The sequence below is a fragment of the Wolbachia endosymbiont (group B) of Longitarsus flavicornis genome (assembly GCF_964028135.1).
GTDB lineage: Bacteria > Pseudomonadota > Alphaproteobacteria > Rickettsiales > Anaplasmataceae > Wolbachia.
The window spans coordinates 1,556,903-1,672,245 of record NZ_OZ034758.1 but is presented as its reverse complement, the minus strand read 5'-3'; the positions used below and the strand labels follow the sequence as shown (position 1 = coordinate 1,672,245).

The following is a 115,343-nucleotide window of genomic DNA, read 5'->3' as shown; positions in this document are numbered from 1 at the left end:
CTCTTGAAATGAATTTTCATCGAGCAATATACTCAGCCTTTCTCTAGCGGTTAGCTTTCCTTTTTCATGTTGTTTGTTAACTCTATCAGGACCTCCTCCTTTTTCGGCTTCTAATATTTTGATCTTTAGAGTTTCTAGTATTTCAGAGTCTTGCATGTAGTAAAATAACTTTCAAATTGGTTGTAAACTTTATTGAGCTTACAAATCCTATTGATTATACACATACACCGTTACTGCATGCAACGGTGTATGTGTACGATAATTAATGCGCTAGCAATTTCTATTTAATATTTTGAGAATGCTGAGACTCACTAACATTCTGTGCACTTGCACTTGTTACACCTGTTGATGGATTAATTGTTATAACTTCTCTTTCAATTCCTTGTAAGTTTGAAGCCAATGAGACCAATTTTGCTAGAGTCATGTCATTATATTTATCCATCTTCTTATTCTCATAATAGCCAATTTTTATTTTTACAGCTTTGTTTTCCTCGAAGTCCTCAGGACTTATATTATCACTTAAATCAGTACAAAATACGTTACCATTTTCACTAATATTTAAAGCAATACTGCAATCTCTATCACCCACTTTCCAGTTAAATTTAATTATACAAGACTCATTTAGTATTTGATAAAGCCTTACACCATCATCACTTTATGAAACACGCACCAACCTTTTATCTTCTGGAGATACCAATGTAAAAGCTCCAATTTTTGGATTACTATCCTTTAAGGCTTTACCAGGAAATGAGTTATCAAATTTTAACTCACCTCTGCCTTCTTTTAACGATACCCACGCAGTAAATGATTTATCTTCTTTTCCTCTCAACCTCACATCTACAGAATCATTACCTGTATATTCAGCAATTCCTTTTCGAATTACACTCAGAAATTTCTTAGTTTCTTCATCATTGTCACTCAAAAAAAGCTCCTTATTTTCATGTGACCGGGATGGATCATTGAGATTCTCCAATGCTTTAGCTAAAGTTATATAGTTACATATACGTGTCCTGTTGTTATAAGGTGTCCCTAATTTATAAATTTTAGGAGTTAATTGAGCAACTTGATCGAAATTCATTATTAAAGTTTCATTTGCATTATGCATAGCGCCTCCAATTTTACATAATAAACTTAAGATAAAATATCCTAATTTTAGGATAGGTATATAATCTATCAAGTCAATAGTTAAACTAAAAAATTTTGATTATAATTTACTATGTATAAAATACGCTCTTAAACTATGCTGAAAATAGTAATAATAGGCCTTCCAAATGCAGGCAAGTCAACTCTATTTAATAGGCTAGTAAGAAGAAAAGCAGCGGTAGTTAGTGACATTCCAGGAGTAACGAGAGATAGGCGTGAAGGAATTGGAAGAATTAGTGATTTAGAGTTTAAAGTTATAGATACAGGAGGATGGAATGACCAAACCAGTTTTTCACTACAAGTTATTGAACAAATAGAGTTTTCTTTATTAAGCGCAGATGTAATTTTTTTTCTTGTTGATGCAAAAGTGCAAAACGAGCAGAACAAAGAGTTTGCAAAGTGGCTGAAGAGAAAAACGAACAAACCTGTAATACTAATAGCAAACAAATGCGAAAGTCATAAATCGGAAAATGTTGATTATTTGCAGTTCTTCAACTTCATAGGTCCGGTGTATATCTCAGCCGAACATAATCTTGGTATGATTGATCTTTATGATGTATTAGCTGGTGTTATTGAAGATTTTAACAAAAAAACTGAGCTGCCTGAAAGTGAGTCCATTAGACTGAGGATTGCAATCATCGGTCGCCCAAACGTTGGAAAATCAACTTTTTTAAACAATTTACTTGCAGAAAATAGACTAATAGTAAGCTCAAAACCTGGTACCACGCGTGACTCTGTGGATATTTCATACGACCATAATGGGAAATTAATCACTCTCATCGATACTGCGGGAATCCGCAGAAAGGCAAATGTTGTTGATAACTTAGAATCAAGATTTGTTGAAAAAAGTATAGAGTCAATAAAGCGCTCTCATGTAGTGATTTTAATGCTAGATTCCTTGCTTGGCGTTGAGCAGCAGGATTTATCAATTGCTGAAGCTGCAATTAAAGGGGGGAAGGGAATTATCATTGTTTTAAATAAGTGGGATTTAATAGGTAAGGATGACAGAAGTAAGTTAATAAAATTTGTCAAACAACAGGAAGTGACTCGGTTATTTTTGGAAGTGCCAACTGTAACAATTTCTGCATTGAAAGGTATGCGCTGTGGTGATGTGATAGATAAGTGTCTTGAAGTGAGTGAATCCTTAAACAAGAAGATCAGCACTGCAAAACTGAATAATTGGCTAATAGATGCTGTGGAAAAACATTCTCACCCACTTATAAAAGGTAGAGCAATTAAAATGAAGTATATTGCTCAAATTGGCACCAAACCTCCAGCTTTTTCTTTGGTATGCAACGTCCCGGAAAGTGTTGATGAGAGTTATAAACGTTATTTGACTAATGGTCTTAGAAAAAACTTCTTTGTTGAAGGCGTACCAGTCAGATTACTTTTGAAAAAGAACAAAAATCCCTATGTAAAGTAGGTAATCTTGTTTTATTAATAATATAGTTTTTTATCTTATTAATATTGTTAACAAATAAACAATATTACTTAGATAAGTAGTTGATAAGTTAATATTATATAGTAAAATATTAACTTATTTAGTGCTTTTGCTATGAATTATAAAGGACAAGATTTAAGGCCTGGATCTCCACATACTTTCACGGTTGATACACCTTTAGTATTTCAGTGGCTTCCAAGGCGATATGGATATCCGATCCCAGAAAAATATTTGGAGAGATTGAGCGAATGGGCAAAAAGAGAAGATACGCGTGTAGTGAAGTTAGTAATAAATGGATCTGGTTTTACTCCTACGCAACGTAAAGAGTTGGAGAATAAAATATCAAACAGAGAGTTTAACCCAAACAAAAACATAGAGCTTATAGACTTTAATGAGCTGGATTTAGGAGAGTATGAATTTAGCTTTCACTTACAAACAGATAAGAAAACAGAACTATCTAAATGTCCTTTATACACTGTATCTCAATATTTCAAAGATCTATACTCTATTACAGAAAGTAAAAGATTATCTTTTGGTGTTGAGATAGACAGTATGCGTATATTTATGTTGTTGGTATTGAAATCTCCTATGATCTATTTTGATTTTGATATCTCACCTAAAGAAGACAAGAAAGTTGGTAAGATTCATGCTAGGCAGGGCTTTTTGGTTGCTGAAAATGACAAGACAGGTCACGACTATGACGGTATAACAAATATTGAGAATGCTATAGTTGCTGTAAGTGATGCTGGTAAAGTAAAGGTTACGGAATTTTATAATGAGATAAAGCATAGATTTCAAAAGTATTATCCTACTCTCCGATCATCACCGCATCACATTTATACACTAATGGAAAATATTGTATATAACAGTCCTATTAATGAGGTTCTTCCTACTTCTGATTATACAAGTCTTAGCGAACATCTTAATAGATTACAAGAAGAGAAAAGATTGCTTATAAAAGAAACATTTGGGTTTAAAACCAATGGAGGAGAAGTTGATATTCAATATGACAATAGCTGGACGAAAAACAAGGATGAATTGTATACTAAAGAAGAGATTGCAAGAATAGATAGTGATACTAGGGTTGTAACTAGTATGCAAACTAAATCAGTATCTAGCTGTGAATACATGCATAGAGGCTAGATAAAAAAGTTATAGAGTGATATGTGTCGCTTTATAATTATATAGAACATTATTAAACAAAAGTTGACTTTTTCGGTTGTTGTGGTAATTCGTTAATTATGTCAGATATAAATAACAGTTCTACAATCTTTTTGCTGTCAAGTGCCGCTGCTCTGATTTTTGCATATGTGCTAGAGTATTTCTTCAATATGCTACCATGCAAGTTATGCATATACGAGCGAGTAGTTTACTATGTTACAGGGCTACTTGCAGTTGCGTACATGTTCAAAGACAACAAAATCCTAATCTATGCAATGTTTTGCAGCTATCTCATTGGTGCAATAATATCTTTTTATCATGTAGGTCTTGAACTCCACTTATTTCATGATGTTTTAGGCTGTACAGAGCAAGCAAGTGGTAACGTTAGCATAGAAGAGCTAAGAAATAATCTATTAAACCCTAACTACTCTCCGTCTTGTGACAGACCTCATTATATTTTTGGTGTTTCGTTAGCAACATGGAATCTTATTTATCTTATAGTAGCTCTATTCTTATCAGGTAAAATGTATTGTGGAGAAAGAAATAAGGTACAACAGTAACTGGTATAGACGCTGTACTTGTTCGTTACTTGGTGCTGTCCGTAATTTAAAAATTTGGCAAGTCACACCCACTGATTCTTGCACAGCTGTACGAACATTATGGTTCAGCATGCCAGTGCCCTCTTTCTTGTCATCCGAGTAGCTGAAACTGGAAGTGCAGCTATCATCCAAATAACCTTTCATTGTTATGAAAGCAGCCTATTTCTTGTCATCCCAGTGCCCAGATACTGGGATTCAGTTTGTCCATAGTCTCACCAAAAACGTTGTATTTTAGCATAATTTTGTGCTCAATATGCTTATTTGTAGTAAAGATTTCAGCATCAAGTGCTGGCCTGAAGCTTTAGCTATAAATATTAATAAATTTACTAAGTAAAAAAAGGCAAAAGAATCCCTATATAGCGAGTTTTAATAATGTAAATTGATAATGTGCTAACAAGCGTGTTTTGGCTGAAGTAGAAAAAATTTAAAAAACATGTAGCCGCTATAATTTTTATGTAATCTGCCAATAAATATCTGAGTTTTGTTGTTAAACCCGCGGAGATTAAAAATAAGGATAAATACTCTTATTGATATAAGAAGAAAAGTGGGAAGGTTTGTCAAGCCGCTTCTATGCACCTGAGCATTGATCATACGGGTTCCATCTGTTATATATAGTCTTTTGCATACGAAGAAAACTGATGAATGAGTATGATATTACAGTTATAGGCAGCGGTCCTGGTGGTTATATAGCAGCAATTAGAGCGGCGCAGCTTGGACTTAAAACTGCAATTGTTGAAAAGGAGGAAAATTTGGGTGGTATATGCTTAAATTGGGGATGTATACCAACAAAATCGCTACTTAGAGCGTCTGAAGTTTATAGATTAATAAGAAGATCAGAAGAATTTGGCATAAAAGTAAAGGATACAAGTTTTGATATACAATCAATAGTGAAATATTCAAGGAACGTTGTTGATAAGCTATCAAGTGGTGTTGAGTATTTGATGAAAAAAAATAACATCAAAGTTCATCAAGGCTTTGGTAAACTTGCAGGTAACTATGTTGTAAAAATTCTTAATGATAAGAAGGAGGAGGAAATTTCTTCTAAGCATATCATTTTAGCAACAGGTGTAAGGGCAAGAAATCTTCCTGGAATCGAAGTAGATGGAGATTTAATATGGAATGCGCAGCACGCTATGACTCCAAAGAAGTTACCAAAATCTCTACTAATCATAGGTTCTGGTGCGATAGGAATAGAGTTTGCAAGTTTTTATAGTACTTTGGGAGTTGATGTAACAATTATAGAAGTAAAAGACACTATTTTGCCGCTAGAAGATAAAGATATTTCAAATTTAGCACAAGAAATATTCACAAAACAAAGGATAAAAATATATACAAACAGTAGCGTAAAAGCTTTGACTAAAAATAAAGACTTTGCTCAAGTGTTACTAAGTAGTGGTGAGAGCAAAGAATTTGATAGGGTGATTGTTGCAGTTGGCGTGCAAGCAAACACTGAAAATATAGGTTTAGAAAATACAAAAATTAAGTTGAGTCCTTCTGGTTTCATTGAAACGAATGAGTGGTATGAAACAAGTGAATCAAGTGTGTATGCAATAGGTGATGTAGCTGGTCCCCCATGTTTAGCGCATAAAGCAAGTCATGAAGCTGTAATCTGTGTTGAGAAAATTGCCGGTAAAAATGCTCATAAGTTAAAAAAAGAGTGCATACCAAATTGCACTTACTCTCATCCGCAAGTAGCAAGCGTTGGCCTTACTGAGGAACAGGCAATAAAAAGTGGATACGATATAAAAGTAGGAAAATTTCACTCCAACTTTAATGGTAAATCTATTGCACTAAGTGAAACTGAAGGTTTAGTGAAAACAATTATAGACAAAAAAACAGGCGAACTTCTTGGAGCTCACATGATAGGAGCGGAAGTAACAGAGTTAATTAGCAATTTCGCTCTTGCAAAGCAACTAGAGGGAACAGACTGCGACATAAAATCTACGATTTTTCCTCATCCAACTATTTCGGAAATTATACACGAATCAGTACTTGCTGCAGATGATGAATCGTTAAATAGTTAAGCTAACGATCCATTGTTTTAGAGCTACAATTATCCTGATTAGGCGATTCAATTCTAATAGATTGATTACCAATATCAGATTTTTCTAACTTTTCTTTTAACCCTTCAGCTGCTTCTTTCACTTCAAGCTTTTTTTCCTGATTAAGATCCTCTGGGCTTTTTCTTTTACTGTCTAAACCTTGTTGTCTATCAATATTTTTATTGAGTTGTTCTTGCTGAGGTAGATCAACAACTGAGTTAAAAAGAGCTTTTATTATGTTTTTTAATAAACCTCCGCTTCTGCTTTGCTCTTGAGGCTTATTTTTTACGTTAGATTCTTTTTTACTGTCACTACTTTTAGGCATTTTTAACTCAACTATCATAAAGCTTGATAAAATTTTACATGCAAAGTATTAAAAAATAATTAACAATCTATTATCAAATTACTACTTACAGATGACTATTATTCTAGCAACAGGCGGTACAGGTGGGCATGTTTTTCCAGCTATAACCTTAGCAAAAGCACTAAAGGTACAAGGGCACAATTGTATATTATTCACTGATCAAAAAACCATCAATATAGAAAGTTATATTTTACCATTGTGCAAGCCAAGTGGCAACAAATTGAAGTTTCTCTTTTTGTTAATGTATAGTTGTGTATTAGCACTGTATCAAACAAGAAAATTAAAACCAAAGCTAATCATTGGTTTTGGTAGCTACGCCTCTTTTCCAACTCTTTTTGCAGCAAAGATTTTTTCTATACCTATAATTTTACATGAACAAAATATAGTTTTAGGGAGAGTAAATAGATTCTTTTTCAAGAGTGCAAAATTAATTGCAACTAGCTTTCCAGAGACTAAGTATGCAGAAGGTAGTAAATGCGTTTTTACAGGAAATTTTGTCGATATAGAAGCACAAGGCTATTCTAGAGCTGAAACAGTTTTAAACGTGTTAATAATAGCAGGCAGTCAGGGTGCAAATTTTTTTGATGATGTAGTGAGCAGCGTAATTTGTGATCTACCTGTTGAAGTAAAAGAGAGGATTAGAGTAACGCAGCAATGTACGAAGAAAAATATAAACAAGGTCAAGAGTCTATACAAAAATGAAGGAATTGATTGTGAGTTAAGTGAGTTTTTCGATGATATAGAAAATAAACTGGCCAATGCTCATTTGGTAATTAGCAGAGCGGGGGCAACTTCAATAGCAGAGATTACTCTTGCTGAGCGTCCTGCTGTATATATTCCTTATCCTCACTCAAAAGATAACCATCAATTTTATAATGCAAAACATATTGAAGATTCGGGAGCAGCTGTAATAGTTGAGCAAAATAGTAACGCGAAAAAGAATCTAGGAGAGTTGCTAGTTGATTTATTGCAAAATTGTCAAAAATTGCGTGATATGGCTAATAATACTAAGAAAACAAGAATAAGGAATGGAGTTACTGAATTTATTAAGGCAATAGCTCAAGAACTTAGTTGACGAATTGCTTTTTCTTCAAATGCATTCCATAGTTCTTTTTCTAGTGATTTACTATACAACTTATTGATATAAACTACTCCCGTAGGTGAGGTAGTATTAATTTCGAGCAGGAAGTCATCTATAATATCAATACCAACAAATATTAGCCCTCTTTTCTTTAGCTCAGGACCAATTTTATTACATATTTCAGTGTCTCTATCATTCATTTCAATAGATTCAAAACTTGCTCCAAGCCGCATATTTGTTCTGATTTCTCCGCTAGACTTTGGAACTCGCTTCATTACTCCTATTGGCTTTCCATCCAGTAGCAGTATTCTTTTATCTGTATTTATCTTTTTACAAAATGCTTGTGCAATTACAGGACATTCATATTTTGCAATCATGAGATCGACTACCACTTGAATGCTATTTTGGTCTTGTATTCTTATTACGTCATTTCCTCCATAGCTATATAGTGGTTTCAAGATGATATCCTGATAGTCGTGACAAAAATTTCTAATCATCGATATATTTTCAGTGATCAAAGTTGGAGGAATTAGCTCTGGAAATAGTGAAGTAATTAATTTTTCAGGACAGTTTCTTATTTCTGTTGGATTATTTATTACTAACGCAGTAGTCTTTTCTAAGATATAGGTTGTTGTAATGTACCGCATATCAAATGGTGGATTCTGTCTGATAAATATGATATCCATTTCATTTAGGTTGATTACTACATCCTCTTTTGAAATGAAGCTACAATCATCAACGCTGACTTTCTGAGCAAGGGCAATTGGCTGATTTAACTTGAGTGCTAAATTATTAGGTACATAAACAAAAATTTCGTACCTTCTTCTTTGCGCTTCTTTTATTAATGAAAATGTAGTATCAGCTTCAAAATTTATACTTTCATCCATCTGAAAAGCTACTTTCATTTATCCTCCCTTCCTATTACAATATAATATAGTACCATAAAAGTGTTAATAATGGAGCAAAGTATGGAATTAACAATAGGAAATAATGCACCTGATTTTAGCTTGCCAACAGATTCTGGTGAGATTTTATCACTGAGTGAATTTTTTGATAAAAAAAATGTAGTTCTTTATTTTTATCCTAAAGACGATACTCCGGGCTGTACAATGGAGGCAAAAGGCTTTAGAGACAAAATAGAAAATTTCTCTTCTCTTGACACAGTGATAATTGGTGTATCAAAAGATAGCGTTAAGTGCCACGCTAACTTCAAAGCAAAATATTCTCTGCCATTTTCTTTGATTTCTGATGAAAATGCTGAAATGTTGGGAAAATATGGTGTTTGGGTAAAGAAGAGCATGTTTTTTAAGAAGTATATGGGAATAGAGCGGACTACTTTTTTAATAGATAAAAAAGGTAAAGTAGTGAAGATCTGGAAAAATGTAAAAGTTATTGGACATGTTGATGAGGTTCTGGAAGAAGTAAGGAGAATATAAATTAAAGAATGACTACCCATTGCTATATAAAAAAACTGAAATTATATAACTTTCGTAGTCATTCAAACTTTGAACTGGATTTAGATGATAGACCAGTTGTAGTAACTGGCAAAAATGGTATTGGAAAAACTAATATACTTGAAGCAATCTCATTGCTTGCTAAAAGCAACGGAATGAAAAAAGCAAAAATCAATGAGATGCAAAATAGGCGCAGTAATGAAAGTTGGGTAGTGTATTATGATTTTTTCAATGGAGCAGAGCTTAACTCAATTGGTATAGGAAAGAATCTTAATAAGAAATTAATACAAATTGATGGGAAAACGCAGTCAAGCTACTCATCTTTGTATAGAATATCTAATGTAATATGGCTAATTCCACAAATGGACTATATTCTTCTTAATTCTCCAAGCGACAGGTTAAAATTTTTAGACCGTATAGTTTCACTATTTGAAGAAAATTACACCTATTGCTACATGAAATATAGAAAAGCTAAGCATGAGCGAAGTAAATTGCTTAGAGAGAATATTTTGGACGAAAGCTGGCTCTCTAGTCTTGAAAACGTCATGGCTACCAATGCAATTGATATTTTACGTATGCGATCATCTGTTTTAAAGATATTACAAGACACAATTGATAACCATTCCTGTAAGCTTTTTCCGAAGGCAAGTTTGAAATTCAGCAGCCAGCTAACTTTGGACGATACTACAGAATATTTTCAGAATCGTCTAAAGGAAAACAGAGAAAAAGACTCATTAACTGGTAGAGTAACCTTTTCTGTACATAATGATAATTTTTGGGTTTTTTGCCAAAAAGGGGACATGCCAATAAATCTTTGTTCTACTGGAGAGCAAAAGCTATTACTGCTTTCTATCATCTTATCTAGTGTAAAAGCAAGGTGTATTCATTACAATAAAGCACCTCTTCTTCTGCTTGACGATATAATGTCGCATCTGGATAAAGATTACAGAAAGGTGTTAATGGAGGAGGTGTTAAGCATTCAATGTCAAACTTGGATAACCGATGTAAATCAAGATAATTTCAATAACTATCTTTGCTCTTTCAAGTTTTTTGAATTATCAAGTAAATAAATTTCAAGCGTGCTGTCATACATCAAGCTCATATTCGGTATGTAAATCTCTAATTAAAGCCTCAGCGTGTTTTTTTTGAACAACTATACTGATCTTGATTTCGGACATTGTAACAGCAAGTATTTCTATCTTTTTTTCGCTTAAAACCTTGAGTGTGCGGTACATCACTTCAGTGTTAGACATAACACCAATACCAATTATTGAAATTTTAGCTATATTATTGTTTACGACATAATTTTCATCTTTGTTCAATAACTTTGTCATTAAATCAACATCAAATTTGGAAATCAAAAAGCTTGACCCATGTATCATGTCAATTTTAACGTTTGCTCCTGCTATATCTCTTAAAGTATCCAGAGTATTTGCAAAGTTAGTAAAAGTTACAAGAGCTTCGTGAGTGCTATAAGTTATTCCAGTAATTAAGTATCTTTCCAGTACATCTTTTTCGTGTAGTACTGTAGTGCCTTCTACTTCCTCAAAAGTGGATAACACTTGCACCTTAATATTATGCTTCATTGCAAGTTGTACTGAACGATTATGCAATATTTTAGCACCAGATGACGACATCTCCAATATTTCATTGTAAGAGATAGATTTAAGCTTGCGTGCCCTTGGAACAATTTTTGGGTCTGCTGTATATATTCCGTCAATATCAGTAAAAATTTCACAAGTCCTAATACCAAAGACTACAGCAAAGGCAATTGCTGAGATGTCAGATCCTCCTCTACCAAAAGTAGTGATTCTATCATCGTGTATACCCTGAAAACCAGCAATGATTGCAGCAGTATAACCCTCAGCAAAAGATCTTTTTACATGGTCAATTTTTATCTTTTTTATTTTAGACTCAGAATAAAAATTATCCGTTAGAATTGGTAACTGCCAGGCGAGCCATGATTTAGCATTAACTCCAACAGACAGAAGAGTGATAGCTAATAACCCGCAAGAGATTTGTTCTCCTGCTGAAAGCAGGACATCATACTCTGATAACTCTTGTCTACAATTTAAATTTGAAATTTGCCTGGCTTGAAAAGCCATTTGGTCAGTGAATCCTGCAGCAGCAGATACAACAGCAATTACATTATAACCTTTTTCAATATCGTTTTTTATTAGATTTGCAACTCGATTTAAGTCAGTTAGCGAAGTACCACCAAATTTTTTTATTATTATTTTGTTCATAGTTACAATAAGGTCAATTTCACCTTTCTAGAGAGTATAGTTGCTTAATTAAATGTGTTTTTCTGGTCACTAATTAAAGTGATAGAGGATTATTCATCTTTATCACTACCAAGGTCTTTTAACATACTGTAGTTGCCTTTTCTAAATTTACCTTTTAAAGATGTAACTCCGCTTTCGCTAATACCACTTAAACTTAATGCTGCTCCACCTAGCTGCAATCCAATTTCAGACGTTTCGGGAATAATTTTACTAGCCCCTAGATCTTTATAAACCTCCACATTATTCAAATCTGGTAAACGTATTATAATATTTACATGCGGGAAGTTTGTTGCAACTAGAGAAACTATTTTCTTTATAGTGACTTCGTTCTTTATTGAAACCACAAGAGCTTGAGCTCTTTCTATTCCTACTGATTTTAAAATTTCATATCTTGTAGCATCTCCAAGATATATAGGGAAACTGTCATTTTTTCCTTCTTTTACTATTTTTGATTGAATATCTACAACAACATAACTTAAATGCTCCGCAGTAAGCATTTTCGTTACCATATATCCCACTCTACCAAACCCGGCAACTATTACGTGGTTATAAAGATCTTGTGTGTCTGTTTCGATTGCTTCATCGTCTAGTATTATTTTTTCAGTGCTAAATGAATTTGCTATCCAGTCTCCAATTCCCGATAAAAGAGGAGTAAAAGCCATAGTTACTGTAGTTACCATCATAAGCACTTGAGCGATTTCACTTGATAGTACATCTAATTCATCTGCTAAACGGAATAAAATAAATGCAAATTCACCGCCTTGTGCAAGCAGTAATCCAGCTTGTATTGCAGGTGCACTTCTAAATCCAAAAAATCTACACAATGTATATATAATGGACGTCTTTAAAACGATAAGGATAATTGATAATAAAGTAACGAGTGGTAACTTATTGAGTAAAAGGTCAATATCAATAGACATGCCAACAGTCATAAAGAATAAACCAAGAAATAAGTCTTTAAATGGCAATACTGCATGTTCTACCGAATTCCTGTGTTCTGTTTCTGCAACTAGTAACCCAGCAACAAATGCGCCTAATGCCATTGATAAATGAAATTGTTCAGTAATAAATGCTGATCCTAATATTATCAGAAGTGTTGTTGATATAAAGATTTCATTACTCTCCATTTTGGCAATAACCGAAAACAATGGCCTCAGTAATAACCTACCAGTTACAAATATCAACACCAATGCAATAGCTGCTTGCACTAATGAGCCTGCCAACGAGCTTATTAAGCTGTGTTCAGAATTGCCAGTAAGCAGGGGCACTAGTACTATTAGAGGTACCACTGCAAAGTCCTGCATTAGTAGCACTGCTATTGACAATCTGCCAACTTGGCTTGCTTGAGAACCCTTTTCTTGCAGAACCTGCAACACTATTGCTGTTGAAGATAGTGCAAGCCCACCACCAATAACTGCTGCCATGTTTATGCTCACTCCAAAGGCGAGAGCAATGCACCATATTGCTATCATAGTAACTATAACTTGAAGAGAACCAAACCCAAATACATGCCTACGCATAGCGATAAGGCGTTCAAATGTCAATTCAAGACCTATAATGAACAATAGGAAAACTACGCCAAACTCTGCAAAGTTATCCATTACTTCAACTGAATGTATCAGATTAAATCCATGAGAACCAATCAATGCACCTGCAACAAAGTAACCAAGTACTGGGCTAATATTCATTTTCCAAAACGCTATGACTATAAACACAGCAGCAGAGAGTAAAATTATAATATCAAACAAATGCTGAGAGCCGCTGTGCATAATATTTAACCTGTAGAATTAGACCATTTTATTGAACAACCAATGCTTGATTTTTGGTCAACTGGAGGATTGCTAGTTTCTGCAATAAATTTCATGGCTTGAAATAAATCACTACTTCCTACTTCGTAATTTTGAACTTTCTCTTTTTTTGTGTTGTTAAAACGCCCGCGATAGCAGAGGGCTAGTTTGGAATTAAAGCCAAAAAAATCAGGGGTACAAACAGCACCATACTCTTTAGCTACTTCTTGGTTATTGTCAATCAAATATGGAAATGTAAACTTATTTTCCTTGGCAAAATTAATCATGTTTTCAAAGGAGTCTTCTGGGTACTCATTTACATCATTTGGCATGATTGCAACGGTGTTTACCTGATAATCTTTTTTCAACAAATTAACATCGCTTACTAGATTGCTAATAATTGATTGAACGTAAGGACAGTGATTGCATATAAACATTACAATGAGACCATTTTCCCCATAGCAGTCACTTAATGTATAATATTTGTTATCCACTCCCAAGAGATTGAAATTCTTTGCAGTAAAGTCTAAATCTATCTTAGGAGTGTCTAGCGTAACCATAGCTCATAGAGAATTATATACCGTATATAATTTATGATCTTATTGCTTAAATGTCAAATGGTTTCTATGTACACTGTTTGCATTTAGCATTGTAATTATAAAATTTATGTTCATAACCTTCGAAGGAATAGATGGTTCTGGTAAAACAACACAGTCTGAGTTACTTGCAAATTATTTCAAGCAAATTCACGGTGAAAATAATGTCGTATTGACTAGAGAACCAGGTGGTACTGATTTTGCAGAAAAAATAAGAGGATCACTACTTAAGGATAATATTGATCCCATCTCTGAACTTTTATTACTTACCTCAATGAGATATGAACATATGAAAGAATTAATACTACCAGCTCTTAAAGAGGGAAAGACAGTTATTTGTGATCGATTTATCGATTCAACTATTGCGTATCAAGGATATGGGCTCGGTGTTGACTTAAGGCTAATAAAAGACTTACACAAATTAGTGGGCATTAAATATCCAGATGTCACATTTATTCTAAATATTGATGTTCAAGTTGGGCTCAGCAGAGCAAAGGATAAAAATAAATATGAAGAGATGGACGTTGATTTTTATAATAAAGTTCGAAAAGGATTTCAAGAAATAGCTGAAAAAGAACCCAACAGGTGCAGTGTTATTACTGAATTTGCAACAAAAAGTGACAATCACATACACAATGAAATTATTGATAAAATTACTATTGCAAGGGCTTAGGTATACTTATTGAACTTTTGCTAATTTAAACATTCACTATATTAACTTGTGGTAAAAAATTATCAATTTTAGGTGACGTTATTTCATATGAAAGATTCTCTTTTTGATTAGCTAAAAAACTTTGTATTTCATCTTTAGGTTTTTCACTTATTGTTCTATATGTTCTTGCGCAATTAATTAGCTCATTTCTACTATTCTTATTGCTTACTTCAGTTATGGTAAAAAATTGATCAAAGTGACTTAAAAGATCCTCATTCTTTATTAAAGATGCAATATCATCAATGTCTTTTACGTATAAAGCAAGTTTGTGCGCTTTGCTACGATCCTCAAAACAAAAGTACTTTACAAAACTTATTTTTTGTAATATCTCTTGTTTCTGCTAGCAAAAATCCGATTCCGTCTTGGCAATGCACTCTCTTAACTGACTCAGCAGATACCTAGAACATTTTCTACTACAGATTTTTTCTCACAACCAAAAAGAAACGTATAGTATCCCATAGACAGAGTCAAGAGAAGGAATATAGCTGGAAGCAAGAATGGAGCAAGTACATTTTGCGATCCAGGAAAGATAAACCAGATAGCAGTTGCTGCTGATACAGCTAAAAATAACCCTGACATAACGAGTTTTATTTTTCTTCTGTATCCGTTATCAATAACCGTATTTACGCCAATAAAAGCCACATCAACCATTGCTCATACCTCACTAAAAGTAATATTAGCTTAATAATAGCATTGTTGTGATAAGAAATCAATATTATGAATATTTTAATTAATTTATAAAATCATCCAACCAAATAGAAAAAAGGCAAAAGAAGTCCCGAATAGCGAGTTTTAATAATTTAAATTGATAATGTGCTAACAAGCGCGATTTGGCTGAATGTAGAAAAAATTTAAAAAGCCGCTATAATTTTTGTGTAATTTGCCAATAAATATCTGAGTTTTTTTACTGAATTTTGTGATTGAGCCTGCAGGTCAAAAACAAGGATAAATACTCTTATTGGTATGATAAGAGGCTGGTGAAATTTGTCAAGTGATTCTTCTATCCGAAATCACAATATTGTATCCGTTCAGAGGTGTGGCTTAAGAGACAATAGATAGAAGGTTTTGAAATGGATTTAACTTTTTTTGCCTCCAAGTGAGATACAACGAAATTATCCGCTCAAGGAATCTATTCCCTCGCTCTGACTGTGCAAAATATGAATTCTTACGATAGACAACATAATGCCGTATTTGTCGCTCAACATGATTATTCGTTAATGGAATATTCTCTGGATCATCCAAAAATGTCCACATCATTGGCTCGGATTTTATAATACCCTTTACCGTTCGTGAAGCTCCTTTTGCTTCAAGTATATAAGATATTTTTATCATGCAGTACTGCATAAATCTTCGTAACTCTTTAGCTTGCTTAGTGAACTTTGAAATACTAATTTCATTTTCTGACAAAGCGTTTTTTAATGTAAATAATCCATTAGCTGCATCTTTTAAACAATGGCCAAGTCTCATTACTTCACTATTCCAGCTATGAGATAACCTCTCGAAATTTCTCAATAAGTGAGCCCAACAAATTTGTCGTTTTTCATCACTGAAGTGGTTGTAAACTCCATATCTGTCGGTAATTACCCGATTTTTGTAATCACAAAATGCACTATTCTTTAAAAACTTCATTCCTCTTGTATCTGCTAACTTCATAAGACTTGCTTTATTGTTGGCAAACATCCAGCACCATTCCAATTTACCTTTGTTATAGTGACTGGTTTCATCAATATGCAAAATTTCGCTTGCTTTCATTTCTTCCTCTATTTGTTCATAGGCTTCTTTACATTTTGACGAGACCCTTGCTTCGCTATTGGACACACTACCAACACTTATACTCATGTTAAAGATGTCTTTCATGATATTCGCTATTTCTCGCTTTGAATTCTTATAAAACCCACTTAGTGATGCAACTACTGACTTAACTCTAGGACCAAAGGTATCAGGTGTAACTCCTTCTGGTAATTTGCTACTCCTTCTTTTTCCGCATTTACGACAGCGCCCATGTTCTAGTTGGTATTCCACTACGTAAGGCTTAATTTTTGGGAGATCAACATTCTGGTGAATATAGGGTTTGTTGCATACTGCAATTTCTCCACCACATTCACAAGTATCATGTAATCTTACTCTAATTACTTCATCTGCTTCCATTTTTATCCGATAATTTCCTTTATGACCAACTTGACCCCCTATCTTCCTGCCACCCTCTGACTTATCTTCTGGTGTGTCTTTTTTTATTTTGTACAGCTCTTTTGAACTTGGTAAAGATGAATTCCTTGAGTTCAAGCCAAGTCTCTCTCTTAGTTCAGCATTCTCTATTTCTAAGATTTTATTTTTTTCTTCAAGCTTTGCTACTTTTTGCTCTAAGTTTTTACATAACTCTACAATACTGATCAACAATTGAAGCATCTAGCCTTACCTTACTATCAACATTTTCTGTTATTATTACTTTGATATGTTATGTCAATTCTTTTTTATCCTTACCATACCTCTGAACGGATACACAATATTTGTACAGTTGAAAGATGGTTGCGGGAGTAGGATTTGAACCTACGACCTTCAGGTTATGAGCCTGACGAGCTACCGAGCTGCTCCATCCCGCGTCGTTGATTATTTATTATTATATGCGTAATAATAATAAATAAAAGAATAAAATCACACTATTACATATATTTATATATCTATTAACCTTTCTTAACATGATAGTAAATTATATACATAACAATCTGTACAATGAAAAATATAACTTGATATTGTGGTTCCCTGTTTTTCAGTGTGCAGGAATTTTAACCTATTTCTCATTAAATTTTGAACCAAGCTGTGCTTTCACTATATCTATTTTTCTCTTGCTTTCACCTATACTAATTCTGATTGCAATATTATACAGGAAATACGCAATATTATGCATTTCTTTAATTGCAGTGCTCATAGGATTTACAGCCAGCAAATTCAGAACAGATTCAGTTAATACTCACATTCTTGATAAGGAAAGGTATGTGAAAGATATTGTTGCTACAGTGAAGGATATTAATAACAAGGGCTCGTATGAGCAATTTTTGCTTTATGAAATAAAAAACACGAAGTTTAAGTTAGATAGCATCAGAATATCAGTTAGAACCAAAGCGGAAGAAGGCATTAAAATAGGGGATCAAGTAAAATTATCAGCAAAACTCTTTCCTCCAAAAATTGCGCCTTCGGAATATGCATATGATTTTGCAAGAATAGCATATTATCAGAAAATAAATGCCACAGGCTTTGCAACAAGCAAAATAGTCCTGTACAAAAAGGCTGAAGCAAGAAAATTTCAAGAGTATATAGAATCTTTCCGTCAATATATCTATGAAAACCTACAGCAAAATACCAAAAAGCCACACGCGGACATAATCTCTGCATTATTAATTGGCAAAAAAGACGGGATAGATCAAAAAACTATGAATGCGATACGAGATTCAGGTATAGCACATTTATTCGCTATATCTGGTTTACATTTATCGTTTGTTGCTGGTCTATTTTTTATAGTATTCCGTAATTTATTTGCAATATCTGAAACTTTGACTCTTAAATATAACACTAAAAAAATATCTGCATTCTTTACTATCTTGCCAACCACGTTTTATCTATTGATCACTGGTATGCAAATTTCCGCTCAGCGCGCGTATATTATGGTAATTTTAGTACTTGTTGCAATAATGATAGAGAGAAAATATCGAGGATTAATAGCAATTGCGTTTGCTGCTTCGGTGATACTCATAGTGGAGCCAGAAGCAATCTTAAAGCCAGGTTTTCAAATGTCATTTTCTGCTGTCTTAGCACTGGTTGCAGCTATCAGATCAATGCCAACAAATTTTTAAAAATAATAAAATATTTTGTGTCGATAATGATCAGCTCAATAATAGCAAGTTTAGCAACGGTTCCGTACACAATATACAACTTTAATTATTTTTCAATCAGCGGCATTATCACAAATTTAGTTGCTATACCAATAGTTACACTCATTATTATTCCACTTGGAATAATCTATGTTTTATTGATTCCTTTAGGTACTCAGTGGATTATAACGCCTCTCATGGAACGCCCAATTGACAGCGTTTTATATATAACAAATGCAATAGCTAATCTTCAGTATCTGGTTATTCCTATTCGCACTTTTCCTGCATCATCGATCATTATAATAACGCTTGGGTTATTGTGGCTGTGCCTGTGGGAAAGGAATTGGCGTTTCTTTGGAATTTTCTTTATTCTGCTAGGTATTTTCTCTAGCGCTATGTATAGAACTCCTGATATTCTAGTCAGTGCTGATAATCTTGCTGTAAAAGAAGGTGACAATTTACTATATTCTCTTACTAGAAAAAACAGAAATTTTGTTGTCAAAACGTGGGCAAAGCAAAACGGGCAGAATCAAATTGTGAATCATACTAAATTCAGTAATTCAAACAAAAGGCTAAAATGTAATGATTATGGCTGTATATATAATAAAGGAAATAATAAGTCAGTGTTGCTAGCTCACAAAAGAGAAGATATTTTAGAAAATTGTAACAATGTCGATCTAGTAATTCAGCTAAGCAAATTCAATCACCCAGCTTGCAATACTAAAATCATCAAGTATTCTGATTTAGAAGTATATGGTACACATTCTATTTGGCTAACAAAGAGTGGCGTAAACGTTAGTAAAGTGCGTTCTAATCGTCCTTGGCATAAGCCAAAAACTTGTTTTTAAAGTATCATTTATATATAATTACTTAATTAGGATGTAAGGAAATTTATGCCTTTAGATACAACAAATCCTTTCAATGTTAAAGTAGATCATAATTTTACCAAAATAGATGATGCTATTGGTTTTTTTCCTAGGTTATGGCATGCAACAAAGAAATATTCTGTAAGTAACACTCTACCCATAGCGATTGTAAATATTTGGCTTCAATTTTCTTTGGCTTATGTAGCTGCAATAATAATAACCCATAATGATCTAAGGTTTATTACAGATATTTTTAACCCAACATTCATGCCAATTTACACTTTGGTTTCTATTATTCTTTTAACAACTTTTGTAGCCTCTTCTGCTATGAGATATATGCATAAGCAGGAGATAAAAGAAGGAGAAAAGTTGATAGAGGAATTAATAAATAATAAAATTAGAGGTGGCAAAGACAACGAGATGAGTGAAATCGCTGAAAATGCTCTGAAAATAGAGATAAAACCAAATTTAAGTCTTATAGATTCCAAAAAAGCAAACTTTTCAATAGTTTTGCCAATTTCTGAAAATCAGAAAAAAATATTAGATAATCAAATACAAGAGAATAAAAATAAGGCCATTTTTCTTACCATACCATATGTAATTAGTGCTGTAATTATAGTTGGTGCGTTAATACAAAATAGATTGAGCTTTGCCAATATTCAGGCTTTGGAATGGGTTCCAGTTGTACTGGCTAGTATCATTGCTATCGTTGGAATATGTATAACATTCAGCAAGCTAAAAACCAATGAGATAAACAATAATCATAATATTGTTAAAAAATTTAATAATTTAGATATTCTCTTTCCATGCAGAAGAGGTGGTTTTGTATCGGTAATGGAAAAAAAGACAAAAGATGAGGAAGAAAATGATCCAATATCTCGATTAATAAAATTACTAGATAAGCACTTGACTAATTTTACAGATAAAATTGTTGACTCATTTGATAAGCGCTTAGATGAAGCTAAAGATCTACTTGATAGCAAACTTCTAAAACCTGCAAATGATGAAATTCAAGAAACACTTGTTCATCTACAAGGAATTAGAGGAGACATCAAAAAAGATTTAGATAAGTTGCGTAAGGAAATGATGGTCATTTTAAGCGAAGCTAAAGGGCTGGCAAAAAGAACAAATTCACTAAAAATTGAAAGCATTTTTTCTAGTTTAGAGAATACTATTAAAATCGCTGAAGATAAGGTTGAGCGATTTGAACCAAGCAGATTAGTTGGCTTTTTTCAATCTGGAGAAAGAACAATTAGCGATGATCGTGAGTTCATAGATACATTGGAAAAACAAAAAGAAGAAGCGGAAAAGATAAAGAACGAATTAGAAGAAGAACTAAAAAAAGTAAAAGATGAGCTAGCAGAATTAAAGAATAAACAGACTCAATCAAATGAACCTAATAGCAGTGAAGGCAGTATTACTGCTACTTCTCTTGAAAAACAGCGAGATGAAGAGAAAAAAGCAATAGAAAAACATAGATTATTAAAATCAAAAAAAAGGATGAAAGAGCTGGAGCAAGAAAATGCAAAATTGGAAAAAGAATTATCTGAACAAGAAAAAATGGATGAATGGAGAAAAAAAGTTAACGGTAAAGCAAGTGACTTTCTATATTATTTATTAGAGTCTATTAAGCTAGAAGAAAAAGATAAAAAAGAAGAAAAGAGGGAGTTAACGCTACGGGATTTTGATAATAAAATAATAATTTACTGGAAAGATGGCTCTCAAACAATTTGCCATATTAAAAAACAAGACGGCCTTCAAATTCAACCTAGTACAAAAGTTGATTTTGTGAATCCAGATGTTCATGCAGCATTCAAAGTAGCTTGCGCAGGGTAGTGACCATAGATATAACCTTAAATGTTAATAGTGACGAAAAAAAATTAAGGCTAGATACTTACATAGCTAAAAAGTGTAACATATCACGCAGTAAAGCACAAAGATTGATACAAGATGAGCGGGTAACATTACTTGGCACGCCGATAATTAATAATGACCACATAGTAAAACCAGGTGAAGAGTATATAGTACATCTCGTTCAACCTGACATATCCACATCAATTGAACCTAACTATAATATAAAGCTTGATATCATCTACGAAGATGGGGACATTATAGTTCTGAGTAAACAAAGTAGATTAACAGTACACCCAGGTGCTGGAACAAACAATGATACACTCCTGAATGCAGTGATCGCTCACCTTGGCAAAATTCCATATATAAATAAAAGACCAGGAATTGTTCACAGGCTTGATAAAGATACTAGTGGACTCATGGTAATTGCAAAAAATGAACAATCCCACAGCTTCTTGTCTGAACTGCTATCAAATCGTAAAATAAAACGGGAATACTTAGCAGTAATTTGGGGAGCATTACCTAATCTGCAAGGAACAGTAAAAACCCATATTGCTCCAAAACGCAGTAATAAAGAAATGATGTGTGTCACAAAAACAGCAGGTAAATTAGCAATCACTCATTATTCAGTGAAGAAAATTATAGGGCAAGCAAGCCTGGTTAAATGTACTTTAGAGACAGGCAGAACACACCAAATTCGAGTACACATGAGCCACATAGGACATTCTGTAGTTGGTGATCAAGTTTACGGAAAAAATAGTAGTAAAAGTGAAAAACATGCTAAAAACTCTGACTTTATCCGTAATTTCAATAGACAGGCACTACATGCTCACACGCTAGGCTTATATCATCCAAAAAGTAAAGAATATATAGAATTTGTTTCTGATTTACCACAAGACATGCAAGTCTTAATCGGTGAATTTGAAAATATATCTTAACAACATTCATATCAATATTATCATCCATGTTATCAAGAAGTTAATTAATGAGAGAAAAACTGCTGCACTACCTAGATCTTTCACTTTTTTTGAAAGTATATGTTGTTCACTGGAAATACGCTCAATTATTGTTTCAAAAGCAGTGTTAATAATTTCTACAATTAACACCAAAAATAGGCTACTTACCATTACTGCACGTTCTAAATTACTTACATCTAAAACAAACAAAGTTGAAACACATATTATAAAAAGCAGTAACTCCTGTCTGAACGCAACTTCTGATACAAAAGCTGATTTTATTCCTTCACAGGAGTATTGAATTGCTTTTATTAGACGAGTAATGCTTTTCTTCATTATCAATTTTGGAAACTCAATGAATTACACTTATTGCACTCAGGTAAAAAATGCATGAAAACACCTTTCAGTCGTGATCACTTATAAAGCAGGAATCATGCTTATAAGTACACAGATTTTTACAGTTAAAATCTAGCATATTGTTTGAATCAAGAGAATTAGTACAAAGCATTTCAACGAGCAACCAAATTCTCAAGGCAATTATATATCGACAACCATAATAAAATCTCTTTAATTGAATTTCTAACTCACTTGAACTTGCTACGTTACAAAATTCTCATTGAAGTAGAGTAATATTAGTTTTAATATTTAAACGTTTTGTACTTGCTGTAATGATTTCACTTCCAAAGTGCTATTCTTTACATACTGAATTGCAAGCACTAACGCTTTACTTCCAGAAGCTGTGGTGCTGTAAGCTATATTTTGCAAAATAGCAGTTCTGCGAATATCTTTGCTATCTGAAACTGACTTTACACCTTTTGAGGTATTGATCACTAGGTTTATTTTTCCATCTTTGAGCATATCAACTATGTGGGGTCTGCCTTCTCTCACTTTATTTACAGCTTTTGCAGCAATGCCGTTATTGTTCAGATACGAAGCTGTACCTTTAGTTGCATATATTTCAAAGCCCAGTTCTTTCAACATTCGTGCAACAGGCAATATATACTCTTTATCATCATCTTTTACTGAAACCAGAGCTGTTCCTTCTGTTGGTAACTTGTATCCTGCAGCCATGTGCACTTTTGCAAGTGCAGCTTCGAAAGATGAGTCAATTCCCATTACTTCTCCTGTTGATTTCATTTCAGGACCAAGTAAAGTATCAACTCCTGCAAAGCGGGTAAATGGAAAAACAGCAGCTTTAACTGCAAAATGATTGAAAGGCTTGTTTTCCTGATTCAATTTTTTACCCAAAATAACCTGAGTGGCAAGCTTTGCAATAGGAATGTTGATCACCTTGGAAATAAAAGGAACGGTTCGACTAGCTCGTAAATTTACTTCAAGTATGTATACATCACTCTCTTGAACAGCAAACTGAATGTTTATCAGACCTTTCACTTTTAATGCTAATGCTATTCTCTCAGTTTGGAGCTCGATCTCTTTTATTACTTCGTCACTCAATGTATTTGTCGGTATTGAACATGTTGAATCGCCAGAGTGGATACCAGCTTCTTCAATATGCTCCATAACCGCTGCAATGAAAACTCTTTCCCCATCACATACAGCATCAACGTCAACCTCAACTGCATTGACTAAAAATTTATCAAGAAGCAGCGAACCATGCTCAAAAATTTTAGTGTGATTCAGGACGTACTCTTTGAAGCTATCAATATCATGCAAAATTGACATAGACTGACCACCAAGGACATAGGATGGCCTCACTAATAATGGAAACCCCACCTTTTTTGCGTTGATTAACGCTTCTTCCACTGAATGACAGATAGAATTTTCAGGTTGTTTTAAATTAAGTTGCAAAGCAAGATTTTTAAATCTCATGCGATCTTCTGCAAGGTCAATAGAATCAAAAGATGTACCCAAGATATTAAAACCTCTTTCGTTCAGCACTTTGGCTAATTTTAAAGGCGTTTGACCACCTATTTGAACTATTACACCAACTAGTGTGCCATTTTCTTGCTCTTTACTTAGTATTTCAAGCACATCCTCTGCAATGAGTGGTGCAAAATATAAACGATCAGCGGTATCATAATCAGTTGAAACGGTTTCGGGATTGCAGTTAATCATTATTGTTTCGTATCCCATTTCTTTGGTGGCAGAAACTGCATGAACGCATGCATAATCAAACTCAATACCTTGACCAATGCGATTTGGACCACTTCCTAAAATGACAACCTTTTCTCGGTCAGAAATGTCCGCTTCGCATTCTGTCCTCTTTGTAATGTCTCCCTCATAACATCCATACATATAAGCAGTACTCGATTCAAATTCAGCTGCACAGGTATCTACACGTTTATAAACTGGATTAACACCAAATTTTTTCCTCATTGCTTCAATTTGCTCTGATGTCATTCCAGTGCGTGACACTGGAATCCACCTATTTTTTTCTTGGATCCCAGCTGGGATGACAGAGGTAGGTCTATTACTTAACTTTGCGAGCCTTGCATCTGAGAAGCCCATTTTTTTCAGCTCTAATATTTCATATGCAGTTTCAGGAAGGCCGTTTTCCTTGATTTTTTGTTCAGCTAATATAATTTGCTGTATATTTTGCAAAAACCATAAATCATAACCTGTAATCGAATTTATTTCTTCTATGCTAATTCCGTGGCGCATTGCGTCAGCAGCAATCAGTAATCTGTTTTGCAGCAATTTTGCTAATTGAGATCTAATGTGATCAATATCAGTATTTTCAGGAAATACTTCATCAAGTCCCGTTAGCCCTGTTTCAAGTGAGCGAAAAGCTTTCTGTAGTGACTCATTAAAAGTGCGGCCGATTGACATCACTTCTCCCACCGATTTCATGGAAGTTGATAATTCACAATTCGTCCCTTTAAATTTTTCAAACTCAAATCGAGGAATTTTAGTGACGATATAATCAATCACTGGTTCGAATGCAGCAGGTATAACTGGAGCGCAATCATTACGTATCTCATCGAGTGAATAGCCGATAGCAAGTTTAGTTACAACTTTTGCAATAGGATAACCTGTTGCTTTTGAAGCAAGTGCAGAAGAGCGAGAAACCCTTGGATTCATTTCAATCACAACGAGGCTTCCATCTTCTTTAGGATTCACTGCAAACTGAACATTTGCACCACCGGCACTAACATCAATTTCTCTTAGCACTGCTATAGATGCATTTCTCATCTGTTGGTATTCTACGTCACGCAGAGTCAGAGCAGGAGCAACTGTGATACTATCTCCGGTATGCACTCCCATTGGATCAATATTTTCTATTGAACACACTATTATACAGTTATCCTTACAGTCACGGATAACTTCCATTTCATATTCTTTCCAGCCGATAATTGATTCATCTATCTGAACTTCGTTTATTGGTGAAATTTTCAGAGCACTTTCTGCGATATTGAAAAATTCCTCTTTATTGTATGCTATGCCACTACCTGCGCCACCAAGAGTGAATGATGAACGGATGATTGCTGGTAATCCAATGTAATCCAAAGCCTTTTTTATTTGTTCTTGATTTTTTATAATGATACTTTTTGGGTATTTTAGCCCTATTTTATCCATGGATTGGCGAAATAATTCTCTATCTTCCGCTTTTTTTATTGCTTCTCTATTTACCCCTATTAATTCTACGTTGTATTTGTCTAACACTCCATCATCTGCAAGTTTTATTGCACAGTTCAGTGCTGTTTGCCCGCCCATTGTTGGTAATATTGCATCTGGCCTCTCCTTAATTATAATTTTTTCTATGATTTCAGGCAGTACCGGCTCAATATAAGTTGCATCAGAGAATTCAGGATCTGTCATTATAGTTGCGGGGTTGGAGTTAACCAAAATGACTTTATAACCTTCACTTTTTAATACTTTACAGCTTTGCGTTCCAGAATAATCAAACTCGCATGCCTGACCTATGACTATTGGGCCTGCTCCTATTACTAATATAGATTCTATATCTGTGCGTTTTGGCATAATTATAATAACAGTCTCGACTCAAATAATGTTACCAATCTTTCCTGCATATGTGAATTTTTATTAAACCTAACTGCTGTTAGGCTTGACGCATAACTGTACGAACATTGCAATTTGCGTGGCAGATTCCAGTGCTTGACACACAGCTGTACAAACATTCATTTTTGAAGGTAAATTGCACAGCAAATGATGTCATTCAAGTAGCTGACACTGGTTCCTTTATGACGGCAGTGCCCAGAGGTGTCATCCCAGTCTGGGATCCAGAAAACTTAACTTTAAATAAGTGGCCGCACAATAAAGACTAGATTCCAGACTGGAATGACACCATAGAGGCACTGGGATGACAGTGCGCCGTAGAAACACGGAAAGTGTTGAAGCTGTGCAGTAGATGAGGGAGGGCCCCTCGGAGCCGGTTTGCAAGAGCAGGCTTCAAACAGCCATAAGCTGCTTTGGTAAAGAGCTAAGGTAGTGAGCGTTATGGAAAAGGCACAATTATGTGTCATGTATGAAATAGAGAGACGAACGCAAGTGAACCACTGATGAAGTGTCGAAAGCGTAGAGACGACGTCAAAACCAGGGGGTAGTCGTTAACCTGGGATGAATCTACTGGGAGCTTGTTTACTGGGTAGGTGGCGTCCGGCATAAAAGTGGCGTGAATCTATTTTAGGCTATTGCATGGAACTACGGGAACCTGTCGTTTCGATGAAAAGGGAGAAGTCCAAAGAGCTGATCTCTGAGGATGAGAGTACCGATGCGAAAAACAGGGGCGGATTAGCTCGTAGTAGCGAAGAAGTTTCTGTAATGGAAATGGAGTGAAGGGGCTAAGTTATTTAGTTTTAATTATTTATCAACCGAAAGGGAGGAGTTAATGAATAAAACAAAGTCTTTTGATATACCGAAGCAACTTATTTGGAGAGCTTATAAACAAGTATCGAAAAATAAAGGTGCAGCAGGTGTAGATGAGGTCTCGATAACAAAGTTTGAAGAAAATCTAAAGGATAATCTATACAAATTATGGAATCGGATGTCATCCGGAAGTTATTTTCCAGAGCCGGTAAAAGCTGTTGCGATACCAAAAGATACAGGAGGGCAAAGAATTTTATGTGTGCCTTCAGTATTCGACAGAATAGCGCAAACAGCAGCTACAATGTATCTTGAGCCGTTAGTAGAACCGAAATTTCACGAAGATTCATATGGTTATAGACCAAATAAGTCTGCGCTGGATGCGGTATACACAGCACGGAAGAGATGTTGGAAAAATGATTGGACGGTAGATCTTGATATATCTGGATTTTTCGACAATCTGGACCACGATTTAGCACTGCAGGCTATCAAGAAACACACAGACTGCAAATGGGTCATACTGTATGTTGAGAGGTGGATGAAAGCCCCCATTCAGCAAGCAGATGGCAGTAGGGTAACAAGGGATAAAGGAGTTCCGCAAGGAGGTTCAATAAGCCCAATCATTTCAAGCATATTTATGCACCATGCGTTTGATATGTGGATGAAACAAAATTATCCAACAGTACCATTTGAAAGATATGTAGATGATGCGATAGTGCACTGCAGAACTAAAAGACAGGCAGGATTTATGAAAGTAATGATTGAAGAAAGATTGGCTAAGTGTAAATTGAAGTTACATCCTGAAAAGACACAGATTGTGTACAGTAAGGATGATGATAGAAAAGAACAATTTCCTAAACAAAGCTTTGATTTTCTAGGTTATACTTTTAGACCTAGAGTAGCAAAGAATAAGATGAGGAATTATTTCATCTCATTTCTACCTGCAATTAGTAACAAAGCCAAGAAGAAGATCAAGAAAACCATAAAGTCATGGAGAATACATCGGATTACATGGACCACACTAGAGGAAATATCGAAGAAAATAGATCCAATAGTCAGAGGCTGGTTTCAGTACTATGGCAGGTTTTATAAATCAGAGATGTATCCATCTCTCAGAAATATAGAGAGATACCTCATAAGATGGGTCAGGACAAAATATAAGAAACTTCGTGATCACGGAAGACTAGCAAAGCAATTTCTAGGAAAAGTGAGAAAGAGGTCTCCAAGTATTTTCTATCATTGGACACTTGGGTTAGGATCAAAAGGCTAAATAATGGGAGCTGTATAAGTCGAGAGGTTTCCGTGCAGTTCTGCGAGAGACTGGTGGGGAAGCTCCGCCGGTCTACTCTCCTCCTTCCTAGTGGACTCAAATCACAATGTTCATACAGTTGTGGGCTTAACGGTATCTTTGCAGATACTATGGTAATTTACTCGGTAGATTTGCTAAGTGGCAAGATTTGTCCTGATATACTGCAGTCATCAGAAGCCAACTCTACGAATTTATTTGTTAACTTCTCAGGCGATACTAATTCAGATATATCTTTTCCCGAAAATGCTTGCTTATACATTTCACTATCGATAGGCCCTTCCGAATACACGGCATTTATGCATAAGTTCGTATGCTTTGTCTCAGATGCATATATCTTCACCATTACTTCTAGTGCAGCCTTACTTGCAGCATATGGTACCCAATATGGATAAGAGGAAGGAGAAAGTGTTATCTCTGAGGTCATGAATATCGCTCTTCCAGCATTAGACTTTTTTAGTATTGGACCCAAATTTTTTAGCAAGTACCAACTGGCAGTAAAATTTGTATTCATTACGTTCTGTAGATCTTCAAGCTCACAATCATGAACAGAGCTCAACTTACCTAAAATTTCAGTGCATGTAATCAGTATATCAAGTGTTCCAGATTCTGATAATTTTGGGCTTTCTATCATATTTGCCAGTTTTTCTACGTTTTCAAAGTCTAAAAGATCAAGCTGAATTAGTTTCACAGAGCCTTCTTTAAGCTCTTCAATTTCGTTATACAATGGCTTGAGATTATCAAGAGATCTGGAAATCAGAATTACACATGCACCTTCTTTTACAAATCTTTTTGCAACAGAAGAACCTATTCCACCTGAAGCTCCGGTAATTAAAGCTATTTTACCTTCTAAGTCACCCATTTCTTTCTCCTTAGCAAGATCTATTGAAATATTTTAGCTGAAAATTAAATTTTGCTCCATATATAAAAATTAAACTTAGCACATAAAAAAATAGTAACGATACTACCACACCACCTAAGCTTCCATATATCAAATTCAGTTGGTCAAAGGAAGCTTTTAAATATTGCTTGAAAGCTGAAGCAGAGATCGTCCAAAGAATAACAGCCACACAAGATCCGGGAAATACGTCTGATAAGTTTTGTTTTATGTTTGGCAATGTGAAATATAGCCAAGATACTATAGTAAAAAGCACAAACTCAATAAGTAAATATCTAGTATAACTTAGCCCTTGGTAAGAAAAATCAATTAACATTGGCACTAATGTAAAAAATACTATAGTCAGAGTTGTAACAAGCGTAATTACTAAAAATTGTAATATACTGAGCACCCTTCTCCATATATAAGGCGATGAAACCGGAACTTTATAGGCCTTATTCAATATCGTTCTAAATCCTTCAATTGTCGATGAGGCAGTCCAAACAGCGCCTACAATTGCCAAGGTTAATAAGCTTTGCGGAGGGCCTGATATTATCTCCCTAATACGTGGCATCAAAGATGATAAAATATCCTGTGGCATGTTATCAATAATAAATGCCCAGCCGACATTGTATTGATCTAAGAAATTTGCGAACGTTGATGCCATGGCTATTAAAACAATAAGAAAAGGAAATATTGATAACAGGATTAAAAATGATAGATACCCTGCATGCTCCACTCCATCATTATAAATTGTGTCAATTAAAGCACGATAAAGGCAATAAACGATACTATAAAATTTCTGTAGCACTTGTAATATAAATAAACTAAGAAAAGTATTCTAAATGAAATAAAGCATACTTTTAAGCAAAAAATCCTCACCGTTTACTTAAATTTAATCAAAATGATAGATAATCCAGCGTTAAATACGGAGGCATAATGAAAAATTTTCTTCTACTTGTAGCTTTAATTCTTTCCTTTGCATTTGATAATGCTTTTGCTGCTGCTGTTACTGATGATGCAACAACCAATACAATATGCAAAATAGTAGGCTATACTCACGGTATAGGCGGGCCTATGATTACAATAGTGATAATAGGTGCAGCTTTGCTTGCGATATTTGGCAGAATGCCGTGGCCGGCGCTCTTTGCACTCGGTGCATTTACTGCTGTGTTTTTTGGTGCACCTGTAGTTGTTTCAAAAATAGTACCAGGTGGTGTGATCTGTAAAGATGGTGCAACTGCTTGCCCTGATGGTAAAAGATGGGATGCAACAAAAAATACATGCGTATAATAAGCATTAAAGCTTCAAAACATTAGCAAATGGTGCTTCTTAAAGAAGCACCATGACTGTACGAACTTGTGACTTAAGCCACCATAAAGGTGTTATTCGAGTAGTCCCTCCCTTGTCATCCCAGTGCGTGACACTGGGATGGCTTTGTTGCATCACTCAAGTAAAAAGAGCTAGCAGTTACTGACAAAATTCACTATAAGACAAGCATTTAACCTACGAAAGAAAAATATGTCACAAAAAATGAGAGTCAGTAACTGCCATGAATATAACAAATTTCTCCAAGAGAGGGGAAATATTTTTCATTTTATTAATGAAGCAATTGAGAATTGGTACGAAAAAGGTCCAAAAATGGCTGGTGGCAACTATATTTATAGCGATAAAGTTGTGATTTTAGTGCATATAGTCGCTAATCTCTTTAGAATTGGCTTAAGACAAACGGTAGGGTTTATAGAAGGGTATTTGCAGCAAATAGGAAAAAATTTGCAGCTATTCACAAGCTTCAAGGAGGTTTAGAAAACTCAATATTAAGATCAGTGACTGTAGAGTTAACAAAAATGATACGGAAGGTATTGAAATTGCCATAGATAGTACAAGTATCAGTATTTATAATAATACCCCTGGTCACAGTAAGGAAAATAGCGAAAGTATCGCAGTTATAAACAGGTAAGAAAGCTGCATGTAATGCTGGAGATAGGTAGCAAAAAAGTCATAGCTGCAAAATATAGTAGAGGAGTTTATTCTGATCATTACGGAGCCTGTGATCTTATTGAAAGAGTTGAAGCTCAATATAATATAAGCACACTGTATGGAGATAGAGCATATAACCGAAAGAAATTATATAAATTGTGCAATGAACTTGGGATAAAGACAAAAATTCCTCTGCAAAATAATGCAGTAGAGCATCCAAAGTTAGACTATATGGCAGAGAGAAATGCTGCAATTAGACTAATAAAGTAATATGATAAAGATAATATAAAGATGTGGAAAAGGCAAATAAACTAGGGAAAAAGATCTTATATAGAAAGTTTTTTCTCGCGACTGAAACAAATATTCGGATTTAATTTTCGTAACAAATCTGAGGTTAATCGTGAAAAGGAACTGCTACTCAAGTGTTATTTGCTTAACAAATTTACTGATTTTGGTATGGCTAAATTTGAAATAGTTACATGAATTTGTCGTAAACCACCACTACATGAAGTGTTATGCAACAAAGCCCACTGGGATCCAGGAAATTTGATTGGATATTAAGTTTATGAGCATAGAAGCAGTTAATTTTATGTTAAAACACAACATTTTTGATGAGGCTGTATTAAGAGATGGATCCCAGCGTCAGCTACTTGAATGACACCATTTGCTACGCAATTTACTTTCAAAAATGAATGCTCGTACAGCCGTGTGTCAGCTACTTACATAACACCTCTCGAAAATTACTTTAGCTACAAATATTAAAAAATTTACCAAGCAAAAAAAAGCAAAAAAGTCCCCGTGTAACGATTTTTAATAATTTAAATTGATAATGTGCTAACAAGCGTGATTTGGCTTAATGTAGAAAAAATTTAAAAAGCCGCTATAATTTTTATGTAATTTGCCAATAAATATTTGAGTTTTTTACTGATTTTTTGATTGAGCCTGCAGGTCAAAAATAAGGATAAATACTCTTATTATCATGGCAAGGGAGTTGGGGGAATTTGTAAAGTAATCTTTTTCGTTTGTATTCCCTTATGCTTGAGATAACTGCATGCAGGTTCATGGATCTCTTTACTCTTTAATTTCGATGAATTCCCTTTGAAGTTGAATATTGAAAATTAACTGGAGAATTGTGAATTACTTTGTATATGTGATAACAAGCCATGGCGCTCTCAGCAAAGCCATTTAGTATCAATTTTAGTTTGCCTGGATAAGTAGCTATATCTCCGATTGCATATATTCTATCTCTACTGGTTCTAAGTGTAACTGGGTTGACAGTTATGCGGCCATGTTCTAACTCTATACCCCAACTGTTTATTGGTCCAAGATTCATTGACAATCCAAAAAATGGCAGCAAAAAATCAGCGGATATTTCTTTTTCTTCCTTAGAGGCAATGTTTTTTACTATCACTGCGCTCAATTGCCCATCACCTCCTGCTAGTTTGTGTAATTGATATGGCACTACCAGTTCTATCTTTCCATTATTTTCAAGTGATTCTAATTTATTTCTAGTTTCAGGAGTGCAGCGAAATTCCTTTCTTCTATGTATCACATAAATTTTCTTTGCAACTTTAGAAAGTTCTACAGTCCAATCAGCTGCAGAATCCCCCCCCCCTGCAATGACTATAGTTTTGTCCTGAAAATCAGAAATTTTATTTACATTATAAAATACAGATTTATTTTCATATTCTAATATACCACTTAAGGGTGGACGGTTAGGTTCAAACATTCCGTTACCTGCAGCAATGATAACGGCTTTGCATTTTACCTCTGTACCTATGTTCGTTATGATAGTAAAGTTTTCACCTTCGTTATTTGAAATCTTTTCCACTTTTTGACTTAAATGGTAAACAGGCTCAAACGGTGAAGCTTGCTCCATTAGTCGCTCAATTAATTTTTGGGCAGTAATTACAGGATAACCAGGTATATCATATATTGGCTTTTCTGAGTAAAGAGCTGTGCATTGTCCTCCTGCTTGATCCAAAACATCTATTACATGACATCTCATATCAAGCATTCCCGCTTGAAAAGGAGTGAATATTCCAACAGGCCCTGCACCTATTATTACGATATCGGTTTCCATATTCAGATGGTGATCTATTTATAGATATTAGCTTTCTTTGCTAACAAGGTCAATTTACAAAGGGATGTATTTTTAAAAGATGTGGCTAGATTAGATAAGATTTACAGCGTTACGAACCATCTAAATAAGCTCTAAAAATTAACTAACATTTTAAATCTGAGAAGTAAGTGCGGACGGAATGGGATTCGAACCCATGGTACGTTTCCGTACGTCAGTTTTCAAGACTGGTGCCTTAAACCGCTCGGCCATCCGTCCACCTCTTTTTTACCACAATATTTAATTTCAAGCAATCTATAAAAATCTTACTTGCCTACACAAAAGCTACTAAACACACTATCCAATATTTCCTCAACATTAATAATTCCAATTACTGCACCAAGTTCAAATGCAGCAAGCCTCAAGTCTTCAGATATCAACTCAATTGGATTATCGATATTAAAACGCTGTAAATGTTCCAGTGCTTTCTGCATGTAATTCCTATGTCTTTGCCGAGTAATCACAGGAGTGTCTCTATCATGCCCAAATTTTTCCTTTGCCTTCTCTTTTATGAGAGAGATCAATTTGTTTGTACCTATTCCCTTTAGAATAGAAATGGGTAAAAGATCTATGCCATTAATTTTTATATTGTGATTATTGATAACATCGTCAGCTTTGCTCAATACATAAATAGTATCGCTATTTACAACGGTGCAATTGATATTATGACGCTGTTCAAAAGGAAATAGTTCTATTCTTAAATCAGCTTCAAAAGACCTTTTTTTCGCTCGACTTATACCTTCTGATTCTATTGGATCTGAACTCTCACGAATTCCAGCAGTATCAGAGAGAATGATTGGGTATCCGCCAATGTCAATATGAGCTTCAAGTATATCTCTTGTTGTGCCTGCATATTCAGAAACAATAGCAATATCACGCTTGGCTAAGAAATTAAACAGAGTTGATTTACCGACATTTGGTTCACCAGTTATTACAATATGTAAACCCTCACGCAACCTTTCGCCCCGTCTATTATCATTTAAATGCTCTTGTATCAACTGCACAAGAGATTGCACTTCATTACTAATTTTTTCCAATTCATTTTTTTTTGCCCAAATATCTTCTGGAAAGTCTATATATGCTTCGATTTTGGATTGTATCGTTATCAATCTTTGCCTCCAATTGCTGTATAGTCTCTCCAATTCTCCTGATATCTGCTTAATCGCTTGTTTAGCTTGCATTTTCGTTTCAGCATCAATTAAGTCTGCAATTCCTTCTATTTGCGTTAAGTCAAATTTACCATTTAGAAAAGCCCTAAGTGAGAATTCTCCAGGCCTGGCCATAACGAAAATTCTTGATAATTCCTCCAAGATGATTTTTATGACGGCCTTGCTTCCATGCACTTGTAACTCTATAACATCCTCGCCAGTGAAACTGTTTGGAGCAGGGAAATAGATGATTATTCCATTATCTATCAATTGATTGGAATCATCATATAGATCAACTAAAGTAGCAAATCTTGGTTTAATTTTTTTCTTAATATGAAAATGATTTAAAGCTTTAAGGGCGTAGTTGCCTGAAATTCTGATTACTGCAACTCCTGACTTACCAAATACGGTCGACAAAGCAAAAATAGTTTCATTTGTGTTTGTCATTATTTATATAAACTACTTAGCAATTTAAAATACTTAATCTAAAAAATTTTTGCTTATATTACTTATTCATATTAATGCAGTATTAGTAAATATATTGTATAGAAAAACTACAAAAGTCATCCAGATGAAAATATTTATTTTGAAAACTGATAATATGATTTATAATGACTGACACAAGTTTTAAATATTATGCTCAAGAAATTAGCTTGGTATTGGTCTTCTGTAGAGTTAATTAAAGGGTTTGTTATTACATTAAAATATATGTTCAAACCAAAGGTTACTTTGAGGTATCCTATGGAGAAGGGCCCTTTAAGTCCAAGGTTTCGTGGTGAGCATGCGCTGCGTAGGTATCCAAATGGTGAAGAACGATGCATAGCTTGTAAGTTATGCGAAGTTATCTGCCCTGCTCAAGCAATAGTTATTGAAGCAGAGGAAAGAGAAGACGGTAGTCGCCGCACCACACGCTATGATATTGATATGACAAAATGCATATATTGCGGACTTTGCCAAGAGGCATGTCCAGTTGATGCAATTGTGGAGGGTCCTAACTTTGAATTTGCTACTGAAACAAGAGAGGAGCTAATGTACAATAAAGAAAAGCTATTGCGTAATGGTGAAGTTTGGGAAGAAGCAATTGCACTCAGGTTAAAAAAGAATAGGCCGTATTATTAACTAGGTATGTCAACAATTAAAATTTCTTACAGCAAGTATGTAATAGATCTCTTGTACAACTGTTATTTAACTAAAAGATCAGCAGCTCACCTTTTGGTGTCATTCCAGCGCGTGACGCTGGAATCTAGAAAAGAAAGAAACATGGATCCCAGTGTCAAGCACTGGGATGATAAAAGGTCTAATGAATGATAAAAGTTACCTTTTTAGCCGAACAAAAAGTAAAAGAATACAGTGGTAGAGTCACTGGCTTTGATATATTACAACCGGATGCTTTGAGAGAAGCAATTGCCTTTAAGGTAAATGGTGAGTTGTATGATCTCTCACGTGAAATTGAATCTGATACAGAGATAGAGGTAATACAACTGAGTGACGAAGCGGGTTTAGATATAATAAGGCATGATGCTGCTCATATAATGGCGCAGGCAGTAAAAGAGCTCTTTCCTAATACTCAGATTACTATCGGGCCAACAATTCAAGATGGTTTCTACTATGATTTTGCTACAGATCGTGCCTTTACCACGGACGATCTTACTGCAATAGAAAAAAAAATGAAGGAAATTATAAAAAGTAACCACAGATTCGTCCGAGAAGTTTGGACTCGTAAGCAGGCAATTGATTTCTTTAGTGATATAGGTGAAAGATACAAGGTTGATATTGTCTCATCAATACCAGAAAACGAAAACCTAACTGTTTATAAACAAGGCAACTTTGTAGACCTATGTCGTGGTCCGCACTCACCATCAACTGGCAGAGTTAAAGCGTTTAAACTTATGAAAGTAGCAGGTGCATACTGGCGTGGCGATTCTAAGGGCCCAATGTTGCAAAGAATATATGGCACCGCGTGGAGAAATAAGGATGAATTAAATACTTATCTTAAACGTCTGGAGGAAGCAGAAAAACGTGACCACCGCAAAATTGCTAAGGATATGGACTTATTTCACATTCAAGAGGAAGCTGTTGGGCAGATTTTTTGGCATGAACAGGGATATACTTTATATAATGTTCTTGAGTCTTACATCAGAAAAAAGTTAATGAACAATAGCTACTTTGAGGTAAAAACACCTATTTTAGTAAGCAAAGAGCTGTGGGAAAAATCGGGACATTGGGATAAGTTTCGTGAAAATATGTTCATTATTGATGGATCTGAAAGTAAAAAGCTAGCAATAAAACCCATGAATTGCCCTTGTCATGTGCAGATTTTTAATTCTCACACCAGAAGCTATCGTGATTTACCGATACGTATGGCAGAGTTTGGCACATGCCATAGAAATGAAAGCTCAGGCTCATTGCATGGAATGATGCGAGTGCGTGGTTTTACGCAAGACGATGCACATATTTTTTGTATGGAAAAACAAGTGAATTCTGAAACTGTAAAGTTTTGTGACCTTTTAAAAGAAGTATATTCAGAACTTGGGTTCAATGAAATTTCTGTGAAATTTTCAGACCGTCCAGATACTAGATCAGGTAATGATGAAGTGTGGGATAGAGCTGAAAGAGCACTGCTTGAAGCAGTTAAAGAAGCAGGGCTTAGTTATGAACTTAATCCTGGTGAAGGTGCATTTTATGGTCCAAAGTTAGAGTTTGTTTTGAAAGATGCAATAGGTAGAAATTGGCAATGTGGAACGTTGCAAGTTGATTTTATTTTACCGGAGCGGCTTGGAGCTTTTTATATAGGAGCAGACGGGCACAAGCATCACCCTGTCATGTTACATAGGGCAATTCTTGGAACTTTTGAGCGTTTTATTGGAATTTTAATAGAAAATTATGCAGGAAAATTTCCAGTTTGGCTTGCTCCAACACAGCTTGCTATTCTGACCATTACAAATGAGGCTGATGGTTATGCTAAAGAAATCAGCAACGTTTTAAAAGAACAAGGTGTGAGAATCAAAACTGATTTGACCAATGAAAAAATTAGCTATAAGATACGTTTGCATAGTTCAAGTAAGGTACCTATATTATGGATCATGGGCAAAAATGAAGTTACAAATAAAACTGTGTCAGTGAGAAATTTAGGATCGGAAAAACAGGAGTCTTTTTCTTTGGAGAATGCTACTGAATTGCTGTTAAAAATTATTAATTTGAATTAATGGAGCTAAAATTTGCAAGTCAAAAAGAACAATAAAAACAGAATTAATGAACTCATCACAGCTAAGGAGGTACGCTTAGTTGATCATAGTGGTGAAATGGTCGGAATTGTTCCAATAGAACAAGCTTTGGAAGTTGCACAAAGTGTTAATTTAGACTTGGTAGAAATCGCACCTGATTCAACTCCTCCAGTATGTAAGATACTGGACTATAGCAAACAAAAGTATGATATAAAAAAGAAGGCAAGTGAAGCAAAAAAGAAACAAAAAACATTAACTATAAAAGAAATTAAACTGGGTCCTAATATTGGTGATCACGACTACGAAACAAAATTGCGTCAAGCAAGGGATTTTCTTGTGCATGGACATAGAATTAAAGTCACAATGAGATTTAGAGGTAGAGAGCTTATAAATACTGAGGTTGGACTGGAAAAATTAGAACGGCTAATTAGAGACGCTGAAGATATTGCAAAAGTAGAATTAGCACCTAAAAGGGAAGGAAATCAATATTTTCTAACTCTGGTTGCTAAGTAGTAAAACGACTTAAAAGTGTAAGTTAAGTTACTGCCCTATCTTCAATTACATGACGAAAATGTCTGATTAGCCCTTGCACTGGCCAAGCTGCAGCATCGCCAAGCGCACAAATTGTATGTCCTTCTATTTGAGTTGTAAGGTCAAGTAGCTTATCTACTTCACCAGGTTTAATATTTCCTGCTACCATTCTTCTCATAATTCTCCACATCCATCCAGTACCTTCACGACATGGTGTACATTGCCCACAGGACTCATGCATATAGAAATGTGATAATCTTTCTATTGCAGCTATTATGTCAGTTGATTTATCCATCACTATTACAGCAGCAGTACCAAGCCCTGATTGTACAGCTCTCAATGAATCAAAATCCATTTCAATAGTATCGCATATAGATTTTGGAATTAATGGTACTGAAGACCCACCAGGTATTACAGCAAGTAAGTTATCCCAACCTCCTCGCACTCCACCTGCATATTTTTCAATTAATTCACGTAGTGAAATTCCTAGCTCTTCTTCAACATTACATGGATTATTTACATGCCCTGAAATACAAAAGACCTTAGTGCCAGTATTATTTGGTTTACCAAGAGATGCAAACCACTCTCCTCCGCGATTTAGGATATCTGGAACCATAGATATAGTTTCAACGTTGTTTATTGTAGTGGGGCAGCCAAAAAGTCCAACACCTGCGGGAAATGGAGGTTTCATGCGAGGAAAGCCCTTTTTTCCTTCAATGGATTCGAGTTGAGCTGTTTCTTCCCCACATATGTAAGCTCCTGCACCCCTATGGATAAACACATCAAGATCATAACCTGACTTGCAGGCATTTTTTCCAATTAAGTTTTCTTTATAGGCTTCCTCAAGTGCTTTTTTTAGAACTAAATGTTCATTATAAAATTCACCCCTGATATAAATATACGCAGCTGATGCGCTGATCGCTCTGCCAGCCAGAAGAATTCCCTCAAGTAGCTTGTGTGGCTCATATCGTAATATGTTTCTGTCTTTACATGTACCAGGTTCTGACTCATCTGCATTGACTACTAAATATGCTTTTGGAGGATTTTTAGGCATAAAGCTCCACTTAAGGCCAGTAGAAAATCCTGCACCCCCTCGACCTCTCAAGCCAGATTTCTTTACTTCATCAATGATTTTTTCTGATCCTAAATCCAGTAATTCCTTTGTTTTTTGCCAACTACCACGTTTTTTTGCACCCTCAAGTAGTGGTGTTTCTTTACCATTTAAGTTTGTGAATATTTTGTCCTGTTCTTTTAGCATGCTTTTAAGATTCTAAGTGATCCCGACGCGATTCGAACGCGTGACCCACTGATTAAAAGTCAGTTGCTCTACCGGCTGAGCTACGGGATCATTTTATTTTTCAGCTATACTAAACAGTAATATAGTTTTTATCCATTTTAATCAAACTAAAATTTTCATGTATGGTTAAATAAATTATATAATGTACTGTATTAGTGATAATTTAATTAAAAATTTTTGAAGGAAAACTTCTTGTTAATTCAAAGATTCATTTGGTAAAGCTGACGTACAACTCTAAAAAGATAGAGAATTATACATAAATGCAGAATTTGTGCACTATTTAGCAATAGCCTCACAAATAAATATTTCTTGCATTTCAGCCTGAGTGATTTATGCTTTAAGCAAAAGTTGGGGGCATAGCTCAGCTGGTAGAGCATCTGTTTTGCACGCAGAAGGTCAGCGGTTCGATCCCGCTTGCCTCCACCAATATAGGTTTCAACATACCATAAAGCCAGCCTATCTATTCTATCGGGGTTTTATACTAATTCTCTAGTGATATTTGTTATTATGACTCCAATACATGCTAATTTAATTATAAATTAATCAGTAAATGCTATAATAGCTATAATTAAATTAATTAGATAATACTTATGAGTGGAAAAAAAACATGTCTTTAAGATGGTACCTGGACAGCAATTTTCATGCGGATCTAGTGGATATGAAACGTATTCTAACATTGAAGATCCTCAATCTATGAAAAAAGTCAAGCTTATATCGCTAAGCAAAGAAGACGATACGCTAGAATTATCTATAAAATTCTGTAGCGATTTTCTTGATAGATTCGGAATGTATTGCGTAGAAGAAAAACAAAACAGATATATTCGAGATGATCAACCTGGTTATTATAAGAACAGTAATTCATTTGCATATGACAATGATAGATTAGTTAAACTATCATTAAATTGGGGCATAAGAGATAAAACTGGTTATCATGATTTTGTAGGTGAAGAATTGAAGTACAAATATTTAACATGGGAGGAATCAGGTCTTGGTGACGATAAATATTATTTTTCAGATAAGGAAGGAAACATAATCGATTCACCTGACAACAAGATATTACAATACAGTATGCCACACCATGATACAGCAAAGGTGATAGAAGATATAACATCGTCTAAGATACCAAAGAGTGTACTAATATCAAGTGAGTTCGCCAAAACTTTTTTTAAGAACTTAACAGGAAATCAGTTAGAGACTCTTGCCGATATTCTTAATAATGAAAAATTACAGATTTTAGCAAAGAGCTTAACAAATAAACAACTACAGGTTTTAGCAGAGAACTTAACAGATGGACAATTTCTAGCTTTAGTGGATCGTTTAACCAATCATCAATTACAAGCCCTTACTCACACATTGGATTCAAAAAAGTTAGGAATAATAGTCCCCTTATTAAATGAGAATCAGGTTAAGAACTTAGTAAAAGACTTTAACCTAGATCAAGTAAAACAAATTTTCCCTCACCTTAAAATGGATCAGTTCGAGATAGCGATCAAGACAATGAGTGATGACCAGTTTGTAGAACTAATAAAAAATGCAAATGAGAAAATGATAAACACTATTTTGGACGACGCGTTGAGAAATAAACTTCCAATCTTAGTAAAAACTTTAGAAGAAGATACATTACATAATTTAATTAATAAGTTAGACCACAAGAAACTTGAAATAGTAGCTCGAGAGTTAACTGATGATTCTGATAAGATTCAGATGGTTGTTAAGTCTTTAGCTAACAACCCAGAAAAACTTAAAGCTTTTGCTCTTAGTATGTCTAATGAGCAGTTTAAAGAACTTTTGGATAATTTAGGTGCAGAAGAGCTGAAAGATATTATTCACAAGTTGCCTCATGAGAAAGTCCTATCCGTGATTGGTGATCTTGGCAGTAAAGATCAGTCCAATGCTATCATTGATGAATTAAAAGGGAAACTTGACGAGCAGAGTAAACATAACGAGGAAATCAAGGAGATGCTCAAGCAAATCAAGGACGATATGCCAGGCATTGCAGAAGCTCCAGATTTTACAATAGTAGAAAACAATAACGATTCAATGCTACTTGTATGGTAGCAATTTATGAAAATCAATTTTTTTATAGTAGGTAACTTATTATGAGTAAAAACAATGTAGAATTATATTTTAATGAAAAGATTTCAGACCAAGAGAAATTAATGGAACTTAAGGTCCCGAGTTTTGAAAAACTAGATTTTGTAAAACCAAGGATAAATTCAATACAAATTGATAATAAAGACAAAAATGCTGATACTAAGAAGTTAGATTTTGATATAACTAAGCCACTGGACAAAATACCTTTAAACCAAATGAAGCCAACAAACGTAGGTATAACATACCTTAAAAAGGTTTATGATGGCTTGATAGAAAGTATTGATAATCATAACAAAAATTTAAACAGTCAAATTACAGATAGCATAGTGAATCCACTGTTAACAACTATAACAAATATAGGGCAAAATACAACTAAAATAAACGCTCAACTTCAAACTCTTAAAAAGGATCTTCAGGGATTTCGTGATGATCAACTATAACAAATATAGGGCAAAATACAACTAAAATAAACGCTCAACTTCAAACTCTTAAAAAGGATCTTCAGGGATTTCGTGATGATCAGCCAGGCATTGCAGAAGCTTCCATATTCCCTCATGCTACTGGCGAAGAGAACGGGTTGCTTTAATAAAAAAGGTAATAGCCTGATATCAGACTGTTACTCTTTTCGCATGCTATTTAGATGTAGCTGAGTTAATTTTATAGGAGTTAACATGAGTAACAACAGTAAACAAGAAAGCGAAAATAACTTTGAAGCAATAAACCAAATGAGCGATTTCAACTTTAAAAAAATAGACGATATAGAAGTTGCAGTTAAGCCCACAAACTTTGAGGACGTTAAAAACAAGATTGCATCGATTTATTACGTCAATCAAGTTATGGATAAGTTAGTCTGCGATTTAAACGAGAAGTTTGTTTCGGGCTTGCGTGTCTCAATTATGGACAACATAGCACAACTTCGAGGAGAGTCTCTTGATATGAGTAAAGCATTGGCTAATGGTTTATCTCATTTGAATAAGTTAATTCACCAGGATGGATTTATTGATAATAATAAAGAATATAGAACATGGGCAGAAGAACTTGATCACCTAAGGGGAGAAGTTGAAGGATTAAAAGCAGCAATAATTGACCATAATAACGTAGAATGGGAAGCACCAACTCACTCTGATATATTGTGGTAGTTAGGAAAGTAACAGCTTGCTAGCAGGCTGTTGCTTTCTTTCACATACCATTTCAATACAACTGAATTAGGAAATCTATTTTAGGACTTTCGGCTTATAGTTCTCATCATGTTTTGCAAACACCGTATCTGCAAGAAAAGTACTATTATCAAACATTTTACCTTGCACAACAACACCACTTTTTTCTGAAAACATTGGTGGAAGTATTCCCTGATATTTCACCACAACGCTTTTATTAAAATCTGTCATCTGAAAAACTACTTCACTTTCGCTCCGTATCACGCTCTTTTCAACAACCATTCCACCAACACGGATTGGCTTTTGATTATTTGGCAAGACTATGGCTTCACTTACTGTATAGAAAAATGAGATATTTTCTTTGAGCGTTGTTAAAATAAAAAAAACTGCACAACTTAAAAAGCAGAAAATTCCTGAAGTTATAAGTAATCGCTTATGTTTCTTCTTCATTATTATCTTTCAGGCTTTCTAGAATTTTTTTACTTTTAGTATAGCAAGAAACGGTAAAAATCAAATTTCCACCAATCAGTATGAAACTAATAAGGTAAGCAAAAATTACATATGTATTCATAATGCACTGCCAATAAATAACTCACCTGCATCAAAATAAATTAAGCTTCCATCCTTTTGCTGCAACAACAATTTACCACTTTTATCTATATCAGCAAAAATTCCTTCATACAATTTGTCAGCTAACTTTACACTGATTTGCTCATTCATTTTGAATGCTTTTTTTAACCACATTTCTCTTATAGCATAAAACCCATCAAATAGCCATTGCTTTCTTAGCTTATTAAAATTTATTATTAATTCCTTTAACAGATCCATGTTAGACACAGATTCACCGTAATTGCTAATGCACGTTGTGCCTGGAAGTGGCGCATGATTGACATTAATTCCAATTCCTATAATGAGCCAATTTGAATTGGATTTTTTTTCAAGCAATATTCCGCTTATTTTCTTGCCATCGATTAGAACATCATTTGGCCATTTATGTTGAAGATTGAGATCGTTTATGAATTGATCTCTTGTCATCCCAGTGCTTTGACACTGGGATCCAGAAGAAAAAGTATGGATTCCAGTGTCACGCATTGGAATGACACCGCAGTGGGTTTGATTATTCAAGAAATTTAACGATAATAAAGTATTTCCAACAGCAAGAGCAGTCACAAAAGTCAATTCTGTCAATTTGCTGACATCCGTTTCTTGGTTAATTATCAAACTCGCATAGAGATTACCCTCTGGAGAAATCCAGCTTTTTCCAGTGCGTCCCCTACCTTCTGTTTGTTTATCAGCAATAATGACAGTTTCATTTGATATCCCTTTCTCAATTAAACCCAATGCTTCTTTATTAGTACTTGGAACTTCTTTGTAATGATAAATACGAAAACCTTCAAGGATCACCTTGTCAGCCCTTTAGTTTAATGAGTGAGTCAAGATCTTCTACATACAAGAAAAGAATGAGATTGATCAGTGAAACCACTGAAGTGATAATGAATAGACCCCTAGAATAAGCAACCTTATTACCACTAGCTTTATCAAAATACATAACTTTCATGATATTTAAATAATAGTAGCATGATATCACACTCGCTATTACAAGGATCAAAGACAGGCTGATAAAGCCAGAATTTATTAAACTTTTGAATATAAAAAATTTAGCGATAAAACCTGCAAGTGGAGGTATTCCCGACATCGAGAGTAATAGTATAGAAAGATGGAATGCTAAAATTGGTTGCTTTTTTCCTATACCAGATAAATTTGCAATATCACAATCATCATCGTCAATTTGTACGAGATATGAGAATAGCCCTATGCTTGTGATGATATATATCACCAAATACATTAAGGCACTATCTGTTCCTGCTTGTGTAAAAATAGAAAGTGAAGCAAATATAAAACCAATGTGACCAATTGAACTGTAAGCAAACAGCCTTTTTAAGTTTTGCTGACGCAAGGCCCCAAAAGCTGAGATAAGCACAGACAATGCTGAAACGTATAAGAAAATAGGCTGAACATAACTTTTTACATTTACTAACTCTTCATTCATCAATCGAATTAAAAATGTTACAAGTGCAGCTTTTGGGGCCGTAGAAAAAAACGCAGTTACTATGGTAGGTGCACCTTGATAGACATCTGGAGCCCACATATGAAAAGGAGCAATAGCAAGCTTGAAACACAAACCAATAAGGATAAAAACTAACCCAAAAACTATTCCATAAGTTATCTGATGGTTTTGCAAGAATGAACCGAGCTCAGAGAAATTGACTTGTCCTGTATATCCATAAAGCAGCGACATTCCATATAGCATAATGCAGGAAGATAGTGCACTAAGTGTAAAATATTTCACTCCTGCTTCACATGAATAAGCTGAATCTTTATTAAAGCTCGCAAGAACATACAAAGATATACTCATCAACTCAAAAGCTAAATAAAAAGAAATCAGACTATTTGCTGAAACCAAAGTTATCATGCCAAATAGCGCAAAAAGAATCAGTATTGAAAATTCATATTTATAGTCATATTTTGATAAATTCAGCATCAAAAGTATTAAAATTCCTGTGCTGAGAATTAACCCTTGGGCTGACCTGATGTATAAATTGAGTTTTAACAACGAATTAAAGAGAAAAATTTCATTGTTTTCTGCCGAGATAATTAAAATAATCAAAGTTACCGCTGTGCAGCCAAGTGCTAATAAGTTGATAGTTCGGCGGTTAAATATAATCCCAAGCAGCAGCAACACTAACGAGGAGATAATAGAGAACGTTTCCGGCAATATCTGTATATAATTCATAGCGCATCATATTTGACTAACAAATTTGCCATACATGGCTTCAAATAATTCAGTGCAAGGGTTGGGTAGAATCCAAGCAAAATAACAAACACTGCAAGCAGAATTAAGATAGAAAATTCTATGCTATCCAAGCGGTTATTTAATAATTTAGAATAGCTAATCCCCCATATTATTTGCTTACATAAATTCAGCATATAAACTGCGCTTAAAATAGTGCCAAGTGCGATAAATCCTGTAAAAAACCCTATGCTCTTAAACATCCCAATCATAGCCAAAAACTCACCTGCGAACCCAGATGTTCCAGGTAGCCCTATTGAAGCCATTGAAAATAAAATGAACATAAAACCAAATTTTGGCATTGTATTTACTATGCCAAAATACTTTGCAATCTCCAAAGTTCCAGTTCGAGTATATAGCATTCCAACACATAAAAATAAAGCAGCAGAAATAAGGCCATGACTAATCATTTGAAATATGCTACCCAGTACTCCTTCCTCACAAAATGAAAAGAGGCCAGCAGTAACGATCCCCATATGTGCTATTGAAGAATAAGCTATTAACTTTTTTATATCATCTTGAGCAAACGCAACTAGCGAAGCATATATCACCGCAATAATGCTCAGCACAACAACGAAATTTGAAAAATACAAACTTGCCTGAGGAAGCATTGGAATAGAAAATCTTAAAAATCCATATCCCCCCATTTTAATAAGCAAGCCAGCTAAAATCACAGATCCAGAAGTTGGTGATTGCACATGCGCATCAGGAAGCCAAGTGTGAAATGGAAACATTGGAACTTTTATTGCAAAGGAAATAAAAAATGCAATCCACAGCAATGACTGCACTTCAAGATCAAGGCTTGGCACTAATGTAGCTAATTTTTGTATATTAAACGTCCCAAAAGTGCTATAGATGTACACCAATCCAAGTAGAAATAATAATGAGCCAGTTAATGTATAAAGAAACAACTTAAACGTTGCATATACCCTGTGTTTTCCTCCCCAAATGCCAATAATAAAGAACATTGGTATTAAAACAGCTTCAAAAAACACATAGAAGCTTATAGCATTCAGTGAAATGAAAAACCCGACTACAAAACTCTCAAGCAGTAGAAATAATGCCATATATGACCTAAAGGTTGTATAACTCATTTTGCAGTTATAGAGTATACAAATTACAAACAAGAAAGTTGTAAGCAGAAGGAAAAGCAACGATATACCATCTATCCCTATTCCTACATTCTTGATTGGATAGCTGACAAACTGAAAGTCCGCATTGTTATAATCAAATCCTATACAAGCTACAATGCTAAGCAAAAATGGAAGTATAGCAAAAAATAGGGCAAGGAATCTTAGGTGTATAGATTGATGGTTAATCCTGATCGAGGATAAAATTAACGCTCCTATCAGTGGAAGCAAGAATATACTAAGTAACAACACCTTCTATTTAATTCCAATAATATACAAAGCACCAATTATTAAAGTAACAAACATAACAAATGCATAATCAAATATATAACCAGTTTGTAACTTTATAGAACTTTTTGAACATTCATTAACCAACCTTACAACACCATTTGGTCCAAATGAATCAATAGCCTTAACATCAAACTTCCATAGAAGCCTAGATATAAACCTTATCGGTGCAATTATAACAAACTCATACACCTCATCAAAGTACCATTTATTCTGCAAAAACTTAAGTAAAAATTTACTCTTAATTTGCCTAATTACTTGATATTGGTAAATTAGGTACGCAAGTGCTATTCCACTTAGGCTTGCTAAGGTTGGCAGTAGTTTTATAAAGAAATTATGAACTCCATGCTCATCAATCATCACTAAACTTGATTTCCAAAACGCATTACTAGTTATGTTCAAAATATTTGCTCCCCATATTCCAGAAAATACTGATCCAAAAGCGAGTATCAGTAATGGTATAAGCATAATCTTTGGTGCCTCATGTATATTAATTTTACTTTGTTTTTGGCTGTGGAACACAAGAAGCAATAACCTCCAAGAGTAAAACGCTGTGAAGAATGCAACAACTAAGCTTATTACAAAAGCAAAGCTATCCGTGCTATAAGCATGTTCAATTATCAAATCCTTTGAGTAAAAACCTGCAAATGGAAATATTCCAGAAAGCGCAAGAGATCCAATCCACATGAGAGCGTAAGTGCAAGGGATTTTCTTCCAGCAATTTCCCATTTTCTGAATGTTTTGCTCATGATGCATTGCATGAATTACATTGCCAGCACCGAGAAATAGTAGAGCTTTAAAAAAAGCGTGTGTCATTAAGTGAAAAATAGCAACATTGTAAGCAGAAAGCCCACATGCCATGAACATATAACCAAGTTGACTGCAGGTTGAATAAGCAATTATTTTTTTTATATCGTTCTGAGTAATCGCAACAGTAGCTGCAAAAAAAGCAGTGAGCGCACCAACAATAACTATTAATTCCCTTGCAATACTTGATAATTCAAAAAGTGGTGAACATTTTGCTATTAAAAATATACCTGCTGTTACCATCGTTGCTGCATGAATGAGTGCAGAAACAGGGGTTGGTCCTTCCATTGCATCTGGCAACCAAACATGTAAACCAAGCTGTGCAGATTTACCCATACAGCCAATAAAAAGTAATATGCATATTATATGAATTATTTTAAATTCACAGCAGAATACTCTAATGTTCTGCGCGCCAAGAAGATCAGCTGTGTCAAAAACTTCAGTAAATTTCAAAGAGTGAAATGTATAATAAATGAGAAAGATCCCAATCAATAGTGCAAAGTCTCCTACCCTATTCACAACAAATGCTTTAATTGCTGCATTATTTGCAGAATATTTTTGGAACCAAAATCCTATGAGTAAATAAGAACACAGGCCAACCCCTTCCCAGCCAAAAAAAAGCTGCACGAAATTATCGCTTACAACCAGCACAATCATGCAAAACGTAAATAGCGATAGGTAAGAAAAAAACCTCGACTTCCCTTTGTCATGCTCCATATAACCGATAGAATAGAGGTGGACTACTAGTGAAACGGTGGTAATAACAATAAGCATTAAGGATGAGAGAGCATCCACACTAATTGCCCAATTTACTTTTAATACACTTAATGAAAATAGAGGAAATAAACTCAAGTGATAATTTTCAGAGAAGGTGAGAAAAACATACCAAGATAAAACTGCAGATATTCCAATTCCTGCCGTTGTAACTAACTGACTTTTTCTAAAAAGTGCTGCAAATAGCGAACCAAAGAGTGGCAAAAATACTATTAATTTCAGTATATCCATCATACTTTCATTCTTTCATTAAGTTCGCTTGTTCAACATCTATATTGCCACGACTTCTATAATATACAACCAATATTGCAAGCCCAACTCCTGACTCTGCTGCCGCAACAGTCAACACAAACATCACAAAAATTTGCCCAACTATATCATTCATAAAGGCAGAAAAAGCAACTAGATTGATGTTAATCGCCAGCAATAATATTTCTATTGATAACAGTATGTTGATTATGCTCTTACGGTTGATGAAAATACCACACACGCCAATAGTGAACAAAACAGCAGCAATTATCAAAAAGTGATTTAATCCTATTTCCATTCTACTCCTTTTCCAAATTTAGCCTTAATCAATTTTACAGATGAAGATTGTGTCAATTGCTTTAACACGTTCTGTTTTCTAACTCCTTTTTTCTTTTCCTGCAAAGTAAGAGCAATTGCACCAACAATTGCAACAAGCAGCAGAATACCAGAAAGATGAAAAGCGTACATGTAGTCAGTGTAGAGCAAATTACCGATAGCTTTCACGTTATTGTTATTATAGTTTATAACATTGCTTATATTCGGTTCTGAACTGCGAATTACAAAGCTGATGATTAGAAAAAACACAACACATAATATAGCACCAAGAGTGAAATGCTTTGCAAAACCCTGATGCAATCTTATGTAGTCGATATCGAGCATCATGACTACAAAGAGGAATAACACTGCAACTGCACCGATGTATACTATCAGCACCATCATAGCAATGAATTCAGCTCCAAGGAGAATAAAAAGCACTGCAGAGTTAACGAAGGTGAAAATTAAAAATAATACTGCATGCACAGGATTCCTTACGCTAATTACACAAACAGCAGATAAAATGCTAAGAATTGCAAAAGAATAAAAGAAAAAAGGCATTAATACTTTAACTGCAACAATAGTTACTAACTTAAAGTAATTATTGCTGTAAAGTCAATATTATATTAAACGTTTGAAAACATTCTACTACAAGCTTCAGCTCCATTTTAAATAGAGCATTTTCTCAGTAATGCAATAAACACTCTTGACATTTTTAATTTATTAACGTATAATATATGTATATTAATAATCAGTAATAGCTAAAATGTATAACATATTTGGTTACTTCAAAACTTATGATAAGCAAAGTGGAAAATTAAATAGAGAGAGTTATCGATACACCACAAGAAATTATGTGACGATTTACACTAGCCAGTTTAAGAAGATCATGGAGAGAATTTAAAGAAGAAGTATATGGGTTTATATATGATATTGGAGCTTGGTTGAAAGAAACATATGAAAGTCTCACTGAACGACCTGCAACACGTAATCACTATACCCCAAAAGAAAAACTCCTTGTTGAAGTTGAAGAAATAGAAATGAAGGAACTAAATCGTACATATAAGCCATTCCAAACTCCACCTATTCACCCAACAACTGGTGCCAACACCTCAAATCAAGTTGTTGTTACTCAGCATACACTTGAAACTACCCCAACAAGATAGATCTACGCTTAAATATGTAGTACTTGAGTGAAGCATTCTTTAAACTGTTCTATTCAATAAAACCTTTACAATATTTGGATCATAGATTTAACTTTACAAAGTTATAGTCTATAGGACTTCAATGAACGATTATCTCTCACTGCTAAATCCAGAACAACAATCAGCTGTAACTAACATAGATGGACCAGTTTTAATACTGGCAGGAGCCGGAACGGGAAAAACAAGAACGATCACTTCAAGAATAGCGCACATAATTCGAAATGGCTACGCTTACTCCGATGAGATCTTAGCAGTTACATTCACGAACAAAGCAGCAAATGAAATGATATCAAGAGTGTTTGAACTTACGGGCACAAATATACCATGGCTTGGCACCTTCCACGCAATTGCAGCAAAAATTTTACGTTATCATGCTGAAATTGTGGGCTTAAATTCCAATTTCACAATCATTGGTGTGGATGATCAATTACAAGTAATAAAAAATATCGTGAGTGAAATAAGCTCTGATAGCTTATCAGAAAAATGTAAGACCATTATGAATATCATCCAGCAGTGGAAAGAGAAGTGTTTATTGCCATCTGAAGTGGAAGATGTTCAATCATTTAGGCCAGTGTACGTAACTGCACTTAAAGTCTATCACCAGTATCAGGAAAGGTTAAAATTCCTTAACTCTGTCGATTTTGGTGACTTATTGCTATATAATATACAACTCTTTAATCAAAAGACCGAAGTTCTGTCCTACTACCAAAACAAGTTTAAGTATGTCATGGTAGATGAGTACCAAGATACAAATGCAATACAATATCTTTGGCTAAAATACCTTGCAAAAGAGCATTCAAATATTTGCTGTGTAGGAGATGATGACCAGTCGATATATAGTTGGCGTGGTGCAGAAGTTGAAAATATTTTGAAATTTTCCGATGATTTTAAAAATGCAAAAACCGTTAAACTAGAGTGTAACTACAGGTCAACATCTCACATACTTGCAACTGCATCATATGTTATCAATCACAATAAGACTCGCTTAGAAAAAAAGTTGTGGACAACAAACGTTGAAGGCGAAAAGGTAAATCTAATAAAATTATGGGACGGGAAAGCTGAAGCAAGGTTCATAAGCGAACAGATATTAAAGCTCAATAAATACAGATTTAGTGACATTGCAGTGCTCGTAAGAGCGACTTTTCAAACTAGAGTGCTCGAAGAGTATTTTATAAAATATTCAATTCCCTATAGGATTATAAGTGGCGTAAAATTCTACGAACGTCAAGAAATAAGGGATATAATTGCATATTTGAGGCTTGTTACAAATAATAATGATGATCTCGCTTTTGAAAGGATCGTAAATCGTCCCAAAAGAAGCATAGGAGCTACAACTCTAAAGAAAATATACACGACTGCTCAGGATAACAAAATTTCTTTTTTTGAGGCAGCAAAAATATTGGTTAATAGTGATCAAGTAACCGAAAGAATTAAACTCTCACTAAATGATTTTTTAAATAAAATTAAAGCTTGGGAAGAAATAGTAAGCGTAAAACCACTGCATGAATTCGTTAAAATCGTAGCAAATCAATCAGGATATATGGAAATGCTTGAGAATGAAGGAGTGACGGGTTTAGCGCGAATAGAAAATGTTAAAGAGCTCATTTCATCTTTGAAGAATTTTGACAACGCTATAACCTTCTTGGAGCACATTAGCCTGGTGATGGAAGTGGATAATATGAATAGCGATGACACTGTATATGTTATGACTCTTCATGCAGCTAAAGGACTTGAATTCCCGTGCGTGTTTCTACCTGGTTGGGAAGAAGGATTATTTCCTCATCAAAGATCTTTTGAAGATAAAAGTGGTAAAGCTTTAGAAGAAGAGAGAAGACTTGCATATGTTGGCATAACTAGAGCAAAAGAAAGGTTGATCATTTCATGTGCAGATAGGAGGGAAATTAATAATCAGTGGCAACCAATGCGCACTTCTCGATTTATTAAAGAATTGCCAAGAGAAAATGTTGAGGTGATCAAGAATAGTGCCTACTGTTGAAGCTATAACTGCAGCTCTTACGACAAACACATCTGAATTACTTCAATTATATATTTCTCCTGGCAAAAATTCTCTGATGGTCTTAAATAAAATTTTCAGTGAATAATTATCAGACATGTTGTGTTTTGCTGATTTTATTAAGTGTACTTCAACATCTGTTGACTTAATTTTTTCAGCTAAATTCAATGAAGTTTGATAAGGAACATCTTTATCATTAATGCTATGCAATAAGCGCACAGGACAGTTTATATCTATTGCTTCTCTGTTTAAAAGAAGGTTCTTTCTGCCATCTTCGATCAAATTTTTAGTTATTTTGTATGTACAATGCTCTGAAGTAAAATCTATTACACCTTTAGAGCTTAGCTCTTCTTTTTGCTTGTCTGACAATTGCTTGAATATTAAATCTTCAGTGAAGTCAGGAGCGGGCGATATGCCGATTAATGCTGCAATTTTTTCCGGAATTTGAAGGGCAGTGAGCAGCATCACTGCCATTAAGTTAAGGGAAAGAGAAGTTAAGATTGGACAAAAAATTTGAAGTGATTGATAATTATGGTAAATACTAGGGTGAATTTTTAAGAAAAGGGAGTCTGAAAAGTGCAAGTTATTTAAAAAAGTAATAATTGCAGGTTATTTTGCAAAGAATGTACTAATGCAATGATACTGAAAAGATATCTTGAATTTAAAACACATGTTTTCTAGCTCTTTTCTGGTAGTTGAGTGAACGAATATCAGATATCTTATGACGATCAACTCTTCTCCCTTTTCTCACCACTAAAGTGTTCATCAAAAATAACTGTGATAGTCGATCCATAATGCAGTCTATGTCTGACTCTGTAGAAAAAATATCAAAGGCTAAGTTTTTAATCGCATTAAATGAGACAGATTTATTGATGCTTTTTTTTAGTTTACTATTCTGTGAGCTCAATGTCTCTTCATCATCTTCTATCATGATACTTTCTAGATTACTGATGAAGATAGTTGACCAAAAATCCTGCTTGATAGTTTCAATACTTTTTCCTGTGAAATTCTCTAAATTTAATCTTCCCTTCAGCCTAGAAAAAAATGTTTCTACTCCCCAGCGCAAGTAATATAATCTCTCAAACTCTTCAACTGTAAAACGTTTCTCATCTAACAGAGATGTTACTAACACTTCAACTTCGCCAGAAGAAAGTATTATTTTGACTAACCTGAATTTCATCTCATCAGGTAATCCTAGCTTTCGTAGCTGTCTTGCTACTTTAATAGGTGCGGTAGACACTACCACCGTACTAGATGGGCTTTCCGGCTTAAACATAGCGTTTATTTCATTGAAAGACGAACTTGAACAGCGAATTATATAATTGATTTTCCTTCCTGTAAGCTCAGCAAGAAATCGATAAGATACGTATCCTCTATCACAGATTAACAAATCGTCTGATTTTATGGATTCAAGCATACCGATTGCTAAATCAACCTCATAGCTGTCACCTCTACTTAGCACAGATTTTATTGCAATATTATTTAGCACATCGTAACAAACTTCAAAGGTTGCACTTGTATAGTCTTCAAATCTCTGGATTCCATTCCATACTGCTCTTGAGCTAAACTCACCTATTATTTTGTCGCTCTTTGGCAGAATCAGTATTGAAGCATCAAATGCAAGTACTCTGAAGCCATGGTGGGTTTTAAATTCCTGATCTTGGTAGTATAGGGAAACTATATCATCATTTAACTCTGAAAACGCAGTATGTTTTAGCTTCTTTCTTGCTTGAGTAAATGCACTTGCCGTAATTGTATAATCTTTTCTTGTATGCAGAACAAACTCATTAAGCATCACTTGTAATGACTTTACACTCTTTCTAAAAATCAGGAGAAATACATTAACGAAGGGCAGCTTTCTTTTTCGTGAGAAGTCTTTTGAGGATGCTCTGTGTGCGTTTATAAAGTTTAAACTCATCAATTTATTTTTTATAAACATGATTATTCTTTTTTTTACTCATGTCATTACTTCTTTTAATTTGTGAATCTTACCTGATTTTATAATACAGTTCATCACTTTTCCTTAACTTAATGGCAGTGATGAAAGCCCCCATTCAGCAAGCAGATGGCAGTAGGGTAACAAGGGATAAAGGAGTTCCGCAAGGAGGTTCAATAAGCCCAATCATTTCAAGCATATTTATGCACCATGCGTTTGATATGTGGATGAAATAAAATTATCCAACAGTACCATTTGAAAGATATGTAGATGATGCGATAGTGCACTGCAGAACTAAAAGACAGGCAGGATTTATGAAAGTAATGATTGAAGAAAGATTGGCTAAGTGTAAATTGAAGTTACATCCTGAAAAGACACAGATTGTGTACAGTAAGGATGATGATAGAAAAGAACAATTTCCTAAACAAAGCTTTGATTTTCTAGGTTATACTTTTAGACCTAGAGTAGCAAAGAATAAGATGAGGAATTATTTCATCTCATTTCTACCTGCAATTAGTAACAAAGCCAAGAAGAAGATCAAGAAAACCATAAAGTCATGGAGAATACATCGGATTACATGGACCACACTAGAGGAAATATCGAAGAAAATAGATCCAATAGTCAGAGGCTGGTTTCAGTACTATGGCAGGTTTTATAAATCAGAGATGTATCCATCTCTCAGAAATATAGAGAGATACCTCATAAGATGGGTCAGGACAAAATATAAGAAACTTCGTGATCACGGAAGACTAGCAAAGCAATTTCTAGGAAAAGTGAGAAAGAGGTCTCCAAGTATTTTCTATCATTGGACACTTGGGTTAGGATCAAAAGGCTAAATAATGGGAGCTGTATAAGTCGAGAGGTTTCCGTGCAGTTCTGCGAGAGACTGGTGGGGAAGCTCCGCCGGTCTACTCTCCACTTTAACTATGCTGATGCTGCTTTAGTTACATTAGTTATTGTGGCTAACATAGTAAGTGAAGCATTGGAGCAAGGAATAATAGGAGACGTAGCTTTTTCAATTTCTAGTCTATTTTACTTTGTAGCGAGTGCTACTTTCTGCTATCGCGAGTACAAGAAAAGTAAAAAATATGAAGTAGAAAAAGAGCAAGACTTTGATGAGAAGTTTGAAAAAAAGACAAGCAATATGTCTTCAGCTAAGTTAATGCTCGCTGGTTCTTCTTTATTACTAATCAGGAAAATAATATTGATTTCTGGAGTAGCATTAGCATCATCTGCTGTTGGGCCTGCTTTAGGTCTGGTAGGTATTGCTCTTTTGATGGTAGGAAGTGGATTGATCACACATTCTTATAGTAGAAAGCTAGAGAACGTAGAAGTGAGTGGAAAGGGTGTTGCAATAGGTGGTGGTGCGAGCAATATAGGTAATGGTGGCCAAGAGACGCTTTTCGTTCGATGATAATGCCAAAAATTTGTTTATTTAGGTAATATTTAGTCTATACTTTATTTTGATCAAAAAAAATCTTATGTATAAGACTTTAATCATATGCTTTTTTCTTCTGACTTGCCCCTTCACGCAGTCGTATGCGAATGATCTTGAACACACTGAAACTGAACTATATGAGGAGGCAGTTAAGCTTTATGATCAGAAAAAATATAAGCAAGCTATTAGAGCATTTCAAAAGATAGAGGATTTGTATCCTTTATCTTATTGGGCAATGAAAGCCAAATTATTGTCTGGGGTTTCTCACTATAATATGGGTAAATACAGCGGTGCTGCAAGTGATATGGATGATTATATATACGTTTATCCAAATGGTGAAGATTTGCCATATGTATATTACTTAAGAGTATTATCTTATTACATGCAAATTAACAAAGTGCAGCTTGGGCAACAAATTGCATATAAAACTTTAGAGCTAGCTACTGAATATATTAATCTTTTTCCGAATAGCGAATATATAGAAGAGATCAAAGAAAAAGAAAAATTAATCACAGAACATATATCAAAAAAAGAGTATTCTATTGGTGAATTTTACCTAAAGCGTGGTGAATATTTAGCAGCAATTAAGCGTTTTCAAAATATGATAAGCGATAAATATTCTTCTAGAGTTATTAGTTATTTAATAACAGCTCACTTAGCTCTTGGCCTTGACTTAGAAGCTGAGCAGTATGAAAATATGTTAGTAGAAGGGGTGAATTAGTTTTCTTATGGCTGGTCATTCACAGTTTTCAAATATAAAACATCGAAAAGGTGCTCAAGATGCAAAGCGCTCGCAAAAATTTACGAAGCTCATTAGGGAAATAACAGTTGCTGCAAAACAAGGGCTGCCTGATCCCGAGCTCAATCCACGTCTTCGCTCTGCTATTTTTGCTGCGCGAAAGGAAAATTTACCAAAAGATAAAATAGAAACAGCAATAAAAAATGCAGCTGGTAACGTTGCTGGAGAAAGTTATGAAGAAATACAATATGAAGGCTGCGGACCTTCTGGTACTGCAATTATTGTTCATGCTCTGACGAATAATCGCAACCGAACCGCTTCTGAGATACGTTATATCTTTTCTCGCAAAGGCGGTAATTTGGGAGAAACAGGATGTGTGAGTTACCTTTTCGATCATGTAGGCTTAATTGTCTATAAAGCAGAGGGTATAAATTTTGAAGATTTATTTAACTATGGAATTGAATTAGAAGTATTGAATGTTGAGGAAAATAACAAGGAAGAATTATATGTTATAACTTGTGGAGTGAAAGATTTTGGTAGAGTGCGTGATGCTTTCTATACAAAATTTGGAGAACCAGAACTTGCTCGTCTTTCATGTCAACCAAAGGACCTGATTGAAGTTAGCGACAAAGAATTAATTGATAAATTATCTACATTAGTTGAAGAGCTAGAAGATAATGATGATGTGCAGTATGTTGAAGGTAATTTTATTTTTGCTGATAAACTATGAGGCTGGTAATATTTCTACTGCTTTGTATTTTACCAGCATATGCAACTGAAACATTTGCGCAGAAAGACTATTGTCATTCCAGTGCCCAGACACTGGAAATTGATTGTAAACAGCACGCTATACAACATTTTCGATTAAAAAACTGGTCAAGCACTGGAATGACACTAACCCACTCTCCAGTGTTATTCCAAGACGGGATCAGGAAAAAAAAAGCTACAGAAAGTGATAGAAAGTTGTTATTCATATCCAGTGACATAAAATCCTCTTTTTTTGATGCAGAAGGTTTGGCGCCAGATACAATAATGAGATTAATCGGCATATATAAAGATTATGGTGTAGATTTTAAAAAAGACATTGTGCCAAAAGGTAAGTTGGAGGTTCTTTTTGAGAAATCGCTCGGTAATCAGAAGGCTGAAGAAAAAATTTTATATACTTCACTCACAACAAGCAATAAAGCTATAAGTTTATATTATTATGAGTCACAAAACAGCAAAGAAGAGTATTTTAATAAAGAGGGGGTAAGCTTGAAGAGTAGCGAAATTTTTGTAAGTCCTTTAAACGGAGATTTTCGTATATCCTCGAATTTTGGTAATAGAAAGCATCCCATTCATGGTAAAATTGCTTTTCATAAAGGAGTAGATTATGCAGCTAAACTTGGCACTCCTATACACGCCACTGCAGGAGGTGTAATAGAATATATAGGAAAGAATGGTGGCTATGGGAATTACATCAAAATAAAGCACAACAATAAATATTCAACTTGTTACGCACATATAAGCAAATTTAGTAGCGATGTAAAGTTAGGCTCTAAAGTAAAGCAGGGTCAGGTTATAGCTTATGTTGGTAGCACTGGTGTTGCAACAGGGCCCCATTTACATTATGAAGTTATGTATAATGGTAAACACATTGATCCGCTTACGATAGCTCATGGCAATGAGATAAAGTTGCCTGATTGTGAATTAAGAGAGTTTAAATTATTTGTAAGTAAGGTAGATGAAATAATCAGCAGAGAGGGTGCAAGTGAAAAAGCAATCTGATGAAGACAGTACAGATAAAAATACAATAAATGATAGAAATCTAAGTAAAATTCGGGCTTTTCCTGTACTAATAGCGCTAGGGTTAATTTTATTGGTACTTTTTGTGTATGACAGCACAATTGCACTTGGAGTTGCTGCTGTTTCAATATTGACTTTTTCTCAAGGATTTTTCGTTAATGATCCTAATGAAGCAAGAGTGATAGAGTTTTTTGGTCATTATATTGGAACTTATTTTAAGTCTGGAATATGCGTAACGCTTCCATTTTCGAGTAAATATAGAGTTTCTTTGAAATTTCAGAATATCAATACAGAAAAAATTAAAGTTAATGATGCTAATGGAAGTCCGATAGAGATTTCAGTAGTAATTGTTTGGAGAGTGAGCAGTCCTGCGAAGGCATATTATAATGTTAATAATTATCATGATTTTGTTTTTGTGCAAAGTGACTCAGTAATTAGAGAACTGGCAAGTAATTATCCGTATGATAGCGAAAACGATGAAGAATCTTTGCGTAAAAACTCTGACAAAATTTCAAATGAATTGCGGTCAATGCTACAACAAAGATTGAATATTGCTGGAATTGAAATTGCAGAAGCAAGAATATCGCATTTGGCCTATTCATCTGAGATTGCACAAGCAATGCTGAGGCGTCAACAAGCGCATGCTATCACTTCGGCAAGAAGGCATATAGTGCAAAATGCAATAGGAATTGTCGAGGAAGTAATAGCTCATTTTGAAAAAAACAAAAGCTTACAATTAGATGGCAAGCAAAAGGTTCAATTGATAAATAATTTGTTGGTTGCCCTAATCTCTGAGCAAGATGCACAACCGACGATTAGTTTGGATAATAATTAGCATAGAAGCCGATTGGGTTTCATGAATGCAAGTCACTATTAATTTCTTGATTAATAGACTAAATGATGTTATAAATTACACGCATTAGGGGTGCTCTAGAAAAGCTGAGAGTACATAAAGTACAACCCTTTGAACCTGATATTGTTAAAGCAAGCGTAGGAAAATGTATGTATATAAATATTGAAGAATGCTTCGGCTTCATTGCGTTAATTGCATCTCTAATTGGATTATCACCTCAAGTATATAAAGCATATATCACTAAAGTTACTCGTGATGTATCGATGCTAATGTTAGTAAACTATCTTATTTGTTCATTGTCTTGGATTGGCTATGGTCTTTACCAGAGCTCAATTTTTGTGGTGCTTAGCAATATTGCTGGATTAGTGATTAGCATAATATCAATTATTCAAAAATGTTACTACGATGCAAAACCTGCACCATGATCATGTGCTGCACTGCAGTACACAACAACAATATCGTTCTATTGTAGTGCTAAATGGAGAAATACCAAGCTCATCGTTTTTTAAACGAGATATACCTATTATTGCTGTAGATGGAGGAGCAAACAAGCTTCTATCAATTGGCGTAAAACCTGATCTTGTAGTAGGAGATTTGGATAGCGTAAATCCGGATTTACGTGCTAATTTGAATACGATATATCTACCTGATCAAGATTATTGCGACTTTTCTAAAGCAATGGCTCACTTAAAAACAGTAAAGTTATTGCCATCAATAGTAACGGGTATTACTGGAGGAGCAATTGATCATATACTACAAAATATCAACATTTTTTCAAGTACAGATAGTATCTTTTATATGCCTTCGCCTTCCATTGTGGGGTACGCCTTACAAAAGGGTATTACCTGTTTTTCCTCTTTGCTAAAAAATACTAAAATATCCTTACTTGGTATACCGAAAGCTCAAATATCAACTAAAGGATTAAAATGGGAACTATGCCATAGTAACCTTGCTTTTCCAGGAAAGAATTCTTGCTTTAATCGAAGTCTAGGCAATGAGTTATCTATAGAAATACACAGCGGCGTGTGTTTAGCAATAATATATTTAGAAGCAGTAAATGATGATGGTGTGTATTGAGTTAAAACATTAAGAAAAAAAAAAGTAGAAAAACCGTGTTAACACTAATTCTAAAAACTACAGGTGCCTGTTATTAGCTAAAGTAAAGGTCAAATATCTGGAATTCTGGACATAAAATCCTCCTGTATAAAAAAGATTCAGAATGTACACACAACAGATGTGGCTGAATTTTTATTGAAAAATTGGTTAAAAGGTCTGCAGACCAAGATAGATTTTGAGCTCTCTAAATATCTTTACCATCATTATAATGGCATCTTGAGTATGCGGAAGCAATTTTTTCATTAAAATAAAAAATTTTATTCTACAGCTTAAAAAGGAGTTTGCTAATTTTCACACTGAATCGGATTTCACTACTCAAACCTAGAAACTTTAATGTATCAAGGTATCTGTTCAGGGGAATGTTCAAGTCAGTGCTCCCTTTCTTGTCATTCCAGTGCTTGACACTGGAATCCATTATACTCCGTAAATTTAACTGGGTGCCAGTGTCAGCTACTTTCATGACATCAATTGATTTTCCTTTGAATGCCAGTTATGCAAGAAATCTATTATATAATATTATTGTCACCCTCTTGATAGTTTGTTAGCTCCTCTCCTCCTGAGTTACTTGGTGCAATTATTTGATCAGATTCAGTTGATGGTTCATCAGATCCAAACAACCATGAAAAAAAGCCACCAAAAAATGATGCAATTAAAGAAAAGGGCTTCATAATTATATTAAGCAAATTATCGAAAAAAGAGCTCGGTTGCTCTTCATTTGTCGATACTCTATTTTGTGTAGGTTCTGCATAAGGAAGATGTCCATTATCAGCAGCTTCAATTTTTACATCACTTTCTTCTTCTGCACTGATCTCCTGTGATTCTTCCTCTTGTTCTTGTAAACTTAGTTGGGCATTACCTTCTTGCTCAGCATCTTCCTCTTGACCTACTTCATTATCTTTTGATGCTATACTGTCATCAATTTTTTTGGGGGGTTTTAGTAATAGAGTTTTTATTTCTTCTGTGCTAGCTAAATCTAAAGGAGTCTTTCCATATTTATCTTGTGCATTAACATTTGCTTCTGCGTTTATTAGAGCTTCTACTATCTCTTTTCTATCATAGTTTGCAGCCCAATGTAAAGGAGTCCTCTCATCCTTATCTACTGCGTTAACATTTACTTCTGCGTTTATTAGAGCTTTTACTATCTCTTTTCTACCATATCCTGCAGCCCAATGTAAAGGAGTCCTCTCATCCTTATCTACTGCATTAACATTTGCCTTCATTCCTATTAGAATATCGACCATCTTTTCACGGCTCCACGATACATTAGGCAATGTATTCCAGTTGTTTTTTTCAATTACCAGGTGTAAAGGAGTCTTTCCATCTATATTTTGTAAATTAACATTGATACTTTCTACTTTCAGTAGATAGTCCAATTCAGGTATCTCCATCGCTTTCTTTTTTAAAAAAAAATGCAAAGGAGTCTCTTTATTTTTATCTGTTAGATTAACATTGATGCCTTTTTTGTTCAGTAGAGTATAGAATTTATCTGTATCTATATCTAGGTCTATTTTTTGAAGAATTAAATGTAAAGGGGTTTCTCCTGCATTATTTTGTGCATTAACGTCTGCTCCTTTATCAAGTAGAAATTTTACTATCTTTTCTGTATCTTTATATCTACTTTTAGCAGCAAAATGTAAAGGGGTACTTAGATCATCACTTTGTGCATCAACCTTTGCTCCTTTGCTGAGTAGAAATTCTACTACGTCTTTATGTCCATATTTAGCAGCAAAATGTAAAGGGGTGCTTAGATCATCACTTTGTGCATCAACCTTTGCTCCTTTACTGAATAGAAATTCTACTACACCTTTATGTCCATTTTGAGCAGCCAAATGTAGAGGAGTCTCTTCAAATTCATTTTTTGCATCAATTTTTGCTCCTTTGCTGAGTAGAAATTCCACTACGTCTTTATGTCCATTTTGAGCAGATAAGTGTAGAGGGGTCTCTTCAAATTCATTTTCTGCGTTAACCTGTACTTTTTCTTCTCTATTTAACAGATTTTCTACATCATCAATATTACCGCTTTTAGCAGCTTCAAGCAATTTGTCATTGGCATCTTTTATGCTTTGTAATAGATTTTTTATTTCTTCTGTCTTAGCTAAATCTAAAGGAGTCTGTCCTTTATCATTTTTTGTATTAACATTTGCTTCTTTCTTTAATAGGTCTTCTACTGCTTTCAAGTCGCCAAGTCTGGCAGCCAGATGTAGAGAAACCTTACAATGCTCAGCTTTTACTTCTTCGTATTTATTTAACACGTGGCGTTCTCGAGAAGAGTCATAAGCAATAAAATCTGCTCCATTATCTAATAGAACTTTTGCTATATAAGAATGATTATTTTTAACAGCCCAATATAGAGAATTACCTTGAGATCCATCATATGCATTAACATCAGCTTCTTCAATTATTAGGCGCTTTGCTTCATTAAGATCACCTCTTTTAGCAGCATCAAGTAAAGCAGCATCTATATTTCTGATTGAATAATTCATTTAACACTTCTCTATAAAATTGCATTACTATAGTAAGGTAATTAATAATTCATGAAATCTGGGTTGTAGAAATAATGATTATCCTTCGTGTTTTTCAGTATATTTAAGTAAACTATATATAAGAATTGCAATTATAGAACATACAACTGTTAATAGTAAATTTGGTAAAATGCCATAAGAAAAGAATTTTCCTACTATGTATATTCCAACAGCCCCAAACATCATATTGCAAAATGAGAGAACTGCACTACCAAGCCCTATACCTTTGATCTTTTCTAAAGCAGAAGTTACGTTATTGCTGATTACAAGTGCAAGCCCGATATTGCTCGGAATCCAAGTAACTTGAAGAATCAGTACACTCAACTTGTTTATGAAATAAAAATATACCAGTAAACCATCGGATATTATTGGTAATATCAAACCTATGATTAGCATCCTGCTAACCCCTATTTTTGGTACATATCTTCTATTGATCAAAGTTCCAATTATGTAAAATATAACTATGATTGATATGAGATAGCCAAAATATTGTACTTCAACGCCCATTGATTCAAATATGAACGGGTAATTAGCAATGTATGCCCAAAGCCACATGAAAGTTAATCCATGAATGGCTGAAAACCCAAGAAAACGATAATTCTTAAATATTAATATATACTGCTTGAAGATATTAATGCTGGCTTTACTTTTATTTACGGTCACCGTTTCTTGTAGTTTCGAGTAAATAAAAATGAGCATAATAATTGCAGCAAGTGATATGATAAAAAACAAAAATTTCCAACTATAACCATGTGAAATTATATAACTGCCTACCACTGGAGCTATTCCAGGTGAAAGCGCTACTACCATATTTAACTTTGAGATTACTCTTGAGTATTCACTACCTGAGTACATATCCCTGATTGCTGCATATCCGACAACGCCTGCAACACCAGCTCCAGCTCCTTGTATAAAACGGATTAATATTAAAAGTATAATATTATCAGCTATGCAACATACAATACTTGCCAAAGTAAAAATTGTCATACCAATAAGCATTATTAGGCGCCTACCATAATAGTCTGACAATGGGCCATAAATTAATCCAGATATTGCAATTCCTAATAAATTTAAACTGATCGTAAGCTGCGCTATATTACCTTTCACCTTAAAATAGTTGGCAATACTTGGCAATGCAACTGAGTATAAGTCTGTTGCCATATCAACAACTGCTACAGATAATATCATAATAAGAGAGATGATATTTTGTGAAAAAGCTGTCGACACTAATGATTTACTGGATTAAATATGTTTAATTGTAGTATATTTTTCTCATTAGTATATTAATTTAACTGCTAAAGTTTAAAATAATTATGTAAGCAATCTCTATATAAAATATGGATAAATCACAACTAGTTAAAGAGGTTTTCGATTCTGTAGCAAATTGCTACGACATCATGAATGATATAATGAGTCTTGGAATGCACAGGCTATGGAAAGAGAAGATGGTAAGTAGTGTGCATTTTAAAAAGAACTCCAAGGTTTTGGATATTGCTGGAGGAACCGGAGATATAGCTATAAGAATAGCAAGAGGTGAACCAAGTACTCAAGTTACAGTATGTGATATAAATCAAAACATGCTGGACAAAGGGCGTGATAAAGCTATAAATTCAAATCAGCTAAATTTCAATTGGGTATGTGCAAATGCAGAGAGTTTACCATTTGAAGATTCCGAATTTGATTATTATACAGTAGCTTTTGGTATTCGAAACTTTTCCGACCGTAAGAAGGCTTTAAGTGAAGCATGTAGGGTATTGAAGCAAAATGGACAATTTGTCTGCTTGGAATTTGCCCCTATGCATTATCAAAATGAGATATTCACCAAATTTTATGACTTATACTCATTTAAAGTAATTCCTAAAATTGGTAGCATAGTTGCTAAAGATAAGGGTTCTTATGAATATTTAGTGAAAAGCATCAGAGAATTTCCAACTCAAACTAATTTTAAAATGGAAATTGAAGAGATAGGCTTTAAGAATGTTGAGTTCTATAATATGAGTTATGGAATAGTAGCATTACATATTGGAACAAAATGAATATTAAACTCTGGTCTATTCAGTAGTTTTTTTGCTAACTTTCTGTAATTTCGCAGCGTTTTTTCTTCAGTAGAAATCAAGCTAAAGTTTCTTGAACGTATTGCTCTAACGAAGTACACTGTAAACTAATATTGTAACTTTTTCCTGAAGCTAAAATCTATATAATTAACTTAAAAATAAAATGCGATCTAACATTAAGCAGTTATTTTATTATATAAAACCTAATCTACATTATTTTACCGTAGCTTTTATTGCAGTTCTATTTTCAGCTTTAACGATTCTTCTTTTTGGTAGGGGCTTAAGCAACATAATTGATTCTGGCGCAGAGCATAACTTTACTACCAAGCTCGTAGTTTCAATACTGATAGTTTTAGGCATTTCTTTCACTGCATTTATTCGGTTATATTTCATTGGCATTGGCAGCGAGAAAGTTATCGCAAGAATCAGATACGACTTATATAGCAGTATCACTGACTTGCAACCAAGTTTCTTTGAGAACACAGGCGTACAAGATGTTATCTCAGCACTCATTACTGATACCTCTGCATTGCAATCGATAATAAACAGCAGCTTACTGACAATATTGAGGAATTTTGTGGTACTGACTGGTAGTGTTGCAATGCTGTTATACACAAATCTACATTTAACCGCATATGCAGCTGCAATAATACCCATACTGCTCATTATCATGACTTCACTTGGAAAAAAAGTTCGCAATTATGCACGCTTTGCTCAGGATAAATTAAGTGAGCTTGCATCATTTAGTGAGGAAAATTTTAGATCTATAGTAACCATTAAATCATTTGTACTAGAAGAAAATGAAAAAATTCGTTTTCAGAAACATCTAAACTCAGTATCAAAATCATACGTAAAATTAGTACTCTTGCGTGCTATTTTAGTAACTCTAGTTATCACGTGTGTGATAGGTTCGCTAGTTATTTTGCTTTTTTTTGGAATAAAAGAAGTCTTAAGTAATAATATGACCATTGGAGAACTCTCCTCATTTGTGTTTTATTCAGCGCTTGCGGCAGGAGCTATAAATAATTTGAGCGATAATATCAGTGATTTACAACGAGGTCTTGGAATTGTAGAGCGTTTGTTTGAGTTTACGAACATGAAAAGCTCTATAGTAAATGGCGAAAATCCTATAAGAATTAATAGTATTCAAAAAGAAATTGCGTTTAACGATGTAACATTTTTTTATGCTGATAAGCCAGCATTAAATAACGTATCATTTTCTATAGAGGCAGGCCAATCAGTATCAATTGTTGGACCATCTGGCAGTGGCAAGAGCACCATTTTAAAGCTTCTGCTCCGTTTTCACGATCCAAGTGAAGGCAGTATTACTATCGATGGACAGAATATTAAGACAATTGCGCTAAATGATCTAAGATCGCTGTTTGGCTTAGTACCACAAGATCACATGATATTTTCTTGCTCAATAATGGAAAATATACTATACGGCAAACCGGGTGCTGAATATGAGGAAGTCAGGCGAGCTGCTATCAGCGCTTATGCGATGGAATTTATTGATAAGCTGCCGGATAAATTTGATACATTTGTAGGAAAAAGAGGACTAAAGCTTTCCGAAGGACAAAAGCAACGTATTATAATAGCAAGAGCAATACTGAAAAATCCTCAGGTTTTAATACTGGATGAAGCAACCTCTGCCCTTGATTATAAAAGTGAGAACCTCGTGCAAAAAGCACTGAGCAAATTAATGCAAAACAGAACAACAATCATAATCACACACAGGCTATCAACCGCACTCAAAACTGACAAGATTATAGTGATTAATTGCGGGAAAGTAGAAGAAGTAGGAGCTCATGATTCTCTAATGAGTAAAGATGGGCTGTATGCAAAATTGGTGAAGATATAGTAAAAACTGAAGGAAAATTTAAATCATATCGTTAGTTGGTATGTTAGATTCATAATCAAAGTTATTAAATTTTTAATCATTTTAATTTATAATAATCTCATAGTATTTTTTTAAGGATCATTATGGTTTATAATTACAGTAATTTACCAAAACTACCATTTACGGGTTATAATCTACCAGCAGCTTTACCAGTATCGAACTATGCACAAGCTTGCACACCTCCAATGGCTTATAATTTACCAGCAGCTTTACCAGTACCAGTATCGAACTGTGCACAAGCTTGTACACCTCCATTTGTACCTTGTGCTACTAATTCCTGCCACAATCATTTTAACTCATATCATAACTATTATGATACATGTTATAATCCTTGTGATACGTTTGATTTTTTCTGCTAAGAGATTAGATTTAAATCACTAACAAACGTACGTTCTTTCACTCTTGCTATACGTACTTCCAATAGCACATGGGAAACCATGTGCTTCACATTTTGCTTTAAAATACAATAAATTTGACTACTGACAGCTTTTTCTTGAAATCTTAGCAGCATTTTGCTGTGGCAAAGCTTTTCAATGCGAATATCTTCTATATTAAAGTCGTATTTTGAAATGTACTGTAAGTTTGTATATTCTAATTTTAGCCTCAAAATTATTAAATCATTAACTTTTTTATCCTATAATAATCTAATAGTTATTTTTTAAAGGATTCTTATGAATTATAATTTTTCCTCATCTCCACGTGTTGGTTCATGTATTCCTACGCGCACAGCTTGCACAACCATACGCGTCAAGTTAAGGAAATAAAGGTATGAAAGAGATAGAATAATAAGGTATAAGTTCTCCCAGATATACTTTTAGTGAGAGAACCAATGAATAAAATAACTAGCTTATCAAAAAAGCTCAAAGAATTTTTTAATGAAAAAGCAGAGAAAATCTCAATTACAACAAGGTTTATAAAAAGAAAGAGAAAGCTAAAAGGTTCATCATTCGTAAAAGCCATGGTCTTGGGTAATATAGGAGTTGATAATTGTAGCGTAGAAACAATGTGTCAATTACTAAACGAGGACTCGATAGATATAACAAAACAAGGTTTGGATTTTAGATTTACTGAAGAAGCAGTGGAATTTATGAAAAGGATGTATAATGAATCTGTGATTCTCTTTAAAAATATCTTGCAAGTTGATTGCAAAATCTTACAGCAATTTAATAGTGTTAAATTATTGGACAGTAGCTATATTACTCTACCTAACAGTATGGAAGAGATGTATAAAGGTTATGGTACTAGCTACAGTGGCTATGAAAGCAATACTAAGTATGGAATAAAGTTACAATTAGTTTTCGACTACATGAATCAGATAATAGACCAACTTAATTTAACGGAGGGGGTAAGATCAGACCCACTGCCATTAAGTTAAGGAAAAGTGATGAACTGTATTATAAAATCAGGTAAGATTCACAAATTAAAAGAAGTAATGACATGAGTAAAAAAAAGAATAATCATGTTTATAAAAAATAAATTGATGAGTTTAAACTTTATAAACGCACACAGAGCATCCTCAAAAGACTTCTCACGAAAAAGAAAGCTGCCCTTCGTTAATGTATTTCTCCTGATTTTTAGAAAGAGTGTAAAGTCATTACAAGTGATGCTTAATGAGTTTGTTCTGCATACAAGAAAAGATTATACAATTACGGCAAGTGCATTTACTCAAGCAAGAAAGAAGCTAAAACATACTGCGTTTTCAGAGTTAAATGATGATATAGTTTCCCTATACTACCAAGATCAGGAATTTAAAACCCACCATGGCTTCAGAGTACTTGCATTTGATGCTTCAATACTGATTCTGCCAAAGAGCGACAAAATAATAGGTGAGTTTAGCTCAAGAGCAGTATGGAATGGAATCCAGAGATTTGAAGACTATACAAGTGCAACCTTTGAAGTTTGTTACGATGTGCTAAATAATATTGCAATAAAATCTGTGCTAAGTAGAGGTGACAGCTATGAGGTTGATTTAGCAATCGGTATGCTTGAATCCATAAAATCAGACGATTTGTTAATCTGTGATAGAGGATACGTATCTTATCGATTTCTTGCTGAGCTTACAGGAAGGAAAATCAATTATATAATTCGCTGTTCAAGTTCGTCTTTCAATGAAATAAACGCTATGTTTAAGCCGGAAAGCCCATCTAGTACGGTGGTAGTGTCTACCGCACCTATTAAAGTAGCAAGACAGCTACGAAAGCTAGGATTACCTGATGAGATGAAATTCAGGTTAGTCAAAATAATACTTTCTTCTGGCGAAGTTGAAGTGTTAGTAACATCTCTGTTAGATGAGAAACGTTTTACAGTTGAAGAGTTTGAGAGATTATATTACTTGCGCTGGGGAGTAGAAACATTTTTTTCTAGGCTGAAGGGAAGATTAAATTTAGAGAATTTCACAGGAAAAAGTATTGAAACTATCAAGCAGGATTTTTGGTCAACTATCTTCATCAGTAATCTAGAAAGTATCATGATAGAAGATGATGAAGAGACATTGAGCTCACAGAATAGTAAACTAAAAAAAAGCATCAATAAATCTGTCTCATTTAATGCGATTAAAAACTTAGCCTTTGATATTTTTTCTACAGAGTCAGACATAGACTGCATTATGGATCGACTATCACAGTTATTTTTGATGAACACTTTAGTGGTGAGAAAAGGGAGAAGAGTTGATCGTCATAAGATATCTGATATTCGTTCACTCAACTACCAGAAAAGAGCTAGAAAACATGTGTTTTAAATTCAAGATATCTTTTCAGTATCATTGCATTAGTACATTCTTTGCAAAATAACCTGCAATTATTACTTTTTTAAATAACTTGCACTTTTCAGACTCCCTTTTCTTAAAAATTCACCCTAGTATTTACCATAATTATCAATCACTTCAAATTTTTTGTCCAATCTTAACTTCTCTTTCCCTTAACTTAATGGCAGTGGGTAGACACTACCACCGTACTAGATGGACTTTCCGGCTTAAACATAGCGTTTATTTCATTGAAAGACGAACTTGAACAGCGAATTATATAATTGATTTTCCTTCCTGTAAGCTCAGCAAGAAATCGATAAGATACGTATCCTCTATCACAGATTAACAAATCGTCTGATTTTATGGATTCAAGCATACCGATTGCTAAATCAACCTCATAGCTGTCACCTCTACTTAGCACAGATTTTATTGCAATATTATTTAGCACATCGTAACAAACTTCAAAGGTTGCACTTGTATAGTCTTCAAATCTCTGGATTCCATTCCATACTGCTCTTGAGCTAAACTCACCTATTATTTTGTCGCTCTTTGGCAGAATCAGTATTGAAGCATCAAATGCAAGTACTCTGAAGCCATGGTGGGTTTTAAATTCCTGATCTTGGTAGTATAGGGAAACTATATCATCATTTAACTCTGAAAACGCAGTATGTTTTAGCTTCTTTCTTGCTTGAGTAAATGCACTTGCCGTAATTGTATAATCTTTTCTTGTATGCAGAACAAACTCATTAAGCATCACTTGTAATGACTTTACACTCTTTCTAAAAATCAGGAGAAATACATTAACGAAGGGCAGCTTTCTTTTTCGTGAGAAGTCTTTTGAGGATGCTCTGTGTGCGTTTATAAAGTTTAAACTCATCAATTTATTTTTTATAAACATGATTATTCTTTTTTTTACTCATGTCATTACTTCTTTTAATTTGTGAATCTTACCTGATTTTATAATACAGTTCATCACTTTTCCTTAACTTAATGGCAGTGCATCAGCCATCCTCCCATGCTTGAACCTATAATTATTTGTTTATCGCTAGTTAATTCACTCATCACTTTAGCACAATTTTTTTGCCAGTCACTTATTGTATAATCAGCAAAATCACCGCTTGAATTACCGTGGCCAAGATAATCAAAGAGCACGAGTGCTATATTATTTTCCTGGCAAAATTTGTAAATGGCAGTTGCTTTAGTTCCATCCATATTAGATGCAAATCCACCGAAAAAAACTACAGAAGCTTTCTTCCCTTGTAGCTTTCGATATGCTATATTTCCATCGAGTAATTTACAATAATTCATACTACTTTGGCAAGGCAACCGGACTATCGCTCATCGAACGCAAATAGCTGACTAGATCTGCAATCTCTTTTGGATTGGAAATGCCTGCAAATGCCATACGTGTACCTTTTATGTAGGCTTTTGGATTTTTTAAAAAAGCAAATAGCTCCTCATATCCCCATTTTCCACCTTTTTCAAGTAGTGCTTTTGAGTAATTGAATGAGCTGCCAAGATGGGCTTTTTTATTTTCAACTATGTTCCATAAGTTTGGTCCCACTTTATTCATTCCACCTTTCTCAAAACTATGGCAAGCTATACATTTTTTTGCTGCTGACTTGCCTTTTTCAAAGCTAGCATTCTGCATGAGCTCTCCAATATCAAGTGCCACTTGTTCAATCTTTTGTTGAGGCTCATTGCTGGCTGCTACTATTGTTTGGTGTTCAATTTTATAATCCTCTGGGTTATAGAGCATATCAACTACATTACTAACTATCATAATTATTAATCCAGAAAGTAAAATCGATGCTGCAATCTTATTAAGCTCCATAGTTAATTCTTATCAAGTAATGTTACTTAAATTATGCAAATATTTTCGCAAACAGCAAACAATTACCTTTATTCTACCAAAGATAGAAATTTCTATTACTTAGTTAATAGACCGCAATTCTGCTGCTGAAGTAACTCCGTGGTCCAGTCACATACTGGTCCAGAATAATATATTCAAATAGATTTCCTGCAAACCTGTCTACAATGATTGAAACTGGAACCACTTCTATAATGTTCGTTTGCTTGACCTAAGATTCAGGAGCATTTAAACTGAATTTTATAAAGTACTAGAAATGATAGGAAATCTAAGAGGAATAGTTGATGAGGTGTGTAGCGATCACATAATCCTGAATGTGAATGATGTTGGCTACATAGTATATCTTTCAGCCAAAACTTTAAGTGCTTGTTCGATTGGAAGTAGAGTAAAATTACTTATCGACACTTATGCAAATAGCAGAGAAAACGTTACTCAGCTATATGGCTTTATAAGTAAAGAAGAACAGCAGTGTCTGCGTTTATTAGTTAAAGTGAGCGGTGTCAGCTATAAAACCGCAATGTCAATTTTGAGCAAATTAACTCCAGAGCAACTGTTTTTGGCAATTATAAATGAGGATAAACTAGTACTTAAGGTGAGTGGACTTGGCCTGAAACTCATAAATCGAATTATTACTGAGCTGAATGGCAAAGTAAGTAAATTAGAGACAAATAACAATCATTTTCACTCAATTAGTGAAGATGCTCTTTCAGCTTTGATCAATCTTGGATATGAAAGAACAAAAGCTTATGATACAATAAAAAAAATAGAAGATGAATCACCAAACTTGGACACTAAAGATATTATTCGTATGGCGCTTAAAACAATATGAAGTCAATATCATGTAGTAAGGAATACTCTGAAGATGTACGTAATTTAAATATCAGGCCTGAGCAACTTGATGATTTTGTCGGGCAAAAAGATTTAATACAAAATTTAAAAGTGTTTATAAATGCTGCACAGACGAGAGCTGAAGCTTTGGATCACGTATTGCTCTATGGTCCTCCAGGGCTTGGTAAAACAACTTTAGCACAAATTGTCTCTAAGGAGTTAAGGGTTAGCTTTCGTGCAACTTCTGGTCCATTGCTTAGTAAAGCTGGGGACTTAGCTGCAGTGCTCACTACTTTAAATGCAAAAGATGTTCTATTTATCGATGAGATCCATAGATTAAATCGTAGCATTGAGGAAGTTTTATATACTGCTATGGAAGATTTTTGCCTAGATATACTAGTAGGTGAGGGCCCATCTACCAGAACTTTAAGAATAGATTTACCACCATTTACACTGATTGGGGCAACAACACGGCTTGGACTGCTTTCTGCACCGCTGAGGGATCGTTTTGGTATTCCCCTGCATCTTGAGTTTTATTCTTTTGAGGAACTGGTTGATATTATAAAAAGAGGTGCAAGAGTTCTTTGTGCTGAAATCGAAAAGGATGCTGTGCAGGAAATTGCCTGCCGCGCCCGTGGTACTCCAAGAATTGCTTTGAGATTACTCAGAAGAATAAGAGATTTTGTTGAAGTAAAAGATGATAAAAAAATTACCTGTGAAATTGCCGGTTCTGCACTATCAAAATTGGGTATAGATAAAATGGGACTAAATAAATTAGATATGGATTATCTGAGATTTTTGTTTAACACCTCAGGACCTGTTGGAATTGACACCATATCTATTGCACTATCTGAAGATGTTGGCAATATTGAAGAAACAGTAGAACCTTATTTAATCAAGGTCAGTTTCGTAAAGCGCACACCAAGAGGACGTGTTTTAACTGATCAAGCAAGGGAATATCTCAGCATTAATTCAGTGGTATGCTAGTATTATACTATATTTTATAACATTGTATAGTATTACACTAAACATTATAATATTCTCTTATTATATGATTTGCAGGTGTTTTAGAGGCAAATAAGAAAGTCTTCTGTTATAGTGAATATGTTCTTGAAAAATTACGTAATATATGCTAGACTATATATAGTATGAATGTAAAAATATCAATAAGTTACTGATATTTTTTAAGATTAATACTTATTAAATACTTCATATTGTAAGATTGAGTTATTGTGTTTTATAGACTTAAGATAAAATGGTAAAAAGTTTTCTAAACAATTATAGAAACAGTAATTCAATTAATGGAGAAAAAGCAATGGGAAATTTTTTAATCAATAACAACGAAGAGGACGGTAGCTCAATCTACATTAATCGAATCAGAGAGCAAGATCTCTCTGCAGAGCAGAAGCTCAATGAATTAAAAGGATTCATGGAGGAGCTTGCTAGGAAAGCTGAGCTCAAGAGAATAGAGCTTGAGCGTCAGGCTGCGAGTTGCATTGATGAAACATTATCTCAAGTAGAGCTACAGATACAAGATAATGAGGATTACTTTACTGATGATAATCAAGGGGTATTCGCAAATTTCTTTGAATCCCTCTTTAATCTTTTTGAAGTAAATGTAGATCCGAAAGTCTACAAAATGCTCAAGGAGAAGAAAGAGAAAAATCTGCTTCTTTCGATAATTAAGTTTTTTCGTGATAAGCTTAAGGAATTAGTTAAAAAGATCTTCAAAAAAGATTTAGATTTAAGTTGGGATAAAAGGCTAGACAAAGAGATAAAAGAATTGCAGGAGAAATTACTCAGCGGTGAGTTATCTCCTGAAGAAGAAATAGCAATACTCGAACGTTTGCAAGCGTTGCAAAATTTAAAATTGAAGCTTCAAACTTTTCTCGTGGGCTCAGTCATTGCAATGTTTGCAGAAATTTTTGCAGTTGATTTAGCAGCAGTAGTAGAGCAAGATGTAACTGAGGAAAAAAGAGACAAAAAAGCAGAAAAAACAGAATCAAAAGAAGTTCGTCAAGAAATGGAAACAAAAGTGAATGAAATCACACCAATTTCCCTATTTAATTTTTCATCTCAAGTTCCAATGCCAATCACTCTGAATAAGCAAGAACGTGCTATTTTACCAAAGCCTGTAGAAAAATTAGTAGACACTCTACCTAAACCTGTTATAAGTCACAAAAATAGTGAAGTACAAAAACTGGAAAAAATGAATAAAGAAAAGAAAGAAGCAAAAGAAGAGAAAACTGAAAAACCAAAATTAGCTGTCTGTCCACCCGCTCCAGAGCGAAAGGAACACAGGAGAGTTAAAAGACAAAAATGTGGTGATGATACAAGGAGAACAAAGAGAAACGAGCTAAATGGATCTTCCTGCGAGAGAAAGCTTGGTGATCAGCAAAAGTCTAATGCTGCTGTGGAATTGCCAGGAGGATTAACTGATGATGTGAGAGTTGAAAACCATGCTTCTTCAGTCAAAGAGAGAGGTGTGTAAAGGTTCTCTCTCTTTTTTTCATTCCAGACTGGTTTTTCATCTGGATTCCAGCATCAAGTGCTGGAATGACATGGCGGAATGTCATCCAAGTAGCTGACACTGGGATCCAGAAAACTTAATTTAAAAAGTTGTTATTCCAGCACTTCTTCTCTTGTCATCCCAGTCTGGAATCCAGGAGTATAAAAATGGTGAATAAAATTTATGTAAAAAAACTGCTTGTGCTGATAATTGATTCTTAATATACTCATTACATAATAATTTAATTCGGAGGCTAATATGGATGGTAATAATGATCCAAATAAAAAAGTACCTGATTCAGGGAGAACAAGGATTTATAAAAAAGATTTAGATCCAAAGAGAATAGATAATTTCAGCGATAGGATTAAGCGTGAACAAGAGCGAATGAAACAAAATCAATCCAGTAGTAGTAAGAGTGGTCAGAGCAGCAGTAGGAGTGGTAAGTAATTATGTTAATTAATTAGAGAGGTGGAGTTATGCCTAATAAAAGTAAAATAAATCAAGAATTAGTAAAAGCGTTTAATAGTATTCTTCGTTTCAGTAATTCTGTTGTTACTAATTTTACTGTAAAGAACGATCATATTGTTATCTCATTTGATAATAATATGACTCTTGATCGGCGCATAAAGTACCTGAGCAGTATGAAAGAAAAAATAATACAAAGATTTTGTCCGGATGAAAGTATTCTTGATGATAATTTTTATACAAAGTTTTTTCCTTTTAACTTTGATCAAGGGAAATCGGCTGAAGATAATAAATTTTTGGTGCCAATTAGAAAAGAGGTAATTTCTAATCTAAAGTTTTTGCTAGCTAATGAAATTGCGCGATTTGTAACAGATCTTATTAAAGAGCAAAAAAAAGAAGACAAAAAATCGGAACTAGGTTATAAGAATCTATCAGGTGATACAGAGCAGGAGATAGAAGAACATGTAGATTATAATATAATTGATGAAGTCTTTGATAAGGGATCTTATCTATATGGTGCGGAGTGTGTTGATAGAAATTTGCAACGTTCTTTTGTAGATTTGCTCTCATCGAGGATAAAAGGTTATGAAAATGGTCCTAAAAAAACTAAGGATTTTTTAGAAGAGAAAGGAAATTATGTATATCTAAAGAAAAGCATTTTTGATAATCCTAAGCTCATTAAAGATATAGCAAAGCATAAAGCATCCTCGAAGTGTCGTGATTTGGAAGTTTCAAGTACCGAGGATGAAATGAATGACACTCTGAAGTCCGCAGTTGTTGATTTAATTTGTAAGGCACTACCGCACCTACCAATTGATTCTATGTGGCATACTTCTCACAAAGAAAGTAAAGATGAGTATTCAATTTTGGCTCCTGTTATTGATTATGATAATTACATAGAGCTTTTAAATGAAGAAGAAGTTGATCATATTAATAATAAGGTGTTTGGTGGTACAAAAGTATTGCGTGATGTAAAAGATGATATTGCAGAAAGAGGTCTTCCAACATATGGTGCCGAACAAATATATGCAATAGACTTTCGTAACCCAGACATTGCTTACTGTGTGATGGATAAGATCATGGAGAGCTCTGTAATCAATAAGGATTATAAACTGTCCATTGATCCTGCACGTGTGCCAGCTATGGAACCACAAACTCTTGCCCCTTCTGAAGAAAAAGTAGGGATAGATGGACCAAGTGCAGATAGTGTTTTTGGTGATTCACCTAAGAATTCAGTTATAGGTAAATCACATGCTAAAAACTCAAGCAAATTCCTTAGGCCCGACTACTATGGTGAAGGTAAAGGTGGGGATGATGCTTCGGCTAAAGATAGTGGCTTTGTCCCTTCTTCAGCACGATCTTCTTTTAATAAGCCCAAAACAACATTTAACCAACCTTCTATATCACAGCCTGACCAATGTTCTGCAAAAAAGCAGACATCAACTAGTAAAAAATCAATTTGTTGTATTTTATAGCTAAAGGAAATTAGGCTATTCAAAGATGAATTGTGAATGAAAGGTTATGTATCTGTTCAGATGCATGGCTAATGTGCAAATATTGAGACCAGTGCTTTCTTTCTTGTCATGCGAGTAGCCCTTTCGGTGTCATGTGAGTAGTCCCTTTGTTGTCACGCACTGGGACGACACCGTTTGCTACGGAAATTGTCACAATGTTCGTATAGTTGTGTGCTTGACACTAATCATCAGAAACGTTGTACTTTAACATTACTTTTATACTCGTAAATTTAACTGGATTCCAGACCGGAATGAAATCGTCTTGGATGGAAATCGTTGCCTGCCTTTGTCATTCAGGTAGCCCCTTTGGTGTCATTTAAGTAGCTCATCTCTTGTCATTCAAGTAGTCCCTTTGTTGTCATCCCATTACCTCCTCTCTTGTCATCCAAGTAGCTGACACTGGGATGGCTTTGTTGCATAACACTTCATGTAGTGGTGGTTTACGACAAATTCATGTAACTATTTCAAATTTAGCCATACCAAAATCAGTAAATTTGTTAAGCAAATAACACTTGAGTAGCAGTTCCTTTTCACGATTAACCTCAGATTTGTTACGAAAATTAAATCCGAATATTTGTTTCAGTCGCGAGAAAAAACTTTCTATATAAGATCTTTTTCCCTAGTTTATTTGCCTTTTCCACATCTTTATATTATCTTTATCATATTACTTTATTAGTCTAATTGCAGCATTTCTCTCTGCCATATAGTCTAACTTTGGATGCTCTACTGCATTATTTTGCAGAGGAATTTTTGTCTTTATCCCAAGTTCATTGCACAATTTATATAATTTCTTTCGGTTATATGCTCTATCTCCATACAGTGTGCTTATATTATATTGAGCTTCAACTCTTTCAATAAGATCACAGGCTCCGTAATGATCAGAATAAACTCCTCTACTATATTTTGCAGCTATGACTTTTTTGCTACCTATCTCCAGCATTACATGCAGCTTTCTTACCTGTTTATAACTGCGATACTTTCGCTATTTTCCTTACTGTGACCAGGGGTATTATTATAAATACTGATACTTGTACTATCTATGGCAATTTCAATACCTTCCGTATCATTTTTGTTAACTCTACAGTCACTGATCTTAATATTGAGTTTTCTAAACCTCCTTGAAGCTTGTGAATAGCTGCAAATTTTTTCCTATTTGCTGCAAATACCCTTCTATAAACCCTACCGTTTGTCTTAAGCCAATTCTAAAGAGATTAGCGACTATATGCACTAAAATCACAACTTTATCGCTATAAATATAGTTGCCACCAGCCATTTTTGGACCTTTTTCGTACCAATTCTCAATTGCTTCATTAATAAAATGAAAAATATTTCCCCTCTCTTGGAGAAATTTGTTATATTCATGGCAGTTACTGACTCTCATTTTTTGTGACATATTTTTCTTTCGTAGGTTAAATGCTTGTCTTATAGTGAATTTTGTCAGTAACTGCTAGCTCTTTTTACTTGAGTGATGCAACAAAGCCCACTGGGATCCAGGAAACTTGGTTTAAAAGAGTTGTCATCCCAGTACTAGTTTTTCTTCTGGATTCCAGCATCAAGTGCTGGAATGACACCATCTTGAATAGGATGACATTGTCTTGAATAAAATTTGAATGAAAACCGGTCTGTCATTCAGGTAGCCCTTCGTTTTCATCCCAGTGCCTCCTCTCTTGTCATCCCAGTGCTTGACACTGGGATAACACTTGATTATGCAAGAAATCTAATGTTAAAAAACTCACAGTTATTATTTAACTTCTGGTATTACTTACGATTTCAGAAGTTTCTGCATGATTGACAAGAGACGACTGAGGGTTAACAGCTTTTTCTATCGATTTAGCCTGTTTATAGTCTTGACTTAGGAAATATATAGACAGTCCAACTGCTATTCCAGCAACAAGAGCAGATACTGCGAGTGCGCATAATATAATAGTCATTGAAGGGACTAAAGCACCACCAACACCGAGTCCAATACCGAGAAAAACTCCAGGTACAATGCCAATCAAACTATTACATCTAGCATCTCCTTTTTTCAATTTAGCTTGGTTTTTCATACATTCAATGAGTACTTTTTTTGTATTTCCTTGAGCTAAATCTAATGGAATTTTACCTTCTTTATTCTGTCTCAAAGGATTTGCACCATATTTCAAAAGGGCTTCTATAGCATCAGTGTTATTACTTATAACAGCTTGGTGCAATAATGTATTGCCTCCTTCACCCTTAAAGTTCATGTGAGTACGAAACTCTTCGTTTGGGTTGCTTATTGGGTTGTTTTTTACATATATCCTATCTCCTATAGCTTTTTCCAAATGTTTCATCACATCTTCTAGTGGTTGCTTATCGAAACTTTGCACAAAATGAAGCAGAATTTCATGTATCACCGCTTCTTTTGTAGTTTTAGAGCATTGTAAAGTGAGTGCAAACGTGCTTCTATCAACAGTTATCTCTTTTGTGTTAGTAGGTATTTCGTTAACTGTTTTTGGTTGAAGGAAAGACTTTAGGTTTTCAATTCTTTGTTGACCATCTTTTATTTCATGAATTATTAAATTTAAACCATCAGTCATACGGTCCTCCTTATTTTGATCATATTATTTATTAATAATATAATAAATTCTAATAAAAGTCAAATTTTTAATTAAAAAATTAATACAATTAATTCTGTGAATGTCAAATAAATTCCGTAATTTTGTTAAAAAAAACTCACAGGATCAACATCTATTGTTACTGTAATGTTTGAACTCGAATTATAGTTTTTAATCCAATGTTTCAGCTTTTTCTTTATGAATAGATTATGGTTATTGTGTATTTTCAGTAACACTCTATAACGATATTTATTGTTTAAAAAATTTATTGCTGCTGGTGATGGGCCAAAAATTTCGAGTTCTTCTTTTCTAGTCACGCACTGGAATGACAACGCAGAAGGAGTAGTAGCTGAACATTGATCATGCAAAAAGCTTATTATCTCACTTGCTGCTTTCTGCGTTGCAAATTGATCCTTACCGCAAACTATAAGCGCTATTAATCTACTAAATGGCGGCATTTTAGCTTTGCGTCTTGACTCAAGTTCAATTTCATAAAACAAATCCCTTTTTTGCTGCTGCAATGCTTTTATTATCAAGCTTTCAGGATTATTAGTTTGCACTATTACCGTTCCTTTTTCATTGAATCTTCCCGACCTTCCTGCAACTTGATGCAATAATTGATATGTCTTTTCTGCTGCCCTAAGGTCAGAATTTTCAAGCCCTAAATCTGCATTTATTACTCCAACTAAAGTTAACTTAGGGAAATTATGCCCTTTAGCAATCACTTGTGTACCAATTATAATATTCACTTCTTCCTTGAGCACTGAGTCAATGACGCTACCAAGCGACTTCTGATCGCTGCTGATAATTGCAGTTTTTGCACTTGGTATTAATTTCACTATTTCCTCAAGTAACCTCTCAATTCCCACACCATAAAGGAACAATGACTTTTCGCTTTGACAATTAGAGCATTTTTCTGGAAGTTTTAATTGATAAGAACAATGATGACACAAAAGGACGTTCTTTTTCTTGTGATATGTAAGCCAAACAGCGCAATTTAAGCAGGAAATTTTGTATCCACACTTTTTACAAACTGCAAGTTGTGCATACCCCCGGCGGTTTAGAAAGAGCATAACTTGCTGTTTTTTCTCTATGGTTTGTTTTATGCCTTCGAAAAGCTCATTGGAAATCCATTGCTTATTGCTTCTCATATTCGCCACTTTTATGAGTGGCAACTCTGCACCACCGAATCTTTTAGTTAGCTTTACATGATTGTAATTCCCTTTTTTAACATGATAAATTGTTTCAAGCAGCGGAGTGGCTGATGATAAAATTATTGGAATGTTCTCAATTTTGGCTAAGGTAATTGCCATATCTCGAGCATTATATATAATTCCTTGTTCCTGTTTAAAGGATGAGTCATGCTCTTCATCGACGATGATTAATTTTAGGTTTTTATAAGGTAAAAAAAGTGTTGACCGTGCCCCAATAATTATCTGCGCACTTCCATTTGCTATATTGAGCCAATTATTTCGGCGAGCTTTGGGAGTAAGTCCTGAGTGCCACTCAGCTATGTTGCCGGATATCTGACTGCGAACACGATTTACCAATTGCGAAGTTAGAACAATTTCTGGCAAGAGGATTAGCACTTGTGCATTACCTCCTTCTGTTGTCATTCCAGTGCTTGGCAAAGGTAGTATGCTAAGTGTTACAGTGGGTTTTGCCTTAAATACAAAGGTGTCATTCCAGTGTTTAACACTGGAATCCAGGAATTTTGATTCTAAATTTGGTATTGATTTTAAATTAAAATAAATGTTTGTGATGAGATTATATGAAAAACTGGATCCCAGTGTCGGAGCACTGGGATGACAAGAGAAGAGGGCACCTGGATGACAAGAGAAGAGAGCATTGGAATTGCAAAAAAAGTAGGCGCTGTGATGACAGGAGAAGGAGGTGCAGGAAAAGGAAACACTGGGATGACACCATAGGATGGAGTGACGTCTTTTTGGTAGACAATGTTCGTAAATACTATGATTCTTAATCAACTGTGCAATCACAGAGAGATAAACTTCCGTTTTTCCAGACCCGGTTTCTCCGTCAAGTAAAGTCACTGAATACTCCCTTAGATTATTTGTTATTTTATCGCGAGCTACCTGCTGCTCAGGGCTTAACTGGTAACTTATCTCGCTTATTTTCTGCTTTTGCTCAGCATAAATTAGTTTATTTATTTGATTTACTTTTAGCACTCCTCCCATTATCACTTTGGCAAGCATACCAATAGGTATTACATTATATTGTGCAACCCACTCTGCAAATTCGATCAGTTTTGGTCTGATGCTCGGTAAATCGCTCTTTTGTTCAATGCATTTTAATTCTCGATCACTTTTGTCACTATACTTCCAAACTATTCCAATCAAGTGTTTTCTACCAAACGGCACTACTACGTAATCTCCAATTGAAACCTCAATATTTTTCTCAACTGCATATGAAAATAGCTGATCAATTGGAAGTGGTAGTAATACGTCAACTGTTTTTGTCATAAGTTAGCGCTGTTTTTAGATACATAGAGAAGCCTTAATGCTTTTTTCATAGTACACAATTTATAATCATAAATACTGGAAATGTGAGGAAATTCTGTATGTTTAGCGATAAAATAGTCCTAGACTTTGAAATAGAAAAAGGTGACCGAATAGATCGGTGTTACTTCTCTACACGCATCAAACTTACAGATAAGAGCAAGAGTTTTCTACGTGAAAAGCTCGGTAAACCTAACAATTTAGATGATTACTTTAATCTTAATCCTGAGAATTTTTATATTTATTACAACAAATATAGTGGTCACTATGGTATAAATGAGCTATATATCAGAGATGATAATGGTAGATATTTAGCTACTAAACTTCCACTTGATCAGAGCGGATTTTCGGTAGAGTTATCATTCGACGAGGTGAATTATGGTTTTTATCCTCTGTATGCAATCTATAATCCCACTCAATATGACAAAAAGCAGGAAAAGAGCTTTGAAGATAATGGTGAATTGCAGCCGTTTGTGTCAAGTGTATTGGATTACTTTCTAAATGGCTTAACCATTCAAGATATGTTTTTGCAAATACAAAATGAGCTTGTTGAAAAAGAAACAAAATTAGAAGAAGACAGAAGAAAAGCAGAGGAAGAATTAAATCAAAAGAATGAAAAGTTAAGAGAACTCATAGAAAATGATGAGATTAAAGTACTTAAAGTAATAAAAGGCCATAGTATTGGGAATGGACGTTCAGCGGCAATTTTACAGCTTAATGGTGATCTTGATGCAAGTAAATACTACATAGCAGAGTATGAAAGCAATGAATACTTACATTGCACGAGCTCTGGTTATGACATACTGCTTGACCAGAGCGATTTATTTTTTGTTCTCAATAGAAGCTCTTATCTTGAACTTGAAAGCGGTTTTTACTCAATACCTGCTGGCAGCTATGCTAAATATCTCAATACTAAGAATCTGCTTTTCAGCGATGATCAACTATCTCAGCAGTTGTGCAAAAACAAGGTAAAGGCTGAATCTACAGTTAACGCATTTTTCTCAAGACTTATTTATAGTGAAAATTTTTAAGAGGTGGATATGAAATTTAAAACAAATTCTGAATATGATAAATCACAAACGTTGATTAAAAAATTATTTCCAAATAAAGAAAGTATAGTAATAAACGATCAGCTTACGATAGAAGTGAAATATGGTGGATTGGCTAGTTATACCCCTGAGTATATAAAACAAACTGTAAAAGATGCTTACGGAGCCTGGTCTGATAATTTCTATTCACAAAAAAGCGTTCATTCTGGTCCAGTAAAATTGCAGCTTTATGTGCTGAAAAATTACGATGATTACAAAGCTCACATCAAGGAACTTTCAGCTGGTAAGGACCATAGAGAATTATGGGGTGGTGGAACAGTAAGAGCACACGAAGCTGACGGCACGATAGCAAAGACTTTTATTGTTGGAGATGTAAATGGCTTACTTTGTGCAAAATCTAAAATTTTAATGGAAAAAATGAGCGATGCATTTCTTGAGTACTCTACCGGTAATATGGATACAGTACCTGAAGTTTTACGTACCGGTATGAAGCTTTTCATGTGGAGCTATGATGCAGCTAAAAAAGAAAGCACTCGCGATATGCATTATACAAAAGAAGCATATAATAAAATGCAGGAATCTGGTCATGATACACCGTATAAAATAGCAAGTATGTCTAACGACTATAGAATGTCAGATTGCTTAGTGACATTCCTACAAGAAAAACATCCTCAATTCATAAAGCAATTACTTACTGAGATGTCCTTCGATAGAGCAGAAGCGATATCAAAATTCAAGCATCTTTTGAATAACTCAGAAGTTGAAAAGGAATTTAAGCAGTGGATGGATGTAAAAAGTGGCAATAAAATTGTGGCAGATCTTGTGCTCGATAGTGAGGTTATGACTTTCGGCGAACACAAGCTTCAAATAAATATAAAATATGATGATGAGGAATTAACTCAGAGCAAATTGAGTAGTGTAAAAAATGCCATCGAGAGTACTATAAAAGATTTTGATTCAGCATTTGGCATTAATAATTCTCAGCCTTGGCACAACATACCAAATAAAGTTAATGTTTTCGTATTTAATACAAAGAGTGACTACGAAAATTATCTTAAGGAGTTGAACGTTAACTATAAAGGCGGTTCTGGCTTGACAGTTCAAGGCCGCGGTTCAGATGTTCATGTTTATTTTTATCTACAGGATCAATTTGATGACTCGTGTAAAACTTTAAAACACGAAATGGGGCACGCTTTAACTATTATTAACTCCTATTATGGTACAGGTGATGTCTTATCTAAGGCTATGCATGAAGGGGTTGCTAACTATATGGCAAGTTTAGAAGATGGTCGGCATGTCAATGACCACGGAGATAAAGAGGCCTTGATTGCAATAAAGAATAAAGGTCTCAAACCAGATGAAATATTGCGCAATAATATTTGGAGTAATAAAGGGGAACATTATCATTCGGATGCTGAACAAGTGATCAAATTTCTTGAAGATAAACACCCAGATATGATTGATAATTTGCTCAAGAGCCTTTCTAAATCTGGTGCAAATAGGTCTCAAGGTAATAAATTATTTGAGGATTTTTTGACTGAGCTAAAAGGTTATGATCGAGAGTTTAAACAGTGGGTCAAGATTGAGTTGAACGGCGCAGAACATTCACAACATATAATTACTGGACCTGAGAATGTTGAAAGCCACACTTCACCTGAAACAACAAGCCAAGAAAGTGCAGGCAAGGGTGTATATGGTTATAGTCCAGTACATTATGTAAGTAGTGATAAAACCAAGATAGAACCTAAATCAAGTATTAGTAGAGAAGATTCTATGCAACCTGCTAAAAAAGCGAGTGAAGACGAACAAGGAAAAGCTGTTACAACAAAAGTTATGAAGTATAATAAACAGCCTTTCTTAAAGGTGAATATTGATGACAATAATGTAGAAAATACTATAGGAAAAGTAAACGAGATAAATAAGGTAACAGGTGCGACTAGTTTACATTTTGCTGCTTCATTGGGAGATTTAAGCAAAGTAGCAACGCTACTAAAACACAATTCATATATTGATACAAGAGACCATAATGGACAAACGCCACTACATTATGCCATTCAGTCAGGAAATACGGAAGTAGCAAAATATCTTATTGATCATGGAGCAAATCTTAATGTTCATGACAATTATTATCAGAAAACTAATACTAAATATGTGTATTATAAGACACCTTTACACTATGCTATTGAGTCTGGAAATATAGAGATAGCTAAATACTTAATAGATCGTGGTGCAAATCCTAATATTCAAGATGCTTATTCCCAAACACCATTATACAGTGCTATTTATTCAGGTAATACAGAAATAGTGAAGTATCTATTAGATCATAACGCAGATCCTAATAGTAAAAGTTATTATACTTTTCCGTTACTTGCTGCTATTAAGCTAGGGAATTCGGAAATAGTTAAGAGTTTAATTGAGTATGGCGCAGATCTTGGTATAAAGAACACGTCAGCTCAAACACTGCTGCACTATGCAATTGAGCTAAAACATACGGAAATTGCTAAATACTTAATAGATCGTGGTATAGATGTTGATACCCGTGATATTAGCTCTGGTAAATCTCCACTACATTTTGCCATGCACATGAAAAATATGGAAGTAGTTAAATATCTCATAGAGCACAATGCGGATATTGATATTCAGGATAGCTACGGCTTAACACCTTTGCATCTTGCTGTTGATCTTGGGAATAAGAAGATGATAGAGCAGTTAGTTGAAAAAGGTGCGAATATTAATGCTCAGGATAATGATGGTTGGACACCTTTAGTTCATGCAGTGAGGCATGGAAAGTTAGATACAATAGAATATCTAATAAAAAACAAAGCTGACGTTGACGTTGTAGGCAAAGATGGCAGGACACTTGTTGAACATGCTGAGTTATGGGCAGAAGAGAAAGGACTAGCAAGAGATGTAATAGATAGCAAAGGCGATAATGATTCTTATTATCGTGAGCTTTCAAAAGAAGCTGCAACTTGGGAAAAAGCTGGAAAGGATATGCTTAGCTATCTCAAAAAAATTACTATGCAAGAAGAAGAATCTAACGATATAGACCAAATGCCAGCAGATCAACCTGTAATTGAAGAAAGGAGTAAAAGATCGATAAGAGGAGACGAAGAGAAGCAAGAGGAAACAATTGTTATAGATAATGTGAAAGAAGAATCACAACATCCTTTAAAAATCAAAGTGGGTGAGACTGTTGAAATAGGGAAATATAAGGTAGAACTGCAAGTTACGTATGATGATGTAAGAAATTTTTATGACACTATACGTGGTAAATATCATGATGGTAGTGGATACAATTATGAGCAAGTAATGGTTTTGTACAATGAAATTGTTAGGCCAGCATCACAGCATCATGATGAACCATTTACTCTTGCTGAGTCCTATATTGCAGATGGGCATCTATTTATTAAAAATCAAGATTTTGGAATTTTGAATGATTTTAATGAGATGTTCTATAAAAGTGATGAGTTTATGTAATGTAAAAGGTGGATGAGAATTAATTGATATAAGGAATTAGATCTTTCACTGTCATCCCAGTGTTTCTTTCCCCTGCCATTCCGGCGTTTCCTTCTTCTGTCATCCCAGACTGGGATGGCTTTGTTGCATCGCTCAAGTGAAAAGAACTGGCAGTTACTGACAAAATTCATTATAAATAGCCATTTAACTGTTGAAGAAAAAATATGCCACAGAAAATGAAAATCAGTAACCAAAACGAATATAACAAATTCCTTGAAAAAAGGGGGAATATTTTTCGTTACATCGATGAAGCTATCGAAAATTGGTATGAAAATAGTCCAAAAATGCAGGGCGGCAACTATATTTATAGTGATAAAGTTGTGATTTTGGTGCATATAATCGTTAATCTTTTTAGAATTGGTTTAAGACAAACAGTCGGGTTTATAAAAGGGTATTTGCAACAAATAGGAAGAGATTTGCAGCTATTCACAAGCATCAAAAAAAACTTAATATTAAGATAAATGATTGCAGGATTGATAAAAGCAACATGGAAAATATTGAAATTATCATAGATAGCACAAATTTACAGTAACACTCCTGGCCACAGTAAGGAAAACAGTGCAGATAGAAAGTACCGAAGCTACGAGCAAGTAAGAAAGTTACATGTTAAGTGTGAATAGTAAAAAAGCTATAGCTGCAAGATACAGTAATGGCGTCTACTCTGATCACTTGTGATTTGCTAAAAGAAGTTGATTTTCAGCATGCCATAAAAGCACTATATGCAGATAGAGCATGTGATAGGCACAAGTTTTATAAGTTGTGTAACGAATATGATATAAAGACAAAAATTCCACCAATAAACAATGCGGCAGAACATTCAAAAATAGATTATATGTCTGACAGGAATGCTGCTATTAGGTTAATAAAATTATACGGTGAAGATGGCATGAAAGAATGGAAAAAGAAGTAAATTATGGGAAAAGATCTTATATTGAAGGGTTTTTCTCAAGATTAAAGCAAATATTCGGATTTAGTTTTAGGAATAAATCTGAGATAAATCGAGAAAAAGAACTAAATGCTATTTGCTTAATAAATTCACTGGTATTGGTATGGCTAAATTTGAGATAGTTACATGAATTTACCATAAATCACCATCTCATAAAGTGTGATGCAACAAAGCCAATCGGGAGTCGCAATAGTAAAAGTGAAAGAAATCTTCAAAGTAGAACTATCCCCCAAAGCTGCACATGGACATAGAATATCCTTTATCAGGTATGGACGTAAACATTGAAGATCTTCCCCTAGAGCTGGATATAGATATAAAGTCATTTATACCATTACCTATATTCGAGAAAAATATCACATGCCAAGAACCTTGTCAAAATTATATAATCTATCTCTAGAGCAGGTTATTGAGAATGTCAATCCACATAAAAGAGCCAGGTATTCCTAACACCACTAAACTCACAAATTCATTTGCTAGAGTTTATAAGTTCTTGTTTATAATAATTTTATTATATCGTAAAACCATCTATATCGGCCTATTTAAACAGTATTTTACTTTCCTTAAGGATTTTTTAAAGATCACCTATTGAATTCTATGATATGATTTTTTGTGAGATTGTTATACACGTTATAGCAAGGAAGGCAGAGAGATTTGTTAAGTAGTTTTTGCATCTATATGAGCTACTTGAATAATGGTTACAATATAATTGTACAGCATGAGCTGAGTTCGCTTAGCCCTTATCTACATATTCAGTTCCACCAACAGTTATTGCATCGACCTTGAGTGTTGGCTGACCAACTCCAACAGGCACATTTTGTCCGTCTTTTGAGCACGTACCAACACCAGGATCTAACTTTAGATCATTACCAATCATTGATACTTTTTTTAGCACTGTTGGCCCATCACCAATTAGCGTTGCTCCTTTGACTGGTTGTGTAATTTTACCATTTTTTATTAGGTAAGCTTCCGAAGATGAGAAAACAAATTTTCCTGATGTTATATCAACTTGTCCACCACCAAAATTTACTGCATATAGGCCTCTCTTTACACTGGATATTATTTCTTCTGGTGTATATTTTCCTGGCAACATATAGGTGTTTGTCATGCGTGGCATAGTAACTTCTTTGTAACTTTCTCTTCTACCATTACCAGTTGGATTTACACCCATAAGTTTAGCGTTCATATGATCTTGCATATATCCTTTTAGAATTCCATCTTCTATAAGCACATTATAGCCAGGTAAAGTACCCTCATCGTCTATGCTAATAGAACCACGCAAATTAGGTAGAGTTCCATCATCAATTACAGTAATGTTACTGGCTGCCACTTGTTTACCCATAGAATTTGAAAATGCCGAGATTCCTTTACGGTTAAAATCACCTTCAAGTCCATGACCTACAGCTTCATGCAATAATATTCCTGGCCAACCTGAACCTAAAACAACTGTCATCTCTCCAGCCGGAGCTGGAATTGCCTCAAGATTTACTAGCGCTTGCTCTAACGCTTGATTTGCAACTTCTTTCCACTTCTTCTCAGAAACAAACTTACTATAAGAGTCTCTTCCACCATGCCCTGCAGAGCTTTTCTCCGCTCGGCCATTTTTCTCTACGATGACTAGTACATTAAAACGTACTAAAGGTCTGATGTCGCTTAACCTGTGATCATCTTTTATTATTTGTATAACTTGCCATTCTCCACTTAGAATTATTTTTACTTGCTTCACGTAGTTATTCTTGGACCTTACATACTCATTAACCTCATTGAGTAGTTTAATCTTTGAGTTCAGATCCATTTCATTTATGGGGTTAATCTTTGAATACAGCTCTCTTGTTCCCTCATTTAAGTTTATTGAATTTGTTTTGTTTAAAGATACTGAACTTTTCACTATAGAAGCAGCGTTACTAATTTCCTTTTCGCTAATTTCAGAAGAGCAAACAAAAGACGTACTATCCTCATAAAAGGACCTTAACCCAAATCCCCTTCTGATATTCAAATCCATGTGTTTCAATATGTTATCATCAAAAACCAGGGACTCTGATTGGCAAAATTCTAAAAATAATTCACCACCATCACTATCGCTCAAAGCGTTGTTGACTATTTTATATACATTATTAATATTAACATTGTTTTGAGCAAAAAATATTTGATCTAGATTTGGCATTACCTTTGAGCTAAAAATTGTTTAAGTATATTATTTAATTTTAACATAGTAAATCACAAAAAGCCCGGGTGGCGGAATTGGTAGACGCGCTAGCTTCAGGTGCTAGTAACTTTTTAAGTTGTGGAAGTTCAAGTCTTCTCTCGGGCACTCTATATTGATTTTTGAGTTAATTAATGCTATAATATAACATATTTACTATACTTAAGTTTATGAGTTGCGACAAAGAGAGGCTTGTTTACAGAAAGAAAATAAGAACTTATTCAAAACGCTTAGTTACTGCATTATCTATTGCTTCTTTGAGTGGGTACATAGCAGCATTAGCTTTGAATATTTCTGCCTTAAGCTTGTATTTTACTATTGCCAGCACTATACTAAGTGCACTTTCGCTTGCTTTAAATATATGGTCATTAACTGATCATTTTAAGCAGTGTGGCCTTAATAAGCAACTCGATACCTCTTGGCAAGATAAATTAATGAAGATCTGCCTCGACATTACATCTAACGTTTCATTTTTAATAGGAGGAATTACATCTATATTACCTCTTGAATTTCCTATTATCCCCTTTATTTCCGTTGCTTTTTTTATTCTAGGTTGTACCTTTATGGCAACCAATTTCATTCGAACTATGATTAGTCAGCCGCAAATAGATGAAAGTAATAATCTCAAATCTAGTAGTCATTTGAACGATCAATCCACGATAGCTGTCTAATTATCACATGTTAATAAATTAGCTTATTTAACTTGACAAATTACGCCATCCCCCTTACTATGAAAGTAAGAGTATTTATCCTTGTTTTTAATCTCCGCGGATTTAATAACAAAATTCAGTAAAAAACTCAGATATTTATTGGCAAATTACATAAAAATTATAGCGGCTGCATATCTTTTAAATTTTTTCTACATTCAGCCAAATCGCGCTTTAAATAAGCGTTAGCACATTATTACAATGCCAATTTAAATTATTATAGGGTCAAAACTCGCTATACGGGGGTTCTTTTGTCTTTTTTTTATTTAGTAAATTTCTTAATATTTGTAGCTAAAGTAATTTAAAAGAGCCAGCGCGTGACGCTGGATCCCAGTGTCGGAGCACTGGGATGACAACAAAGGGCTACTTAAATGACAAGATAGATAGAACTGGCATGAATTGGATTTGAGTAACTCAAATGACCAATGAAAACTGTAACCCTAAACATTGAAGCACTATTATGCACTAAATGATAATTTTCATACACTTGTCATGGTAGTCGTGAAAGAAATAATTCATACAATAAGCATGAATGAAATGATTTGGAAATTTATATATTATAAAGTATTAATAGTTAGTTAATTTGTAGGTGTAATATGGCTAGAAATGTTTTGAATGAAAATGAGTACCACGCTTTAAAGCAGTTGTTTTGAACATTTAATATTAAAAAGGAGGATGTGGTAAATTCTGATATTGAGAATATTAAGAAAAAGTTTAGTAAACAATATCGTGAATTATCGTTAAAATATCACCCAGATAAAAATCCAGGCAATAAAGAAGCAGAGGAGCAATTTAAGGTTATTGCACAAAATAAATCATTTTTTGGAGAATTTGTAATAGAGCCGTTGGAGAAGGGTTTAAACAAAAGGAATAATTTAATGAAAGAATTACGTGGTAAGTTATGGAACCATAGTTATGAGGAATTGCAAAAATATCTAGATGATAAGAGTAGAAGTAGGTTCTTTAATAAGAAGCAGTCAATTAACGATAATATAATTGCTTATTCAAAATATTCTTCTTATTCTAATTCCTTAGGAGGTATTTTGCAATTTTTCTCATTCATTGCATTTTTTATAAGCAATGGTGTTACCTATAATGTCCCCTTAGCAGTAGGTTTCTTTGCTCCCTTGTTAGCAGTACTTGTTTTGAGTTCAGCTATCGCGAGCATTTATACTAGAAATGGAAAAGAGTTTAATAATCAGACTAATATTTCATTATTGTTTAACTTTGACCAAGAATGCAAAGATTTTTCAGAAAGCGATAGGACTAAATTAAAGTGGCTAAAAAATTCACTTATTTTGAGCAACATAATCTGTACATCTTTAATGTTTTCCGGTGTGGGATTAGATTTAGTTGCCAACGGCTTTGGTATAACTAACTCTATGATGTTATCCGGATTATTACTTTCATTACCAGTCACGCTTTTAATTGTTACTTCACCTATTTTAAATGCTGCAAGTGAGTATACTCTCAAAAAGACAGTCATAAATTCAATTGAGGAGCAATTTAAAGGTAGTGATCAGTTTATAGAAGTCGATAACGAAAAGCCAAGCAGTACTATGAGCAATCAAAGTTATTTCCCCATCAGTCAGTTAATATCATCAAAGTTAGCTATTCTCCATAGCTAAGTCTCTAGCTAGGAACAATGAGCCACAGATTAGTATGGTTTTGACGTTTTGAATAGAGGCTTTCAATATGTAATTTGATATCGCATCGCCGATTGATTCACATTCAATAGCATTTATTCCTATATTATTAGCTCCTTCTTTGATTAGATCTGTACTTGTTGCTTTAGGCTCAGATTTAACACAAACGGCGCATAGTAGTTTGATGTATGGCTTTAAGTGCTCTAAGAACTCTGCGACGTTTCTGTTACGAGTGACACCAAAGATCATATAAACACCTTCAGCAAAATTGTCTTTTACCCACCTAGCTAACACTCTGGCACCATCATTGTTGTGTGCACCATCTAGAAATAATTGCCAATCTTTTGGTAATAAAGAAATTAAATTACCTTCTTTTATAGACTCTAGCCGCGCAGGCCAATAAGTGCTCTGTAAACCTGAAGCAATGTCCTCTTCTCCAATATCAAATCCATATTTTCCACTCAAAATGCTACATGCTGCAATGGCGTTTCCTGCATTGATTATTTGGTGTTCACCCTTTAAAGATGGCAAAGAAAATTCTATTGATTGAATAGCCGATTGAAAGACCATTCTGTTATTCTGTTTTTCGCAATTCCATTCAAGTCCTCCTCTATACAGAGGAGATTTCTTATTTATTGCATGATGCTCTAGCGTGTTCATTATAGATTTTTCTTGTGGTGCTATTACGCAAGGAACATTAGGTTTCATTATTCCAGCCTTTTCACCTGCTATGGTTTCTACGGTAGGACCAAGATATTCTGTATGGTCAAGGGCAATTGAAGTGATGATCGTTAGAATTGGATTATCTATAACATTTGTTGCATCAAGCCTTCCACCCAGACCCACTTCAACTAAAGTAATATCAGCTTTATGACGAGAAAAAGCTAAGAAGGCTGCAGTCGTTGCGGCTTCAAATAGAGTGATGGGTTGTTCTGCGACTGCTATACGGCATTCTTCTAGTGAGTTATGTAATTCACTATCATCGATATCATTGCCTGCAATAACTATTCTTTCATTAAAATTCACTAAATGTGGAGAAGTGTAGGTATGAACTTTATACCCTGCTGCTTGCATTATATATCTTAGAAATGATAGTGTCGATCCTTTGCCATTAGTGCCAGCTATGTGAATTATTGGCGGTATTTTTTTCTCAGGATTGCCTAATCTATTGAGAGAGCTTTTTATGCGATCAAGAGAAAAATCCTTTGGTCTACTGCCAAGCGGCTTAGGCCAATGAGGCATGTATATCATAGATTATTGTTACATTTTAATTCATCTATTACACTTGCCATGCCGTGCGTGTCGATTTTTTCACTAAATTGAGAACGTTGATTAATAGCAATACTTATCCCACTCATTACAACATCGTTTATTAAGAAAGAATTGTCACTTTTAGTCACTTTAAAGTCAATGTTTGTAAATTCCTCATCACCATAAGAAAATCTTGTTCCTATCAGACAAGTTTCATCGTCAACTGCTCTTGTACTCATTATGATCATTTCACTATTATTTATGTATTTATACAAAATTTTAGCGCACAAACGCGCGAGATATACTTCATATTCTTTTAGAAACTCTTCTTTTTCTTTCTGAGTAGATAAATTCCAATATTTCCCTATGACAAATCGAGATATTCCTTTGAGGTCAACATTATTCTGAATAATTTTCAGAAGTTCTTCTTGTACATGTTCTGAATTTTTTCTATTCCCTTTCATAGACGTGTTGTCTACTTGCTGCTTCATGGCAAGCACAAAAGTTTTGTGCCCTATACAATTCGCGTAAGCACTTGAGGAGATTACAATAAAAATGGTTAAGAACTTAATAAGATTCATAAGATATATTTATTAGCTATGATACTTAAAATGCAAAATTTAACAAAGGCAAAATAATGATCGCTAGTTTTAATATATCTATAGACATACTCTATATAAATAATCTATAATTAATTTAGGGGTCTGTGCTATGCGTTATGAGTTAAGTTAAATTTCCCGAGCGATAATTTCTGATCAAGGGAATTGCCTCTGTTAATTTCATTGAAATTAGTACGTGATGCCCACCTTAACTTTAGGTCTCAGGAATCTACTAAGACTGACGGTAGATATGGATCCCTTTTCCATTATTTAGGTTTATGTTACACCAATATAAAGAACAAGGTGTTTTTTTCTGTTCATCTCATGAGATATTTCAAGTTGTAATTGACGTTGAGAAGTATCCTGATTTTGTTCCTTGGTGCAAAGCTGTTTATATAAAAGAAAAAACTGATAGCCAAATGATTGTGGACCTCCTTGCAGCTTTTCATGGCATTAAAGGAAGTTACACATCAGAAGTGACCTTCCTTTCTCCAAGTGGAACAAATGAAGGTTGGATAAAAGCTGTGTCGTCAAATGGAATATTTAAACATTTATACAACGAATGGAAATTCACTCCTATAGATGAAAGTAAAACTATGGTAGAGTTCTATATAAAGTTTGAATTTAAATCCAATTTGTTTTCCACCTTATTAAACTCAGTGTATAAATATACACAAAGTAAAATAATTGCTGCATTTAAAGACAGAGTAGAAAGCCTTGCTAAACAAAAGTTATCTTGACATCATTTATATAAATGCATAAATTCTTTAATAAGTTAAGTGTTTCCATTGTAATGATTTTTAGATTATTGTTCTTACTTATTTTTATAAGTGTTAGTTCTTATGCAGCTATTGAACAAAACTTACCCAACACTCAAAAAACTGATGAAATAACATCAAAAGAACTACTGTCACTACTGCCTGATGATAAATTATTAGGTGATCCAAAAGCACCAATTTTAATGATAGAATATGCTTCGCTCACTTGTTATCACTGTTCTCTTTTTCATAAGAAAGTTTTTCCTAAAATCAAAGAGAAGTACATAGATACAGGTAAGATGTTATACATATTCCGTCATTTTCCTCTAGATTACAGAGGATTAAAAGCTGCAATGCTAAGTTATTGCTATGAAAAAGAAGAAGACTATTTTAATTTTAACAAAGCTGTGTTTAATGCAATAGACTCGTGGAACTACTCTAATTTTAGTGATTTAACTATACTACAAAAAATTGCTGCACTAAGCAATTTGAAGCAAGATGTATTTAACCAATGCATTAATGATAAAAAGATGATGGACAAAATTATAAATGATAAATCACTTGCAATCAATAAACTTGATATCACAGCTACTCCTGTATTCATCATCAAGCTTAACGATGACAAATCATACGTAGAGAATGGTAAAATCAAACATGAAGGATATAGAGAGCTGGAATATTTCACTAATGTAATAGATGAGTTATATGGAAAAGCTATAGTGAAGTAATAACACTTTAGCTTACCATATAAAAACCCTATGCTGAATCAGTATTTTTTGATACTGTTTGTTGCTTTTTACGCTCAAACTCTCTTTTTTTACTGTGCCAAGCATAATAATACATAGCAATTTTATTCTCTATTAATACTATCGTTCCATCATAAAATTGGACCATATCCATAACTTTTTTCTGAGCTTCGTTAAAGCGTTCTTTGTACTTCTCGCGATAAGCTGGATTGTGCAGTAATTTCACTCCTTCATTATTATTAGATTTCTTGCTTAACGTTTCAACTTCGTTAGCAATGTTATAAGACATATAACCCCCTCTAATTGATTATAAAAATTACATTTTAAGAGAGATGTAAATAAACGATCCCTTAATTCTAGTATAACAACTGGTTATTATACTAGTTAACCATAGTAAAATATATAATAATCTTTGTCACTTAAAATTTTACTTTATAAAATAACAACTTAAAATAAAAAAATTTTATTATTCTTAACTCTATTGTTATATTTATAAATCTTATATAGATTAAACCTCCTTAGTTTATATTATAAAACTTAATGCGTCATAACTTTAGCAGAAAATCGTTGTACATAAGAAGCTTATTTGCAAAAGAGTATAAAAAAATAGAAGAACATTGTACTCTTGATAAGAAACAACGTATTCAAATCACTCCTGAAGAAGGAAAATTATTAAATTTATTTATCAAAATCCATAAAGTTAAAAGCATAGTTGAAATTGGCACGTTATATGGTTATTCGTCAATTTGTATGGTAAAAGCTTTACCGAAAGATGGTCATATATATACAATAGAAAATAATCCTCAACACTCAAGAATAGCAAAAAAAAATTTTAGTGCTTTTAATCTAAGTGATAAAATTACTCTAATAGAAGGTGATGCACTGGAAAAAATTAATGAATTATCAGCAAAGGCACCATTTGACATGATATTCATCGATACTGACAAAAGTAGTTATCCTAAGTATTTAGATTGGGCAGAGTCATACATTAAACAAGATGGGCTAATCGTTGCAGATAACACTCTATTATTTGATACAGTATTTTTAGAATCTCCTCCAAAAGAAGTATCAGAAAAGTCATGGCATGCTATGAGAGAGTTTAACTATAGATTGTCAGATGAAAAAAAATATTTCTCCATATTGATTCCTACTGACGAAGGAATGACTGTAGCTTTAAAACTAACGCAAGTTAAAAATCAAGGTCAGCGTAATGTCTAGGGGGAGTTAAGCCAAAAACTCTCTCTAATAATATTTCGCGAAAACAAGGCCTTGATTTAACAATGGAGTACCATTCTTTTAAAATCTTACTTTTTTCCCATGGAAAACTATTTACGTAGTCTATTATAGAAATATGTGATGCTAAAGTAATATCGGCTAAAGTGAACTTATCGGTTGCAAGCCAAACGTTCTTGTTAATTAAGTGTTCGATGTATTCCATATGGCAAGGCAGGTTATTCTGAGCTGCATGAAGAAACCTAGAGTCAGGGCTGCGGTTAGTAATTACTTTTTCATTCATAATATACTTAGTAACTTCATTGTAAAATTTGCTATCGAACCAATTGATTAAAGCGCGTATTTTAGACTTAATAATAGTGGATGAACCAAGTAATTTGACGTCGCTATTGTAAGCCTCTTCTATATATTCACAAATGGCATTACTATCCGCTATTACAAAGTTATTATCTATTAATACTGGTACTTGTCCGATTGGATTGATCTCCATGAATTCATTCCGCTTTTCCCATGGATTTTCATATACCAAATCACAACTCAGCTTTTTTTCCTTGAGAAGAGCTCTAACTTTTCGTGAAAACGGACAAAGAGGAAAATGATATAAAATCATAATATTCCTCTTTTGTTATTCCAATACCTATATGTTGTCATTCCAGTACGTGACATTAGAATCCAGCTTATTTCATTATGGACATTACTTTTAACATATACTCCTAGAATCCATTGTCCATTGTATAATTTCCAAATATTTTTATACTTGAATCCCAGTACAACTGTACAAACATTGTAGTCTGAGAGCAATCCCCACCGGAAGGGTGTCATTTCAGTGATTGACACTGGGATGGCTTTGTTGAATCGCTCAAGTGAAAAGAACTGGCAGTTACTGACAAAATTCATTATAAATAGCCATTTAACTGTTGAAGAAAAAATATGCCACAAAAAATGAGAGTCAGTAATTGCCATGAATATAACAAATTTCTCCAAGAAAGAGGAAGCATTTTTTGTTATATCAATGACGCCATAGAAAATTGGTACGAGAATTGTCCAAAAATGCAGGGTGGCAACTATATTTATAGTGATAAAGTTGTGATTTTAGTGCATATAATCGTCAATTTCTTTAGAATTGGTTTAAAACAAACAGTCGGGTTTATAAAAGGATATTTGCAACAAATAGGAAGAGATTTGCAGCTATTCACAAGCATCAAAAAAACTTAATATTAAGATAAATGATTGCAGAAAATAATATAGAAGATATCGAAATTGCTATAGACAGTACAGGAATTAGTATATACAACAACACACAGCAAGGAAAATAGTACTGACAGAGTGGCTATGAGCAAACGAGAAAATTGCACGTAATGTTGAATATAAACAACAAAAAAAGCCATAGCTGTAAAATACAGTAACGGTGTCTACTCTGATCACTTGTGATTTGCTAAAAGAAGTTGATTTTCAGCATGCCATAAAAGCACTATATGCAGATAGAGCATGTGATAGGCACAAGTTTTATAAGTTGTGTAACGAATATGATATAAAGACAAAAATTCCACCAATAAACAATGCGGCAGAACATTCAAAAATAGATTATATGTCTGACAGGAATGCTGCTATTAGGTTAATAAAATTATATGGTGAAGATGGCATGAAAGAATGGAAAAAAAAGCGTTTAATAGTATTCTTCGTTTCAGTAATGCTGTTGTTACTAATTTTACTGTAAAGGATGATCATATTGTTATCTCGTTTGATAATAATATGACTCTTGATCGGCGCATAAAGTACCTGAGCAGTATGAAAGAAAAAATAATACAAAGATTTTGTCCGGATGAAAGTATTCTTGATGATAATTTTTATACAAAGTTTTTTCCTTTTAACTCTGATCAAGGGAAATCGGCTGAAGATAATAAATTTTTGGTGCCAATTAGGAAAGAGGTGGTTTCTAATCTAAAGTTTTTGCTAGCTAATGAAATTGCGCGATTTGCAACAGATCTTATTAAAGAGCAAGAAAAAGAAGACAAAAAATCGGAACTAGGTTGTGAGGATCTATCAGATGATATAGAGGAGGAGATAGAAAATCATGTAGATTATAATATAATTGATGAAGTCTTTAATAAGGGATCTTATCTATATGGTGCGGAGTGTATTGATAGAAATTTGCAACGTTCTTTTGTAGATTTGCTCTCATCGAGGATAACAGGTTATGAAAATGGTCCTAAAAAAACTAAGGATTTTTTAGAAGAGAAAGGAAATTATGTATATCTAAAGAAAAGCATTTTTGATAATCCTAAGCTTGTTAAAGACATAGTAAAGCATATAGTATCTCTGACATGCCGTTGTTTTGATACTCCAAATACCGAGGATGAAATGAATGACACTCTGAAGTCCGCAGTTGTTGATTTAATTTGTAAGGCACTACCGCACCTACCAATTGATTCTATGTGGCATACTTCCCATAAAGAAAGTAAAGATGAGTATTCAATTTTGGCTCCTGTTATTGATTGTGATAATTACATAGAGTTTTTAAATGAAAAAGAAGTTGATCATATTAATAATAAGGTGTTTGGTGGTACAAAAGTATTGTGTGATGTAAAAGATGATATTGCAGAAAGAGGTCTGCCAACATATGGTGACGGACGAATATATGCAATAGACTTTTTTAACCCAGACATTGCTTACTGTGTGATGAATAAGATCACAGAGAGCTCTGTAATCAATGAGGATTATAAACTGTCCATTGATCCTGCGCGTGTGCCAGCTATGAAACCACAAACTCTTGCCCCTTCTGAAGAAAAAGTAGGGACGGATGGACCAAGTGCAGATAGTGGTTTTGGTGGTTCACCTAAGAATTCAGTTATAGGTAAATCACATAATGGAAACACAAGCAAATTCCTTGGGCCCGACTACTATGGTGAAGGTGGGGGTGATGCTTCGGCTAAAGATAGTGGCTTTGTCCCTTCTTCAGCACGATCTTCTTTTAATAAGCCCAAAACAACATTTAACCAACCTTCTATATCACAGCCTGACCAATGTTCTGCAAAAAAGCAGACATCAACTAGTAAGAAATCAATTTGTTGTATTTTATAGCTAAAGAAAATTAGACTATTTGAGGACGAATTGTGAATGAAAGTTTATTTGCCAAGGTAGAGCTGCCTTGGCCTACAAATCTTGGTTTCTTTATCGTTTACCATTTCATACCACTGGGCAACCCAACCAGTGGTTCTTGCAAGTGCAAAAATGGGTGTAAACATACTTGAAGGGATACCGATAGCATTCATTATTATACCTGAGTAAAAATCAACATTTGGATACAACTTACGTGTAATAAAATACTCATCCTTTAAAGCTATTTCTTCAAGTTTTTTTGCAATTTCAAGTAATTCATTGTTTTGCTCTAGTTTGCTTAAAATCTCATGACAAGCATCCTTTAATATAAGCGCGCGCGGATCATAGTTTTTATAAACACGATGTCCAAATCCCATTAGCTTAAATGGATCTTTATCATCTTTAGCTTTCTCAATGAATCTATCTACATCTCCACTTTGCTCTATCTCTTTTAGCATATTTATAACTGCCTCATTAGCTCCACCGTGTGCTGGACCCCAAAGTGTAGCAACTCCTGCAGACAGGCTTGCAAATAGATTAGAACCAGCTGACCCTACCAATCTGACAGCTGCTGTAGAAGCATTCTGTTCATGATCAGCATGAAGAGTAAATATTTTATCCAGAGCTTTTACAAAAAGGGTATTATTAACAGCACTGCCAAATATCATATTTAAGAAATTCTCACTATAACTTAATTTATTATTAGCATTTATGAATTCCTGATTGTTGATATGTCTATAAATCATTGCAACAATTGCAGGAACTTTTGCTATTGCAGAAATTCCAAAATCTAAATCTTCACCATTGACATTGTTGCCATGCATTTCATGGTAAGACGCTGACAAATTTGCAAAACATGCAACTAAAATCGACATAGGGTGAGCAGTTTTTGGAAATGCTTTGATTACATTTGTAACTTGCTCTGATACTTTGGATGATTCTTGTATTTTGAGAAGAAATTTTTTGTGTTGCTCTGAACTGGGTAATTCACCATAGAGCAATAAATAAATCACAGCAGTAAAATTATTATTCTCTGCCAAATCAGCTATATTATGTCCCCTATATTTAAGAACTCCTTCATCTCCATCAATGAATGTAATTGTAGAAGAGCATGAAGCTGTAGAAACAAACCCTGGATCGTAAGTGAATAATCCTGTTGTCTTATATAAGTCCTTAATATTTAACACATCAGGACCTACTGTTCCACTTAATACGGGCAGATCAATTTTTGACCCATTACTTAGTTCCAATAATGCTTTTTTATCCATCACTTGAGCTACTTAATTTTATACAGAATATACAAACTGAAGAGTATATATTAATACAGCTAACTTTACATTAACCGTATTAAGCGGTCATCAATGCTTTTACTTTTGCATTTAAGCGACTTATTTTACGCGCAGCGGTATTCCTATGAATGACACCTTTATTTACACATTTGTGTAAATTGGATTCAGCATTCCGAAATGCCAAGACAACATTCTCTTTATCACCAGACTTGATTATATCAACTAATCTTCTAATAGCAGTACGAGTTTTGCTTTTTCGCATCTTATTTACTAAAGTACGCTTTGCTATTACCTTCATCATTTTTTTAGCACTCTTATGATTTGCCATATATTAATACCTGTACTTTTCTTTTAATTATAAAGTTTTTTTGTTAATTTGCAATATCAGTTTTTTCTGCAATTAATCTACTACTTCTTTCTTCAATGATTTTTTCTAAACTTTGCAAGAATTCATTTTTGTTTAACCCAGGATATATGGGAGGTAATATTTCTATTACCGCCTTTCCGGGATTCTTTCTCAGAGAAAGTATGCTTTTTGGCCAAAACAAACCAGTGTTTAAAGCAATCGGTAACACAGGAACAGATAATACGCTATATAAAGCAGCAATACCCGATTGATATTTTATATTTTGGTTTATAGTTGTTCTTGTACCTTCAGGAAATATTATTATGCCTCTATTTTCTTTTATACACACTTTTGCTAATTTCATGATATGACGCACAGAACTAATACCATCTGAGCGGTTAATAAAAATCATTTTTAATGCCATGAGATGCAAACCAATGAATGGAATCCATTTCAATTCACGTTTTAAAATAAAAACTGCTTTTCTAAAGAGTAGTATAAAAATAAATGTTTCAAATGGAGATTGGTGTTTAGATGCAATTATAAAAGGTTGCTTAGGAATGTTTTCCATTCCCCTCACTTCATATTTAATGCCACATAATAAACGCAACATGAATAATACAACTCTCACCGAGCAAACAAGGAAAATGGTTATTACACACTCAGGAAAGAAAATTACAGGGAGAGTAATTAAAGTATAGAATACTTCCCATAATATAAGGAGTAAATTAAATAATAAACTTGCAATCACAAACACACGTAAACTTATTTGAATTTAACTTTACTACAAAACTAAAAGCAATAAGTTTAATTATTGATCATCTGAGTAATAGGATGAGAATCAGCTAATTTGTCCTTTAACTTTTCGTTAGCAATATGAGTATATATTTGTGTTGTAGAAAGATTAGTATGGCCAAGAATTTTTTGTATCAGCACAATATTTGCTCCGCTATTCAGTAGATGGGTAGCAAGAGAATGCCTAATCACATGTGGAGAGATTTTATTTTCATCAATATCGCACTTTCTTGCTAATTCCTTTATTAATTGACCAACTCTTTGCCTTGTAATTGGTTTATTAGGTTTATCACCTGGGAATAGCCAATCAGATTTTTTGTTGTTAAGGAGCAGATTGTCACGAATTGATAAATAATCTTTAAGGCTTTGCAATGCTTGTTGATTAAAAAAGATTTGCCTTTCTCTGCCACTTTTTCCCTTTATTATTATGTAGCCTTCCTTACCATTACTGTTTACTAAATGTGATACTTCACATAACTTCATATTGATTAGTTCAGAAACACGCATCCCGGAAGAGTAAAGAATATCTAAAATTGCACATAGCCTTTTACTGCTTATCTCTTTATTCGATCCGCTTGCTGATTTTTTTACTGTTTCCATGAGCAAAAATATTTCTTGAACACTTAAATACTTAGGCAAAGGACGGGAAACCTTTGGATTTCTTAATTCACTATCATTGGCCGGTGCTGGATTAAAATCTATTATTCCATCATTAAATAGGCACTTATAGAAATTTTTGATAGCAGATATTTTTCTTGATATAGAGCTAGTTTTATATTTCTTTTGTGTACGTAAAAAGTTTACATAATCTTTAATATTAGCTTTACTTGCACCAACTAAGGTAGTGCCTCCTTCTAATAAAAATTTTTCAAGTTGGTGTAAATCTGAACGATAACTTTCCAAAGTATTTTGTGTAGAGGATTTTTCGGAAACCAAAGTATCTATGTAATACGTTATGTAAAGATCCTCTTTTTTATTTTGTGGTTGTTTATTTTTCATTATCAGCTCCTATATTTATTTCTTTGACTATAATTTGATTAAAAGTATTTTTTGTATTTTTTATAAGAAAATATGAGATAAATAAAACATTTATCAATAAAGTAAGTACTACAAACCTTTGTTTTAACCTTTTTTTTAAATTTGATCTTATTTTTACCATATTTCAATTATAACATCAAATCTATAAAAAACATCCTGTAAAGTAAGTTTTACTATCATATAAAATATTCCTTAGCTATGTCTGTTTATGCTTATTACATCATAGTATTTATTATAATTTTAACATAAAGAGATAGTGATTTCAACTTCATTATTGTATGGGTATTAATAAATCTTTAATATATATAACAAATGTCTTGCAGCAGAAGGAATCACTTGGGACTTTTTTTTAATAAAGTGTTAATAAAAGGAATGGTTACATTTGATCCTATGGATTCACTATCTATTTTTTCTATAATTTTATTAATGCTGTGGAAAGAACGTTCTATTCTTGCTAGAATATAATTAATCACTTTTAAATCAATTTTTAACTGTTTATCTGAAAATCGTTTTATTAGCATAATTCTTAATAATTCCTCGCTTGCAGGCAAAATTTTTACGCTGGTAGTTGACAATATTCGGGAGCTTAAATCTCTTAGTTTGAAGTTAAGCTTTTTTGGTGAAATTGAAGAAGTGATTAGCAGTCTCTTATCATTTTCTTTCATATAATTATAACAATGTAACAACATTTCCTCATCTTTAATGTTTTGTACATCCTCTAAAATAAACGCATCGCTATACCTAATTTCGCTTACAAAATTATTCACATTGATAAAAATTGCATTGTTTATTGATTGCCAAATATGAGCAAGGTGAGTTTTTCCAGAGCTGTTAGGTCCAAAAAGAATCAGGCATTTCCAAGATAAATCGTTAACTATTGAGTTATATACGTGCTTATTTTCGTCTAAGGTGATATAGTTTTGCCAGCAATAATCAACTTGATTATTGCTAAATAAATTTAATTGCACGTAAAGCCTCTTACATTACTACTTTTTGATAATAATTTTTGCATAAAAATTTACTTGCATCTCTCAAATGTATCAGAGGTCCTTTTTCTTTTTATCGTGAACTAATTAGCCATTTTTATAAAGCTCACTTTCAAAATATTTATTGACTGCATATTCTACTAATACACTGAACATTCCTATTATTGGAATAAAAAATAATATACCTATAAACCCAAAATATGAGGTGCATATGACAACTCCTAAAATAATGATAGTTGGATGTATATGAACTTTTTTTCCTATTAATAAAGGCACTAATATGCTTGAGTCTATTAATTGACCAACACTAAATAATAGCAAGACAGCAGTACTTTCAAACCATCCACTAAATTGAGTAATGGCGCTCAAAAATCCGATAATAGTGTATAATAATGGCCCTATATAGGGTATAAATGTTAATGTTCCTGATAAAATTCCAATAGCTACAGAATGCTTCAGCCCAATTATGCTAAGGCCCACGGAGTAAAAGATCATCATGACTATACATACGTTTAACTGTCCCTTTAGGTAATTAGATATAATGAAATCTACTTTGGAAAAATAACCTGCAGCTTTTTCTCTGTAAAGAATGGGAATTAGTTTATTAGCCTTTTCTACAATTGCAGGCCAATCACGTAATACATAAAAAAACACCACAAGCGTAATAGCTATTAATGATACCATGTAAATCAAATTAAAGCTTGAATTTAGCACTTGAATTATAAGATTACTGCCCATGCTAAGAGCATTTATAAAATAAGATATATAATCACTATAATTTTCTACTAGATTTTTAGACAAGTGATCAAATAAACTATCTTCAGTTTTTATATTAAGAAATTCTAGCACAGAAGGAATCACTTTAAGCTTTAATGAAGGTATCTTATTCACTAAGAAATTTAATATTAAAGTAATTTGAAAATATATAATAGGTAAAACAAATGTGATAACTAATATAAAAGCTATCAATAAGGTAAGTATTATAAAAACTACAGAACATGAACGTGGTATTCTATATTTTTCAAACTTGGTTACTAGCGGGTTAAATAGATGTGCAACAAAAACAGATATTAGACACGGAACAATCATAGGACGCATCAAAAATAATGTCCCTATTATGAAAAGCAGTACACAACAAATAGTTATATGACGTTTTTGCATGTGTTTAGAATAGTTAATTTACCGAAAAATATAAAGTTTTTTGTAAGTACTATCTATTCATTATTTTATTAGGCATGAGATCAGCCAAATTTTCACTCAATTGCCAACTAGATAAAACTCCGTTATGCGGGTTATCTGTAAAGCCTCTCAGATTAACGATCTTAATCGAATTTCTATTTAACAATAGATCATCTACTGCCTTTGCCAATTGTGCAGGATATGGTATTAAGGTGTCTCTTTCATGATTAATGACTACTATTGGTATATTATCATTTTGTAGCTTTTGTATATTGCTTACTATATCAAAATCTAAATTTAGGACCTTAAGCATCTTTTTCAATAAGCATGAGGGCAGTACACTTAAAATTTTTGCTTGAGGAATTGGAAAATGCTTTATTGCATTATGAAAAGAGCTGAAAGTGCTAGTAAAAATAACGCCTCCAAGTTTAATATTTTTGTCTGTAAAATATTTTAATACTTCTGATGCAACTGCTCCTCCAAAGGAATGGCCGAAAAGTATGATGTTTTCAGGTTTTACACCCTTGTCCATTAATTCATTGATTTTTTTTATCGCAGACTGAGATAAGCTTTTATTCTTATTTATAAATGGAATCATGAGTATTGATATAGACAAAAAAGTGCAAATCAAAGCTGCTAATATTGCTGAATTCGCTGTCCTAGACGTCATTGGGTTGGTAAATAATATCAGAGCGGGTGATAATATGGATATTCCTAAAAATAAGAAACTAGCTATTGCGTAAGTTATATAGTTTTGAAATGCAATTGGGTATTTATGTGCATGAGTGTAGAAATTAGACCTATGGAGATATCTAGATCTATCTTGTATATACCTGGACGCATTTTTATAATTATCACCTATTCCATGAAAAAATATAAGATGTATCTCATTTTCTTTATTATATTTAGCAACGTGCATTATTTCCCTCTAACATATATTACACCTAGTAAAAGAATATTCTTTTTTGAGAATTGGATCAAACTTTTTTAAAATGCTAGATAACTTGTATTAACAACGAAAATGATAAGCATGTACACTAACAGACTTGAGGAATACAAGATAGCAGCATTAATAGTTGCAGCAGGAGTAGGCAGTAGATGCAATGCCAAAATCCCTAAACAGTATATAAAACTGGCAGGTAAGTCTGTTTTATTTCACACAATTAGAAAATTCTTAGCTAATCAGTACATAAGTTACATAAGAGTGGTAGTAAATGAAAGTCAAAAAGATTTCTATAAAGAAGTTACGTCATCAACTATAGATACTAAATTGCTGAGTCCAGTATGTGGAGAAAAAAGCAGGCAGAGTTCAGTTAAACTTGGACTGGAGAGTTTGCAAAAGATCAATCCAGATTTTGTTATTATACATGATGCTTGTAGGCCTTTTGTATCAAATATTCTAATAAATAACTTGATTGAATCTATGATTAATGGTCAATATACAGGAGTAGTTCCAGCAATAGAAGTCGAGGATACTATATCGTTGGTGAGTAATAATTTCGTTGAATCTACGATTTCAAGAGAAAAACTTAGAGCCATACAAACCCCTCAAATTTTTAATTTCAGAGAATTATTATCGTGCCATCAGTCAGTCAAAGAATTTACTGATGATTCATCACTAATGGTGGAGCATAAAAAACATGTTGCGATTATTGAAGGTGAGAAAAAGAATTTTAAGTTAACTACAAAAGAGGATATCAATATGGCAAAACTTCTCTTTGGAGAGCCAAAATTCCGTGTCGGAACCGGTTATGATATACATAAATTTGTTAAAATTCAAAATGATGCTAAGAGCTTTATAAAAATTTGCGGTGTGGAAATTGAGCATAATATGGCAATAGAGGCACATTCCGATGGTGATGTTGCAATACATGCAATCGTTGATGCAATACTCGGAGCACTAGGATGTGGCGATATAGGAGAACATTTTCCTCCTAATTCCTCTAAATGGAAGGATTGCAATTCATCTCATTTTCTTGACTTTGCTGCTAAAAAAGCACAGGAAAAAGGATATAGCGTGTCTAATTTAGATATTACTATAGTTTGTGAAGAGCCTAAAATATCGCCTTACAAAGCAGGAATGAAGGAATTCATATCAAAAATATTAGAAATTAATGGTGAATTCGTAAATATCAAAGCAACCACAGCGGAAAAATTAGGTTCTATTGGAAGAAATGAGGGAATAGCAACGTATGCTTCTGTGCTATTGCGTGCAAATTTTTATTGAAGGTAGAAACGAAATAACTTACTTGACAAAATCCACCATTTCACTTCCATTGCAAGGAAAGTGGGAAGGTTTGTCAAGAAATTTCTATGAGCTACTTTCGACATTAATAGCTGATTCAAGTCTTCTATTCAAAATTTTCAATATAAAATCCAATTCATTTGAGTTGTTATAACGTATCATGACTTTACCCTTAGAATTACTGTCATTAATTTTGATCTTTAAACCAAGTTGAGAAGATATAGCCCCTTCTAGTGCTGCCATATCTTGATTTTTAGTATATTTATGCTCTTTTTGATCGTTATTTTGTTGTAAGTCTTTTATCAATTTTTCAGTTTGTCTAACGCTCAGGCCCTGAGAAACTATTCTTTCTGCAAGACTTTCCGCATTTTCAACATTAATCAATGCCCTTGCATGGCCCATAGACAGTTTTTTCTCGTTGATCATTGTTATCACTCCATCAGGGAGTGATAACATTCGAGTCATATTGGTTATGTGACTGCGGCTTTTGCCTAAAGTTGAAGCTAGTTCTTCGTGTGTATAGGAGAATTCATCTATTAGTTTCCTATACGCTTCACCTTCTTCTATTGGATTAATGTCTTGCCTCTGTATGTTCTCAATTATCGATACTTCTAAGCATTCCTTGTCATTTAAATCTTTTATGATGACTGGCACACTATCAAGATTTGCAATTTTACTTGCCCGCCAACGACGTTCCCCTGCTACTATTTCATAATCGTCATCATTTGGATCTTTGCGCACCACAATAGGCTGTATAATGCCATTTTTCTCTATCGAACTTGCAAGTCCTTTCAATGACTCTTCATCAAAATATTTTCTCGGCTGAAATTTGCTCGGATGCAGTAATGCAACGGGTAACCTATCTTCCTTATTATCATAATTATCGCCTATGAGGCCGGCAAGACCTCTACCTAAGCGCCTATTATCCTTCACGCCGTACCCTCACTTACCAGCTTTTTCTCTTTACAGATGCTCATGTGTTTCTTTAAAATTTCTTTTGCCAAACTTATATATGCTTGCGCACCAGGACACTTAAAATCATATACAATAGCGGGTTTTCCATGAGAAGGCGCTTCTGATAACCGTACGTTACGTGGAATAATGGTCTCATACAATGGGATGATAGTTTTATATACTTTATCATTTAAATACTGGCAAATATCATTTTTTATCTGCTCACTAAGTTTGTTGCGTCTGTCATACATTGTGAGCAATATTCCTTCTATTGCCAAGAAAGGGTTTAGGTTATTTCTTTTTATCAGCTCTACAGTCTTAACTAAATGGCTCAATCCTTCCAGAGCGAAAAATTCACACTGAAGAGGAACAATAATAGAGTTAGCAGCGGTCAAAGCATTGATAGTAAGCAGACCAAGTGATGGAGGGCAGTCGATGATTATGTACTCATAATTATCACGCACTTTCTCTAGAGTGTCTTTTAGTACGAATTTTCCCTGCTCAAGTTGTGATAGCTCAATTTCTGCAGCTGATAAGTCAACCACTGATGAAATTAACGATAAATTTGGAATTTCCTTTATATGAAAAATTGCCGACTCTACCAATTCACTTTCGTTGCTCAGCAGTATTTTGTATATATTTTTTTCTTCTCTACTACGATAAGAAACCCCGAGCCCTGTACTAGCATTCCCTTGGGGATCAAGATCTACCAATAAAGTACTTTTTCCCACAGCAGCAAAGGCTGTCGATAAATTTATACTAGTTGTGGTTTTACCAACTCCACCCTTTTGATTTACTATTGCAATGATCTTGCTCACGCCTTTTATCTTATGTATAAAATAACTCTATTGTATATATGCAAGAAATTTTTGCATTAGAAAAATTTTTTTGTTGCCAATCATGCTCAAAGTAAACTGCCTTTTTTTGTCTTGTGTAACACACTTTGAACCTTATTTCCTAACTCATTCAGAGTAAATGGTTTGGGTAAAAAATGGAAGTCTTCTATATTGATTTCATCGCTCTTTAAAAAAGCATCCTCTGCATACCCAGAAATAAAAATAACTTTGATGTTTGGCCTATGTATCAATGTTTCTTTAACTATTTCTGGACCACTCACCTCTGGCATGATTACATCAGTGATTATTAGATCTATGTGTTGATTTTTTTTTCTAATGATCTCTAGTGCCTCGCTGCCTATACTCGCTTCTATTACATTAAATCCTTTTCTTGTAAGAGCCTTAGCAGTAAATTCCCTTACTGAATCTTCATCTTCAATTAATAAAATTATACCATTACCTTTAATCTCTACCGGTTTCTCTATTTCTTGACTATCTTCCTCTTTATCATTTTCATCCGATATGTAAACTATGGGCAAAAATATGCTAAATTTAGTTCCATGATTCACTTTGCTAGCAACATAGATGTATCCTTCGGTTTGTTTAATAATGCCATATACAGTAGAGAGGCCAAGACCTGTACCAGAAGTAACATCTTTGGTAGAAAAAAATGGATCAAATGCCTTTTCAATTATATCACTCGTCATTCCACATCCAGTATCAATCACTTCAATCACAACATAATTCCCATGTTCAATCGTTTCCTTATCTGGAGAAAACATATCCTGAGGTGTAGAATTTAATGAATCAACCTTTTGATTAAAGGTTCGTATAGTTAACTCTCCCCCCTTTTCCATAGCAGCACCAGCATTAACTGCTAAGTTAAGCATCACTTGCTCTAATTGTCCTTGGTCAGCCCTAACAGCACCCAAATCGCTACCATAATAAATATTAAATTTTATATTTTCACCTATTAATCTTTTGATCATTTCATAAAGATTAGCTATCGTACCATTTACATTAATAATCTTTGGCTGCAAAGTCTGTCTTCTTGAAAAAGCAAGCAGTTGTCTTACCAAATTTGACCCACGTTTTGCATTTTGCTGTATCTGTATTATATCTCCAAAAGATGGATCGCTAGCTGAGTGCTGGAGTAAAAGCAAATCACAAAATCCTATTATTCCGGTTAATATATTATTGAAATCATGTGCAATACCACCTGCTAACTGCCCTATAGCTTGCACCTTTTGATAATGCTCAAGTTTTATCTCTAGTTTTTTACGTTCAGTATTATCAATAAAATAACAAAGTATGAACATCACTTTATTATGAAGAAACTTATTAAAATATATTTTCATGTTATTACCGCCATTGAGCTGCACATCAAAGGACGCATTATTTATCCTATTACTTGAAAAATATTCACGCACTTTCATATGATAACCATCTGATATCAATGCAAAGATAGAACCATTATTTGACCCCGCAAGTTTTACTAATGCTATATTTTTCTTTATAAAATTGCCATTTATGTCGCATTGTGCAATAGCAATTGACGAATTTGTAAAACAAGGGTGTAGTTGATAATCAACAATATTTGATTCAGTTGGTGTTATAAAGCCGTGTATATAGCTATGATTGTATTTATCACAAAATGTAGCAGTACTCATATAAGCCTTAAATGGAGCACCGCTTATAGTAAAAAACATAATTTCATTTTTGGTTATTGTATCGTCATACTTCGATTGAGATATAAAATCATTGATTGAGCTACCTTTTTCCAATTTTTTTAGTTCAAACATGTCTAAAAATCTTTTATTTACAGATAAGATACCTCCTTTTGTATTTGCAACGTAAGTTGCTATATTGTGTTTCTCTATCAACTCTTCATATACCTGCTCTTTGTTTACCTGTGTTGCCTTCAGTACAAAATACCCATTCGGTCTTGCTATTGGGGCTAATGATAAATTTAAAGTCTTATTGCTATTTATAGCAATTTGTGGATTATCCGGTATTGGTTCAGAGAGCAAAAGAAAGTTAGATATTCTACTCTTCTTGCTTAAGGAAATGCATACTTTTACAGAAGTGTTATTTCTTAACGCATGATAGAGTGATTTTCTGTCTTTTTCTGAAACATCTCCTGCTTCAAGAATTTTATCTAGCGTAACATCATCGTTTATGTGATCTTTAAACCTTTCATAGAACCTCGCATCAGCATAAATAATACCCTCATCTTTATGTAAAATGAGACAAAACTCTGTATTATGATTCAGCGCGTTTGCAAATATTGCATTTTGAAACTCTATGATATTAAGTAGATACTTGTAACGTTTTATATTATATACCACAAAGAGAGTCATTAGAGTACTAATTAATAAATTAATCCCTATATTAACATGCTGACTATATACATTAGAAAAATAGAGTACTGATATTGCTATTGGAGGTAAGAACATAATGACTGCCATCACAACAATTGACATCCCATAATTTCTTAGTATGAAGTCAACTCTGTTCTCTTTTTTGTTATCTATGTATCTTTTACTCATTATTATTGCTTGGCATCCTTGCACATATAAAAATATTCTACTATATTGATTTAATTATTATAGATTTATTAACATCTTTGATGGGTAGTTACTATCCCAATCTAATTAAGTCCTATAAATATAGAGTACAATAATATTAACAAGCCAACAGAAGGCATTATGGAAAAACAAAAGACACAAGCATTTGAATGGTTCTGCGCACTGAGAAACAAGATCACCGAATCTTTCTTATCAATTGAGGTACAGTCATTCACAGAACCAAAAATCGAAAAAAGAAAGTGGAACCGACCAGGTGGAGGAAGTGGTGAATCTACAATTATCTTTGGTAATATTTTTGAAAAAGTTGGAGTAAACGTTTCAAGAGTATACGGAAAGCTCGCAGACTCAGCCATTAATGAAATTCCTGGTGCAAGTGAAAGCAATGGAGAGTTTTGGGCAAGCGGTATATCTTTAGTTTCTCACATGCAATCTCCCCTTATCCCTGCAGCACATATGAACACAAGGCTGATATATACCTCAAAACAATGGTTTGGTGGAGGAATGGACTTTACTCCAATTTATAAAGATGAGGGAGATTGCAAGTATATTCACGAATCAATTAAAGCAACTTGCGATGAGTTCAACATCGAATATTATCCGAAATTTAAAAAGCAATGTGATGATTACTTTTTTTTACAACATAGAAAAGAGCCACGTGGTATTGGTGGAATTTTTTATGACAATCTAACTTCTGGCAATTGGAAAAATAATTTTGAGTTCACAAAAGCAGTAGGTGAAGCCTTTTTAGAAATTTACTTACACATCATACACAAACATATGCAAAAATCTTGGACAAAAGAACAACGAGAAGAACAATTGATAAAACGTGGCAGATATGTGGAGTTCAATCTTCTTTATGATCGTGGTACAAGGTTTGGTTTAATGACTAATGGTAACCCCGATGCAATTATGATGTCGATGCCGCCTCTTGTTAAGTGGGTGTGAAAAGCGGTTATTAATATAAAATAAATCGTTATAGTTTAAAATTGTACCACAATGGTGAGCTTTTATATAGAGGGGTACAATCATGGGTATAGTAGATAGTTTTTTAATTAAATCCGCTAGAAATAGCAATATAAGAGGCGTGAGGCTAGCTTTAAGTCTTCATAATATAGTAAACAGCTTTGAAAAACTCTTTTCTAGAATTAATCCTTTTAGGAACAAGGGGTCATTTGACTTGAATAATGATCAAACTTTAAATCGAGCTTTAGAGTATGCAGTAACAAATCTTGATCATAATGTAATGACGTTACTTATTAGTGCTGGAGCAAATATTAATGAAATAAATAATAGTATAGGAAATGTAATCCTTCAATACAAAATAGCATCAGAAGCTATGCAGTACGGAGATAAGGACAGTCTCAAAGATCGTAAAGAAAAATGTTGTTTAGTGCTTGGTGAGCTAATAAAAAAAGAAAGAAAAGAAATATTGGAGATTTTGAAACAAACGGAAAGTTGTGACAAGCTTAAAGAGGAAGTAGAGCTAAAATTTAAGGCCAACTCACCTAAAAAACCTCCTAGAATTTTTGAGCATGATGATATTTTACTTTTAAAAGAGCCCATTTATGATGAGGTATATGACGCTAAGGTTAGTAACTCATTAGAAGAGTTGAGCGTATCGGAAGAATCCATTTATGCTGAAGTATATGATTTGCATAAAAGATCTACTGAAAATTTATCATTGAAAGATAGTGGTTATTCTAGTATATCAGGAGAACCTATTTATGAAGATGTAGATGATTGTGCGCCGTAGAAACACGGAAAGTGTTGAAGCTGTGCAGTAGATGAGGGAGGGCCCCTCGGAGCCGGTTTGCAAGAGCAGGCTTCAAACAGCCATAAGCTGCTTTGGTAAAGAGCTAAGGTAGTGAGCGTTATGGAAAAGGCACAATTATGTGTCATGTATGAAATAGAGAGACGAACGCAAGTGAACCACTGATGAAGTGTCGAAAGCGTAGAGACGACGTCAAAACCAGGGGGTAGTCGTTAACCTGGGATGAATCTACTGGGAGCTTGTTTACTGGGTAGGTGGCGTCCGGCATAAAAGTGGCGTGAATCTATTTTAGGCTATTGCATGGAACTACGGGAACCTGTCGTTTCGATGAAAAGGGAGAAGTCCAAAGAGCTGATCTCTGAGGATGAGAGTACCGATGCGAAAAACAGGGGCGGATTAGCTCGTAGTAGCGAAGAAGTTTCTGTAATGGAAATGGAGTGAAGGGGCTAAGTTATTTAGTTTTAATTATTTATCAACCGAAAGGGAGGAGTTAATGAATAAAACAAAGTCTTTTGATATACCGAAGCAACTTATTTGGAGAGCTTATAAACAAGTATCGAAAAATAAAGGTGCAGCAGGTGTAGATGAGGTCTCGATAACAAAGTTTGAAGAAAATCTAAAGGATAATCTATACAAATTATGGAATCGGATGTCATCCGGAAGTTATTTTCCAGAGCCGGTAAAAGCTGTTGCGATACCAAAAGATACAGGAGGGCAAAGAATTTTATGTGTGCCTTCAGTATTCGACAGAATAGCGCAAACAGCAGCTACAATGTATCTTGAGCCGTTAGTAGAACCGAAATTTCACGAAGATTCATATGGTTATAGACCAAATAAGTCTGCGCTGGATGCGGTATACACAGCACGGAAGAGATGTTGGAAAAATGATTGGACGGTAGATCTTGATATATCTGGATTTTTCGACAATCTGGACCACGATTTAGCACTGCAGGCTATCAAGAAACACACAGACTGCAAATGGGTCATACTGTATGTTGAGAGGTGGATGAAAGCCCCCATTCAGCAAGCAGATGGCAGTAGGGTAACAAGGGATAAAGGAGTTCCGCAAGGAGGTTCAATAAGCCCAATCATTTCAAGCATATTTATGCACCATGCGTTTGATATGTGGATGAAACAAAATTATCCAACAGTACCATTTGAAAGATATGTAGATGATGCGATAGTGCACTGCAGAACTAAAAGACAGGCAGGATTTATGAAAGTAATGATTGAAGAAAGATTGGCTAAGTGTAAATTGAAGTTACATCCTGAAAAGACACAGATTGTGTACAGTAAGGATGATGATAGAAAAGAACAATTTCCTAAACAAAGCTTTGATTTTCTAGGTTATACTTTTAGACCTAGAGTAGCAAAGAATAAGATGAGGAATTATTTCATCTCATTTCTACCTGCAATTAGTAACAAAGCCAAGAAGAAGATCAAGAAAACCATAAAGTCATGGAGAATACATCGGATTACATGGACCACACTAGAGGAAATATCGAAGAAAATAGATCCAATAGTCAGAGGCTGGTTTCAGTACTATGGCAGGTTTTATAAATCAGAGATGTATCCATCTCTCAGAAATATAGAGAGATACCTCATAAGATGGGTCAGGACAAAATATAAGAAACTTCGTGATCACGGAAGACTAGCAAAGCAATTTCTAGGAAAAGTGAGAAAGAGGTCTCCAAGTATTTTCTATCATTGGACACTTGGGTTAGGATCAAAAGGCTAAATAATGGGAGCTGTATAAGTCGAGAGGTTTCCGTGCAGTTCTGCGAGAGACTGGTGGGGAAGCTCCGCCGGTCTACTCTCCTCTCAGAGCAAAAAAAGCCCACTAG

General features: G+C 34.1%; 106 protein-coding genes, 5 tRNA genes, 1 other RNA gene, 6 pseudogenes and 1 riboswitch (2 of these 119 running past the window's edge). Of the genes and pseudogenes, 65 read left to right on the top strand and 53 right to left on the bottom strand.

Going from position 1 to position 115,343, the window contains the following annotated elements; all coding sequences use genetic code 11:
• The 3 genes from ABWU45_RS07980 to ABWU45_RS07970 form a co-directional block, all read right to left on the bottom strand.
• Positions 1–156, bottom strand: partial view of an acyl-CoA carboxylase subunit beta gene (locus ABWU45_RS07980; RefSeq protein WP_353278465.1) — the 5' portion only. It extends 1,371 nt beyond the left edge of the window; only the first 156 of its 1,527 coding nucleotides appear in the window; its start codon is at positions 154–156; its stop codon lies beyond the left edge, outside the window.
• A gap of 124 nt (positions 157–280) precedes the next feature.
• Positions 281–589, bottom strand: a complete 309-nt coding sequence (locus tag ABWU45_RS07975) for a hypothetical protein (RefSeq protein WP_353278463.1) — start codon at positions 587–589, stop codon at positions 281–283.
• A gap of 66 nt (positions 590–655) precedes the next feature.
• Positions 656–1,105 carry a hypothetical protein gene (locus tag ABWU45_RS07970; protein ID WP_353278461.1) on the bottom strand — a complete coding sequence of 150 codons (450 nt, stop codon included), beginning with the start codon at positions 1,103–1,105 and terminating at the stop codon, positions 656–658.
• A gap of 135 nt (positions 1,106–1,240) precedes the next feature.
• Here ABWU45_RS07970 and der point away from each other — a divergent pair, with 135 nt between their 5' ends.
• The 4 genes from der to lpdA all read left to right on the top strand — a co-directional run bounded on the left by der (position 1,241) and on the right by lpdA (position 6,368).
• Complete coding sequence (gene der / locus ABWU45_RS07965) at positions 1,241–2,566, top strand: ribosome biogenesis GTPase Der (protein ID WP_353278459.1); 1,326 nt, start codon at positions 1,241–1,243, stop codon at positions 2,564–2,566.
• Positions 2,567–2,698: 132 nt separating this feature from the next.
• Positions 2,699–3,727, top strand: a complete 1,029-nt coding sequence (locus ABWU45_RS07960) for a hypothetical protein (RefSeq protein WP_353278458.1) — start codon at positions 2,699–2,701, stop codon at positions 3,725–3,727.
• Between the two features lie 98 nt (positions 3,728–3,825).
• Positions 3,826–4,305: a disulfide bond formation protein B gene (locus ABWU45_RS07955; protein ID WP_010403761.1), complete on the top strand. Its 480-nt coding sequence runs from the start codon at positions 3,826–3,828 to the stop codon at positions 4,303–4,305.
• Positions 4,306–4,982: 677 nt separating this feature from the next.
• On the top strand, positions 4,983–6,368 hold the full coding sequence (lpdA, locus tag ABWU45_RS07950; RefSeq protein WP_139686719.1) for a dihydrolipoyl dehydrogenase: 1,386 nt from the start codon (positions 4,983–4,985) through the stop codon (positions 6,366–6,368).
• Position 6,369: 1 nt separating this feature from the next.
• On the opposite strand, the gene ABWU45_RS07945 is transcribed toward lpdA, so the two are convergent.
• Positions 6,370–6,729: a hypothetical protein gene (locus ABWU45_RS07945; protein WP_214303140.1), complete on the bottom strand. Its 360-nt coding sequence runs from the start codon at positions 6,727–6,729 to the stop codon at positions 6,370–6,372.
• A 73-nt stretch (positions 6,730–6,802) separates the two neighbouring features.
• Here ABWU45_RS07945 and ABWU45_RS07940 point away from each other — a divergent pair, with 73 nt between their 5' ends.
• On the top strand, positions 6,803–7,825 hold the full coding sequence (locus tag ABWU45_RS07940; RefSeq protein ID WP_353278456.1) for a UDP-N-acetylglucosamine--N-acetylmuramyl-(pentapeptide) pyrophosphoryl-undecaprenol N-acetylglucosamine transferase: 1,023 nt from the start codon (positions 6,803–6,805) through the stop codon (positions 7,823–7,825).
• On the opposite strand, the gene gshB is transcribed toward ABWU45_RS07940, so the two are convergent.
• Positions 7,810–8,736, bottom strand: coding sequence for a glutathione synthase (gene gshB, locus ABWU45_RS07935; RefSeq protein WP_006013315.1), 927 nt, complete (start codon positions 8,734–8,736; stop codon positions 7,810–7,812). The genes ABWU45_RS07940 and gshB overlap by 16 nt on opposite strands.
• Positions 8,737–8,799: 63 nt before the next feature.
• Between gshB and bcp the strand changes: the two genes are divergently transcribed.
• Positions 8,800–9,267 (top strand): thioredoxin-dependent thiol peroxidase, encoded by a 468-nt coding sequence (gene bcp / locus ABWU45_RS07930; protein ID WP_353278454.1) that lies wholly within the window; start codon positions 8,800–8,802, stop codon positions 9,265–9,267.
• 8 nt (positions 9,268–9,275) lie between these two features.
• Positions 9,276–10,355 (top strand): DNA replication/repair protein RecF, encoded by a 1,080-nt coding sequence (recF, locus tag ABWU45_RS07925; RefSeq protein WP_353278452.1) that lies wholly within the window; start codon positions 9,276–9,278, stop codon positions 10,353–10,355.
• Between the two features lie 15 nt (positions 10,356–10,370).
• Here recF and ABWU45_RS07920 read toward each other — a convergent pair whose 3' ends face one another.
• From ABWU45_RS07920 to ABWU45_RS07910, 3 genes are all read right to left on the bottom strand, one after another.
• Positions 10,371–11,531, bottom strand: coding sequence for an aspartate kinase (locus ABWU45_RS07920; RefSeq protein WP_353278451.1), 1,161 nt, complete (start codon positions 11,529–11,531; stop codon positions 10,371–10,373).
• Between the two features lie 89 nt (positions 11,532–11,620).
• Positions 11,621–13,339 (bottom strand): monovalent cation:proton antiporter-2 (CPA2) family protein, encoded by a 1,719-nt coding sequence (locus tag ABWU45_RS07915; RefSeq protein WP_353278450.1) that lies wholly within the window; start codon positions 13,337–13,339, stop codon positions 11,621–11,623.
• Positions 13,340–13,344: 5 nt separating this feature from the next.
• Positions 13,345–13,917, bottom strand: coding sequence for a thioredoxin family protein (locus tag ABWU45_RS07910; RefSeq protein WP_139686726.1), 573 nt, complete (start codon positions 13,915–13,917; stop codon positions 13,345–13,347).
• 106 nt (positions 13,918–14,023) lie between these two features.
• Between ABWU45_RS07910 and tmk the strand changes: the two genes are divergently transcribed.
• Positions 14,024–14,626 (top strand): dTMP kinase, encoded by a 603-nt coding sequence (tmk, locus tag ABWU45_RS07905; protein WP_353278449.1) that lies wholly within the window; start codon positions 14,024–14,026, stop codon positions 14,624–14,626.
• 426 nt (positions 14,627–15,052) lie between these two features.
• Here the strand turns inward: tmk and ABWU45_RS07900 are convergent, their stop codons facing one another.
• The 3 genes from ABWU45_RS07900 to ABWU45_RS07890 all read right to left on the bottom strand — a co-directional run bounded on the left by ABWU45_RS07900 (position 15,053) and on the right by ABWU45_RS07890 (position 17,265).
• Positions 15,053–15,316 (bottom strand): hypothetical protein, encoded by a 264-nt coding sequence (locus tag ABWU45_RS07900; protein ID WP_264375198.1) that lies wholly within the window; start codon positions 15,314–15,316, stop codon positions 15,053–15,055.
• A gap of 390 nt (positions 15,317–15,706) precedes the next feature.
• Positions 15,707–17,059, bottom strand: a complete 1,353-nt coding sequence (gene tnpC / locus ABWU45_RS07895) for an IS66 family transposase (RefSeq protein WP_353279066.1) — start codon at positions 17,057–17,059, stop codon at positions 15,707–15,709.
• 129 nt (positions 17,060–17,188) lie between these two features.
• Positions 17,189–17,265, bottom strand: a tRNA-Met gene (locus tag ABWU45_RS07890).
• A 96-nt stretch (positions 17,266–17,361) separates the two neighbouring features.
• On the opposite strand from ABWU45_RS07890, the pseudogene ABWU45_RS07885 reads away from it, so the two are divergent.
• From ABWU45_RS07885 to ABWU45_RS07875, 3 genes and pseudogenes are all read left to right on the top strand, one after another.
• Positions 17,362–19,379 (top strand): annotated as a pseudogene (locus ABWU45_RS07885) (ComEC/Rec2 family competence protein).
• Between the two features lie 45 nt (positions 19,380–19,424).
• The gene (locus ABWU45_RS07880; RefSeq protein WP_353278447.1) at positions 19,425–21,233 is read left to right on the top strand and encodes a coiled-coil domain-containing protein; all 1,809 of its coding nucleotides are present in this window, start codon (positions 19,425–19,427) and stop codon (positions 21,231–21,233) included.
• The gene (locus ABWU45_RS07875; RefSeq protein ID WP_410541942.1) at positions 21,233–22,186 is read left to right on the top strand and encodes an RluA family pseudouridine synthase; all 954 of its coding nucleotides are present in this window, start codon (positions 21,233–21,235) and stop codon (positions 22,184–22,186) included. The genes ABWU45_RS07880 and ABWU45_RS07875 overlap by 1 nt, the downstream gene beginning before the upstream one ends.
• 6 nt (positions 22,187–22,192) lie before the next feature.
• On the opposite strand, the gene ABWU45_RS07870 is transcribed toward ABWU45_RS07875, so the two are convergent.
• Together ABWU45_RS07870 and carB are read right to left on the bottom strand one after the other, a co-directional pair.
• Positions 22,193–22,540 carry a diacylglycerol kinase gene (locus ABWU45_RS07870; protein WP_064085518.1) on the bottom strand — a complete coding sequence of 116 codons (348 nt, stop codon included), beginning with the start codon at positions 22,538–22,540 and terminating at the stop codon, positions 22,193–22,195.
• Positions 22,541–22,849: 309 nt separating this feature from the next.
• Positions 22,850–26,146: a carbamoyl-phosphate synthase large subunit gene (gene carB / locus ABWU45_RS07865; RefSeq protein WP_264682481.1), complete on the bottom strand. Its 3,297-nt coding sequence runs from the start codon at positions 26,144–26,146 to the stop codon at positions 22,850–22,852.
• 675 nt (positions 26,147–26,821) lie between these two features.
• Here carB and ABWU45_RS07860 point away from each other — a divergent pair.
• Together ABWU45_RS07860 and ltrA (ABWU45_RS07855) are read left to right on the top strand one after the other, a co-directional pair.
• A complete protein-coding gene (locus ABWU45_RS07860) occupies positions 26,822–26,962 on the top strand; it encodes a hypothetical protein (protein ID WP_019078704.1) in 141 nt (46 codons plus the stop codon).
• Between the two features lie 52 nt (positions 26,963–27,014).
• A complete protein-coding gene (gene ltrA / locus ABWU45_RS07855) occupies positions 27,015–28,259 on the top strand; it encodes a group II intron reverse transcriptase/maturase (RefSeq protein ID WP_007302363.1) in 1,245 nt (414 codons plus the stop codon).
• Positions 28,260–28,416: 157 nt separating this feature from the next.
• Here the strand turns inward: ltrA (ABWU45_RS07855) and ABWU45_RS07850 are convergent, their stop codons facing one another.
• Positions 28,417–29,157 (bottom strand): SDR family NAD(P)-dependent oxidoreductase, encoded by a 741-nt coding sequence (locus ABWU45_RS07850; protein WP_353278446.1) that lies wholly within the window; start codon positions 29,155–29,157, stop codon positions 28,417–28,419.
• A gap of 10 nt (positions 29,158–29,167) precedes the next feature.
• Complete coding sequence (locus ABWU45_RS07845) at positions 29,168–29,983, bottom strand: YihY/virulence factor BrkB family protein (RefSeq protein WP_264682477.1); 816 nt, start codon at positions 29,981–29,983, stop codon at positions 29,168–29,170.
• 128 nt (positions 29,984–30,111) lie between these two features.
• Here ABWU45_RS07845 and ABWU45_RS07840 point away from each other — a divergent pair, with 128 nt between their 5' ends.
• From ABWU45_RS07840 to ABWU45_RS07830, 3 genes are all read left to right on the top strand, one after another.
• On the top strand, positions 30,112–30,465 hold the full coding sequence (locus ABWU45_RS07840; protein ID WP_214303143.1) for a TrbC/VirB2 family protein: 354 nt from the start codon (positions 30,112–30,114) through the stop codon (positions 30,463–30,465).
• Between the two features lie 228 nt (positions 30,466–30,693).
• Positions 30,694–30,978 carry a transposase gene (locus ABWU45_RS07835; RefSeq protein ID WP_353278401.1) on the top strand — a complete coding sequence of 95 codons (285 nt, stop codon included), beginning with the start codon at positions 30,694–30,696 and terminating at the stop codon, positions 30,976–30,978.
• Positions 30,979–31,146: 168 nt separating this feature from the next.
• Positions 31,147–31,422, top strand: a complete 276-nt coding sequence (locus tag ABWU45_RS07830) for a transposase (protein WP_353278403.1) — start codon at positions 31,147–31,149, stop codon at positions 31,420–31,422.
• An 808-nt stretch (positions 31,423–32,230) separates the two neighbouring features.
• On the opposite strand, the gene ABWU45_RS07825 is transcribed toward ABWU45_RS07830, so the two are convergent.
• From ABWU45_RS07825 to mnmE, 3 genes are all read right to left on the bottom strand, one after another.
• Positions 32,231–33,235: an NAD(P)/FAD-dependent oxidoreductase gene (locus tag ABWU45_RS07825; protein WP_353278444.1), complete on the bottom strand. Its 1,005-nt coding sequence runs from the start codon at positions 33,233–33,235 to the stop codon at positions 32,231–32,233.
• 170 nt (positions 33,236–33,405) lie between these two features.
• A tRNA-Ser gene (locus tag ABWU45_RS07820) sits at positions 33,406–33,490 on the bottom strand.
• 47 nt (positions 33,491–33,537) lie between these two features.
• Positions 33,538–34,866 carry a tRNA uridine-5-carboxymethylaminomethyl(34) synthesis GTPase MnmE gene (gene mnmE / locus ABWU45_RS07815; RefSeq protein WP_353278442.1) on the bottom strand — a complete coding sequence of 443 codons (1,329 nt, stop codon included), beginning with the start codon at positions 34,864–34,866 and terminating at the stop codon, positions 33,538–33,540.
• A 189-nt stretch (positions 34,867–35,055) separates the two neighbouring features.
• Here mnmE and nuoI point away from each other — a divergent pair, with 189 nt between their 5' ends.
• The 3 genes from nuoI (at position 35,056) to infC (ending at position 38,156) form a co-directional block, all read left to right on the top strand.
• A complete protein-coding gene (gene nuoI / locus ABWU45_RS07810; protein WP_012481971.1) occupies positions 35,056–35,538 on the top strand; it encodes an NADH-quinone oxidoreductase subunit NuoI in 483 nt (160 codons plus the stop codon).
• 185 nt (positions 35,539–35,723) lie between these two features.
• A complete protein-coding gene (thrS, locus tag ABWU45_RS07805; protein ID WP_353278440.1) occupies positions 35,724–37,625 on the top strand; it encodes a threonine--tRNA ligase in 1,902 nt (633 codons plus the stop codon).
• Positions 37,626–37,637: 12 nt separating this feature from the next.
• Complete coding sequence (gene infC / locus ABWU45_RS07800) at positions 37,638–38,156, top strand: translation initiation factor IF-3 (RefSeq protein WP_341810923.1); 519 nt, start codon at positions 37,638–37,640, stop codon at positions 38,154–38,156.
• A gap of 22 nt (positions 38,157–38,178) precedes the next feature.
• Here infC and nuoF read toward each other — a convergent pair whose 3' ends face one another.
• Positions 38,179–39,432, bottom strand: coding sequence for an NADH-quinone oxidoreductase subunit NuoF (nuoF, locus tag ABWU45_RS07795; protein WP_064085745.1), 1,254 nt, complete (start codon positions 39,430–39,432; stop codon positions 38,179–38,181).
• Between the two features lie 17 nt (positions 39,433–39,449).
• Positions 39,450–39,522 (bottom strand) — tRNA-Lys (locus ABWU45_RS07790).
• Positions 39,523–39,821: 299 nt separating this feature from the next.
• On the opposite strand from ABWU45_RS07790, the gene ABWU45_RS07785 reads away from it, so the two are divergent.
• From ABWU45_RS07785 to ABWU45_RS07770, 4 genes are all read left to right on the top strand, one after another.
• Positions 39,822–39,897, top strand: a tRNA-Ala gene (locus ABWU45_RS07785).
• A 168-nt stretch (positions 39,898–40,065) separates the two neighbouring features.
• Positions 40,066–41,529 carry an MgtE intracellular N domain protein gene (locus ABWU45_RS07780; protein WP_353278438.1) on the top strand — a complete coding sequence of 488 codons (1,464 nt, stop codon included), beginning with the start codon at positions 40,066–40,068 and terminating at the stop codon, positions 41,527–41,529.
• A gap of 41 nt (positions 41,530–41,570) precedes the next feature.
• Entirely contained in the window at positions 41,571–42,005 is a 435-nt protein-coding gene (locus tag ABWU45_RS07775) for a hypothetical protein (protein ID WP_353278437.1), read from the top strand.
• Between the two features lie 231 nt (positions 42,006–42,236).
• On the top strand, positions 42,237–42,704 hold the full coding sequence (locus ABWU45_RS07770) for a hypothetical protein (RefSeq protein ID WP_353278435.1): 468 nt from the start codon (positions 42,237–42,239) through the stop codon (positions 42,702–42,704).
• Positions 42,705–42,779: 75 nt separating this feature from the next.
• Here ABWU45_RS07770 and ccmE read toward each other — a convergent pair whose 3' ends face one another.
• The 7 genes from ccmE to ABWU45_RS07735 all read right to left on the bottom strand — a co-directional run bounded on the left by ccmE (position 42,780) and on the right by ABWU45_RS07735 (position 49,697).
• A complete protein-coding gene (gene ccmE / locus ABWU45_RS07765; RefSeq protein WP_010404099.1) occupies positions 42,780–43,172 on the bottom strand; it encodes a cytochrome c maturation protein CcmE in 393 nt (130 codons plus the stop codon).
• 117 nt (positions 43,173–43,289) lie between these two features.
• Positions 43,290–44,126, bottom strand: a complete 837-nt coding sequence (locus ABWU45_RS07760) for a biotin--[acetyl-CoA-carboxylase] ligase (protein WP_353278433.1) — start codon at positions 44,124–44,126, stop codon at positions 43,290–43,292.
• A 4-nt stretch (positions 44,127–44,130) separates the two neighbouring features.
• Positions 44,131–45,516 (bottom strand): NADH-quinone oxidoreductase subunit N, encoded by a 1,386-nt coding sequence (locus tag ABWU45_RS07755; protein ID WP_264682698.1) that lies wholly within the window; start codon positions 45,514–45,516, stop codon positions 44,131–44,133.
• Complete coding sequence (locus tag ABWU45_RS07750; protein ID WP_353278431.1) at positions 45,513–46,955, bottom strand: NuoM family protein; 1,443 nt, start codon at positions 46,953–46,955, stop codon at positions 45,513–45,515. The genes ABWU45_RS07755 and ABWU45_RS07750 overlap by 4 nt, the downstream gene beginning before the upstream one ends.
• Positions 46,956–46,958: 3 nt before the next feature.
• A complete protein-coding gene (gene nuoL / locus ABWU45_RS07745) occupies positions 46,959–48,806 on the bottom strand; it encodes an NADH-quinone oxidoreductase subunit L (RefSeq protein WP_353278430.1) in 1,848 nt (615 codons plus the stop codon).
• Positions 48,807–48,810: 4 nt separating this feature from the next.
• Positions 48,811–49,119 (bottom strand): NADH-quinone oxidoreductase subunit NuoK, encoded by a 309-nt coding sequence (gene nuoK / locus ABWU45_RS07740; RefSeq protein WP_010404075.1) that lies wholly within the window; start codon positions 49,117–49,119, stop codon positions 48,811–48,813.
• Positions 49,110–49,697, bottom strand: coding sequence for an NADH-quinone oxidoreductase subunit J (locus ABWU45_RS07735; protein ID WP_264682695.1), 588 nt, complete (start codon positions 49,695–49,697; stop codon positions 49,110–49,112). Before ABWU45_RS07735 ends, nuoK begins: the two co-directional genes overlap by 10 nt.
• Before the next feature lie 383 nt (positions 49,698–50,080).
• Between ABWU45_RS07735 and ABWU45_RS07730 the strand changes: the two genes are divergently transcribed.
• A complete protein-coding gene (locus tag ABWU45_RS07730; RefSeq protein ID WP_353278428.1) occupies positions 50,081–50,302 on the top strand; it encodes a hypothetical protein in 222 nt (73 codons plus the stop codon).
• A gap of 121 nt (positions 50,303–50,423) precedes the next feature.
• A complete protein-coding gene (locus ABWU45_RS07725) occupies positions 50,424–52,337 on the top strand; it encodes an ATP-dependent helicase (RefSeq protein WP_353278427.1) in 1,914 nt (637 codons plus the stop codon).
• Positions 52,338–52,379: 42 nt separating this feature from the next.
• On the opposite strand, the pseudogene ABWU45_RS07720 reads toward ABWU45_RS07725, so the two are convergent.
• Positions 52,380–52,823: pseudogene (locus tag ABWU45_RS07720) on the bottom strand (alpha/beta hydrolase); the annotation flags it as partial.
• A 193-nt stretch (positions 52,824–53,016) separates the two neighbouring features.
• Positions 53,017–54,294 (bottom strand): IS4 family transposase, encoded by a 1,278-nt coding sequence (locus ABWU45_RS07715; protein ID WP_353277994.1) that lies wholly within the window; start codon positions 54,292–54,294, stop codon positions 53,017–53,019.
• Between the two features lie 92 nt (positions 54,295–54,386).
• Between ABWU45_RS07715 and ABWU45_RS07710 the strand changes: the two genes are divergently transcribed.
• The 9 genes from ABWU45_RS07710 to ABWU45_RS07670 all read left to right on the top strand — a co-directional run bounded on the left by ABWU45_RS07710 (position 54,387) and on the right by ABWU45_RS07670 (position 60,183).
• Positions 54,387–54,527, top strand: a complete 141-nt coding sequence (locus ABWU45_RS07710; protein WP_353278425.1) for a hypothetical protein — start codon at positions 54,387–54,389, stop codon at positions 54,525–54,527.
• A gap of 78 nt (positions 54,528–54,605) precedes the next feature.
• The gene (locus tag ABWU45_RS07705) at positions 54,606–55,127 is read left to right on the top strand and encodes a group II intron maturase-specific domain-containing protein (protein WP_353276475.1); all 522 of its coding nucleotides are present in this window, start codon (positions 54,606–54,608) and stop codon (positions 55,125–55,127) included.
• 53 nt (positions 55,128–55,180) lie between these two features.
• On the top strand, positions 55,181–55,705 hold the full coding sequence (locus tag ABWU45_RS07700) for a hypothetical protein (RefSeq protein WP_353278423.1): 525 nt from the start codon (positions 55,181–55,183) through the stop codon (positions 55,703–55,705).
• Positions 55,706–55,772: 67 nt separating this feature from the next.
• A complete protein-coding gene (gene bamD / locus ABWU45_RS07695) occupies positions 55,773–56,450 on the top strand; it encodes an outer membrane protein assembly factor BamD (protein WP_353278422.1) in 678 nt (225 codons plus the stop codon).
• A gap of 7 nt (positions 56,451–56,457) precedes the next feature.
• Entirely contained in the window at positions 56,458–57,198 is a 741-nt protein-coding gene (locus ABWU45_RS07690; RefSeq protein WP_353278421.1) for a YebC/PmpR family DNA-binding transcriptional regulator, read from the top strand.
• On the top strand, positions 57,195–58,235 hold the full coding sequence (locus ABWU45_RS07685; protein WP_353278419.1) for a M23 family metallopeptidase: 1,041 nt from the start codon (positions 57,195–57,197) through the stop codon (positions 58,233–58,235). Before ABWU45_RS07690 ends, ABWU45_RS07685 begins: the two co-directional genes overlap by 4 nt.
• On the top strand, positions 58,219–59,088 hold the full coding sequence (locus ABWU45_RS07680; RefSeq protein ID WP_353278417.1) for an SPFH domain-containing protein: 870 nt from the start codon (positions 58,219–58,221) through the stop codon (positions 59,086–59,088). Before ABWU45_RS07685 ends, ABWU45_RS07680 begins: the two co-directional genes overlap by 17 nt.
• 76 nt (positions 59,089–59,164) lie before the next feature.
• Positions 59,165–59,267, top strand: a riboswitch (TPP riboswitch).
• Complete coding sequence (locus ABWU45_RS07675; RefSeq protein ID WP_006280002.1) at positions 59,256–59,531, top strand: SemiSWEET family sugar transporter; 276 nt, start codon at positions 59,256–59,258, stop codon at positions 59,529–59,531. (Overlaps the previous riboswitch by 12 nt.)
• On the top strand, positions 59,512–60,183 hold the full coding sequence (locus tag ABWU45_RS07670; protein ID WP_353278415.1) for a thiamine diphosphokinase: 672 nt from the start codon (positions 59,512–59,514) through the stop codon (positions 60,181–60,183). Before ABWU45_RS07675 ends, ABWU45_RS07670 begins: the two co-directional genes overlap by 20 nt.
• A gap of 545 nt (positions 60,184–60,728) precedes the next feature.
• On the opposite strand, the gene ABWU45_RS07665 is transcribed toward ABWU45_RS07670, so the two are convergent.
• Both ABWU45_RS07665 and ABWU45_RS07660 read right to left on the bottom strand, forming a co-directional pair.
• Positions 60,729–62,705, bottom strand: coding sequence for an ankyrin repeat domain-containing protein (locus tag ABWU45_RS07665; protein ID WP_353278414.1), 1,977 nt, complete (start codon positions 62,703–62,705; stop codon positions 60,729–60,731).
• A gap of 78 nt (positions 62,706–62,783) precedes the next feature.
• Positions 62,784–63,932 carry a Bcr/CflA family efflux MFS transporter gene (locus ABWU45_RS07660; protein WP_353278413.1) on the bottom strand — a complete coding sequence of 383 codons (1,149 nt, stop codon included), beginning with the start codon at positions 63,930–63,932 and terminating at the stop codon, positions 62,784–62,786.
• Positions 63,933–64,081: 149 nt separating this feature from the next.
• On the opposite strand from ABWU45_RS07660, the gene ubiE reads away from it, so the two are divergent.
• The 4 genes and pseudogenes from ubiE (at position 64,082) to ABWU45_RS07640 (ending at position 69,435) form a co-directional block, all read left to right on the top strand.
• Entirely contained in the window at positions 64,082–64,780 is a 699-nt protein-coding gene (ubiE, locus tag ABWU45_RS07655; RefSeq protein WP_353278411.1) for a bifunctional demethylmenaquinone methyltransferase/2-methoxy-6-polyprenyl-1,4-benzoquinol methylase UbiE, read from the top strand.
• A 181-nt stretch (positions 64,781–64,961) separates the two neighbouring features.
• Positions 64,962–66,659: an ABC transporter ATP-binding protein gene (locus ABWU45_RS07650; protein WP_353278410.1), complete on the top strand. Its 1,698-nt coding sequence runs from the start codon at positions 64,962–64,964 to the stop codon at positions 66,657–66,659.
• An 856-nt stretch (positions 66,660–67,515) separates the two neighbouring features.
• Positions 67,516–68,055 (top strand): annotated as a pseudogene (locus tag ABWU45_RS07645) (IS4 family transposase); the annotation flags it as partial.
• Between the two features lie 102 nt (positions 68,056–68,157).
• Positions 68,158–69,435, top strand: a complete 1,278-nt coding sequence (locus ABWU45_RS07640) for an IS4 family transposase (protein ID WP_353277994.1) — start codon at positions 68,158–68,160, stop codon at positions 69,433–69,435.
• Between the two features lie 205 nt (positions 69,436–69,640).
• Here the strand turns inward: ABWU45_RS07640 and ABWU45_RS07635 are convergent.
• The 3 genes and pseudogenes from ABWU45_RS07635 to ABWU45_RS07625 form a co-directional block, all read right to left on the bottom strand.
• A pseudogene (locus ABWU45_RS07635) lies at positions 69,641–70,339 on the bottom strand (IS4-like element ISWpi18 family transposase); the annotation flags it as partial.
• Positions 70,340–70,440: 101 nt separating this feature from the next.
• A pseudogene (locus ABWU45_RS07630) lies at positions 70,441–70,749 on the bottom strand (serine aminopeptidase domain-containing protein); the annotation flags it as partial.
• A gap of 1 nt (position 70,750) precedes the next feature.
• Entirely contained in the window at positions 70,751–71,275 is a 525-nt protein-coding gene (locus ABWU45_RS07625) for a c-type cytochrome (RefSeq protein ID WP_353278408.1), read from the bottom strand.
• A 292-nt stretch (positions 71,276–71,567) separates the two neighbouring features.
• Here ABWU45_RS07625 and ruvA point away from each other — a divergent pair, with 292 nt between their 5' ends.
• The 5 genes from ruvA to ABWU45_RS07600 all read left to right on the top strand — a co-directional run bounded on the left by ruvA (position 71,568) and on the right by ABWU45_RS07600 (position 76,588).
• The gene (gene ruvA / locus ABWU45_RS07620; RefSeq protein ID WP_264682691.1) at positions 71,568–72,140 is read left to right on the top strand and encodes a Holliday junction branch migration protein RuvA; all 573 of its coding nucleotides are present in this window, start codon (positions 71,568–71,570) and stop codon (positions 72,138–72,140) included.
• The gene (gene ruvB, locus ABWU45_RS07615; RefSeq protein ID WP_007302374.1) at positions 72,137–73,126 is read left to right on the top strand and encodes a Holliday junction branch migration DNA helicase RuvB; all 990 of its coding nucleotides are present in this window, start codon (positions 72,137–72,139) and stop codon (positions 73,124–73,126) included. The genes ruvA and ruvB overlap by 4 nt, the downstream gene beginning before the upstream one ends.
• 268 nt (positions 73,127–73,394) lie before the next feature.
• Positions 73,395–74,630 (top strand): hypothetical protein, encoded by a 1,236-nt coding sequence (locus ABWU45_RS07610; protein WP_353278407.1) that lies wholly within the window; start codon positions 73,395–73,397, stop codon positions 74,628–74,630.
• Positions 74,631–74,906: 276 nt separating this feature from the next.
• Positions 74,907–75,095: a hypothetical protein gene (locus ABWU45_RS07605; protein ID WP_353278405.1), complete on the top strand. Its 189-nt coding sequence runs from the start codon at positions 74,907–74,909 to the stop codon at positions 75,093–75,095.
• A gap of 29 nt (positions 75,096–75,124) precedes the next feature.
• Positions 75,125–76,588, top strand: coding sequence for a hypothetical protein (locus tag ABWU45_RS07600; protein WP_353278404.1), 1,464 nt, complete (start codon positions 75,125–75,127; stop codon positions 76,586–76,588).
• A gap of 703 nt (positions 76,589–77,291) precedes the next feature.
• Here the strand turns inward: ABWU45_RS07600 and ABWU45_RS07595 are convergent.
• The 4 genes from ABWU45_RS07595 to priA all read right to left on the bottom strand — a co-directional run bounded on the left by ABWU45_RS07595 (position 77,292) and on the right by priA (position 81,683).
• Positions 77,292–77,567: a transposase gene (locus tag ABWU45_RS07595; RefSeq protein WP_353278403.1), complete on the bottom strand. Its 276-nt coding sequence runs from the start codon at positions 77,565–77,567 to the stop codon at positions 77,292–77,294.
• A gap of 168 nt (positions 77,568–77,735) precedes the next feature.
• The gene (locus tag ABWU45_RS07590; protein WP_353278401.1) at positions 77,736–78,020 is read right to left on the bottom strand and encodes a transposase; all 285 of its coding nucleotides are present in this window, start codon (positions 78,018–78,020) and stop codon (positions 77,736–77,738) included.
• 352 nt (positions 78,021–78,372) lie between these two features.
• Entirely contained in the window at positions 78,373–79,185 is an 813-nt protein-coding gene (locus ABWU45_RS07585; protein WP_353278399.1) for an ankyrin repeat domain-containing protein, read from the bottom strand.
• Positions 79,186–79,310: 125 nt separating this feature from the next.
• Positions 79,311–81,683: a primosomal protein N' gene (gene priA, locus ABWU45_RS07580; RefSeq protein ID WP_353278397.1), complete on the bottom strand. Its 2,373-nt coding sequence runs from the start codon at positions 81,681–81,683 to the stop codon at positions 79,311–79,313.
• Between the two features lie 98 nt (positions 81,684–81,781).
• Between priA and ABWU45_RS07575 the strand changes: the two genes are divergently transcribed.
• From ABWU45_RS07575 to ABWU45_RS07555, 5 genes are all read left to right on the top strand, one after another.
• Positions 81,782–82,750, top strand: a complete 969-nt coding sequence (locus tag ABWU45_RS07575) for a hypothetical protein (protein ID WP_353278395.1) — start codon at positions 81,782–81,784, stop codon at positions 82,748–82,750.
• A gap of 9 nt (positions 82,751–82,759) precedes the next feature.
• The gene (locus ABWU45_RS07570; protein ID WP_353278394.1) at positions 82,760–86,248 is read left to right on the top strand and encodes an ankyrin repeat domain-containing protein; all 3,489 of its coding nucleotides are present in this window, start codon (positions 82,760–82,762) and stop codon (positions 86,246–86,248) included.
• Positions 86,249–86,451: 203 nt separating this feature from the next.
• A complete protein-coding gene (locus ABWU45_RS07565) occupies positions 86,452–86,748 on the top strand; it encodes a transposase (protein WP_353278392.1) in 297 nt (98 codons plus the stop codon).
• 188 nt (positions 86,749–86,936) lie between these two features.
• A complete protein-coding gene (locus tag ABWU45_RS07560; RefSeq protein WP_353278391.1) occupies positions 86,937–87,197 on the top strand; it encodes a hypothetical protein in 261 nt (86 codons plus the stop codon).
• Between the two features lie 277 nt (positions 87,198–87,474).
• Positions 87,475–87,630 carry a hypothetical protein gene (locus tag ABWU45_RS07555; protein ID WP_264686765.1) on the top strand — a complete coding sequence of 52 codons (156 nt, stop codon included), beginning with the start codon at positions 87,475–87,477 and terminating at the stop codon, positions 87,628–87,630.
• Between the two features lie 333 nt (positions 87,631–87,963).
• On the opposite strand, the gene tldD is transcribed toward ABWU45_RS07555, so the two are convergent.
• Positions 87,964–89,394 carry a metalloprotease TldD gene (gene tldD, locus ABWU45_RS07550; RefSeq protein WP_353278389.1) on the bottom strand — a complete coding sequence of 477 codons (1,431 nt, stop codon included), beginning with the start codon at positions 89,392–89,394 and terminating at the stop codon, positions 87,964–87,966.
• A 62-nt stretch (positions 89,395–89,456) separates the two neighbouring features.
• On the opposite strand from tldD, the gene ABWU45_RS07545 reads away from it, so the two are divergent.
• From ABWU45_RS07545 to ABWU45_RS07535, 3 genes are all read left to right on the top strand, one after another.
• Positions 89,457–89,541 (top strand) — tRNA-Leu (locus ABWU45_RS07545).
• Positions 89,542–89,603: 62 nt separating this feature from the next.
• Entirely contained in the window at positions 89,604–90,104 is a 501-nt protein-coding gene (locus ABWU45_RS07540) for a hypothetical protein (protein ID WP_353278387.1), read from the top strand.
• A 713-nt stretch (positions 90,105–90,817) separates the two neighbouring features.
• A complete protein-coding gene (locus ABWU45_RS07535; protein ID WP_353278386.1) occupies positions 90,818–91,768 on the top strand; it encodes a J domain-containing protein in 951 nt (316 codons plus the stop codon).
• Here ABWU45_RS07535 and ABWU45_RS07530 read toward each other — a convergent pair.
• Together ABWU45_RS07530 and ABWU45_RS07525 are read right to left on the bottom strand one after the other, a co-directional pair.
• Positions 91,748–93,037, bottom strand: a complete 1,290-nt coding sequence (locus tag ABWU45_RS07530; RefSeq protein WP_353278385.1) for a bifunctional folylpolyglutamate synthase/dihydrofolate synthase — start codon at positions 93,035–93,037, stop codon at positions 91,748–91,750. The two genes, ABWU45_RS07535 and ABWU45_RS07530, sit on opposite strands and share 21 nt — an antisense overlap.
• Positions 93,034–93,618 carry a phospholipid-binding protein MlaC gene (locus ABWU45_RS07525; RefSeq protein WP_353278383.1) on the bottom strand — a complete coding sequence of 195 codons (585 nt, stop codon included), beginning with the start codon at positions 93,616–93,618 and terminating at the stop codon, positions 93,034–93,036. Before ABWU45_RS07525 ends, ABWU45_RS07530 begins: the two co-directional genes overlap by 4 nt.
• 117 nt (positions 93,619–93,735) lie before the next feature.
• Between ABWU45_RS07525 and ssrS the strand changes: the two genes are divergently transcribed.
• The 3 genes from ssrS to ABWU45_RS07510 all read left to right on the top strand — a co-directional run bounded on the left by ssrS (position 93,736) and on the right by ABWU45_RS07510 (position 95,122).
• A non-coding RNA gene (gene ssrS, locus ABWU45_RS07520) (6S RNA) lies at positions 93,736–93,897 on the top strand.
• Between the two features lie 17 nt (positions 93,898–93,914).
• Positions 93,915–94,376 (top strand): type II toxin-antitoxin system RatA family toxin, encoded by a 462-nt coding sequence (locus ABWU45_RS07515; RefSeq protein ID WP_353278382.1) that lies wholly within the window; start codon positions 93,915–93,917, stop codon positions 94,374–94,376.
• Positions 94,377–94,390: 14 nt separating this feature from the next.
• On the top strand, positions 94,391–95,122 hold the full coding sequence (locus tag ABWU45_RS07510; RefSeq protein ID WP_050780607.1) for a thioredoxin domain-containing protein: 732 nt from the start codon (positions 94,391–94,393) through the stop codon (positions 95,120–95,122).
• A 28-nt stretch (positions 95,123–95,150) separates the two neighbouring features.
• Here the strand turns inward: ABWU45_RS07510 and ABWU45_RS07505 are convergent, their stop codons facing one another.
• Complete coding sequence (locus ABWU45_RS07505) at positions 95,151–95,429, bottom strand: DUF2671 domain-containing protein (RefSeq protein ID WP_010403908.1); 279 nt, start codon at positions 95,427–95,429, stop codon at positions 95,151–95,153.
• Positions 95,430–95,680: 251 nt separating this feature from the next.
• Between ABWU45_RS07505 and ABWU45_RS07500 the strand changes: the two genes are divergently transcribed.
• Positions 95,681–96,358: an O-methyltransferase gene (locus ABWU45_RS07500; RefSeq protein ID WP_353278380.1), complete on the top strand. Its 678-nt coding sequence runs from the start codon at positions 95,681–95,683 to the stop codon at positions 96,356–96,358.
• Here the strand turns inward: ABWU45_RS07500 and ABWU45_RS07495 are convergent.
• A complete protein-coding gene (locus ABWU45_RS07495; protein WP_353278378.1) occupies positions 96,330–96,983 on the bottom strand; it encodes a glutathione S-transferase family protein in 654 nt (217 codons plus the stop codon). The two genes, ABWU45_RS07500 and ABWU45_RS07495, sit on opposite strands and share 29 nt — an antisense overlap.
• Positions 96,984–97,303: 320 nt before the next feature.
• On the opposite strand from ABWU45_RS07495, the gene ABWU45_RS07490 reads away from it, so the two are divergent.
• From ABWU45_RS07490 to ABWU45_RS07480, 3 genes are all read left to right on the top strand, one after another.
• The gene (locus tag ABWU45_RS07490; protein WP_353278377.1) at positions 97,304–97,588 is read left to right on the top strand and encodes a transposase; all 285 of its coding nucleotides are present in this window, start codon (positions 97,304–97,306) and stop codon (positions 97,586–97,588) included.
• A gap of 193 nt (positions 97,589–97,781) precedes the next feature.
• Complete coding sequence (locus ABWU45_RS07485) at positions 97,782–98,090, top strand: hypothetical protein (protein WP_353278376.1); 309 nt, start codon at positions 97,782–97,784, stop codon at positions 98,088–98,090.
• A gap of 71 nt (positions 98,091–98,161) precedes the next feature.
• On the top strand, positions 98,162–99,454 hold the full coding sequence (locus ABWU45_RS07480) for a hypothetical protein (RefSeq protein WP_353278374.1): 1,293 nt from the start codon (positions 98,162–98,164) through the stop codon (positions 99,452–99,454).
• A 44-nt stretch (positions 99,455–99,498) separates the two neighbouring features.
• Here ABWU45_RS07480 and ABWU45_RS07475 read toward each other — a convergent pair whose 3' ends face one another.
• The 7 genes from ABWU45_RS07475 to ABWU45_RS07445 all read right to left on the bottom strand — a co-directional run bounded on the left by ABWU45_RS07475 (position 99,499) and on the right by ABWU45_RS07445 (position 105,703).
• On the bottom strand, positions 99,499–100,740 hold the full coding sequence (locus ABWU45_RS07475; RefSeq protein WP_264682789.1) for a citrate synthase: 1,242 nt from the start codon (positions 100,738–100,740) through the stop codon (positions 99,499–99,501).
• Between the two features lie 79 nt (positions 100,741–100,819).
• Entirely contained in the window at positions 100,820–101,089 is a 270-nt protein-coding gene (rpsT, locus tag ABWU45_RS07470) for a 30S ribosomal protein S20 (protein WP_007302369.1), read from the bottom strand.
• A 43-nt stretch (positions 101,090–101,132) separates the two neighbouring features.
• Positions 101,133–101,858 (bottom strand): lysophospholipid acyltransferase family protein, encoded by a 726-nt coding sequence (locus tag ABWU45_RS07465; RefSeq protein WP_029237643.1) that lies wholly within the window; start codon positions 101,856–101,858, stop codon positions 101,133–101,135.
• Positions 101,859–101,914: 56 nt separating this feature from the next.
• Entirely contained in the window at positions 101,915–102,901 is a 987-nt protein-coding gene (locus ABWU45_RS07460) for a site-specific tyrosine recombinase (protein ID WP_353278372.1), read from the bottom strand.
• Positions 102,902–103,272: 371 nt separating this feature from the next.
• Entirely contained in the window at positions 103,273–103,908 is a 636-nt protein-coding gene (locus ABWU45_RS07455) for a DnaA ATPase domain-containing protein (RefSeq protein WP_015588224.1), read from the bottom strand.
• 105 nt (positions 103,909–104,013) lie between these two features.
• Entirely contained in the window at positions 104,014–105,087 is a 1,074-nt protein-coding gene (locus ABWU45_RS07450) for an AI-2E family transporter (protein WP_264682792.1), read from the bottom strand.
• 49 nt (positions 105,088–105,136) lie between these two features.
• Positions 105,137–105,703: an alpha/beta hydrolase gene (locus ABWU45_RS07445; RefSeq protein WP_353278370.1), complete on the bottom strand. Its 567-nt coding sequence runs from the start codon at positions 105,701–105,703 to the stop codon at positions 105,137–105,139.
• On the opposite strand from ABWU45_RS07445, the gene ABWU45_RS07440 reads away from it, so the two are divergent.
• Positions 105,702–105,848, top strand: a complete 147-nt coding sequence (locus tag ABWU45_RS07440) for a hypothetical protein (protein ID WP_010404009.1) — start codon at positions 105,702–105,704, stop codon at positions 105,846–105,848. The two genes, ABWU45_RS07445 and ABWU45_RS07440, sit on opposite strands and share 2 nt — an antisense overlap.
• 278 nt (positions 105,849–106,126) lie before the next feature.
• Positions 106,127–107,332 carry a 2-C-methyl-D-erythritol 4-phosphate cytidylyltransferase gene (ispD, locus tag ABWU45_RS07435; protein ID WP_265024840.1) on the top strand — a complete coding sequence of 402 codons (1,206 nt, stop codon included), beginning with the start codon at positions 106,127–106,129 and terminating at the stop codon, positions 107,330–107,332.
• Positions 107,333–107,416: 84 nt separating this feature from the next.
• Here ispD and ABWU45_RS07430 read toward each other — a convergent pair whose 3' ends face one another.
• From ABWU45_RS07430 to ABWU45_RS07420, 3 genes are all read right to left on the bottom strand, one after another.
• Positions 107,417–108,283, bottom strand: a complete 867-nt coding sequence (locus ABWU45_RS07430; protein ID WP_264682796.1) for a ParB/RepB/Spo0J family partition protein — start codon at positions 108,281–108,283, stop codon at positions 107,417–107,419.
• Positions 108,280–109,122: a ParA family protein gene (locus tag ABWU45_RS07425; protein ID WP_264682797.1), complete on the bottom strand. Its 843-nt coding sequence runs from the start codon at positions 109,120–109,122 to the stop codon at positions 108,280–108,282. The genes ABWU45_RS07430 and ABWU45_RS07425 overlap by 4 nt, the downstream gene beginning before the upstream one ends.
• A gap of 86 nt (positions 109,123–109,208) precedes the next feature.
• The gene (locus ABWU45_RS07420) at positions 109,209–111,689 is read right to left on the bottom strand and encodes a response regulator (protein WP_353278368.1); all 2,481 of its coding nucleotides are present in this window, start codon (positions 111,687–111,689) and stop codon (positions 109,209–109,211) included.
• 159 nt (positions 111,690–111,848) lie between these two features.
• Here ABWU45_RS07420 and hemF point away from each other — a divergent pair, with 159 nt between their 5' ends.
• The 5 genes and pseudogenes from hemF to ABWU45_RS07395 all read left to right on the top strand — a co-directional run.
• A complete protein-coding gene (gene hemF / locus ABWU45_RS07415) occupies positions 111,849–112,673 on the top strand; it encodes an oxygen-dependent coproporphyrinogen oxidase (RefSeq protein WP_264682799.1) in 825 nt (274 codons plus the stop codon).
• Positions 112,674–112,755: 82 nt separating this feature from the next.
• Positions 112,756–113,481: a hypothetical protein gene (locus ABWU45_RS07410; RefSeq protein WP_353278367.1), complete on the top strand. Its 726-nt coding sequence runs from the start codon at positions 112,756–112,758 to the stop codon at positions 113,479–113,481.
• A gap of 318 nt (positions 113,482–113,799) precedes the next feature.
• Complete coding sequence (locus ABWU45_RS07405) at positions 113,800–113,940, top strand: hypothetical protein (RefSeq protein ID WP_019078704.1); 141 nt, start codon at positions 113,800–113,802, stop codon at positions 113,938–113,940.
• Between the two features lie 52 nt (positions 113,941–113,992).
• Positions 113,993–115,237, top strand: coding sequence for a group II intron reverse transcriptase/maturase (gene ltrA, locus ABWU45_RS07400; protein WP_007302363.1), 1,245 nt, complete (start codon positions 113,993–113,995; stop codon positions 115,235–115,237).
• 80 nt (positions 115,238–115,317) lie between these two features.
• Positions 115,318–115,343 (top strand): annotated as a pseudogene (locus ABWU45_RS07395) (hypothetical protein); its annotated part runs 400 nt beyond the window's last position; the annotation flags it as partial.

What these genes read in the sequence shown, in the direction of transcription:
- ABWU45_RS07970 (WP_353278461.1), bottom strand. Translation starts at nt 1,105, where the DNA reads ATGCATAATGCAAATGAAACTTTAATAATGAATTTCGATCAAGTTGCT.
- der (WP_353278459.1), top strand. Translation starts at nt 1,241, where the DNA reads ATGCTGAAAATAGTAATAATAGGCCTTCCAAATGCAGGCAAGTCAACT.
- ABWU45_RS07960 (WP_353278458.1), top strand. Translation starts at nt 2,699, where the DNA reads ATGAATTATAAAGGACAAGATTTAAGGCCTGGATCTCCACATACTTTC.
- ABWU45_RS07955 (WP_010403761.1), top strand. Translation starts at nt 3,826, where the DNA reads ATGTCAGATATAAATAACAGTTCTACAATCTTTTTGCTGTCAAGTGCC.
- lpdA (WP_139686719.1), top strand. Translation starts at nt 4,983, where the DNA reads ATGAATGAGTATGATATTACAGTTATAGGCAGCGGTCCTGGTGGTTAT.
- ABWU45_RS07945 (WP_214303140.1), bottom strand. Translation starts at nt 6,729, where the DNA reads ATGATAGTTGAGTTAAAAATGCCTAAAAGTAGTGACAGTAAAAAAGAA.
- ABWU45_RS07940 (WP_353278456.1), top strand. Translation starts at nt 6,803, where the DNA reads ATGACTATTATTCTAGCAACAGGCGGTACAGGTGGGCATGTTTTTCCA.
- gshB (WP_006013315.1), bottom strand. Translation starts at nt 8,736, where the DNA reads ATGAAAGTAGCTTTTCAGATGGATGAAAGTATAAATTTTGAAGCTGAT.
- bcp (WP_353278454.1), top strand. Translation starts at nt 8,800, where the DNA reads ATGGAATTAACAATAGGAAATAATGCACCTGATTTTAGCTTGCCAACA.
- recF (WP_353278452.1), top strand. Translation starts at nt 9,276, where the DNA reads ATGACTACCCATTGCTATATAAAAAAACTGAAATTATATAACTTTCGT.
- ABWU45_RS07920 (WP_353278451.1), bottom strand. Translation starts at nt 11,531, where the DNA reads ATGAACAAAATAATAATAAAAAAATTTGGTGGTACTTCGCTAACTGAC.
- ABWU45_RS07915 (WP_353278450.1), bottom strand. Translation starts at nt 13,339, where the DNA reads ATGCACAGCGGCTCTCAGCATTTGTTTGATATTATAATTTTACTCTCT.
- ABWU45_RS07910 (WP_139686726.1), bottom strand. Translation starts at nt 13,917, where the DNA reads ATGGTTACGCTAGACACTCCTAAGATAGATTTAGACTTTACTGCAAAG.
- tmk (WP_353278449.1), top strand. Translation starts at nt 14,024, where the DNA reads ATGTTCATAACCTTCGAAGGAATAGATGGTTCTGGTAAAACAACACAG.
- ABWU45_RS07900 (WP_264375198.1), bottom strand. Translation starts at nt 15,316, where the DNA reads ATGGTTGATGTGGCTTTTATTGGCGTAAATACGGTTATTGATAACGGA.
- ABWU45_RS07880 (WP_353278447.1), top strand. Translation starts at nt 19,425, where the DNA reads ATGCCTTTAGATACAACAAATCCTTTCAATGTTAAAGTAGATCATAAT.
- ABWU45_RS07870 (WP_064085518.1), bottom strand. Translation starts at nt 22,540, where the DNA reads ATGAAGAAAAGCATTACTCGTCTAATAAAAGCAATTCAATACTCCTGT.
- carB (WP_264682481.1), bottom strand. Translation starts at nt 26,146, where the DNA reads ATGCCAAAACGCACAGATATAGAATCTATATTAGTAATAGGAGCAGGC.
- ABWU45_RS07860 (WP_019078704.1), top strand. Translation starts at nt 26,822, where the DNA reads ATGGAACTACGGGAACCTGTCGTTTCGATGAAAAGGGAGAAGTCCAAA.
- ltrA (WP_007302363.1), top strand. Translation starts at nt 27,015, where the DNA reads ATGAATAAAACAAAGTCTTTTGATATACCGAAGCAACTTATTTGGAGA.
- ABWU45_RS07850 (WP_353278446.1), bottom strand. Translation starts at nt 29,157, where the DNA reads ATGGGTGACTTAGAAGGTAAAATAGCTTTAATTACCGGAGCTTCAGGT.
- ABWU45_RS07840 (WP_214303143.1), top strand. Translation starts at nt 30,112, where the DNA reads ATGAAAAATTTTCTTCTACTTGTAGCTTTAATTCTTTCCTTTGCATTT.
- ABWU45_RS07835 (WP_353278401.1), top strand. Translation starts at nt 30,694, where the DNA reads ATGTCACAAAAAATGAGAGTCAGTAACTGCCATGAATATAACAAATTT.
- ABWU45_RS07830 (WP_353278403.1), top strand. Translation starts at nt 31,147, where the DNA reads ATGCTGGAGATAGGTAGCAAAAAAGTCATAGCTGCAAAATATAGTAGA.
- ABWU45_RS07825 (WP_353278444.1), bottom strand. Translation starts at nt 33,235, where the DNA reads ATGGAAACCGATATCGTAATAATAGGTGCAGGGCCTGTTGGAATATTC.
- mnmE (WP_353278442.1), bottom strand. Translation starts at nt 34,866, where the DNA reads ATGACAAACACAAATGAAACTATTTTTGCTTTGTCGACCGTATTTGGT.
- nuoI (WP_012481971.1), top strand. Translation starts at nt 35,056, where the DNA reads ATGCTCAAGAAATTAGCTTGGTATTGGTCTTCTGTAGAGTTAATTAAA.
- thrS (WP_353278440.1), top strand. Translation starts at nt 35,724, where the DNA reads ATGATAAAAGTTACCTTTTTAGCCGAACAAAAAGTAAAAGAATACAGT.
- nuoF (WP_064085745.1), bottom strand. Translation starts at nt 39,432, where the DNA reads ATGCTAAAAGAACAGGACAAAATATTCACAAACTTAAATGGTAAAGAA.
- ABWU45_RS07775 (WP_353278437.1), top strand. Translation starts at nt 41,571, where the DNA reads ATGAGTAAAAACAATGTAGAATTATATTTTAATGAAAAGATTTCAGAC.
- ABWU45_RS07770 (WP_353278435.1), top strand. Translation starts at nt 42,237, where the DNA reads ATGAGTAACAACAGTAAACAAGAAAGCGAAAATAACTTTGAAGCAATA.
- ccmE (WP_010404099.1), bottom strand. Translation starts at nt 43,172, where the DNA reads ATGAAGAAGAAACATAAGCGATTACTTATAACTTCAGGAATTTTCTGC.
- ABWU45_RS07755 (WP_264682698.1), bottom strand. Translation starts at nt 45,516, where the DNA reads ATGAATTATATACAGATATTGCCGGAAACGTTCTCTATTATCTCCTCG.
- nuoL (WP_353278430.1), bottom strand. Translation starts at nt 48,806, where the DNA reads ATGATGGATATACTGAAATTAATAGTATTTTTGCCACTCTTTGGTTCG.
- nuoK (WP_010404075.1), bottom strand. Translation starts at nt 49,119, where the DNA reads ATGGAAATAGGATTAAATCACTTTTTGATAATTGCTGCTGTTTTGTTC.
- ABWU45_RS07735 (WP_264682695.1), bottom strand. Translation starts at nt 49,697, where the DNA reads ATGCCTTTTTTCTTTTATTCTTTTGCAATTCTTAGCATTTTATCTGCT.
- ABWU45_RS07725 (WP_353278427.1), top strand. Translation starts at nt 50,424, where the DNA reads ATGAACGATTATCTCTCACTGCTAAATCCAGAACAACAATCAGCTGTA.
- ABWU45_RS07715 (WP_353277994.1), bottom strand. Translation starts at nt 54,294, where the DNA reads ATGTTTATAAAAAATAAATTGATGAGTTTAAACTTTATAAACGCACAC.
- ABWU45_RS07710 (WP_353278425.1), top strand. Translation starts at nt 54,387, where the DNA reads ATGGCAGTGATGAAAGCCCCCATTCAGCAAGCAGATGGCAGTAGGGTA.
- ABWU45_RS07705 (WP_353276475.1), top strand. Translation starts at nt 54,606, where the DNA reads ATGAAAGTAATGATTGAAGAAAGATTGGCTAAGTGTAAATTGAAGTTA.
- bamD (WP_353278422.1), top strand. Translation starts at nt 55,773, where the DNA reads ATGTATAAGACTTTAATCATATGCTTTTTTCTTCTGACTTGCCCCTTC.
- ABWU45_RS07690 (WP_353278421.1), top strand. Translation starts at nt 56,458, where the DNA reads ATGGCTGGTCATTCACAGTTTTCAAATATAAAACATCGAAAAGGTGCT.
- ABWU45_RS07685 (WP_353278419.1), top strand. Translation starts at nt 57,195, where the DNA reads ATGAGGCTGGTAATATTTCTACTGCTTTGTATTTTACCAGCATATGCA.
- ABWU45_RS07675 (WP_006280002.1), top strand. Translation starts at nt 59,256, where the DNA reads ATGTATATAAATATTGAAGAATGCTTCGGCTTCATTGCGTTAATTGCA.
- ABWU45_RS07670 (WP_353278415.1), top strand. Translation starts at nt 59,512, where the DNA reads ATGCAAAACCTGCACCATGATCATGTGCTGCACTGCAGTACACAACAA.
- ABWU45_RS07665 (WP_353278414.1), bottom strand. Translation starts at nt 62,705, where the DNA reads ATGAATTATTCAATCAGAAATATAGATGCTGCTTTACTTGATGCTGCT.
- ABWU45_RS07660 (WP_353278413.1), bottom strand. Translation starts at nt 63,932, where the DNA reads ATGATATTATCTGTAGCAGTTGTTGATATGGCAACAGACTTATACTCA.
- ubiE (WP_353278411.1), top strand. Translation starts at nt 64,082, where the DNA reads ATGGATAAATCACAACTAGTTAAAGAGGTTTTCGATTCTGTAGCAAAT.
- ABWU45_RS07650 (WP_353278410.1), top strand. Translation starts at nt 64,962, where the DNA reads ATGCGATCTAACATTAAGCAGTTATTTTATTATATAAAACCTAATCTA.
- ABWU45_RS07640 (WP_353277994.1), top strand. Translation starts at nt 68,158, where the DNA reads ATGTTTATAAAAAATAAATTGATGAGTTTAAACTTTATAAACGCACAC.
- ABWU45_RS07625 (WP_353278408.1), bottom strand. Translation starts at nt 71,275, where the DNA reads ATGGAGCTTAATAAGATTGCAGCATCGATTTTACTTTCTGGATTAATA.
- ruvA (WP_264682691.1), top strand. Translation starts at nt 71,568, where the DNA reads ATGATAGGAAATCTAAGAGGAATAGTTGATGAGGTGTGTAGCGATCAC.
- ruvB (WP_007302374.1), top strand. Translation starts at nt 72,137, where the DNA reads ATGAAGTCAATATCATGTAGTAAGGAATACTCTGAAGATGTACGTAAT.
- ABWU45_RS07610 (WP_353278407.1), top strand. Translation starts at nt 73,395, where the DNA reads ATGGTAAAAAGTTTTCTAAACAATTATAGAAACAGTAATTCAATTAAT.
- ABWU45_RS07605 (WP_353278405.1), top strand. Translation starts at nt 74,907, where the DNA reads ATGGATGGTAATAATGATCCAAATAAAAAAGTACCTGATTCAGGGAGA.
- ABWU45_RS07600 (WP_353278404.1), top strand. Translation starts at nt 75,125, where the DNA reads ATGCCTAATAAAAGTAAAATAAATCAAGAATTAGTAAAAGCGTTTAAT.
- ABWU45_RS07595 (WP_353278403.1), bottom strand. Translation starts at nt 77,567, where the DNA reads ATGCTGGAGATAGGTAGCAAAAAAGTCATAGCTGCAAAATATAGTAGA.
- ABWU45_RS07590 (WP_353278401.1), bottom strand. Translation starts at nt 78,020, where the DNA reads ATGTCACAAAAAATGAGAGTCAGTAACTGCCATGAATATAACAAATTT.
- ABWU45_RS07585 (WP_353278399.1), bottom strand. Translation starts at nt 79,185, where the DNA reads ATGACTGATGGTTTAAATTTAATAATTCATGAAATAAAAGATGGTCAA.
- priA (WP_353278397.1), bottom strand. Translation starts at nt 81,683, where the DNA reads ATGACAAAAACAGTTGACGTATTACTACCACTTCCAATTGATCAGCTA.
- ABWU45_RS07575 (WP_353278395.1), top strand. Translation starts at nt 81,782, where the DNA reads ATGTTTAGCGATAAAATAGTCCTAGACTTTGAAATAGAAAAAGGTGAC.
- ABWU45_RS07570 (WP_353278394.1), top strand. Translation starts at nt 82,760, where the DNA reads ATGAAATTTAAAACAAATTCTGAATATGATAAATCACAAACGTTGATT.
- ABWU45_RS07565 (WP_353278392.1), top strand. Translation starts at nt 86,452, where the DNA reads ATGCCACAGAAAATGAAAATCAGTAACCAAAACGAATATAACAAATTC.
- ABWU45_RS07560 (WP_353278391.1), top strand. Translation starts at nt 86,937, where the DNA reads ATGGCGTCTACTCTGATCACTTGTGATTTGCTAAAAGAAGTTGATTTT.
- ABWU45_RS07555 (WP_264686765.1), top strand. Translation starts at nt 87,475, where the DNA reads ATGGACATAGAATATCCTTTATCAGGTATGGACGTAAACATTGAAGAT.
- tldD (WP_353278389.1), bottom strand. Translation starts at nt 89,394, where the DNA reads ATGCCAAATCTAGATCAAATATTTTTTGCTCAAAACAATGTTAATATT.
- ABWU45_RS07540 (WP_353278387.1), top strand. Translation starts at nt 89,604, where the DNA reads ATGAGTTGCGACAAAGAGAGGCTTGTTTACAGAAAGAAAATAAGAACT.
- ABWU45_RS07530 (WP_353278385.1), bottom strand. Translation starts at nt 93,037, where the DNA reads ATGATATACATGCCTCATTGGCCTAAGCCGCTTGGCAGTAGACCAAAG.
- ABWU45_RS07525 (WP_353278383.1), bottom strand. Translation starts at nt 93,618, where the DNA reads ATGAATCTTATTAAGTTCTTAACCATTTTTATTGTAATCTCCTCAAGT.
- ABWU45_RS07515 (WP_353278382.1), top strand. Translation starts at nt 93,915, where the DNA reads ATGTTACACCAATATAAAGAACAAGGTGTTTTTTTCTGTTCATCTCAT.
- ABWU45_RS07510 (WP_050780607.1), top strand. Translation starts at nt 94,391, where the DNA reads ATGCATAAATTCTTTAATAAGTTAAGTGTTTCCATTGTAATGATTTTT.
- ABWU45_RS07505 (WP_010403908.1), bottom strand. Translation starts at nt 95,429, where the DNA reads ATGTCTTATAACATTGCTAACGAAGTTGAAACGTTAAGCAAGAAATCT.
- ABWU45_RS07500 (WP_353278380.1), top strand. Translation starts at nt 95,681, where the DNA reads ATGCGTCATAACTTTAGCAGAAAATCGTTGTACATAAGAAGCTTATTT.
- ABWU45_RS07495 (WP_353278378.1), bottom strand. Translation starts at nt 96,983, where the DNA reads ATGATTTTATATCATTTTCCTCTTTGTCCGTTTTCACGAAAAGTTAGA.
- ABWU45_RS07490 (WP_353278377.1), top strand. Translation starts at nt 97,304, where the DNA reads ATGCCACAAAAAATGAGAGTCAGTAATTGCCATGAATATAACAAATTT.
- ABWU45_RS07480 (WP_353278374.1), top strand. Translation starts at nt 98,162, where the DNA reads ATGAAAGAAAAAATAATACAAAGATTTTGTCCGGATGAAAGTATTCTT.
- ABWU45_RS07475 (WP_264682789.1), bottom strand. Translation starts at nt 100,740, where the DNA reads ATGGATAAAAAAGCATTATTGGAACTAAGTAATGGGTCAAAAATTGAT.
- rpsT (WP_007302369.1), bottom strand. Translation starts at nt 101,089, where the DNA reads ATGGCAAATCATAAGAGTGCTAAAAAAATGATGAAGGTAATAGCAAAG.
- ABWU45_RS07460 (WP_353278372.1), bottom strand. Translation starts at nt 102,901, where the DNA reads ATGAAAAATAAACAACCACAAAATAAAAAAGAGGATCTTTACATAACG.
- ABWU45_RS07450 (WP_264682792.1), bottom strand. Translation starts at nt 105,087, where the DNA reads ATGCAAAAACGTCATATAACTATTTGTTGTGTACTGCTTTTCATAATA.
- ABWU45_RS07440 (WP_010404009.1), top strand. Translation starts at nt 105,702, where the DNA reads ATGAGTATTGATATAGACAAAAAAGTGCAAATCAAAGCTGCTAATATT.
- ABWU45_RS07445 (WP_353278370.1), bottom strand. Translation starts at nt 105,703, where the DNA reads ATGATTCCATTTATAAATAAGAATAAAAGCTTATCTCAGTCTGCGATA.
- ispD (WP_265024840.1), top strand. Translation starts at nt 106,127, where the DNA reads ATGATAAGCATGTACACTAACAGACTTGAGGAATACAAGATAGCAGCA.
- ABWU45_RS07420 (WP_353278368.1), bottom strand. Translation starts at nt 111,689, where the DNA reads ATGAGTAAAAGATACATAGATAACAAAAAAGAGAACAGAGTTGACTTC.
- hemF (WP_264682799.1), top strand. Translation starts at nt 111,849, where the DNA reads ATGGAAAAACAAAAGACACAAGCATTTGAATGGTTCTGCGCACTGAGA.
- ABWU45_RS07410 (WP_353278367.1), top strand. Translation starts at nt 112,756, where the DNA reads ATGGGTATAGTAGATAGTTTTTTAATTAAATCCGCTAGAAATAGCAAT.
- ABWU45_RS07405 (WP_019078704.1), top strand. Translation starts at nt 113,800, where the DNA reads ATGGAACTACGGGAACCTGTCGTTTCGATGAAAAGGGAGAAGTCCAAA.
- ltrA (WP_007302363.1), top strand. Translation starts at nt 113,993, where the DNA reads ATGAATAAAACAAAGTCTTTTGATATACCGAAGCAACTTATTTGGAGA.